106 protein-coding genes (1 of these 106 running past the window's edge) are annotated in these 115,343 nt (G+C 31.4%); 39 read left to right on the top strand and 67 right to left on the bottom strand.

From position 1 onward, the window contains the following. The 9 genes in view from ACN0WI_RS12305 to ruvX are tightly spaced (at most 56 nt apart) and all read right to left on the bottom strand, a layout consistent with a single transcriptional unit that may run on beyond the window. Positions 1 to 44, bottom strand: partial view of an exonuclease domain-containing protein gene (locus tag ACN0WI_RS12305; RefSeq protein ID WP_417887228.1) — the start only. It extends 799 nt beyond the left edge of the window; 44 of the gene's 843 nt are visible here — the first part of the coding sequence; the start codon lies at positions 42 to 44; the stop codon falls past the left edge of the window. Next, entirely contained in the window at positions 41 to 2,479 is a 2,439-nt protein-coding gene (gene ligA / locus ACN0WI_RS12300) for an NAD-dependent DNA ligase LigA (protein WP_417887227.1), read from the bottom strand. The genes ACN0WI_RS12305 and ligA overlap by 4 nt, the downstream gene beginning before the upstream one ends. 22 nt (positions 2,480 to 2,501) lie before the next feature. Further along, positions 2,502 to 2,867 (bottom strand): DUF1304 domain-containing protein, encoded by a 366-nt coding sequence (locus tag ACN0WI_RS12295; RefSeq protein ID WP_417887226.1) that lies wholly within the window; start codon positions 2,865 to 2,867, stop codon positions 2,502 to 2,504. 16 nt (positions 2,868 to 2,883) lie between these two features. Then, positions 2,884 to 3,534: a VOC family protein gene (locus tag ACN0WI_RS12290; protein ID WP_417887225.1), complete on the bottom strand. Its 651-nt coding sequence runs from the start codon at positions 3,532 to 3,534 to the stop codon at positions 2,884 to 2,886. Beyond that, positions 3,535 to 4,143 carry a TIGR00730 family Rossman fold protein gene (locus ACN0WI_RS12285; RefSeq protein ID WP_417887224.1) on the bottom strand — a complete coding sequence of 203 codons (609 nt, stop codon included), beginning with the start codon at positions 4,141 to 4,143 and terminating at the stop codon, positions 3,535 to 3,537. 14 nt (positions 4,144 to 4,157) lie between these two features. Further along, on the bottom strand, positions 4,158 to 5,057 hold the full coding sequence (gene prmC, locus ACN0WI_RS12280) for a peptide chain release factor N(5)-glutamine methyltransferase (RefSeq protein WP_417887222.1): 900 nt from the start codon (positions 5,055 to 5,057) through the stop codon (positions 4,158 to 4,160). Between the two features lie 39 nt (positions 5,058 to 5,096). After that, on the bottom strand, positions 5,097 to 5,525 hold the full coding sequence (locus ACN0WI_RS12275; RefSeq protein WP_417887221.1) for a DUF5606 domain-containing protein: 429 nt from the start codon (positions 5,523 to 5,525) through the stop codon (positions 5,097 to 5,099). Positions 5,526 to 5,581: 56 nt separating this feature from the next. Continuing rightward, positions 5,582 to 6,172, bottom strand: coding sequence for a peptide deformylase (def, locus tag ACN0WI_RS12270; protein WP_417887220.1), 591 nt, complete (start codon positions 6,170 to 6,172; stop codon positions 5,582 to 5,584). Between the two features lie 39 nt (positions 6,173 to 6,211). Beyond that, on the bottom strand, positions 6,212 to 6,619 hold the full coding sequence (ruvX, locus tag ACN0WI_RS12265) for a Holliday junction resolvase RuvX (RefSeq protein WP_417887219.1): 408 nt from the start codon (positions 6,617 to 6,619) through the stop codon (positions 6,212 to 6,214). A 77-nt stretch (positions 6,620 to 6,696) separates the two neighbouring features. Here ruvX and ACN0WI_RS12260 point away from each other — a divergent pair, with 77 nt between their 5' ends. From ACN0WI_RS12260 to ACN0WI_RS12250, 3 genes are read left to right on the top strand one after another with little or no spacing between them, the layout of a single operon-like run. Continuing rightward, positions 6,697 to 7,512 carry a 2,3,4,5-tetrahydropyridine-2,6-dicarboxylate N-succinyltransferase gene (locus tag ACN0WI_RS12260; RefSeq protein WP_417887218.1) on the top strand — a complete coding sequence of 272 codons (816 nt, stop codon included), beginning with the start codon at positions 6,697 to 6,699 and terminating at the stop codon, positions 7,510 to 7,512. Beyond that, entirely contained in the window at positions 7,512 to 8,561 is a 1,050-nt protein-coding gene (locus ACN0WI_RS12255) for a glycosyltransferase family 9 protein (RefSeq protein WP_417887216.1), read from the top strand. Before ACN0WI_RS12260 ends, ACN0WI_RS12255 begins: the two co-directional genes overlap by 1 nt. Continuing rightward, complete coding sequence (locus tag ACN0WI_RS12250; RefSeq protein ID WP_417887214.1) at positions 8,558 to 9,631, top strand: CDP-glycerol glycerophosphotransferase; 1,074 nt, start codon at positions 8,558 to 8,560, stop codon at positions 9,629 to 9,631. Before ACN0WI_RS12255 ends, ACN0WI_RS12250 begins: the two co-directional genes overlap by 4 nt. On the opposite strand, the gene ACN0WI_RS12245 is transcribed toward ACN0WI_RS12250, so the two are convergent. Next, entirely contained in the window at positions 9,628 to 10,386 is a 759-nt protein-coding gene (locus tag ACN0WI_RS12245) for a lipopolysaccharide kinase InaA family protein (protein ID WP_417887213.1), read from the bottom strand. The genes ACN0WI_RS12250 and ACN0WI_RS12245 overlap by 4 nt on opposite strands. A gap of 105 nt (positions 10,387 to 10,491) precedes the next feature. Between ACN0WI_RS12245 and ACN0WI_RS12240 the strand changes: the two genes are divergently transcribed. After that, positions 10,492 to 11,625 (top strand): hypothetical protein, encoded by a 1,134-nt coding sequence (locus ACN0WI_RS12240; protein WP_417887211.1) that lies wholly within the window; start codon positions 10,492 to 10,494, stop codon positions 11,623 to 11,625. Here ACN0WI_RS12240 and ACN0WI_RS12235 read toward each other — a convergent pair. Then, complete coding sequence (locus ACN0WI_RS12235) at positions 11,622 to 12,410, bottom strand: glycosyltransferase family 2 protein (RefSeq protein ID WP_417887209.1); 789 nt, start codon at positions 12,408 to 12,410, stop codon at positions 11,622 to 11,624. The two genes, ACN0WI_RS12240 and ACN0WI_RS12235, sit on opposite strands and share 4 nt — an antisense overlap. Positions 12,411 to 12,522: 112 nt before the next feature. Between ACN0WI_RS12235 and ACN0WI_RS12230 the strand changes: the two genes are divergently transcribed. The 5 genes from ACN0WI_RS12230 (at position 12,523) to ACN0WI_RS12210 (ending at position 17,326) form a co-directional block, all read left to right on the top strand. Continuing rightward, positions 12,523 to 13,092 carry an L-threonylcarbamoyladenylate synthase gene (locus tag ACN0WI_RS12230; protein WP_417887207.1) on the top strand — a complete coding sequence of 190 codons (570 nt, stop codon included), beginning with the start codon at positions 12,523 to 12,525 and terminating at the stop codon, positions 13,090 to 13,092. Positions 13,093 to 13,095: 3 nt separating this feature from the next. After that, positions 13,096 to 14,529, top strand: coding sequence for a CCA tRNA nucleotidyltransferase (locus ACN0WI_RS12225; protein ID WP_417887205.1), 1,434 nt, complete (start codon positions 13,096 to 13,098; stop codon positions 14,527 to 14,529). Between the two features lie 56 nt (positions 14,530 to 14,585). Further along, the gene (locus ACN0WI_RS12220; RefSeq protein ID WP_417887203.1) at positions 14,586 to 15,602 is read left to right on the top strand and encodes a COX15/CtaA family protein; all 1,017 of its coding nucleotides are present in this window, start codon (positions 14,586 to 14,588) and stop codon (positions 15,600 to 15,602) included. An 86-nt stretch (positions 15,603 to 15,688) separates the two neighbouring features. Continuing rightward, positions 15,689 to 16,204, top strand: coding sequence for an IS1096 element passenger TnpR family protein (locus ACN0WI_RS12215; RefSeq protein ID WP_417887202.1), 516 nt, complete (start codon positions 15,689 to 15,691; stop codon positions 16,202 to 16,204). A gap of 63 nt (positions 16,205 to 16,267) precedes the next feature. Beyond that, positions 16,268 to 17,326, top strand: a complete 1,059-nt coding sequence (locus tag ACN0WI_RS12210; RefSeq protein WP_417887201.1) for a nucleoid-associated protein — start codon at positions 16,268 to 16,270, stop codon at positions 17,324 to 17,326. A gap of 61 nt (positions 17,327 to 17,387) precedes the next feature. Here the strand turns inward: ACN0WI_RS12210 and ACN0WI_RS12205 are convergent, their stop codons facing one another. After that, a complete protein-coding gene (locus ACN0WI_RS12205; RefSeq protein ID WP_417887200.1) occupies positions 17,388 to 18,452 on the bottom strand; it encodes a hypothetical protein in 1,065 nt (354 codons plus the stop codon). A gap of 93 nt (positions 18,453 to 18,545) precedes the next feature. On the opposite strand from ACN0WI_RS12205, the gene ACN0WI_RS12200 reads away from it, so the two are divergent. From ACN0WI_RS12200 to ACN0WI_RS12180, 5 genes are all read left to right on the top strand, one after another. Further along, complete coding sequence (locus ACN0WI_RS12200) at positions 18,546 to 19,448, top strand: ABC transporter ATP-binding protein (RefSeq protein ID WP_417887199.1); 903 nt, start codon at positions 18,546 to 18,548, stop codon at positions 19,446 to 19,448. Between the two features lie 3 nt (positions 19,449 to 19,451). After that, complete coding sequence (locus ACN0WI_RS12195; protein WP_417887198.1) at positions 19,452 to 20,288, top strand: ABC transporter permease; 837 nt, start codon at positions 19,452 to 19,454, stop codon at positions 20,286 to 20,288. A 115-nt stretch (positions 20,289 to 20,403) separates the two neighbouring features. Beyond that, positions 20,404 to 22,800, top strand: coding sequence for a T9SS type B sorting domain-containing protein (locus ACN0WI_RS12190; RefSeq protein WP_417887197.1), 2,397 nt, complete (start codon positions 20,404 to 20,406; stop codon positions 22,798 to 22,800). A 66-nt stretch (positions 22,801 to 22,866) separates the two neighbouring features. Next, positions 22,867 to 24,876 carry an excinuclease ABC subunit UvrB gene (gene uvrB / locus ACN0WI_RS12185; RefSeq protein WP_417887196.1) on the top strand — a complete coding sequence of 670 codons (2,010 nt, stop codon included), beginning with the start codon at positions 22,867 to 22,869 and terminating at the stop codon, positions 24,874 to 24,876. A gap of 196 nt (positions 24,877 to 25,072) precedes the next feature. Further along, positions 25,073 to 26,290, top strand: coding sequence for a hypothetical protein (locus ACN0WI_RS12180; protein WP_417887195.1), 1,218 nt, complete (start codon positions 25,073 to 25,075; stop codon positions 26,288 to 26,290). A 53-nt stretch (positions 26,291 to 26,343) separates the two neighbouring features. Here the strand turns inward: ACN0WI_RS12180 and ACN0WI_RS12175 are convergent, their stop codons facing one another. The 5 genes from ACN0WI_RS12175 to ACN0WI_RS12155 form a co-directional block, all read right to left on the bottom strand. Continuing rightward, complete coding sequence (locus ACN0WI_RS12175; protein WP_417887194.1) at positions 26,344 to 26,784, bottom strand: Hsp20/alpha crystallin family protein; 441 nt, start codon at positions 26,782 to 26,784, stop codon at positions 26,344 to 26,346. Between the two features lie 244 nt (positions 26,785 to 27,028). Further along, positions 27,029 to 28,204, bottom strand: a complete 1,176-nt coding sequence (locus ACN0WI_RS12170; RefSeq protein ID WP_417887193.1) for an aminopeptidase C — start codon at positions 28,202 to 28,204, stop codon at positions 27,029 to 27,031. 134 nt (positions 28,205 to 28,338) lie between these two features. Further along, on the bottom strand, positions 28,339 to 30,033 hold the full coding sequence (ettA, locus tag ACN0WI_RS12165; protein WP_417887192.1) for an energy-dependent translational throttle protein EttA: 1,695 nt from the start codon (positions 30,031 to 30,033) through the stop codon (positions 28,339 to 28,341). A gap of 67 nt (positions 30,034 to 30,100) precedes the next feature. Further along, positions 30,101 to 30,562, bottom strand: a complete 462-nt coding sequence (locus tag ACN0WI_RS12160; protein ID WP_417887191.1) for a DinB family protein — start codon at positions 30,560 to 30,562, stop codon at positions 30,101 to 30,103. 19 nt (positions 30,563 to 30,581) lie between these two features. After that, complete coding sequence (locus tag ACN0WI_RS12155) at positions 30,582 to 30,761, bottom strand: CAL67264 family membrane protein (RefSeq protein ID WP_417887190.1); 180 nt, start codon at positions 30,759 to 30,761, stop codon at positions 30,582 to 30,584. Positions 30,762 to 30,935: 174 nt separating this feature from the next. Between ACN0WI_RS12155 and ACN0WI_RS12150 the strand changes: the two genes are divergently transcribed. The 3 genes from ACN0WI_RS12150 (at position 30,936) to ACN0WI_RS12140 (ending at position 34,613) form a co-directional block, all read left to right on the top strand. Then, positions 30,936 to 32,564 carry an acyl-CoA carboxylase subunit beta gene (locus tag ACN0WI_RS12150; protein ID WP_417887189.1) on the top strand — a complete coding sequence of 543 codons (1,629 nt, stop codon included), beginning with the start codon at positions 30,936 to 30,938 and terminating at the stop codon, positions 32,562 to 32,564. Between the two features lie 63 nt (positions 32,565 to 32,627). Further along, positions 32,628 to 34,259, top strand: coding sequence for a M1 family metallopeptidase (locus tag ACN0WI_RS12145; RefSeq protein WP_417887188.1), 1,632 nt, complete (start codon positions 32,628 to 32,630; stop codon positions 34,257 to 34,259). A 66-nt stretch (positions 34,260 to 34,325) separates the two neighbouring features. Further along, on the top strand, positions 34,326 to 34,613 hold the full coding sequence (locus ACN0WI_RS12140; RefSeq protein ID WP_417887187.1) for a YciI family protein: 288 nt from the start codon (positions 34,326 to 34,328) through the stop codon (positions 34,611 to 34,613). A 117-nt stretch (positions 34,614 to 34,730) separates the two neighbouring features. Here ACN0WI_RS12140 and ACN0WI_RS12135 read toward each other — a convergent pair whose 3' ends face one another. From ACN0WI_RS12135 to holA, 7 genes are all read right to left on the bottom strand, one after another. After that, positions 34,731 to 34,916, bottom strand: coding sequence for a PLDc N-terminal domain-containing protein (locus tag ACN0WI_RS12135; RefSeq protein WP_417887185.1), 186 nt, complete (start codon positions 34,914 to 34,916; stop codon positions 34,731 to 34,733). Positions 34,917 to 34,987: 71 nt separating this feature from the next. Further along, entirely contained in the window at positions 34,988 to 36,097 is a 1,110-nt protein-coding gene (locus tag ACN0WI_RS12130) for an AMP-binding protein (protein ID WP_417887184.1), read from the bottom strand. A gap of 80 nt (positions 36,098 to 36,177) precedes the next feature. After that, a complete protein-coding gene (locus ACN0WI_RS12125) occupies positions 36,178 to 37,134 on the bottom strand; it encodes a CPBP family intramembrane glutamic endopeptidase (RefSeq protein ID WP_417887183.1) in 957 nt (318 codons plus the stop codon). A 9-nt stretch (positions 37,135 to 37,143) separates the two neighbouring features. Next, positions 37,144 to 38,178: an o-succinylbenzoate synthase gene (locus ACN0WI_RS12120; RefSeq protein WP_417887182.1), complete on the bottom strand. Its 1,035-nt coding sequence runs from the start codon at positions 38,176 to 38,178 to the stop codon at positions 37,144 to 37,146. After that, the gene (locus ACN0WI_RS12115; protein WP_417887181.1) at positions 38,179 to 38,856 is read right to left on the bottom strand and encodes a metal-dependent hydrolase; all 678 of its coding nucleotides are present in this window, start codon (positions 38,854 to 38,856) and stop codon (positions 38,179 to 38,181) included. Positions 38,857 to 38,937: 81 nt separating this feature from the next. Further along, complete coding sequence (locus ACN0WI_RS12110) at positions 38,938 to 39,840, bottom strand: 1,4-dihydroxy-2-naphthoate polyprenyltransferase (RefSeq protein ID WP_417887179.1); 903 nt, start codon at positions 39,838 to 39,840, stop codon at positions 38,938 to 38,940. Position 39,841: 1 nt separating this feature from the next. Further along, positions 39,842 to 40,846 (bottom strand): DNA polymerase III subunit delta, encoded by a 1,005-nt coding sequence (holA, locus tag ACN0WI_RS12105; protein WP_417887178.1) that lies wholly within the window; start codon positions 40,844 to 40,846, stop codon positions 39,842 to 39,844. A gap of 84 nt (positions 40,847 to 40,930) precedes the next feature. Between holA and ACN0WI_RS12100 the strand changes: the two genes are divergently transcribed. From ACN0WI_RS12100 to ACN0WI_RS12090, 3 genes are all read left to right on the top strand, one after another. Beyond that, the gene (locus ACN0WI_RS12100; protein WP_417887177.1) at positions 40,931 to 41,380 is read left to right on the top strand and encodes a type I restriction enzyme HsdR N-terminal domain-containing protein; all 450 of its coding nucleotides are present in this window, start codon (positions 40,931 to 40,933) and stop codon (positions 41,378 to 41,380) included. Then, complete coding sequence (locus ACN0WI_RS12095) at positions 41,381 to 42,376, top strand: glycosyltransferase family 2 protein (protein WP_417887176.1); 996 nt, start codon at positions 41,381 to 41,383, stop codon at positions 42,374 to 42,376. A gap of 94 nt (positions 42,377 to 42,470) precedes the next feature. After that, positions 42,471 to 43,316, top strand: a complete 846-nt coding sequence (locus tag ACN0WI_RS12090) for an OmpA/MotB family protein (RefSeq protein WP_417887174.1) — start codon at positions 42,471 to 42,473, stop codon at positions 43,314 to 43,316. 222 nt (positions 43,317 to 43,538) lie between these two features. On the opposite strand, the gene ACN0WI_RS12085 is transcribed toward ACN0WI_RS12090, so the two are convergent. The 3 genes from ACN0WI_RS12085 to ACN0WI_RS12075 form a co-directional block, all read right to left on the bottom strand. Next, positions 43,539 to 44,159 carry an L-threonylcarbamoyladenylate synthase gene (locus ACN0WI_RS12085; protein WP_417887173.1) on the bottom strand — a complete coding sequence of 207 codons (621 nt, stop codon included), beginning with the start codon at positions 44,157 to 44,159 and terminating at the stop codon, positions 43,539 to 43,541. A gap of 5 nt (positions 44,160 to 44,164) precedes the next feature. Beyond that, positions 44,165 to 44,353: a DUF2945 domain-containing protein gene (locus ACN0WI_RS12080; RefSeq protein ID WP_417887171.1), complete on the bottom strand. Its 189-nt coding sequence runs from the start codon at positions 44,351 to 44,353 to the stop codon at positions 44,165 to 44,167. Between the two features lie 90 nt (positions 44,354 to 44,443). Further along, positions 44,444 to 46,768 (bottom strand): ATP-dependent helicase, encoded by a 2,325-nt coding sequence (locus ACN0WI_RS12075; RefSeq protein ID WP_417887284.1) that lies wholly within the window; start codon positions 46,766 to 46,768, stop codon positions 44,444 to 44,446. A gap of 211 nt (positions 46,769 to 46,979) precedes the next feature. On the opposite strand from ACN0WI_RS12075, the gene ACN0WI_RS12070 reads away from it, so the two are divergent. Then, on the top strand, positions 46,980 to 47,501 hold the full coding sequence (locus ACN0WI_RS12070) for a hypothetical protein (RefSeq protein ID WP_417887169.1): 522 nt from the start codon (positions 46,980 to 46,982) through the stop codon (positions 47,499 to 47,501). 42 nt (positions 47,502 to 47,543) lie between these two features. Here ACN0WI_RS12070 and ACN0WI_RS12065 read toward each other — a convergent pair whose 3' ends face one another. Genes ACN0WI_RS12065 through ACN0WI_RS12055 form a run of 3 tightly spaced genes read right to left on the bottom strand, consistent with a single transcriptional unit; the run spans position 47,544 to position 51,480 of the window. Beyond that, positions 47,544 to 48,458, bottom strand: coding sequence for a patatin-like phospholipase family protein (locus tag ACN0WI_RS12065; protein WP_417887168.1), 915 nt, complete (start codon positions 48,456 to 48,458; stop codon positions 47,544 to 47,546). Next, positions 48,458 to 49,360: a patatin-like phospholipase family protein gene (locus ACN0WI_RS12060; RefSeq protein ID WP_417887167.1), complete on the bottom strand. Its 903-nt coding sequence runs from the start codon at positions 49,358 to 49,360 to the stop codon at positions 48,458 to 48,460. The genes ACN0WI_RS12065 and ACN0WI_RS12060 overlap by 1 nt, the downstream gene beginning before the upstream one ends. Continuing rightward, the gene (locus ACN0WI_RS12055; RefSeq protein WP_417887166.1) at positions 49,360 to 51,480 is read right to left on the bottom strand and encodes a M1 family metallopeptidase; all 2,121 of its coding nucleotides are present in this window, start codon (positions 51,478 to 51,480) and stop codon (positions 49,360 to 49,362) included. The genes ACN0WI_RS12060 and ACN0WI_RS12055 overlap by 1 nt, the downstream gene beginning before the upstream one ends. A 162-nt stretch (positions 51,481 to 51,642) precedes the next feature. Here ACN0WI_RS12055 and recG point away from each other — a divergent pair, with 162 nt between their 5' ends. Both recG and pheT read left to right on the top strand, forming a co-directional pair. After that, positions 51,643 to 53,742, top strand: coding sequence for an ATP-dependent DNA helicase RecG (gene recG / locus ACN0WI_RS12050; RefSeq protein ID WP_417887164.1), 2,100 nt, complete (start codon positions 51,643 to 51,645; stop codon positions 53,740 to 53,742). Positions 53,743 to 53,843: 101 nt separating this feature from the next. Then, positions 53,844 to 56,270 (top strand): phenylalanine--tRNA ligase subunit beta, encoded by a 2,427-nt coding sequence (pheT, locus tag ACN0WI_RS12045; protein WP_417887163.1) that lies wholly within the window; start codon positions 53,844 to 53,846, stop codon positions 56,268 to 56,270. 79 nt (positions 56,271 to 56,349) lie between these two features. Here pheT and ACN0WI_RS12040 read toward each other — a convergent pair whose 3' ends face one another. The 5 genes from ACN0WI_RS12040 to ACN0WI_RS12020 form a co-directional block, all read right to left on the bottom strand. Then, a complete protein-coding gene (locus ACN0WI_RS12040; RefSeq protein WP_417887161.1) occupies positions 56,350 to 57,282 on the bottom strand; it encodes a peptidylprolyl isomerase in 933 nt (310 codons plus the stop codon). 86 nt (positions 57,283 to 57,368) lie between these two features. Next, the gene (locus ACN0WI_RS12035) at positions 57,369 to 58,997 is read right to left on the bottom strand and encodes an amidohydrolase (RefSeq protein ID WP_417887159.1); all 1,629 of its coding nucleotides are present in this window, start codon (positions 58,995 to 58,997) and stop codon (positions 57,369 to 57,371) included. Positions 58,998 to 59,085: 88 nt separating this feature from the next. Then, positions 59,086 to 60,210, bottom strand: a complete 1,125-nt coding sequence (locus ACN0WI_RS12030; protein ID WP_417887158.1) for a hypothetical protein — start codon at positions 60,208 to 60,210, stop codon at positions 59,086 to 59,088. Positions 60,211 to 60,434: 224 nt separating this feature from the next. Beyond that, complete coding sequence (locus ACN0WI_RS12025) at positions 60,435 to 62,189, bottom strand: TonB-dependent receptor (protein ID WP_417887157.1); 1,755 nt, start codon at positions 62,187 to 62,189, stop codon at positions 60,435 to 60,437. 18 nt (positions 62,190 to 62,207) lie between these two features. Next, positions 62,208 to 65,231, bottom strand: a complete 3,024-nt coding sequence (locus ACN0WI_RS12020) for a tetratricopeptide repeat protein (protein WP_417887155.1) — start codon at positions 65,229 to 65,231, stop codon at positions 62,208 to 62,210. Positions 65,232 to 65,460: 229 nt separating this feature from the next. Between ACN0WI_RS12020 and ACN0WI_RS12015 the strand changes: the two genes are divergently transcribed. The 11 genes from ACN0WI_RS12015 to ACN0WI_RS11965 all read left to right on the top strand — a co-directional run bounded on the left by ACN0WI_RS12015 (position 65,461) and on the right by ACN0WI_RS11965 (position 74,413). Next, positions 65,461 to 66,144, top strand: a complete 684-nt coding sequence (locus tag ACN0WI_RS12015) for a cell division ATP-binding protein FtsE (RefSeq protein ID WP_417887153.1) — start codon at positions 65,461 to 65,463, stop codon at positions 66,142 to 66,144. 308 nt (positions 66,145 to 66,452) lie between these two features. Next, the gene (locus tag ACN0WI_RS12010) at positions 66,453 to 67,958 is read left to right on the top strand and encodes a S41 family peptidase (protein WP_417887152.1); all 1,506 of its coding nucleotides are present in this window, start codon (positions 66,453 to 66,455) and stop codon (positions 67,956 to 67,958) included. Between the two features lie 188 nt (positions 67,959 to 68,146). Further along, the gene (locus ACN0WI_RS12005; RefSeq protein ID WP_417887150.1) at positions 68,147 to 68,866 is read left to right on the top strand and encodes an energy transducer TonB; all 720 of its coding nucleotides are present in this window, start codon (positions 68,147 to 68,149) and stop codon (positions 68,864 to 68,866) included. A gap of 1,272 nt (positions 68,867 to 70,138) precedes the next feature. Then, positions 70,139 to 70,447, top strand: coding sequence for a hypothetical protein (locus ACN0WI_RS12000; protein ID WP_417887149.1), 309 nt, complete (start codon positions 70,139 to 70,141; stop codon positions 70,445 to 70,447). Further along, positions 70,410 to 70,733 (top strand): hypothetical protein, encoded by a 324-nt coding sequence (locus tag ACN0WI_RS11995; RefSeq protein ID WP_417887147.1) that lies wholly within the window; start codon positions 70,410 to 70,412, stop codon positions 70,731 to 70,733. Before ACN0WI_RS12000 ends, ACN0WI_RS11995 begins: the two co-directional genes overlap by 38 nt. 7 nt (positions 70,734 to 70,740) lie before the next feature. Then, on the top strand, positions 70,741 to 71,631 hold the full coding sequence (locus ACN0WI_RS11990) for a hypothetical protein (protein WP_417887146.1): 891 nt from the start codon (positions 70,741 to 70,743) through the stop codon (positions 71,629 to 71,631). 28 nt (positions 71,632 to 71,659) lie between these two features. Beyond that, on the top strand, positions 71,660 to 72,607 hold the full coding sequence (locus ACN0WI_RS11985) for a hypothetical protein (RefSeq protein WP_417887144.1): 948 nt from the start codon (positions 71,660 to 71,662) through the stop codon (positions 72,605 to 72,607). A gap of 83 nt (positions 72,608 to 72,690) precedes the next feature. After that, a complete protein-coding gene (locus ACN0WI_RS11980; RefSeq protein WP_417887142.1) occupies positions 72,691 to 73,431 on the top strand; it encodes a hypothetical protein in 741 nt (246 codons plus the stop codon). A 20-nt stretch (positions 73,432 to 73,451) separates the two neighbouring features. Continuing rightward, positions 73,452 to 73,877, top strand: coding sequence for an interleukin-like EMT inducer domain-containing protein (locus ACN0WI_RS11975; RefSeq protein ID WP_417887140.1), 426 nt, complete (start codon positions 73,452 to 73,454; stop codon positions 73,875 to 73,877). A gap of 58 nt (positions 73,878 to 73,935) precedes the next feature. Continuing rightward, entirely contained in the window at positions 73,936 to 74,148 is a 213-nt protein-coding gene (locus ACN0WI_RS11970) for a hypothetical protein (protein WP_417887139.1), read from the top strand. Next, positions 74,111 to 74,413 carry a hypothetical protein gene (locus tag ACN0WI_RS11965; RefSeq protein WP_417887138.1) on the top strand — a complete coding sequence of 101 codons (303 nt, stop codon included), beginning with the start codon at positions 74,111 to 74,113 and terminating at the stop codon, positions 74,411 to 74,413. Before ACN0WI_RS11970 ends, ACN0WI_RS11965 begins: the two co-directional genes overlap by 38 nt. An 81-nt stretch (positions 74,414 to 74,494) precedes the next feature. On the opposite strand, the gene ACN0WI_RS11960 is transcribed toward ACN0WI_RS11965, so the two are convergent. The 5 genes from ACN0WI_RS11960 to ACN0WI_RS11940 form a co-directional block, all read right to left on the bottom strand. Next, positions 74,495 to 74,926 (bottom strand): transposase, encoded by a 432-nt coding sequence (locus ACN0WI_RS11960; protein ID WP_417887283.1) that lies wholly within the window; start codon positions 74,924 to 74,926, stop codon positions 74,495 to 74,497. A gap of 226 nt (positions 74,927 to 75,152) precedes the next feature. Beyond that, positions 75,153 to 75,395 carry a hypothetical protein gene (locus ACN0WI_RS11955; protein ID WP_417887137.1) on the bottom strand — a complete coding sequence of 81 codons (243 nt, stop codon included), beginning with the start codon at positions 75,393 to 75,395 and terminating at the stop codon, positions 75,153 to 75,155. A gap of 148 nt (positions 75,396 to 75,543) precedes the next feature. Continuing rightward, positions 75,544 to 76,008 (bottom strand): hypothetical protein, encoded by a 465-nt coding sequence (locus tag ACN0WI_RS11950; protein ID WP_417887135.1) that lies wholly within the window; start codon positions 76,006 to 76,008, stop codon positions 75,544 to 75,546. Continuing rightward, positions 75,992 to 80,281, bottom strand: a complete 4,290-nt coding sequence (locus ACN0WI_RS11945; protein WP_417887133.1) for a DUF6443 domain-containing protein — start codon at positions 80,279 to 80,281, stop codon at positions 75,992 to 75,994. Before ACN0WI_RS11945 ends, ACN0WI_RS11950 begins: the two co-directional genes overlap by 17 nt. A gap of 2 nt (positions 80,282 to 80,283) precedes the next feature. Beyond that, complete coding sequence (locus ACN0WI_RS11940; protein WP_417887131.1) at positions 80,284 to 83,352, bottom strand: hypothetical protein; 3,069 nt, start codon at positions 83,350 to 83,352, stop codon at positions 80,284 to 80,286. A 134-nt stretch (positions 83,353 to 83,486) separates the two neighbouring features. Here ACN0WI_RS11940 and ACN0WI_RS11935 point away from each other — a divergent pair, with 134 nt between their 5' ends. From ACN0WI_RS11935 to ACN0WI_RS11915, 5 genes are all read left to right on the top strand, one after another. Beyond that, a complete protein-coding gene (locus ACN0WI_RS11935) occupies positions 83,487 to 83,888 on the top strand; it encodes a prepilin-type N-terminal cleavage/methylation domain-containing protein (RefSeq protein WP_417887129.1) in 402 nt (133 codons plus the stop codon). Between the two features lie 485 nt (positions 83,889 to 84,373). After that, positions 84,374 to 85,786, top strand: a complete 1,413-nt coding sequence (locus ACN0WI_RS11930; protein ID WP_417887128.1) for a GspE/PulE family protein — start codon at positions 84,374 to 84,376, stop codon at positions 85,784 to 85,786. 41 nt (positions 85,787 to 85,827) lie between these two features. Beyond that, positions 85,828 to 87,942 carry a type II secretion system protein GspD gene (locus ACN0WI_RS11925; protein WP_417887127.1) on the top strand — a complete coding sequence of 705 codons (2,115 nt, stop codon included), beginning with the start codon at positions 85,828 to 85,830 and terminating at the stop codon, positions 87,940 to 87,942. 5 nt (positions 87,943 to 87,947) lie between these two features. Further along, entirely contained in the window at positions 87,948 to 89,147 is a 1,200-nt protein-coding gene (locus ACN0WI_RS11920) for a PilN domain-containing protein (RefSeq protein WP_417887125.1), read from the top strand. After that, positions 89,137 to 89,664, top strand: a complete 528-nt coding sequence (locus ACN0WI_RS11915; RefSeq protein ID WP_417887124.1) for a hypothetical protein — start codon at positions 89,137 to 89,139, stop codon at positions 89,662 to 89,664. The genes ACN0WI_RS11920 and ACN0WI_RS11915 overlap by 11 nt, the downstream gene beginning before the upstream one ends. Here ACN0WI_RS11915 and ACN0WI_RS11910 read toward each other — a convergent pair. From ACN0WI_RS11910 to ACN0WI_RS11780, 27 genes are all read right to left on the bottom strand, one after another. Continuing rightward, the gene (locus ACN0WI_RS11910) at positions 89,659 to 90,321 is read right to left on the bottom strand and encodes a response regulator (RefSeq protein ID WP_417887123.1); all 663 of its coding nucleotides are present in this window, start codon (positions 90,319 to 90,321) and stop codon (positions 89,659 to 89,661) included. The two genes, ACN0WI_RS11915 and ACN0WI_RS11910, sit on opposite strands and share 6 nt — an antisense overlap. After that, positions 90,318 to 92,342, bottom strand: coding sequence for a tetratricopeptide repeat protein (locus tag ACN0WI_RS11905; protein ID WP_417887122.1), 2,025 nt, complete (start codon positions 92,340 to 92,342; stop codon positions 90,318 to 90,320). The genes ACN0WI_RS11910 and ACN0WI_RS11905 overlap by 4 nt, the downstream gene beginning before the upstream one ends. 14 nt (positions 92,343 to 92,356) lie before the next feature. Further along, complete coding sequence (locus ACN0WI_RS11900; protein WP_417887120.1) at positions 92,357 to 92,572, bottom strand: hypothetical protein; 216 nt, start codon at positions 92,570 to 92,572, stop codon at positions 92,357 to 92,359. Positions 92,573 to 92,703: 131 nt separating this feature from the next. Next, entirely contained in the window at positions 92,704 to 93,441 is a 738-nt protein-coding gene (locus ACN0WI_RS11895) for a LytR/AlgR family response regulator transcription factor (RefSeq protein WP_417887119.1), read from the bottom strand. A gap of 372 nt (positions 93,442 to 93,813) precedes the next feature. Next, positions 93,814 to 94,551: a hypothetical protein gene (locus ACN0WI_RS11890; protein ID WP_417887118.1), complete on the bottom strand. Its 738-nt coding sequence runs from the start codon at positions 94,549 to 94,551 to the stop codon at positions 93,814 to 93,816. 836 nt (positions 94,552 to 95,387) lie between these two features. Continuing rightward, the gene (locus ACN0WI_RS11885) at positions 95,388 to 96,329 is read right to left on the bottom strand and encodes a hypothetical protein (protein WP_417887116.1); all 942 of its coding nucleotides are present in this window, start codon (positions 96,327 to 96,329) and stop codon (positions 95,388 to 95,390) included. 100 nt (positions 96,330 to 96,429) lie between these two features. Beyond that, the gene (locus tag ACN0WI_RS11880) at positions 96,430 to 97,041 is read right to left on the bottom strand and encodes a hypothetical protein (protein ID WP_417887114.1); all 612 of its coding nucleotides are present in this window, start codon (positions 97,039 to 97,041) and stop codon (positions 96,430 to 96,432) included. Positions 97,042 to 97,269: 228 nt separating this feature from the next. Then, a complete protein-coding gene (locus tag ACN0WI_RS11875) occupies positions 97,270 to 97,980 on the bottom strand; it encodes a hypothetical protein (RefSeq protein WP_417887113.1) in 711 nt (236 codons plus the stop codon). Further along, positions 97,980 to 98,642, bottom strand: a complete 663-nt coding sequence (locus tag ACN0WI_RS11870) for a hypothetical protein (RefSeq protein ID WP_417887112.1) — start codon at positions 98,640 to 98,642, stop codon at positions 97,980 to 97,982. The genes ACN0WI_RS11875 and ACN0WI_RS11870 overlap by 1 nt, the downstream gene beginning before the upstream one ends. A gap of 11 nt (positions 98,643 to 98,653) precedes the next feature. After that, on the bottom strand, positions 98,654 to 99,406 hold the full coding sequence (locus ACN0WI_RS11865; RefSeq protein WP_417887110.1) for a hypothetical protein: 753 nt from the start codon (positions 99,404 to 99,406) through the stop codon (positions 98,654 to 98,656). A gap of 34 nt (positions 99,407 to 99,440) precedes the next feature. Continuing rightward, the gene (locus ACN0WI_RS11860) at positions 99,441 to 100,247 is read right to left on the bottom strand and encodes a hypothetical protein (protein WP_417887109.1); all 807 of its coding nucleotides are present in this window, start codon (positions 100,245 to 100,247) and stop codon (positions 99,441 to 99,443) included. Positions 100,248 to 100,267: 20 nt separating this feature from the next. Further along, positions 100,268 to 101,167: a hypothetical protein gene (locus ACN0WI_RS11855; protein ID WP_417887108.1), complete on the bottom strand. Its 900-nt coding sequence runs from the start codon at positions 101,165 to 101,167 to the stop codon at positions 100,268 to 100,270. A gap of 29 nt (positions 101,168 to 101,196) precedes the next feature. Continuing rightward, positions 101,197 to 101,925: a hypothetical protein gene (locus tag ACN0WI_RS11850; protein ID WP_417887107.1), complete on the bottom strand. Its 729-nt coding sequence runs from the start codon at positions 101,923 to 101,925 to the stop codon at positions 101,197 to 101,199. After that, the gene (locus tag ACN0WI_RS11845) at positions 101,912 to 102,145 is read right to left on the bottom strand and encodes a hypothetical protein (protein ID WP_417887106.1); all 234 of its coding nucleotides are present in this window, start codon (positions 102,143 to 102,145) and stop codon (positions 101,912 to 101,914) included. Before ACN0WI_RS11845 ends, ACN0WI_RS11850 begins: the two co-directional genes overlap by 14 nt. Positions 102,146 to 102,175: 30 nt before the next feature. Continuing rightward, the gene (locus tag ACN0WI_RS11840) at positions 102,176 to 102,910 is read right to left on the bottom strand and encodes a hypothetical protein (protein WP_417887105.1); all 735 of its coding nucleotides are present in this window, start codon (positions 102,908 to 102,910) and stop codon (positions 102,176 to 102,178) included. A gap of 28 nt (positions 102,911 to 102,938) precedes the next feature. Next, entirely contained in the window at positions 102,939 to 103,973 is a 1,035-nt protein-coding gene (locus ACN0WI_RS11835; RefSeq protein ID WP_417887104.1) for a hypothetical protein, read from the bottom strand. An 85-nt stretch (positions 103,974 to 104,058) separates the two neighbouring features. Beyond that, a complete protein-coding gene (locus ACN0WI_RS11830; RefSeq protein WP_417887103.1) occupies positions 104,059 to 105,105 on the bottom strand; it encodes an interleukin-like EMT inducer domain-containing protein in 1,047 nt (348 codons plus the stop codon). 5 nt (positions 105,106 to 105,110) lie between these two features. Continuing rightward, positions 105,111 to 105,665: a hypothetical protein gene (locus ACN0WI_RS11825; RefSeq protein ID WP_417887102.1), complete on the bottom strand. Its 555-nt coding sequence runs from the start codon at positions 105,663 to 105,665 to the stop codon at positions 105,111 to 105,113. 181 nt (positions 105,666 to 105,846) lie between these two features. Then, the gene (locus ACN0WI_RS11820; protein ID WP_417887100.1) at positions 105,847 to 106,602 is read right to left on the bottom strand and encodes a hypothetical protein; all 756 of its coding nucleotides are present in this window, start codon (positions 106,600 to 106,602) and stop codon (positions 105,847 to 105,849) included. An 80-nt stretch (positions 106,603 to 106,682) separates the two neighbouring features. Then, the gene (locus ACN0WI_RS11815; RefSeq protein ID WP_417887099.1) at positions 106,683 to 107,822 is read right to left on the bottom strand and encodes a type II secretion system F family protein; all 1,140 of its coding nucleotides are present in this window, start codon (positions 107,820 to 107,822) and stop codon (positions 106,683 to 106,685) included. Next, entirely contained in the window at positions 107,812 to 108,273 is a 462-nt protein-coding gene (locus ACN0WI_RS11810; protein WP_417887098.1) for a prepilin-type N-terminal cleavage/methylation domain-containing protein, read from the bottom strand. Before ACN0WI_RS11810 ends, ACN0WI_RS11815 begins: the two co-directional genes overlap by 11 nt. Further along, on the bottom strand, positions 108,263 to 108,595 hold the full coding sequence (locus ACN0WI_RS11805; protein ID WP_417887096.1) for a hypothetical protein: 333 nt from the start codon (positions 108,593 to 108,595) through the stop codon (positions 108,263 to 108,265). The genes ACN0WI_RS11810 and ACN0WI_RS11805 overlap by 11 nt, the downstream gene beginning before the upstream one ends. Beyond that, complete coding sequence (locus ACN0WI_RS11800; protein ID WP_417887095.1) at positions 108,583 to 109,782, bottom strand: hypothetical protein; 1,200 nt, start codon at positions 109,780 to 109,782, stop codon at positions 108,583 to 108,585. Before ACN0WI_RS11800 ends, ACN0WI_RS11805 begins: the two co-directional genes overlap by 13 nt. A gap of 30 nt (positions 109,783 to 109,812) precedes the next feature. After that, on the bottom strand, positions 109,813 to 110,283 hold the full coding sequence (locus ACN0WI_RS11795; RefSeq protein ID WP_417887094.1) for a hypothetical protein: 471 nt from the start codon (positions 110,281 to 110,283) through the stop codon (positions 109,813 to 109,815). Beyond that, positions 110,283 to 111,191, bottom strand: a complete 909-nt coding sequence (locus ACN0WI_RS11790) for a hypothetical protein (protein ID WP_417887093.1) — start codon at positions 111,189 to 111,191, stop codon at positions 110,283 to 110,285. The genes ACN0WI_RS11795 and ACN0WI_RS11790 overlap by 1 nt, the downstream gene beginning before the upstream one ends. Positions 111,192 to 111,235: 44 nt before the next feature. Then, positions 111,236 to 111,934, bottom strand: a complete 699-nt coding sequence (locus ACN0WI_RS11785) for a hypothetical protein (RefSeq protein ID WP_417887091.1) — start codon at positions 111,932 to 111,934, stop codon at positions 111,236 to 111,238. A gap of 248 nt (positions 111,935 to 112,182) precedes the next feature. Continuing rightward, positions 112,183 to 114,987 carry a hypothetical protein gene (locus ACN0WI_RS11780; protein WP_417887089.1) on the bottom strand — a complete coding sequence of 935 codons (2,805 nt, stop codon included), beginning with the start codon at positions 114,985 to 114,987 and terminating at the stop codon, positions 112,183 to 112,185. Positions 114,988 to 115,343 lie beyond the last annotated feature (356 nt).

Raw genomic sequence — 115,343 nt, 5'->3', positions numbered from 1 at the left:
CCGCTCGCGGTTTCAAAATCAAACGCCACAAAATCTTCTATCATTCAATCATCTTAAAAAATTCTTCTTCACTAATCATGGTAATTCCTTCTTTCTCGGCTTTTGCTTTTTTACTTGGTCCCATTTTCTCACCAACAATCAGATAATTAGTGCTTTTAGAAAGTGAGCTTAAATTCTTTCCGCCGTTTTCTTCAATATGTTTTTTCAGCTCATTTCTAGAAATAGAAAATGTCCCTGAAACTACGAAACTAGCCCCTTCTAATTTGTTAGAACTGGTTTCTTTTTCTTCCATTTCAAACTGTAGGCCTTTTTCACGTAATCGATTTACAATAATTAAATTTTCTTCATCGGTAAAAAATTCGATGATGCTTGCAGCAACACGTTCACCAACATCACGAAGTTCGATAAGTTCTTCAGTATTCGCCGCCATAAGCTTATCGATATTCCCAAAATGCTCTGCAATTTTTCGGGCACTTACTTCCCCTACATCGCGAATCCCTAAGGCAAACAAAACTTTATCGAACGTTCGCTTTTTAGATTCCTCTACGGAATTTAATATATTTTCAGTAGTTTTCTTCTGAATACTAATTCGGCTTCGATCTGAAATTTTAGTGATAAAATCGTCGAATTTCGGGTAATGCTGAAAGCTTTCATTTCGAAGTAATTCATCGATATAATCCACATTCTTCAGTACTTCTTTCGCAGGATGGTTTTCCTGATGGTCGGGAAATTTAAGATCGATTAGTAAGTTTACTGAAACACAATCTTCCATCGAGGTATAAGCCGAAACATCTACACGTTGCATAGCCGAATTCAATTCATTTAAAAATCGCTTAAATTTCTTTTCATCAACTCCGTCGATTTCAGCAATATCCAAACTAAAAAGTTCCTCTAATTGTGCAATTTCATTCCCTATTTTTTCTGAATCTACACGAGTAATGCTACCCCAACCCTGGCTAAGTGCATAAATGGCTTGCCCTAATTTTACTTGAAGTTCACCTTCTTTTTTGATTCCGGCTTCTTCGTTATCCAACCAACGTTCTTGCCCAATAATATCGTCGTACGTAAGAAAATAGAAATCGGAGTAATTATTAATGATATTGTTGTAATACAGAATTTCAATAGTTCCTTTTCCCAAACCATCAATATCCATCGCTTTTCGTGATACAAAATGCTCCATCCTACCAATAATTTGCGGTGGACACCCTACGTAATTCGGACAAAAATGCTGTGCTTCTCCTTCATTACGTTGCAATTCGGTTCCACATTCCGGACAATGAGTGGCATATTTTGTAGGTTCAGAATCTGGATCGCGTTGCTTAAAATCGACTCCAACGATCTTTGGGATAATTTCTCCTCCTTTTTCTACGAAAACTTTGTCTCCTTCTCGAATATCAAGCTTTTCGATCTGATCGGCATTATGTAAAGAAGCACGTTTTACAATCGTACCAGCGAGCTGCACCGGCTCTAAATTAGCAACCGGAGTAATAGCTCCAGTACGCCCAACCTGATAGCTGATCTTATGCAGTTCAGTAGTTTCTTGTTCGGCTTTAAATTTATAGGCCATTGCCCAACGTGGCGATTTTGAGGTGTTGCCAAGTTCTTCCTGCTGACTAAAATCGTTTACTTTTACCACCACTCCATCGGTCTCATACGGTAAATCATGGCGATGAATATCCCAGTAATTGATGTATTCTAAAACCTCATCAATGTTATTTTTAAGTTCCGATTCTGCCGGAACTTTAAAACCCCAATCCCTTGCCTTCTCTAAACTTTCAAATTGTGATGAAATTGGAAGGTTTTCGCCTGCAATATTGTACAGCAAACAATCTAAAGGACGTTTAGAAACCTCAGCGCTGTCCTGCAATTTCAAGCTTCCTGAAGCTGTATTACGCGGATTCGCATAAGGTTCTTCGCCATTCTCTACACGTTCGGCGTTTAGCTTCGCGAATCCTTCAAAAGGCAATACGATCTCTCCACGAATATGAAATTTCTCAGGATAATCACCTCGCAACTTCAAAGGAACAGATCGTATGGTTTTTACATTATTCGTTACATCATCTCCTTGAAAACCATCCCCACGTGTAACTGCCTTTACCAATTCGCCATTTTCGTAAGTAAGACTCATTGAGGCTCCATCGTATTTTAGCTCACATGTATACTTTATATCGCCATCAACTAATTTTCGAATACGAGTTTCCCAATCCTGTAATTCTTCTTTGGAATACGAATTAGAAAGTGAATACATTCGGTATTCGTGAACCGTTGTAGCAAAATTTTTAGTTACCGATCCACCTACACGTTGTGTTGGGGAATTAGGATCGTTAAACTCCGGGTGTTTATCTTCTAACTCCTGAAGTTCTTTCAGCTTCATATCAAAATCATAATCGCTAATTTCAGGAGTATCCAAAACGTAATATTGATGATTATGATGTTGTAATTCTTCTCGAAGTGTATATATTTTATTTTCGATATCCATTTATACTAAAATTAAAAGAGGCTTATTGTGTTATAAAAATTAATATAAGCGCAAGTATTGCCGGTAAGGCCTGCACAAAAAATATTTTCTTTGCAGCGGTTAATCCTCCATAAATTCCGGCTACTACTATACACAAGAGAAAAAAGATAGAAATATTGTGTTGCCAATAGCTATTTTCTATAAAAAATGTCCATGCCAAACCTGCCGCTAAAAAGCCATTATATAAACCTTGATTAGCTGCTAATCCCTTTGTTTTTGGAAAAAGATCTGCTGGTAAGGATTTAAAGGTTTGTTTACCGATGGTTTCCCAAGCAAACATTTCAAACCAAAGAATATAAAGGTGTTCTATAACTATGATAGCCTTTAAAATAACTAGTGCTAATTCCATACTTCCCTATTAATGATTATACATCTTTAGATAAAAAACTAAATGCTTCGCCTTGATGTTTAAATTTAATTTTAAAATCGGCTTCAAAGGCAGTTTGATTGGTAGGAAACCATTCTTTTTTATTTTTATCGATACATATTAGTAAACCTTCCTTATCACCTATAGCACAAAATCGATCTAAATTTCCGTCAAAAATAGCTAAATTGAAATGATCGCGTAAATAGTTATAATAAGGTTCGATAATTTCAACAGCTAAACCAACTTCAGCAACTCCTAGTATAGAATTTACACTGAATTTATTTTTTTGAGAAGGGTATAGATGACTTCGTGAAATAAATTCTAAAATATTATCATCGGCATCTTTAAAATACACCGATTTTGCCTCCCAATTCTTAAAATCGATTATTTCTTCAGTACCATCTTTTTCAATATTCACTCGCTCCTTTAGCCAGTGTAAAGCTAAATTTTCCTGATTAGCCGGAATATGAAATGCAATATGATTTAATTTTGCTTCTTTTTTATACTGAAAACAAACTTTTGTAAAACCTATTTTTACAGTAAAGCTATCCTCTGCATTTTCAGCCAAAGAAAAACCTAACACATCACGATAAAATTGTAATTGCTTTTGAAGTTGTGAAGTATAAAGTTGCAAATATTCAATCTTCATTTAGGTCTGACTATTAGTAATCCATTTTGGGGTTGGCAATGGTTTGAAAAATTTCATTTTATCGTATAATTCTTCGATGGTTTCGGCAATTATTAGCAAATCGAAGTTCTCTTTTTTTAGCAGACCTTTATCTACCATCTTGCGAAGCATGTTAATTAGATCATCATAAAAACCGTTGATGTTTAATAATCCAATTGGTTTTTGATGCAAACCTAATTGCGACCAAGTAATTATTTCGAAAAGCTCTTCAAAAGTTCCAAAACCTCCCGGAAGTGCTATAAAACCATCGCTAAGCTGATGCATTGTAAGCTTTCGCTCGTGCATATCTTTAGTTGTGATTAATTCATCTAAATTAGGATGTACCACTTCTTTGGTTTTTAAAAATTCAGGAATTACACCGGTTACTGCACCACCATTTTCCTGAACTCCGGCAGCCACCTGCCCCATTAAACCTAATTTACTACCTCCGTAAACTAAACGAATATTGTTTTTCGCTAAAAATGCACCTAATTTTTTAGAGGTTTCAATAATTTCTGAATCCTTTCCATCACTGCTGGCACAAAATACAGCGATACTTTTAAGAGAATTTTGAGTTTTTTGTTCTTCCAAAATAGCAACTAATTTTATTGTTTTTGAGCTTTAAGCATTCTAAAATTTCCATACATATCCTTTCGAAGTTCGGTTTTAAAACCATGATCTTTCACCATAGTCTCGGTTTCTACTCCCAAATATTGGTTAATTTCAAAGAATAACAAACCATTTTTAGTCAGCCCTTCTTGTGCTAATTTCGTGATTTTCTCATAGAAAAGTAAAGGATTTTCGTCTTTTACATAAAGTGCAGTTTCCGGCTCATAACGCAATACATTTTGCTGCATTTCAGCCTTTTCTAATTCCCGAACATAAGGCGGATTAGAAACTATAATATCAAATTGCTGCGGAAGTTTTTCTGCAGAAAGAATATCCTGCTTCATGAAATCTACTGAAACTTCGTTTTGTTCAGCATTAAAATTGGCGATTTTTAAAGCTTCTTCTGAAATATCTAGTGCTGAAATTTGAGCGTTTGACAGGTGTTTTTTTAAACTAATCGGGATACAACCACTCCCCGTTCCAATATCCAATATTTGTAAATCTTGTTCTTGCGGAAGTGATACCTCATCTAAAATCCATTGGACCAATTCCTCAGTTTCCGGACGCGGAATTAAAACTCCGGGTGCTACTTTAAAATTTAGGCTAAAAAATTCGGTTTCTCCAATAATATATTGAATAGGTTCAAATTCCTTGAGTCTAACTATAGCCGATTCAAATTGAAGAATTTCAGTATCGATTAAAATTTTATTGGGCGCTAAAGCAATTTGCAACCGAGTTATATTTACAAACTTTTCCGACAACAAATTAAAAAATGAAAGAATCTCTTCCTTTGGATAATTGTCGCTAAGCTCTTGTAAAAATTTATTTTTGAGTTGAGTGATGGTCATTGTGTAATTCCGAATTCCTCTATAAATCAAAACAGCTTGTTCCATCATGTATCTGAAACAAGCCGCTCTGTAACTATTTTGAAATGCTTATTCTTCTTCGTTAGAAGGAGTTTCAGTAGTTTCTTCACTTTTTGAAAAATCGGTAATTCCGTTTTTTACAAGTAAATTATACCACTGTATTATTTTCTTAATATCGCTAATGTATACTCTATCTACATCGTATTCAGGCAATACTTCTGCAAAATAACTTTCTAATTCATTTTTAGAAGATTTATGGCTAATAGCTTCTCCCCCATCTTCTTTTTCTTTTATATTCTGTAGAACCTGACCTAAAGGAACTTCTTCAGTATAAGTATAAATTGCAATTTCACTAAGTATACTCACATTATGGCGCATATTTACGGCCATTTTTTTTCCATCCAAGATTGATTTTGCAATAAAACCTCCACGTGTTTGCGCTGAAAGTTCATACAAACCAGGTTTCCCTGAAATTGCTAAAATTTTATCTAACTTCATAGTATGTTTTGAGTTTGGGCGACAAATATCACACCCACTTTTAAATTATCAAAAAATTAACGACCTTTTTTTCCTTCCGGAAAACGCATCGTATAATCTACTTTTATTTTTCCTGCAGAAATTTTGCTTAAACGACCTTTTATTAAGCGTTTTTTTAGGTTGGAAAGTTTATCGGTAAATAAAATACCTTCAATATGATCGTATTCATGTTGTACCACTCTAGCAGCTAAACCTGAAAACACCTCACGATGTTCTTCCAAATTTTCGTCCAAATACTCAATGGTAATTTGTGGTTTTCTGAATATATCTTCACGAACATCAGGAATACTTAAGCATCCTTCTGAAAAAGCCCACTCATCCCCTTCTTCTTCAACAATAGTAGCATTTATAAATACTTTTTTGAAGTTTTTGAGTTGCTTTTTTTCTTCTTCTGTAAGATCATCATCTTCTGCAAATGGAGAGGCATCAATTACGAATAACCGAATAGGCAACCCAACCTGTGGAGCTGCTAGACCAACACCATATGCATTATACATTGTATCCCACATATTGGCTATTAAAGCATCTAATTTAGGATAGTCTTTATCTATTTTTTTTGCTTTTTTCTTTAAAACGGGATCTCCGTAAGCAACAATTGGTAAAATCATTTCCTTTACTCTTTTTTACTGTTTATGAACAGTTTCGTTTTACTTATATAGATACGATTGAAGTATGATTGTTGCACTAACTTCATCGATTAATGCCTTGTCACGACGTTTTTTCTTTTTAAGACCACCATCAATCATCGATTGAAAGGCCATTTTAGATGTAAAACGTTCGTCTACTCGTTCTAGCTTCATTGCTGGAAATTTTTTAACAAAAACTTTTATAAATTCTGCAATATAAACTTCGCTTTCACTCGCTGTATTATCTCTCTGTTTAGGCTCTCCAACTACTACAGTAACTACCTTTTCTTTTTTAAAATAGTCTTCTAAAAAAACTAAAAGATCTTTAGTAGCAACTGTTGTTAGTCCACTGGCAATCATCTGGAGTTCGTCGGTAATTGCTATTCCCGTACGTTTAGTTCCAAAATCTAATGCCATTATTCGTGCCATACTCCAAAATTTATGCAAAGGTAAGGTTTATATTTGTAGCTCACCAAAAATCTTATATTTGCTAAAAATAAACTTTTATGGACCAATTAGAAGCTAAAATAAATGCCGCTTGGGAAAACCGAGAATTATTAAAAGATAAAGACACAACCGATGCCATACGCAAAGTAATTACCTTATTAGATGAAGGAAAGCTAAGAACTGCTGAACCTACTGAAGATGGATGGAAGGTAAATGAATGGGTAAAAAAAGGGGTGGTATTATACTTCCCTATACAGAAAATGGAAACCCTAGAAGCTGGAATTTTTGAGTATCATGATAAAATGCCATTAAAAAAAGGATATAAAGAAAAAGGGATTCGAGTAGTACCAAATGCCGTTGCCAGACATGGAGCTTATATTTCCAGTGGTGTGATTATGATGCCAAGTTATGTAAATATTGGCGCTTATGTAGATGAAGGAACAATGGTCGATACGTGGGCCACAGTTGGTAGTTGTGCACAAATTGGTAAAAACGTACACCTTTCTGGTGGAGTTGGTATTGGTGGGGTTTTAGAACCTCTACAAGCCTCTCCGGTAATTATTGAAGATAATGCTTTTTTAGGATCTAGAAGTATTGTAGTTGAAGGGGTTCGTGTAGAAAAAGAAGCCGTTTTAGGAGCAAATGTTGTACTAACTGGCTCTACTAAAATTATTGATGTTACAGGTGAAGAATCCGTTGAAATGAAAGGTATAGTACCTTCAAGATCTGTCGTAATTCCAGGTAGTTACACAAAAAAATTCCCAGCGGGAGAATTCAATGTACCATGTGCATTAATTATTGGTAAACGTAAAGAAAGTACCAATAAAAAAACATCTCTAAACGATGCGCTTAGGGAATATAATGTAGCGGTGTAATGAAAATACTGGTAATACAGCAAAAATTTATTGGGGACGTTCTTACGTCCTCAATCTTATTTGAAGCACTTCGGGAAGCCTATCCCGAAGCACAATTGCATTACCTTATTTACCCCCATACCAGAGCGGTTGTAGAAAATAATCCATTTATCGATAAACTGATATTCGGAAAGAAAGACCTTCCTTTTTATAAACTTGTTTCTCAGATTAGAAAGGAAAATTATTACGCTATTATCGATGTTTACTCCACTTTAAAAACTGCACTTATAACAAGTACATCTGGGGCTAGTCATAAAATAGGTTTTAAAAAAACCTATACTACTCCTTTTTTCACGCATGTTTTTAGTAGAACTATCCAGGCAAAAACAAATGCAGGCGCAGCAATAGAAAAAAGGACGCAATTACTAAAACCCATCATCAAAGATGTACCAATCCAAATTAAACCGAAAATATATTTAAGCGCTACTGAAAAGAGCAAAGCGAAGGAAAATTTAATTAAAGGAGGAATACAACTTACAGATTCAATTTATATGATTGGAGCTTTAGGAAGTTCTGAAAAGAAGACCTATCCCCTCTCCTATCTGGCCAAGATTTTAGATCATATTGCCGCAAAAGAAAATACGTCATTTTTACTGAATTACATTCCCAGTCAAAAAGACCAAATCGAGAAATTACTGGCGTTCTGCAACAGCACCACACGAGAGAAAATTCACGTTGAGATTTACGGAAAAAGTCTTCGTGAATTCTTAGCGCTGACCAGTTTTTGCGATGGTATTATAGGCAATGAAGGTGGCGCCATCAATATGGCTAAAGCTTTAGATATACCTTCATTTGCAATATTTTCTCCTGCTTTAAATAAAGACAATTGGAATATTTATGAAGATGGTAAACATAATATTTCTGTTCATCTAAAAGATTTCCATCCAGAAATATTCTTAGATAAAGATCAGGAATATTTGCATAAAAATGTTTTTGAGCTTTATGATCAATTTTTACCAACGTATATTGAGAAGCAATTAGATAATTTTCTAAAACTAAATTCGAAATGAAGTATCGCTTCCTAATCTATATAAGTCATACTTACGCATTACCTATTGGGATACCTCTTCAGGAGGAAATTAAAAAACGAAATGATGAGGTAAAATGGTTTTCCGAGCTAGATATTCCTAAAAGTTATTTTCCTAAAAACGGAGAATTACTTGATACAATAGAAGAATCTATCGCTTACAAACCACATATCGTACTTTGCATTACTGATGTTGTTGCCGATTTTTTACCCGGTTTAAAAGTGCAAATATTCCATGGATTTTTAGCTAATAAACATAGCGATGCAAAAGGCCATTTTAGAATAAGAGGATTATTTGATCTTTATTGCACACAAGGACCATCGACCACCATTCCATTCACCGAAATTCAGCAAAAAAACAACCATTTTTTAGTACGAGAAACTGGATGGTCCAAAGTCGATCCATTATTTAAAATTGAAGAAAAAGAACGAAGTAAACCTACTATCCTTTTGTCATCTACCTTCTCTCCCAAATACAGTTGGTTATATAATGCAGAAGTCATAAAAGAAATAAAAAGATTGTCTAAAACTGGGGAATTTCTATTCTTAGCAGTACTTCATCCCAAAATGGATAAAGAAAAGATAGAGATCATAAAAAACTTACAGCATGAAAACTTCAAATTTTATGATACTACGGATATTATTCCACTATTTCGTGAAGCAGATATAATGTTTTCAGATACTACCTCAGCTATTACAGAATTTATACTTCAGAAAAAACCGGTGGTGACATTTAGAAATAACAAACCAGCCAGCCACCTCATCAACATTTCTCACCCTAAAGAGATTGAAAGTGCCATCATGCAAGCTTTTTCTCCCTCAAAAAAGCTATTAAAAAATATCGAATCTTACATTTACGACACGCATCCTTATTTTGATGGCAAAAGTAGTGAGCGTGTAATTTCTACCTGTATTGATGTTTTACATACTGAAAAAAAAGATTTGACTAGTAAACCTTTAAATCTTGTACGACGATATCAGCTAAGAAAAAAGCTAGGGTACTTTACAATGAAAAGTTACAGAAAGCCTTTTAGACTGAATAAAAAAGATTAGTTTTTCCAGAATTTGAGCTTTTTCTTTAATCTCTTCTTCCTGAAAAATTTCTCCTGAAATTCCTGAGTATCTCCCCACATGGTTTCAAAAACTTCATTCTCATTCCATGCGGTAAGTTGCGAATACTCATTAGCCATAATTTTAATCATTTCCTTATTTGGCGTTAAGCGAGAGAAATTTTTCATGCGTTTTTTAAAATCCAGTCGTTTAAAATTCATACGGTTTAGATCGACTAAAAAGAACTGAAAACCATCACCATCAATCTGAATCAAAGTGTTACCGGGGGAGTGATCTAGAAACTCGATATTTTTTTCGTGAAGATCATAAGTAAATCTAGTAAAAGCTCTTAAAACAGCTTCTTGTTTCGCAGTATCCTCAAATTTTTCGATATCCCGAAAGGTGAAATCGTATTCTAAATGATCACTAATATAGTAGCTACGGCCAAAGGTTAACCACTTACACTCTTCAGCATAAGCAACAGGAAATGGCGTACCAATTTCAAGAGACAATAGATACTGTGCATAACTAAAACTACGTTCTGCTTTAGATTTCCGAAAAAACCGATAAGCAATTTTATTAATAAGATTGGGGATTTTAAATGATTTTATATTTACTTTTCTTCCCTCTAAATCAAAAATCTTTATAGTATTCCGGCTTCCACCATTCAGAATCTCACCATCAACCGAAAATTTAGAAATTATAGCATTTATTTTCTCAGCTTTTTCTTGATACGTTTCAGTATATACGATTTTCATATAAAAACTCTATAATTATAAAAAATACAAAACTAATACAGATATACGGTAATATTTCTATTTTTTTTATTTTTTTGCCCAGCTATTACTAACTAAATTATACAAATGCAGCATTTCAAAATTGCTTTTTTATTTTTAGATGAAATTCATCACGTTTCTCATTTTATAAGCGTTGCCAAAGCACTTTCTAAAAAACATCATGTAAAAATTTTAACGCATAAAAATCCCGATAGATATTTATATAATATAGCAGACACTATACAAGCTAACAATGTAACTATTGAGGAGTTGCCAACAAAAAAATACAGGGCTTTTACAGATAAATTTAAAAATCGAAAAAGACCTAGAAAAGGATTTTGGATAAAAAAAAATTTAGAGTACTTATTAGATTTTGATGCCGTTGTTTTTACCGATTATTACCATAAATATTTAAAAAAAGCATGTAAAAATCGGATTTTTCCCAAGCTGATAAAATTTAATCATGGCATTCCCGGACGCGCTTATGCTTTTCGTGAAGATCAGAAAGACTTTGATTTACAAATTTTAGTAGGTGATTTTCAACAACAATTATTAAGTAAAAAAGCAGTAATGGCAAAAAATATTGCCATTGGCGGTTATCCAAAACTGGATGTCGTTGAACAAATCGAATTAAAAAGTTATTTCCAAAATGATAAACCGGTTATATTTTACAATCCACATTTTGATCCCGATTTTAGTAGTTGGGAAGCCTTTGGAATCGATATTTTACGTTTTTTTGCTAATCAAGATCAATACAATTTAATATTTGCACCACATATAAACCTTTTTTCTACTGAAAAAGAAAACCGAGAGTTATCTAAACTTCCTAAAGAAATTTTAAATGCCGAAAATATTTATATTGATTTTGGAAGCAAAGACAGCGTAGATATGCAGTTTACTAGAATTGCCGATTTATATCTAGGTGATGTAAGCAGCCAGGTTTATGAATTTATTATCATCCAACCTCGACCTTGTTTATTCCTCAATCCAAATAAAGTAAAGTACAAAAAGGATCCGCATTTTAGATTTTGGAAATGCGGAATGGTAATAAAAAAAACAAAAAACTTAAATAAAAAATTAGAAAAGGCTTTCAAAAAATTTCAGAAATACGAAACTATTCAGAAAGAAATTAATGCTGAAAATATTTATCTTGATAAACAAAAAAAAGCTTCAATAAATATTTCAGAAATAATTTCTAATTATTTACAAAATCATCTTTAATACAAATACCGACTTACCCCTTTTTCGCATTTTGTAAGCCGTTTTTCTTTTGTTTTATTCTCCAAATTTTCATTGGTCTTTACTTTATTTCGGCATTCCTCTGGATGCCAAATATGGTAAACTATGGCATTATATCGAATTCGCTTGCCAATAATGCCGGTATTCAATAACCGAATAGCAAATTCGGAATCTTCTTTTCCCCAACCACTTATAGCTTCATTGTAACCATTCACTTTTAAAAAATCTTCACGCCAAAATGAAAAATTACAACCTCGCAGTTTCGAACTTAAAGTAGGTGAAGCTTTATAAAATTTCGATAAGATATTACTATGAATATTTCGGGTTCGATTTTTTAAATGTGAATAAAAGAAATTAAACTGCACTTTTTGCTGCTCATATAGTACGTCCAATGCTCCTTTTTTTAAATTAACCCGGCTTCCGTATAAAAAAATTCCTTTTTTTGCATGGCGCAAATGATCGGCCACAAAAGTAGAATGTAAAATACAATCTCCATCTACCTGAATTATGTAATCGGCTTTAGAAATTGCAATAGCTTTATTTAATATTTTCGATTTCTGAAAACCTTCATCAAGTTGCCAAACATGAGTAATAGGTAATTGATATTTTTTTTTAAATTTTTCAATAAGAGATCTTGTTTCATTTTGTGAACCATCATCAGCAATTAAAATTTCATCAGGCATTTTCTTTTGATTCAAAATACTTTCCAAAACTAATTGAAGTGCCTTAGGCCAGTTATAGGTAGAAATTAAAAGAGCTGTGATCATTTTTTATATAATATTCAGAAACAAAATATACAAATCCAATTTATTTCATCTTTCAAATCTTTACAAATTACACAATTCTAAACTATCTTTGCAAGTCGTTAGCAAAATAACTATGGAAGATAAGAAAACAGAAATACAAAATTGTTTAGCGGTTCTTAAAAAAGGCGGCATTATATTGTATCCAACTGATACTGTTTGGGGTATTGGTTGTGATTCTACAAATGCAGATGCTATAGACAAAGTCTATGCTTTAAAGAAAAGAGCTGAAAGTAAATCGATGATTTGCTTAGTTTCAGACTTTAAAATGCTAAATGAATACGTAGAAGAAGTACCGGAGGTTGCATACGACATTCTAAAATACGCAGCAAAACCTACATCCATTATATACGATGATCCCATCAGAGTTGCTGAAAATATAATTGCTGACGATAACAGTCTTGCAATTCGAGTTACAAAAGATCCTTTTTGTAAAGAACTTACCAGACGTTTACGAAGACCTTTAGTTTCTACCTCTGCCAATATTAGTGGACAACCAACACCAAAATCATTTTCTCAAATAAGTCCGGAAATTTTAAAAGGTGTAGACTATGTAGTAAATTTGCATCAATCTAAAAAATCAACAAAACCATCAGCTATTATTAAACTTAGCCAAGATGGAAAGGTGAAAGTGATACGAAAATAAGACATGCCTAATACTAGAAATTTTAAAGAAGCTTTACATCATAAAATTTTTAAAATCATAACAGAAGCTACCGAAGCATTACAACTAGAGAGTTACGTTATCGGTGGTTTTGTAAGAGACTATTTATTACAACGTGGGGATGCTAAAGATATTGATATTGTTGCCATTGGCAGCGGAATTAATTTAGCACTAAAAGTTTCTGACCTACTCCCACATAAACCTAAAGTTCAAGTTTTTAAAAATTACGGCACAGCAATGCTCCCTGCTTTTGATATGGAAATTGAATTCGTAGGAGCTAGAAAAGAAAGCTATTCTGAAGATAGTAGAAATCCTGTGGTTGAAAATGGAACACTAGAAGATGACCAAAATCGAAGAGATTTCACGATTAATGCATTAGCCTTAAGTTTAAATGCTAAAAATTTCGGAGATTTATTAGATCCGTTTAACGGGCTCGAAGATTTAAAGTCTCAATTAATCCGAACTCCTTTAGAACCGGGAATCACTTATTCTGACGATCCTTTGCGAATGCTACGAGCTATTCGATTTGCATCACAACTTAACTTCGTTATTCAGAAAAAATCTTTAGATGCTATTAAACAGCATCACGAGCGGATTAAAATAATCTCTAATGAAAGGATTACTGAAGAACTTCATAAAATTCTATTATCCGAAAAACCTTCTAAAGGATTAGCCCTTCTATATAAAACTAATTTATTAAAACTTATTTTACCAGAACTAACTGCTCTACAAGGTATAGATGAAGTTGAAGGGCAACGCCACAAAGATAATTTTTGGCATACGCTAGAAGTTGTAGATAATATTTCGGAAAATACCGATAATTTATGGTTACGCTGGGCGGCCTTATTACACGATATAGGTAAAGCGCCAACTAAGAGATTTGATAAAAAAATTGGATGGACATTTCACGGTCATGAATTTATCGGATCTAAAATGGTATTCAAATTATTTAAACGACTTAGAATGCCATTAAATGATAAAATGAAATATGTTCAGAAAATGGTATTAATGAGTTCTCGACCTATTGCTGTTGTAGATGATGATGTAACCGACTCAGCTATAAGACGATTAATTTTTGATGCCGGTGATCATATAGAAGATTTAATGACGCTTTGCGAGGCTGACATTACTACTAAAAATCCGCGGCGGTATAAAAAATACCATACTAATTTCAAGATTGTCCGACAAAAAATGAAAGAGGTTGAAGAACGCGACCATGTTCGTAATTTCCAACCTCCGGTAAGTGGTGAAGAAATAATGGAAACTTTCGATATAAAACCTTGCCGAGAGGTAGGTATTATTAAAGCGGCTATTAAAGAAGCTATTTTAGAAGGATCTATTCCTAACGAGTATGAAGCAGCTTACCAATTTATGCTAAAAAAAGGAAAACAATTAAAACTACAACCAATAGAAAATTAAAGAGTAAATAAAAATTCCCGATATTAAAAAGTAAAATACAAACAACACTATACCTAATGAAAGACAATAAAAAAGTAGTATACTGGCTGTTAACGGGTTGTGCCCTTATATTTATTATGGTTGTAGTTGGCGGTATAACACGTCTAACAAATTCGGGACTTTCAATATCTAATTACAAATTGATTCAGGGTATAGTTCCACCTATGAATCAGCAAGAATGGGTTGATGCTTTTGAACTTTATAAACAATATCCGGAATATCAAAAATTGCATTACCATTTTAATTTAGAAGATTTTAAAGGTATTTATTTTTGGGAATGGATTCATCGTGTAATTGGTAGACTTATAGGTGTAGTTTTTATTATCCCTTTTCTATACTTTTTATTTACCAAACAACTTACTAAATCAACCATTCGAAAGGCTATTTTGCTATTATGTTTAGGAGGTTTTCAAGGTTTTATGGGGTGGTATATGGTAAAAAGTGGTTTGGTAGATCGGCCTTCAGTTAGTCATTATCGTCTAGCAGCTCACCTTATGACTGCCTTTATAACTTTTGCATATTCTTTCTGGGTAGCTCTTGATATTATTTATAAAAACAAACTGAAACCTTCTGTTCCTTCTATGAAAAAATGGATTTGGGTCGGAATGATTATCTTGATTTTACAAATAACTTGGGGAGCATTTGTGGCTGGTTTAGATGCCGGGTTTATTCATAATAGCTGGCCACTAATGGCAGAAGGAAAATGGATTCATGAAACGGTTTATATCGAATTAAAACCCGTATGGAAAAATTTTATTGCCGGTAAAAGTGGCGTTCAATTTGTACACCGCTACCTTGCCTTTTTTGTTGTAGCTGCTATACTTATTATTTGGTCTAAAGCTAAAAAATTAGCGCTTACAAGAGCTCAAAAAAATGGAGTAAACCTTTTAGTCTTTATTGTATGCATACAATTTTTATTAGGCGTTTTTACACTTATTTATCAGGTTCCGGTTTGGCTTGGGGTTACTCATCAAGTGGGTGCATTTTGCTTATTAGCTGCCATGACCTTTGTGCTACACAGATTTAGCAAATAATTAAAAAAATACTTTTAGTTCAATCAAAATGGATTTGCCAATTACGGTTTTGAAACCGTATCTTTGCTAACCAAATTTTCAAAAAAATGGTTTACAGATTTAGAGTGATATTAGATGCCGAAGAAGATGTTTTTAGAGATATCGAAATTTTACAAGACGCTACTTTAGAAGATTTTCACAACACCATAATTCAGGCTTTTGGTTTTGACGGGACAGAGATGGCTTCTTTCTATCTTAGCGATGAAGAGTGGAATCAAGGTGAAGAAATTCATCAGTTTGATATGAGCGGTGGAGATGATAGTATTCGTTTAATGAACGAAACAGCTTTAGATAGTGTTCTCTCAGAGGATCAAACTAAACTGCTTTACGTATATGATTTCTTTAACATGTGGACATTCATGGTTGAATTAGCGCAAATTGCAGAAATTGAAGAAGGAAGAGATTATCCTAATTTAATGTTTGTACATGGCCAAATTCCACTAAATGCTCCCGATAAAGAATTTAAGGCCGAAAATGAAGAAGATAATGAGGAGGATGAATTCAAAGATGATTATAACATCGATGATTTCGATAATTTTTCTTTTGATGAAAATTGGAATTAAACACCCCAATTTAAATATTTTTAATTCATTTTTTACAAAAACCGACTTTTAAGATAACCGGAAATGATAAATCTATATAATGCCCAAATCGAATCGCTTTCGATACACCGTGTTGGTAACAAAAGCCGAAATGAAAACATTTTTCTTTCAGCTGCTCCTTATCAATTAAACGATGAAATTACACCGCTTATTAAAGAATATTTTCTAAAATCCTTTCGAGAAAAAGAAGAAAATTATTACAATTTTGAGCACGAAATAGATTTAGAATTTAATGAACTTTATAGTTTAGCCAATTCCATTTTCGATAATCCCGAAGATTCACATGATATTTCAAAAAAAATAGCTACGCTTTTATTTGAACAATCTGGGCATCCGCATATAAAAAGTGGGGAAGTATACGTTGTGTATTTCGATAATATGCAAATTGATAACGAAAAAGTTTCTGCTATCGGTATTTTTAAATCGGAATTAAAACACGATTTTCTTCAATTTAAAGAAAACGAGAACATATTAGAAATGATTGTTCAACAAGGAATTAACCTAAACAAACTAGATAAAGGAGCTCTTATTTTTAACAAGCAACGCGCCGAAGGATATAAGATATTATCTGTAGATGCCAATAAATATGATACCAAATATTGGTTAAATAATTTCTTGGGTGTTACGGTAATGACCGATGAAAATTACTACACCAAAAATTACCTAAAATTCTGTCAGAATTTTGCAAAAGATGTTGTATTACCTGCGGAAGATAAAAAAGAAGAGGTAATGTTTATGAACCGTAGTATGGATTATTTTGCAAAAAATGATGATTTTGAAGAAAATAATTTTGTGAGTTCAGTAATCGACAATCCAGATTTAGTACCTGAATTTCAGAATTATAAAACTGAAAAAGCACCTAAATATAAAATTGAAGAGGTTACTAATTTCCCTATTGCAAACAAAGCCGTAACCGACGCTCGAAAAAAGCTTAAAAATGTAATTAATCTTGATACAAATATTCAGATTAAAATGGATTTTGTAAATCCTGAATCTGCAGATAAGTTTGTAGAAAAAGGATGGGATGAAGAAAAACAAATGTATTACTACTTAGTATACTTCAATAAAGAAGAAAAAAAATAAGCATTTTTAGTTTTCAGAAAAATTGAAACCGATCAACTTCTTAAAGTTGATCGGTTTTTTATTATTCTAATAAGCGCCTCATATTTACATCTTCGTAATTTCTTTTTACAAAATCTAGGGCAGTCCGTAGAATTTGTCCCATGGTACTAGCTCTTTTAAACTTTATGTCTTTAGTGAAATTAAAAAGCTCGGTTCGTAATTGGTTTACGTTCTCCCGAGTAGATACATGGTCGTTACTCATACACTTTATAAGACGTTTAAATCTACCTTGTGTATTAATCATCCGTTTTGCCAACAGTGAACGTTCTTCCTTCCTATATTGCTCTATTGAGGAAACTTGTAATCTCTCCGAAACCAATTTTACCATTTTGTAATTTTCTTTAAAAAATTGAGGTCGGTAAACTTTGAATTTTCCTTCAAAACATTGCTGATCAAAATCTATAGCCCGAATTTGATATTGCACATGGTCAAAATCGTGGGTCGGGATTACCACATAATTATACGAACGCATATCACCTAACAAACGTACTGTACAACGCTCGTTAAACTTCACAAACTGTTTAGCAATTTGAGTTTTTTCCCAATTTGGTAAATTTGGTAAATGATTTTCAATAAATACATCTCCAGGAATTCCGGCAATATGTGCCTCAATTAAAGTATCCTTATGTAATAAAAAAGTTATACGATCCGGTGATAATAAATGTTCCAACTCTAATCCATATACCCTAGATGCATCTGCTTTTTTCACATAAAAATACGTAAAAACATCATTTAGAATATTCCGAACTTTTATACGGAAAGGTTTCGAGTTTCCAAATGTGCAATAATCGATAGCATCTACCGCTAAATACTCTAAAGTATCATCGCTCCCATCAGAATGGAGAATTGTATAAATTCGTTTTAAACTATCATCTATTTCTTGCCGTTCGAATTCCGGATAATAACAACGCACCCAAAGTGTATCCTCTTCATCTTTATCGTACACAACAATAGAACCGGAAAAACGTAACAAATCTTCATAAAAAACAGGAATTTTTGTATTACGATTATAACGGGATAAATAATTATTTAAACGCTCGTTAATTGGAAACGAGGGTTTTCTCTTCGACATTAGTTTTTCTTCCATCTGCTATTCAATTACAGTCAAAAATAAAGATATTGTTAGGATTCTTGTAACAAAAATGTAAATTAGTCGTTCTACCAGTAAAGCAATCTTATTTTGGAAACAATTCTAACCATCAATCATCTAACGAAACAATACGGATCTCTGACTGCTGTTAACGATTTATCGTTCACTATTGAAAAAGGGTATGTATATGGTATTTTAGGGCCAAATGGTAGCGGGAAATCGACTACTCTAGGCATGATTTTAAATGTTGTTAATAAAACTTCTGGGAGTTTTGAGTGGTTCGACGGAACCGAATCTACCCACGAAGCTTTAAAAAAAGTAGGAGCAATTATAGAGCATCCTAACTTTTATCCGTACATGACAGCAGCCCAAAACTTACAATTGGTCTGCAAAATTAAAGGAGTTCCTAAAGAAAAAGTAGAAGAGAAATTGGCCATTGTTAATCTTTTAGATCGAAAAGACACTAAATTTAAAGCCTTCTCTTTGGGTATGAAACAGCGACTAGCTATTGCCTCTGCCCTATTAAACGATCCAGAAATATTAATTCTAGATGAACCTACTAACGGATTAGATCCGCAAGGAATTCATCAAATTCGGGATATTATACAAAACATCGCAACTAGTGGAACTACAATTTTGTTAGCCTCTCACTTGCTAGATGAAGTTGAAAAAGTTTGTAGCCACGTAGTTATTATACGAAACGGGAAAAAACTCTACAGCGGCCCAACCGATGCTATAAATGCTAATCATGGCTTTTTTGAGTTAGAAGCTGAAAATAATGATTTACTTATTAAGCTGTTAGAAGAACATCCTTCCATCGGAAAAATCACACAAAAAAAGGGATATGTAGTTGCAATTATTGATTCTCCGTTAGAAGCTTCATCAATTAACCGCTATTTCTTCGAAAAGGGGCTTTCTTTAAATTATTTAAATAAACGAAAAGAAAGTTTAGAAGAACAATTCCTTCAATTAACTAACGAAACTAAAGCTTAAATAATGTTACGACTTTTAAATATAGAATTTTCTAAACTTCGATATAGCCGTTCTTCCAAAATTCTAATCATCACCTATTTTACGCTTATCACATTTACCGCCTTAATGGCTTCTATAGAGTTTAATATTGGGCATATACATTTTAGATTAGCAGATCAAGGTATTTTTAATTTTCCATTCATCTGGCATTTCAACAGTTACATAGCCTCCTTATTAAAACTGTTTTTAGCAATCGTAATCGTTACTATGATTTCGAATGAATACAGTAACCGGACTTTAAAACAAAATTTAATCGATGGGCTTTCGAAAAAAGAATTTATACTCTCAAAATTTTTAACTGTAGTAGTATTAGCACTTATTTCAACTCTTTTTCTATTTATTGTTTCGCTTATTTTAGGACTCTCTTTTTCTGATTATACTGAAATGAGTATCATTTTTTCTGATTTAGATTATATGCTAGCCTATTTCATTAAGCTAACCGGTTTCTTCTCATTTTGCTTATTTTTAGGTGTATTTGTCCGAAAATCTGCATTTTCATTAGGCTTTTTATTTATTTGGTGGCTTATAGAAAATATAGTTTATGGAATATTGAAGTGGAAGTTTTTTAGAGGATCAGGGAAGGCAGATTCTCTCGCTCAATTTTTCCCGCTAGAATCAATGAGCAATTTAGTAAAAGAACCTTTTTCCCGTTTAAATGCCTTTCAATCAGCAGCTACACAATTAGGATCTGAATTTCAAAAAGATTATGCTATACATTGGTATCAACTTCTAATTGTAATAGCTTGGATTGCCATATTTGTTTATTTATCATACGCTTTATTGAAAAAAAGAGATTTATAATCTCAGTATTAAAACTATAAAAGAGCATTAAAATGCGCTTTTATTAAATAAATTGAATAGAATAATAAGTTTCTTTTCTTAACTTCCTAACCCTAAGAAACTTATTATTCCATCTATGTCATTAAAATCGATACTGAGCCTTGTAATATTCTTTTTATTTTTTGTTAGTCTTAACGGTCAAAACAATTTACCTAACGATTGTAGTAATGCAATTTTAATATGCGGAGATGGAAATATTTCAACAAATTCTAATGGAGCAGGAGTTGAGGAAATAGAAAATATAAACAATTGTAACAGTTTTGAGCATAATAGTATTTGGTTTGAAATTCAAGTAGAACAAACGGGAACCTTAGGTTTTATACTTACACCAACAAGCCAAAATCTTGAAGTAGATTACGATTTTTTTATTTTCGGCCCTAACGCTACCTGTAGTAATTTAGGACAATCTATACGTTGCTCGACCACCAACCCCCTAGCCGCCGGAAGTACTAGTAATATTACAGGTATGCGAGATGGCTTAACCGATACATCGGAAGGTCCTGGCCAAAATGGCGATAATTTTATAAGAAGTTTAGATGTAAAAGCAGGGGAGTCTTACTTCTTGGTAATAGATCGGCCTATTGGAAGTAGTCCTTTTAAATTAGAATGGACTGGTACCGCTTTCGATCAAGGAGATGTATTTCCAACAGGGCCAAAAGCTACTCCTGCTCAACCTTTAGAAATGTGTGCTACAAATGGAGTGGCCAATTTCAATCTTCAGGATAGAACAGAGGAAATAAAGGACAATCCATCAGATAAAGTTACTTTTTTCCAATCTCTTGCTGATGCTAATGATAATATTAACCCATTATCTACCGATTATCAAACTACTAATTCAGAAATTATTTATGCTAAAGTTGAAAATGATTTAGTTAAATGCTATGATATTACATCTTTAGAATTAATTGTTACTCAAAGTCCATTAATAAATAAAACGGCTAGAATTCTTGCTTGTAATTATAATAACGAAGGCATCTTCAATTTAACAGATAGTTTTACTGAATTACTAAATGGATTATCGGAAACTGACCACGATATTTCTTTTTACGAAACAGAAACTGATGCATTACAAGTAAACAACCTGCTACCGCTTACATATTCTTCCTCAGAAACTGAAATTTATGCAAGAGTTGAAAATAAAAATACAGGTTGTGTTAGTACCGCTGAAGTTTCACTTCGTTTTCATGAAGCTCCTACTATTAGCGATTACAACTTAGTACAGTGTGATGTTGAATTAGAAAACTCTACAGATGGTATAACTCCAACTAATTTAAGAGAAAGTGAATTATTTATAGCTCCAGAAAATACCAACTATAAGTTTCAGTATTTTGAAGATACAGCTGCACTAGAAAATGATACTCCTATCGCTAATCCCGAAAATTATCGAAATAAAACAGCTTTTCAAGAAATTATTATTCAAGCAACCAATACAAATACAAGCTGTACAACCACAGCTACACTTTACTTAGAGGTATATCCTACAACCACAAGTTTACCTAACCTAGGACCTTTTGGTACTTGTGGGCTAGATGAAAATATTGAAGTCCAAGTAGGTATTTTCAATCTCGATAAAATTGCTTCGACCATGCACCCATCTTTCCAGGTAGAATTTTACGAATCGCTAGCAGACGCTTCCATAGAAGAAAATAAATTACCAGATAACTACGAATCTATTTCAAAAACTGTTTACGCTAGATTAGAAGTTAATAACGAATGCCAAGGAATTGAAAGTGTTGAATTAAAAGTTACTCAAAAGCCAAAAATCAATATTCAGGATAACTATTTCACCTGTTTAAACAAAGAAACTTTAATAATTAATCCTGGTAATTTTTCCCAGTACCAATGGTTTAAAATTGATAACAGTCAAAAACAAGAAATTAGTACCGATTCAAGATTAACTATTTCAGAAAGTGGAACTTATAAATTAACTGCAACCAATACAGCTAATGGTGCAAGTTGCACTTCGGAAAAACAATTTGATGTAGAAGTTTCTAATATTGCTAGAATTGTGGCAGATCCCGAAGTTCAAGATGTTTCTGATAATAACCGGGTTACTATTTTTGCTGAAGGAATTGGTGATTATGAATATTCCTTGCAAGAAGGTCCTTATCAAACCAGTAATTCGTTTGAGAATGTACCTTCCGGTTTTATAAACTTCTACATTCGAGATAAAAAGGGCTGCGGTATTTTAAAAACCGAAGTTGCAGTAATAGGCTACAATAAATTTTTTACACCAAATAACGATGGTATTAACGATTTTTGGAAAATTAAAGGAATAAAAAACACTGTAGCTGATCAAACTACTATTTCCATATTTGACAGATACGGAAAATTATTAGCCAGATTTAAAGCTTTCGATAAAGGATGGGATGGCAACTATAACGGAAAACCAATGCCGAAAAACGATTATTGGTTTCAAGTAACTTTAGAGAATAATAGAACTATTAAAGGACATTTTAGTCTAATTCGATAAAAAAATTTTCCTGGTTTGAAGCGGCATATTAATTGCGTATTTTCGTAGAGCTAGAAAAAAGAAAAAATGAAATTCAGATTACAATCAGAGTATAAACCTACCGGAGACCAACCTACAGCTATTAAACAATTAGTTAGTGGACTAGAAAAAAACGATCAATACCAAACACTTTTAGGAGTTACCGGTTCCGGTAAAACATTTACGGTAGCAAACGTAATCGAAGAAGTACAAAAACCAACTTTGGTTTTGGCTCACAATAAAACGTTGGCAGCCCAATTGTATGCTGAATTCAAACAATTTTTTCCGGATAATGCAGTTGAATATTTTGTAAGTTATTATGATTATTACCAGCCCGAAGCATTTATCCCTACTTCTGGTACCTATATTGAAAAAGATTTATCTATAAACGATGAAATCGAAAAACTACGGTTAAGCACCACTTCTTCATTATTAAGTGGTCGTCGAGATATTATAGTAGTAGCGTCGGTTTCGTGTCTGTATGGTATTGGTAATCCAGTAGAATTCCGTAAAAATGTGATTTCTATTGAAAGAGATATGCAAATTAGTCGGACAAAATTTTTACACAAGTTGGTGCAAAGTTTGTATTCTCGAACAGAAGCTGAATTTACTCATGGTAATTTCAGAATAAAAGGAGATACCGTGGATGTTTTTCCGGGTTATGCCGATAATGCTTTTCGAATTCACTTTTTTGGAGATGAAATTGAAGAAATTGAAGCTTTTGATCCAGGAACTAACGATATCATTGAAAAATATGAATGCTTAAATATCTATCCGGCTAATATGTTTGTAACCTCTCCTGATGTGTTACAAAATGCCATCAAAAGCATTCAAGACGATTTGGTAAAACAAGTCGATTATTTCCGTGATATAGGTAAACATTTAGAAGCAAAACGTTTAGATGAACGAACTAATTTCGATTTAGAAATGATTCGGGAACTTGGTTATTGCTCTGGAATCGAAAATTATTCTCGGTATTTAGATGGAAGAAAACCAGGAACTCGTCCTTTCTGCTTGTTGGATTATTTTCCAGATGATTTTTTAATGGTTGTTGATGAATCTCACGTAACGGTTCCGCAGGTACATGCCATGTATGGTGGCGACCGTTCTCGAAAAGAAACTTTAGTAGAATATGGTTTTAGGCTTCCTGCTGCAATGGATAACCGACCATTAAAATTTGAAGAATTTGAAGCGCTACAAAATCAAGTAATTCATGTAAGTGCTACACCAGCAGATTACGAATTACAAAAAAGTGAAGGCGTATATGTAGAACAAGTTATTCGACCAACCGGGCTACTAGATCCGATAATTGAGGTTAGACCTAGTTTAAACCAAATTGATGATCTTATTGAAGAAATTCAAACTAGAGTAGAAAAAGATGAACGAACACTAGTAACTACCTTAACTAAGCGAATGGCTGAAGAATTAGCCAAATATTTAACCAGAATCGATATTCGGTGTCGTTACATTCATAGCGATGTAGATACTTTAGAACGAGTAGAGATTATGCAAGATTTACGTCGTGGCGTGTTCGATGTTTTAATAGGTGTTAACTTATTGCGAGAAGGGTTGGATTTGCCTGAAGTTTCTCTTGTAGCTATAATTGATGCTGATAAAGAAGGTTTTTTAAGAAGTAACCGATCGCTTACCCAAACCATTGGTCGAGCAGCAAGACATATTAAAGGAAAAGCTATTTTGTATGCCGATAAGATTACCGATAGTATGCAAAAAACGATGGATGAAACCGAATATCGACGTACCAAACAGATAAATTATAATAAAGCACATAACCTTACTCCTAAACCACTTGTTAAAAAATTAGAGTTAGATAATTCTTTAATAAAACAAAAATTAGACGTTTACGAGGAAGGCAAAAAACCAGCACTAAAAGTTGCAGAAGAAGAAGGAGCCTACTTATCAAAAGGGCAAATTGAAAAAACAATTCGAGAAAAACGAAAAGCTATGGAAGCAGCTGCTAAAGATTTAGATTTTATGGAAGCAGCTCGACTTAGAGATGAAATCAAAATCTTTCAAGATAAGTTAAAGGAACAAGCTTAACACTTGCTTTTTATAATTAATTATAGTCAAATTAGCACGAAATTTTAAGACTTAATAAAGGTTATTATTTTATGTACTTACAATAGATTATAAAATATTTAACATCTAAAAAATTGATTATAAGCATTTTACGTTATATTTTTAAAATTACCCAAAAACATATGGTTTGCTGAAGTGTCTTTAAAATCAAGATGCTATGAATTCGTATTGTTTTATTATTTGCCTATGTATTTCCTCTTTTCTAACAGCGCAGGTTGGTATTAACACCGATAATCCTAAAGCTACTTTACATATAGAAAGTTTAGAAAAGGACGCACCTTCTAATACAGATGGTATTTTAATACCAAGAATTAATAATTTTCCAGAAACAGAACCTAGTCAAGACCAGCATGCCATGTTGGTTTTTCTAAACCGAGAACTCCCTAATTATAAAGAAGGATTCTATTATTGGAATGATAAAACAAATTTATGGACTCCTATAGAAGGTGATTTTTCAGAATCAAATTTCTATAAAACTAATACCAATTCTTCTCCAAATAATATCAACGAAACTATTTACAGAAATGGGAGTATTAGTATCGGTACAGAAGAGACTGAAATAAATACCAAACTTCATATTAACACAAATACAGATACTATACAAAGCGCAATAAAAATTGAAAATAATAATCCATCGACAGCAGTTATTACCAGCTACGGTATCGAAATCGATAATAATAGCTTGGTTGAAGGAAAAAAATATGGAATTAAAAATAAAGTAAGCACAAGCGGAGAAGGTATCCATTACGGTATATTTAATGAAACTTTTCAGAGTTCTGGTACCAACATTTATGGATTATTTAATCGTGTAGGACGAACAGCTGGGGCTAGTAGTAATAACTATGGGATATATTCTGAAATAGGAAGCGGAACTGCTCAAGGTAATATCTACGGAATTTACAGTACAGCGGAAGGTAACAGTAATGCGGATGTTTTTGCAGGTTACTTTGCAGGAAGACTCGGTATTGGTAGGACTACTGAAAATGCTTATATTTTCCCTGAATTTAAAGGACAAGAAAATCAGGTTTTAGCACTTACTGAAAACGGTATTCTAGAATGGCGGCTTCCCTCTACACAATCTTATATTTCAACCACTAGTAGTACCGGAGATTTTTTGATTGAAGATGAAGTAGGTACACTTCGAATTAATGATAATGTGGATAGTGTTGTATTACCAATAGCTTCAGAGCATAAGGGAAGAACAATCACACTAATAATTTGGTCGACAACTTCAGAAAAAATAATCAAATTTCAAGATACTTCAGATGATTTATTTGATGTGCGTACAAGCAGTTCTATTTCTTCTTTAGAAAGTAGTAGTATTTACACCATACAAAGTGCCGGTAATCGTTGGATATTATTGAATAAATTTTAAACTAAAAAAGCATCCAAAATTGGATGCTTTTTTAGCGATTTTAAGCTAAACTATTACGAAATTTCAATAGCTCGCTTTGCTGGAACTTTAGCCTCTTCTTTTTTAGGTAATAAAATGTCTAATACACCATTATTGTAACTAGCTGAAATTTTACTACTGTCTACAGAATCAGGTAAACTAAAAGCTCTTTTAAAAGTGCTGTAACTAAACTCTCTACGTGTATATTTACCATCTTTATCAGTTTCTTCTTTAGAAGATTTCTCTTCTGCAGAAATGGTTAATACATCGTTATTCAATTCAATATCAAAATCTTCTTTCGATTTTCCAGGAGCAGCAACCTCAACTTTAAAACCTTCATCAGATTCTTGTATGTTTACCGCAGGAATTCTTGTTCCTATATTGTTAACATTTGTTGTTCCTCCTAACCAATCTGTTTTAAACATATCATCAAATACAGATGGCAACCAGTTTTCATTTCTCTTAATTAAACTCATAACTTTTATTTTTTTATTAAACTTTTGTTCATTTTCAAACTCGATAAGTTATTAGCAATTTAAATTCCAAAATATTTTTAACGTCATTTAGTCATATTTAAACAAAAATTTAGCGACAAATTGTCGCTTTTTAATTTAAACAAAAAGGTAAAAGAATAATTATATAATCATATTGTCATTTTTGAGTATAAAAAAAGCGATCTTAAGATCGCTTTTGAATAATAATAGCTAATAATATAAAAAACTAGCTTTTATAGATTTTTTTAGGAATTGCATCTTTATTAACTAATAGAGCAGTAGTTTTAAACTTCACGTAATCTTTGGTTACATATAAATACCCTTTATAATCGTTAGATTCTCCCCAAGAGTTTTTAACAATATAGTATTCTTTTCCATTTTGATCTTTAGCCAAACCTACAATCTGCATTCCGTGATCATCGGTAGTGGTATAGTTATCAAATGCTTCTTGTCTCATTTTCGGAGTAATTTCTCGCTCTGGTTTTGGAGCACTAAACAAAGTTGCTCTTTCTTTCGGAGTCATTTCTGAATATTCTCTTTCAGGTACAAATGCTACTCCATTTTTCCAACTGAATGATTTCTCACTAACATCAGTGGCCCAACCTACGGTATATCCTTCTTCTAATGCATTATCGATTGTAGCAGTTAAATCATCCATTTTTACATTATAAGCATAATCGAAACTCCAGTTATCTGGAACAGATAAAAATACATTAGTATAAGCAGGTTCATCAGGAATACAAGTAAGTTCTAAATAATCATTAGCATCTAAACCAACTACTTCTTTTGCAAAAGACTTTGGTGTATATGTTTTTCCCTTGTATTCAAATTCTTCAGGAACTTGACCTAAATAACTATCTAGAACTGCAGTAAAAGCATCTATCCAATTTGGCGTCAACTTTCCGTTTTTGTTCTGAACAATTCCGTCTAACATTCCTTTTAATGCTGCTTGCATCTCACCGAACTTATTATAATCGGTTCCATAATTTAAACCACTATAAACTTCTTGTGGAAGCGCACCATATTTTTTATAAATATTAGTAACATCATGCAAAGCACCACCATCTCCCCAGTTTAAACTACCATGCATACGTACATAGTTTTTAGCTTTTTCGATATACACACAACGAGCGGTGTAAATTTCAGAAATATCTACAGGTTCTTTTCCTTCACGAATCATTTCAGATTCAAGAAAAGAGTTTCCTGAATAACTCCAGCAAGTTCCACTACTTCCCTGATTTTTTACTGAAGTAGATTCTAACATAATAATTGGCTTAAACTGAAACCCTTCTTTAGCAGCCACACTATGGTTGCTATTTAATGATTCAATTAAGTCATCTTGAGCCACTGCACCTACTGTTATAAACGAGGCTAATGCCAGTGTCATTAATTTATTTCTCATAATTTGATAAAAATTTTAAGCAAAGTGCTAAAGTAATCAATTATTCTCTTTTTTTTAAATAAAAAAGCCCCTTTAACCCAATGATAGTCTTGGTTTAAAAGGACTTTTATTTTTTAAAAAATATTAAAACTCGACTAGTCTCGAGTTAAACGTTTGTATTTTATACGTTTAGGCATAGCATCTCCACCTAGACGTTTTTTCTTATTCTCCTCATAATCAGAAAAACTACCTTCAAAGAAATATACTTGAGAATCTCCTTCAAAAGCAAGGATATGAGTACAAACTCTATCTAAGAACCAACGGTCGTGAGAAATAACTACCGCACATCCTGCAAAATTCTCTAAACCTTCTTCTAAAGCTCGAAGTGTATTTACATCAAGATCATTTGTAGGCTCATCTAGCAGAAGAACATTTCCTTCTTCTTTTAACGTCATCGCTAAGTGAAGTCGGTTTCTCTCCCCTCCGGACAGTTTATTAACTTTTTTATTTTGTTCGCTTCCACTGAAATTAAATCGACTTAAATAAGCTCTCGAGTTAACTTGCCTACCGCCCATCATAATTAATTCCTGCTCGTCACTAAAGTTTTGCCAGATTGTTTTTTCAGGATCAATATTAGAGTGGCTTTGGTCTACATAAGCAATTTTAGCTGTCTCACCTACTTCAAAAGAACCTTTATCAGGTTGCTCTTCACCCATTATCATTTTAAAAATAGTCGTCTTACCGGCACCGTTTGGCCCTATAATTCCAACAATTCCAGCTTGAGGTAAATTGAAATTAAGATCTTCATAAAGTAACTTATCACCAAAAGCTTTACTTACACCATTTGCATCTATTACGTTTGTTCCTAAACGCGGACCATTTGGAATATAAATTTCCAATTTATCGTCCATTTGTTTTTGATCTTGACTTAGTAATTTATCATAGTTTTTAAGACGTGCTTTTTGTTTAGACTGTCTTCCTTTCGGATTCATCTTCGCCCATTCTAACTCACGCTCTAATGTTTTTTGATGCTTACTGGCTTGTTTTTGTTCTTGCGCCATACGCTTAGATTTTTGATCTAACCAAGATGAATAGTTTCCTTTCCATGGAATACCTTCTCCTCTATCTAGCTCAAGAATCCACCCGGCTACATTATCTAAGAAATAACGGTCGTGCGTTACAGCAATTACAGTACCTTTATATTGTGCTAAATGATGTTCTAACCAATGTACCGATTCAGCATCTAAATGGTTAGTAGGCTCATCTAATAATAAAATATCAGGTTGTTTCAATAATAAACGACAAAGAGCTACTCGCCTTCTTTCCCCTCCAGATAATACCGAAATTTTCTTATCCGCATCCGGAGTTCTTAAAGCATCCATAGCGATATCTAGCTTGGTATCTAATTCCCAAGCATTACTAGCATCGATTTTGTCTTGAAGTTCTGCCTGCTTGTCCATAAGCTTCTGCATCTTATCTGCATCTTCATAAACTTCAGGTAAACCGAACATGTCGTTTATCTTATTATACTCATCTAAAACAGCTACAGTTTCCGCTACTCCTTCTTTCACAACTTCAAGAACTGTTTTATCCTCATCTAATTTCGGCTCTTGCTCAAGATAACCAATACTGTATCCTGGAGAAAATACTACATCTCCTTGATAATTGGAATCTTGCCCAGCAATAATTTTTAATAAAGTAGATTTACCAGAACCATTAAGCCCTAAAATTCCAATTTTAGCACCGTAGAAAAAACTTAAGTAAATATTTTTTAAAACCGGTGTATTTGCCGATTTGAAGGTTTTAGTCACCCCACTCATCGAAAATATCACTTTATTATCGTCTGCCATATATAAGTATTATTTTTTATTTTTATGTGTATTACGAATTGCAAAACTACAAATAAACCTATTAAGTTTATTGATGATCGCCTAAAAGTCTCAGAATCACAATTAATTGTCCTAAATGATAAGCGTTATGCTCTATAACTAACATTAATTCTCGTAATAAGGTATGATTTTTACTATTTTTTACCGGTTCGTCAAGATCGTTTGTTTCATCTAAAATATAATTTGCTAATTGCTGCCTTTCGGCAAAGAATTGTTCTTTTAAAGACTCCCAATCTTCTTTGCTTTCCGGAGCTTCTTTTTTATCCCAATAGCCTTCTGGCCAATTAGGCGTTTTATAGGTATCGGAAACTATATAATTTAAAATATCTTTTTGAGCATACCGAATATGGTAGAATATTTCATAAAAAGAATAAGGTAGTGGCGTTATTCGTTTTCCTAAATCTTCAAAGGAAATTTTGTTTAACACTTCTGTTATAGGCATAAACGCCTCTCCACCATCAAGATGCTTCACCAACTGTTGTCGTTCCATAAAATGCGTTATTTAAGATTTAAATTCGGCCTTTAAGGGCATTAAATACCCAGGATATAGCAAAAAAACCAATACCAACCACACTAAACCCAATGGCATGATCTTTATATTTTAAGACACCTAATAATACAATAGCTGTGGCTACTATAAAAATTATAAAGGAAGCCCAAGCGAAAATGGTGTTCTTATTTAATTTCATATACTTTATTTAAGTTACAAATATCGGATATTTTGGCTACTTATTTAAAAATCGAATACTCCGTATTTTGTATTTTAGCCAAAATTGTGGAATTTTCAACCCTTTTTTAGAAAATACTAACAAATTTATTCAATATAAAAACAATAAATACACTGATCTCAAAACACTGTTTATATGGACATTAACTTCAATAAAAATGAAGATCATAATAAATTATTAGTCTCCGATTTAAATCATCACCTTAAAAGAATTAAACTAGGTGGGGGTGAAAAACGTATTGAAAAGCATCACTCAAAAGGAAAAATGACCGCCAGAGAGCGTATTGATTTTTTACTAGACAAAGCTGATGATGCTATCGAAATAGGTGCCTTTGCTGGAGATGACATGTATAAAGAGCATGGAGGCTGCCCAAGTGGTGGAGTTATTGTTAAAATTGGAAAAGTTTCAGGAAAACAATGTATTGTTGTTGCTAATGATGCCACTGTTAAAGCCGGAGCTTGGTTTCCTATAACTGGAAAGAAAAACTTACGCGCGCAAGAAATTGCTATCGAGAATAAACTCCCTATAATTTATTTGGTAGATAGTGCTGGTGTTTACTTACCGATGCAAGACGAAATTTTTCCTGACAAAGAACATTTCGGTAGAATTTTTAGAAATAATGCTATAATGAGTAGCATGGGTATTACTCAAATTGCTGCTGTTATGGGAAGTTGTGTTGCTGGAGGTGCTTATTTACCAATAATGAGTGATGAAGCTATTATTGTTGAAAAAACTGGAAGCATTTTTCTTGCCGGAAGTTATTTAGTGAAAGCTGCAATTGGTGAAAGCATCGATAATGAAACTCTTGGCGGTGCTAACACACATTCTGAAATTAGTGGTGTTACTGATTATAAGGCAAAAGATGATAAAGATGCGCTTGTCAAAATTCAAAATATTATGGATAAAATCGGCAATTTCGATACTGCTGGTTTTAACCGGAAAACGCCCACTAAACCTAAATTTGCTTGTGAAGAAATCTTTGGTATTTTACCTAAAAAGCGATCTGACCAATACGATATGAAGCAAATTATAGAACGTTTGGTTGATGGATCTGAATTTGAGGAATATAAGCAAGGATACGGACAAACCATTATTACCGGTTATGCACGTATCGATGGTTGGGCTGTAGGAATTGTAGCCAATCAACGAAAAATTGTAAAAAATAAAAAAGGAGAAATGCAATTTGGCGGTGTAATTTATTCTGACTCTGCAGATAAAGCTACTCGTTTTATAGCCAACTGTAATCAAAAGAAAATTCCGTTAGTATTTCTTCAAGATGTTACCGGTTTTATGGTTGGTAGCAAAAGTGAACATGGTGGTATTATAAAAGATGGCGCAAAAATGGTAAATGCAGTTAGTAATTCTGTAGTACCCAAATTCACTATAATTTTAGGTAATTCCTATGGAGCTGGAAATTATGCAATGTGCGGTAAAGCTTACGACCCACGCCTTATTGTTGCTTGGCCAAGTGCTGAACTAGCTGTTATGGGAGGCACGCAAGCTGCAAAAGTTTTAGCACAAATAGAAACTGCTTCTTTAGCTAAAAAAGGAGAAAAAGTAGATGCTGAAAAAGAGAAGAAAGTATTCGAAAAAATTAAAGCGAAGTACGATGAGCAAACTTCAGCTTATTATGCAGCAGCTAGATTATGGACAGATGCAGTAATCAATCCTATGGATACAAGAAAATGGATTTCGACAGGAATTGAGTGTGCTAACCACGCTCCTATCGAAAAAGATTTTAACTTAGGGGTTATTCAAACTTGATTATAAATTCATAAATATCTATTACTTAATGGCAATTCTATTTTTTTAATTTAAACAATAAGAATGAAAAATTTTCTTTCTCTATTTTTACTATCCTTATTTACATTTTCCGCTTCGGCACAAATGCTAAGCAATAAAAAAGAATATACTGAAGCCGATACACTTCGGGGTTCTTTAAGAGCTGAACGAGCTTACGATGTTTTGAAATATCACCTAAAATTAAAAGTAAATCCTTCCGAAAAATTTATTAACGGAAGTAATATTATCACTTTTAAAACGGAACAAAAACTCCCCGTAATCCAGATCGATTTATTTAAAAACATGGATATTGACTCGATTATGTTCCATGGAAAAGCATTGAATTATAAAAGAAAATACAATGCTGTTTTTATTGATTTTGAAGAATCTTTAGCTAAAAACACTACCGATTCTTTAGAGTTTTTCTATTCCGGACATCCCATTATCGCTAAAAATGCTCCTTGGGACGGTGGTTTTGTTTGGACCAAAGACGAACAAGGAAATACATGGGTTGGTGTAGCTGTACAGGGAACCGGAGCTAGCCTTTGGTATCCAAATAAAGACCATCAAAGTGATGAACCTGAAAGTGTACAGCTAGATATTGCTGTTCCTAATGGATTAATGGATGTTTCTAACGGAAGAATGATTGGTAAAAAAGATCTAGGAAATGGATATACACAATGGAGTTGGAAAACAGTAAGCCCGATTAACAATTACGATGTAACCTTAAATATTGCTAATTATGCGCATTTCTCTGATAAGTTTAAAGATTTAACATTAGACTATTATGTACTTCCTTACAATCTTGAAAAAGCAAAAAAACAATTTCAGGAAGTTAAAGACATGATGGCTTGCTTTTACGAAAAAATGGGACCTTATCCTTTTATAGAAGATGGATACAAATTAGTAGAAACTCCGTATTTAGGCATGGAACATCAAAGCGCGGTTGCTTACGGAAACCATTACAGTAAAGGTTATTTAGGACGTGATCTTTCCGGTACAGGAATCGGCCTAAAATGGGATTATATTATAATTCATGAATCTGGACATGAATGGTTTGGAAACAGTATTACAGCAAAAGATATTGCTGATATGTGGATTCATGAAAGTTTTACAACTTATTCTGAATCTATTTATATAGAATGTAGGTGGGGTAAAGAGGCAGCTCAAAAATATATAAAAGGGCAACGGGCTAATATTTTAAATCAAGAAACAATAATTGGGGATTATGGTGTAAATGCTGAAGGTTCCGGAGATATGTATTATAAAGGTTCTAGCTTATTGAATATGATCCGAAGCATTTATAATGACGACGAACTTTGGTGGAATACACTTCGAGATTTTACTAAAATCTACAAACACAAAATAATTGAGAGCAAAACTGTTGAAGATTTCTTCAATAAACCCATAAAAACTGATTTGCAACCGGTATTCGATCAATATTTAAGACATCCGCATATTCCGGAATTGCAATTCAAAAGGGAAGGAAAAACTTATGCCTACCGTTGGAGAGCTAATGTTGAAAATTTCAAGATGCCAGTAGATGTGTTTATCGATGGAAAAGAAATTCGTTTAAAACCGACTTTGAATTGGAAAAAATTAGATCAAAAAGTTTCTAATAAAAATGAAATTAAATTAAACGATCTTGAATTTTATGTTAACATGAGTTTTAAATAAATACTATTTAGAAGTTGTATATCATAATATTAAAAAACTCAAAATCGAATAAAAAATACACTATACATGTTTATTATAAACCTGACTTATAAAACTGAGTTAGAAAAAATAGAACAATTTCTTAAGGCTCATATTGAATTTCTAAACGAACAATATGAACTAGGAAATTTTCATGCTTCTGGACGAAAAATTCCAAGAACAGGCGGAATAATTTTATCGAATATTAAATCTAAATCTGATTTGGAGAAAATTATTGAAAAAGACCCTTTTAAGAAAAATGAATTGGCGGATTATGAAGTGACTGAATTTGTACCAAGTAAAACTTGTGATAAATTAAAATTCTTGACGGAATAAAAGCACAAACAACAATTTATAGATGCAATTATACTAAATTCGACTACGTTCGAATCTAATATGAATAATCAAAAAAAGAAGGTTGAAATTTGATATTTCAATCTTCTTTTTTTGATTTTAGATCAACCGCTGCTTTCTTCCAATTATAAAATAAAGAATCGTTCCCAAAAAATTGAAAAATAATACGACGAGAAGCCAAATAATTTTATCATTTTCCTTAAAGTTATTGCGTACAATATCGATTATCGCCAAAAGAGGAAACAAAATGGCGAAAGTTAAAATCAGTAATAGCGGAAAGCCCATGATTATTTTTTTTGGTTATAAAAACAAAATACAAATTAAAACACTTATAATCAACAAAATAACACACTTTTTTAACTCATTTTACTCCTTAACGTATTATCACGGTGAATTTTCCCGCTAGAAGTCTCTTCAAATTTTTCAACGAAATAAATCTTCTTAGGTTTTTCGAATTTTTCTAAGGATTTAAGTTTATTGATTCTTTCTGTCACTCTAACCAATTCTTCTTCAGAAAAACCTTTTTCAACAAACAATACCAATTTATTCCCTAAAGCATCGTCAGGTATAGAGGTTATAAAAAATCGGAAATCAATAATCCTACCTAATTTTTTTTCAATTTCCTCAGGATGTAATTTCACGCCTCCGCTGTTTATAACATTATCAATTCTCCCCTTCCAAACAAATTTTTTATACGTTATAATATCAACTACATCATTGGTTACAATAACTTCATCCGATAAATTAAAAGCCTTTATTATTAAACAACCACGTTCATCTTTACTTATATTAATATTAGGTAATATTTTAAAAGGTTTTGGTTGTTTCTTGCTTTTGTTTTTTTTCTTTTTCGGATTTACTCTTCTTGCAGCAATGTGTGTAATAGTCTCCGTCATCCCGTAGGTTTCGTAAACCTTTGTTTTGGACTTTTTAACCATCTTTTGCAACCGAAGCGACATTGCACCACCTCCTACAATTAGCTTTTTTACCAAATGTAGCCTAGCTACCGAATTATCTAATTGAAATGGCGTCATGGCACAAAAATCATAGGTTTTAAAAACTTGATCAAGTGGCGAAGAAGATGGTGGTACTAAATCGAGTTGCCAACCACAAACAATAGCACGAATAATCATCATTTTACCAGCTATATAAGTTGCCGGGAGACAAAGTAAAGCAGTGGTTTTTTCGGGTAAATCAAAGTATTTAGAGGTTGCTAAAGCAGAATTAACCATATATTCTTTTTTTAGCTGAATAATTTTTGGAGTACCTGTTGATCCTGAAGTTTTAACTTCAAGATATGCACTTGGTTTTAACCAATCTAACAAGAACTCCCCTATTTCTTCTTCGTAAGCTTCTCCATTTTTTATAAACTGAAAAGCTAATTGCCTTAATTCAGCATTTGTATATTGCTTTTTATTTAACCTAAAAGCTAAATGCGGTTCTGGGATTTTAAAAAATTCTGCCATAATAACTTATCAAAGATGATAATATACTTATTTCTGCATGTTATTTTAGTACTACCAAATAGTAAATTATAATTCCTATTTTAGGATATATCTTCTGAAATAGTATTGGAAACTACTGGTTTTTCTACTCTTCCGAAAAGTTTATTTCGCCAATTGTTCCATTGGTATCTTTTTGCATAAATAATAAGGATTAATGGATAAATAACCAACACTCCTATCCATACATCCCAACCGGCAACAGGTTTTGATACATCTTTAAATATAGATTCTGTATTAAAAGCTGTCCAATCTGCGGTAACTAACAACGATGCTACCAAGTTGTTTGCAGAGTGAAACCCTAACGAAAGTTCTAAGCCTTCATCCATCAACGTCATGATACCTAACATAAAGCCTGTACCAATATAAGTTACCATTACTAAATCTCCCATTTGGCTAACTTCCGGATTGCTATAATGAAGACCACCAAAAACAACAGAAGTAATTACTAATGGCACCCATTTATAACGCATATTCGCCCCAATTCCTTGCATAAGATACCCCCTAAATAAATATTCTTCAAAACTGGTTTGCAGTGGAATCATCACAATAGCGATAACCGTTAAAATTAAAAAGGGTTTTAATTGAAAATGAAACTCATAGTTCTCAGGATTGATGATAAAACAATCTACCAAAACCATTACAATATTTAGAACAGCTATTACTGAAAATGAAAACCAAAATCGCCGCCAATCTATTTTTTTACGGCTGGTGGTTAGCGAAGTAATAGTTTGTTTATGCAATACTTTAACTACAAACAATAAAACCAACAACGCCACGGCAAATGATAAGAGAATTAGAAAAAATGTAAGATTACTATCTAATGCTTTCATTAAGCTAGCCTCATCACTAAACTGTTGCATCCCATAAACGCCGTACTTTGCCATTATTGCACCTACTAGTGGTAACTGCCCGACAAACATGCCTAGTACTATTATAATAGTTCCTAAAATATAACGCCAAATTTGAAATCTTCCCTTAAATGCTTGTTCTATATACATTTACTTTTTTTAAAATTTAAAATCCCAATTTAAATCAGGATCGTAACTAATTTTTCCGTCTTTTACTAGTAACGGACTTTCAATATTATTGGTATATAAACTACCGGTTCCTAATCCTTGCGGGATCGAAACTTCTTTTTGATAAGTAAATTGAGAAATTGCATTCAACCCTATATTACTTTCTAAAGCACTAGTATTCCACCAACCAATATTATTTAATTCTGCCAATTCAATCCATTGTTGTGTTCCTTTAAAACCTCCTATTAAACTTGGTTTAAAAATAAGATATTGTGGCTGTATACTTTGTAGCAGTTTTTTCTTTTCCGTTTCAGTAACTACACCAATAAGTTCTTCATCTAGCGCAATTGCCAAAGGTGTTTTTTCACATAAGGTTGCCATCTCATCCCAGTTACCCTGCTTTATAGGTTGCTCTATACTATGCAGCTCTAATTCACTTAAACGTTTCAATTTCTCTAAAGTAGTTTGCGGAGAAAATGCTCCGTTAGCATCAACCCGTAATTCAATTTCTTTGGATGAATATTGAGAGCGAATATATTTTAGCAGTTCCATTTCGGTTTCAAAATCGATTGCCCCAATCTTCATTTTTATGCAATTGAAGCCTGATTTTAATTTATCTTCTATTTGAGATTTCATAAAATCTTTTTCTCCCATCCAAATGAGACCATTTATAGCAATTGAATCTTCTCCCCGTGTAAATGCTGAAGGGAATAATTCAAAATTATTTTCGCTTTTTAAAGATTGAAAAGCCATTTCTAAACCAAACTGAATACTGGGAAAGGTTACTAATTGTTTCCAAAGTTCATCTTTTCCTAAAGTAATATTTTCACAGGCCCATTTAAGCGTCTCTTCATAATCTGGTCGATCATCGATACTAAGCCCGCGTAAAATACCGCATTCTCCCAATCCTACTTGATCATCTTCCTCAATTTTTATAAACCAAGTTTCTTTAGTAGTAAGAACGCCCCGCGAAGTTCCGCTAGGGCGTTTAAAATTTAAAACGTGTTTTTTATAAGTTGCTCGCATTTACACCGTCATTTTATCTCCGATATTCAATAATAACAATTCTTTTTGTTTTTGAGCAAATTTTTGTTTTGCAGAATCATGATCTATTTCAATTAACTCAAACGTATCATAATGGCAACCTAAAATTCGATCACATTCTACAAAATCGCTTGCCACAATTGCTTCATCTACTCCCATGGTAAAATTATCTCCTATTGGCAATACAGCTAAATCAAGCTTTGTAAATAACGGGATCAATTTCATATCATTACTAAGTGCGGTATCTCCAGCGATATAAATATTTTTCTCAGAAGTTTCAATCACAAACCCTCCTGGTAAACCTCCCGATGCTCCGTCAGGAAAAGTACTACTGTGCCAAGCTGGGACATATTTTACTTTTCCGAATTCAAAATTCCAACTCCCACCATGATTCATAGGATGAGTTCTAAGGTCTTTTTCTCCGTAATAAGAAGCTATCTCTGCATTACTAACTATTGTTGCTCCTGTATTTTTTGCAATTGCTTCTACATCTAACACATGGTCTTGATGGGCATGTGTTACTAAAATATAATCTGCTTTTAAATCAGCAATATCTATATCTTTTGCTTTTTCGTTACCGGTTATAAAAGGATCTACTAAAATATTGAATTCCCCTATTTGTAAACCTAAACAATTCTGTCCGTAAAATGTAAGTTCCATACTTGCTACTTTTTTATGTAAAATAAGTAATGCTTATAGAATTCTTAAAATTTGAACTTCTATAATTTTGTTAAACCTTAATTATAATACCGCTCCAACGGCGAAAAGTAAAGCCAATGCAAATGTAGAAAGCGATAAAAACTTAAGTTCTGGATCTAGCAGCTTGGGTAATTTGTTTTTCATAACTCTATTAACATGCAAAAGCAAAGGGATAAATGTTATAATATATAAAAAATCAACCCAAGTTTGATACGATAATACTGTATAAATTAACATACAGCAAATTGCTGCAAAAATTAAAAAATAATGATAGTTTCTAGCTTTAGACAACCCTAATTTTACAGCTAAGGTTATTTTACCGGCGCGTTCATCGGGTTCTCGATCTCGCATATTATTTAAATTAAGCACACCCGCACTTAAAAAACCAATAGCAGTAGCGGGCAATAACACTAATGCATTTAACTGGTTTGCATATAAAAAATACGAACCATATACCGATACCAATCCAAAAAACAGAAATACAAATATATCTCCTAAGCCTTTATAGCCATATGCAGACTCTCCAACAGTATATTTAATAGCCGCTGCTATTGCTCCAATTCCAAGGAAAAAAAACAATATTGAATATATGAAATTTTCACTTCCAAACGCTACATATATTAAAGACACAGCAATTAGTAATGTAACTACAGAGGTAATTATAATACCCGTTTTCATTTCTTGATGAGTAATTAAACCGCTTTGCAAAGCTCGTTGCGGCCCGATCCGTTCATCATTATCGGTTCCTTTCACCCCATCTCCATAATCGTTTGCAAAATTAGATAGTATTTGTAATCCTAAAGTAGTAGCTAATGCTAAAGCAAATATTTCTATAGAAAAATAGCCTAAATGAGCAGCTATTGCAGTACCTACAATAATTCCTGATAACGATAATGGCAGCGTCCGTAGGCGTGCTGCTCCAATCCAGGATTTTAATTTTATCATGTTATCGCATTATTTTTACTAAAACTTCTTTTAATATATCTCCTGAAGCTAAATTTACTGCCCCAACTCCTTTACTTTTAATATCGGCTTCTTGTAATACTGAGATTACATGACTTACCTTTTTCATGGGATAATTTTTAGCCGCTATCGCATAATCACTCACAAAATAAGGATTTACTTTAAGTTGCTTAGCTACATTCATTTTAGATTTATCGGGTAAACCATGATATTGTAACAACTGTGAAAAGTAAGCAAACAGTAATGAGATGGTAACAACTAAAGGATTATCGCGCGGATTATCGGCAAAATAATTAATAATGCGATGCGCTTTTACTTCATCTTTTAACCCTACTGCTTTTCGTAATTCAAAATTATTGAAATCTTTACTAATCCCTATATTCACCTCTATTATCTCCGGAGTAATTTCGGTTTCCGGTTGGCAAACTAATTGTAATTTTCGTAATTCATTATCGATTTTCCCTAAATCTGTCCCTAAAAATTCTACCAACATTTGCGATGCCTTAGGTGAAATACTCAGATTTTTACCATTAAGGTTTTTAACTATCCAATCAGCTACCTGATTTTCATATAGTTTTTTACTATTAAAAATAACGCCATTCTTCTGAATGGTTTTATACAATTTTTTACGCTTATCGAGTGTTTTATATTTATAACATAATACTAGCATAGTAGAGCGCTGTGGTTGCTCTGCATAGGCACTTAATTTATCGATTGTTCTAGCTAAATCTTGAGCTTCTTTAACTATAATTACCTGACGTTCGGCCATCATAGGGAAACGTTTCGCATTTCCCACAACCTCATCGATATTAGTATCTCGGCCATACATAATTATTTGATTGAAGCCTTTTTCTTCTTCTTGCAATACATTTCCTTCAATGTAAGAAGCAATTTTATCGATAAAATAGGTTTCTTCTCCCATTAACAAATAAATAGGCGCAATACTTCCTTTTTTTATATCAGCAACAATTTTTTTTACTTCGTCCATTAAAAAAATAATCTTTTAAAGATTTTATTATTTTTACGCAGCAGCTCTTTCAGAATATATATTCTTTAGTATTTTTGAATACTTATGATAGTGCTTAATTTTCCAACTTATAATTTCAGGTTCAAAAATAGTCAAAATAAAATAGCTGTTTTTGACGAACTCCGGAAAAAATTCATCATCCTAACTCCAGAAGAATGGGTACGCCAACATTGTGTTCAGTTTTTAATAAAAGAAAAAAACTTCCCAAAAAGTTTAATTAATGTTGAAAAACAACTGAAGCTAGGAAAGTTAATAAAGCGATACGATATTGTAGTGTATAATAGCGATGGTAGTATTCACTTAATTGTAGAATGCAAAGCACCGCATATAAAAATAACACAACAAGTTTTCGATCAAATTGCACAATATAATTTAACGTTAAACGCTACCTATTTAATGGTAACAAACGGATTATCCCATTACTTTTGTAAAATGAATTATCAAGAAGCTAAATACGAATTTCTACAAGAAATACCACCCTATAATCCAAATTAAATGAAAACCGCGGTAGTTATTTTAAATTGGAATGGGCAAAAACTTTTAGAACTATTTTTACCATCCGTAATACAATTTAGCCCGGAAGCTACAATTTATGTAGCAGATAATGCTTCTACAGATACTTCTATTAAGTTTTTAAAAGAAAACTATCCGCAAATTCAACTTATTCTGAATACAGAAAATGGCGGATACGCAAAAGGTTATAATGAAGCTCTAAAACACCTTACTGAAGATATATTTATATTACTAAATAGTGATGTTGAAGTAACCAAAAACTGGCTTACTCCTATTCTATCTATTTTTAAAGAAGATGCTAACACTGCCGCTGTTCAACCTAAATTATTAGATTATAATAATCGAAATTATTTTGAATATGCCGGAGCAGCCGGTGGTTTTATAGATAAATATGGGTATCCCTTTTGTCGTGGACGAATTTTTGATACCTTAGAAGAAGATATTAATCAGTATAACGATGTATCTGAAATTTTTTGGGCAAGCGGTGCATGTTTAGCTATTAGAAATAAAGCCTTTAAAGAGGCAGGCGGTTTTGATAATGATTTTTTTGCACATCAAGAAGAGATAGATCTTTGCTGGCGTTTAAAAAATAATGGGTACTCTATAAAATATACTAGTCGGTCTAGCGTTTATCACCTCGGAGGAGCTACGTTAAATAAAATGAGTCCTAAAAAGACATATTTGAATTTTAGAAATAGCCTTTTTATGCTCACAAAAAATCTTCCCAAAAATAAATTATGGTCCATTTTATTTTTTAGAATGGTTTGGGATGGAATAGCTGCAATGAAATTTGCTATTGGGGGAGAATTTCAACATTTCCTTGCAGTTGCAAAAGCACATAGTAGCTTTTATAAAAATTTCTTGAAAATGCATAAAAAACGTAGTAGCAACAAAAAAATAACAAATTATTACAATATAAATTCTATAATAATAACATATTTTATAAAAAATAAAAAAACATTCAAAAAATTAATATAAAGTTCTATAAAAGTATTGAAACAACTACTTTTAAGCTTTAATTTTTTTTGATATTTTTGGAAAATCTAACATTAACAATAATTACTATCAAGTTATGAAAAAAATCATGCTTTTATCAGCCACTGTGGCTATTCTATTATCATCTTGTGTTTCTAAAAAGAAATACTCAGATTTAGAAGCAAAACAAAAAGAAACTCAAGACCAATTAAATACAGCTACGGTTAAATTAAATGCGTGTCTTGAAGATAAAAATGAAATGACAGAGCGCATTAAAGTTCTTAATAACACAAATGCAGCTTTACTTAATAATGTAGGCGATTTGGCAACTCTTTCTAAAAAAGAAGCAGAAAACTTAGAGCGTTCTTTAGAAAGTATCAAAGAAAAAGATCTTGCTATCCAAAGCATGCGTGATGCTATCAACAAAAAAGATTCAGTTACATTAGCATTAGTAACTAGCTTAAAAGGTGCTTTAGGTAACATGAACGATGAAGATATCGAAATTAATGTAGAAAAAGGAGTTGTATATGTTTCTATTTCTGACAAATTATTATTCGATAGTGGACGTTACAACGTAACTAGCCAAGCTAAACAAGTACTTGGTAAAGTAGCTACAGTAATTAAAGACAAACCAGATATCGAGTTTATGGTTGAAGGACATACTGATGATAAATCAATCAGCACTTCAATGTTCCGTGATAACTGGGATTTATCTGTAAAAAGAGCAACTTCTGTAGTACGTGTTTTACAAGATGAATTTAACGTTGATCCTAAGCGTATGACTGCTGCTGGTAGATCTTACTACAAACCAGTTGCTTCTAACGAAACTGCTGAAGGTAGAGCTAAAAACAGAAGAACAAGAATTGTTGTACTTCCTAAATTAGACCAATTCTACGGAATGATTGAAGAAGGAATGGAAAAAGCTTCTGAAGCAAGTAACTAATTAGAATACAATTTTCTATTATAAAAAAAGCCACGCTATATATAGCGTGGCTTTTTTATTTTAAAACTCATTTGAATACTAAACTATTCTGCTTTTAAAAAAGCAGTTTTATGAGTGAAAATTAAGGAAATCCCCCTTTTCCTTAACGTACTAAACATTAAAAAAGAAATTAAAAAATCTCGATTATTAGCCGAGGTTCTCCTTAAATCATACAACTAACTACTACATTATTTCTATACTTCCTTTACCTTCACGAAGTACTTCTGGATCACTAGTTGTTAAATCTATCACTGTACTGGCTACATTATCTCCGTATCCACCATCTACTACAATATCTACAAAGTTATCCCACTTTTCTTGAATTAGCTCCGGATCGGTAGTATATTCAATAACTTCATCTTCATCCTTAATAGAAGTAGAAACTATTGGATTACCTAGTTCTTGTACAATTTTCCGACAAATCTCATTATCTGGAACACGAATCCCTACAGTTTTTCTCTTTTTAAATACATTAGGTAATTTATTATTTCCCGGCAGAATAAATGTATAAGGTCCAGGCAAGCAACGCTTCAATATTTTAAAAGTTGCGGTATCTATTTGCTTCACATAATCGGATAAATTACTTAGATCATGACAAATAAAACTAAAATTTGCTTTGTCTAATTTTACTCCTTTCAGTTGTGCAATTTTCTCTAATGCACTTACATTAGTAATATCGCACCCTAATCCATATACTGTATCGGTTGGATAAATAACTAATCCACCGTTACGAAGTACTTTAACAACTTTGTCTATTTCTTTTGGGTTAGGATTTTCCTCATAAATACGAATAAGTTCTGCCATAATAATTATACTTTCTCTACTTCTTGTTCAAGCTTTAAGACCTTACTTCCGTCTTTTTGTTCTATACAAAGCGCTTTATTTCCCTGCGTTCCCTTTCGGGTAATTTTACTACCGCCTATGGTTTTAGTTATTTCTTCTGTATAGGTTTCCATAACTTTACCTGATGCAATACCATTATTCCATTTCCACTTCACTTTGCTCCCTTTTTAAATCATTATTTTCTTGATGAAGTTAAAAAGAAAGCCACAAAAAGGCTAGAGAATAACAGAATTTTAACTCCTATTTTAGGATAGCATTTTCAGCTTAGCAAAACGTAGTAATAATTTTTTTATCCCTCCGTTTTCAAAGTGAATTTCTGCTTTTTTATCATGCCCTACTCCTTCAATAGCCAATACTTTTCCTTTACCAAAACGCATATGCTCTACCGAATTTCCTACTTCTAACTGAATATTGTTAGTTGCTTTGGTAGGTTCGGAAGCTGCCGGTCTTACTTTTCGCAATTTACGTAATTGATCTTCGGTTGGTTTATGAGAAGGTGGTGGCGTTCCTGTTTTAGGTTTTTTCTGGCGATATTTAGATTTATCAACTTCATCACCAAAAATATCAGTATCTATTAAAGGTTTATACTTATAATCATCTTGAGGAATCATATAATCAAGATATTCCCCATCTATTTCTTGGATAAAACGACTTGGTTCGGCATCTACTAATTTACCCCAACGATACCTACTTTGTGTGTAGGTAAGATAAGCTTGCTTTTCAGCTCGTGTTACTGCAACATAAAATAATCGGCGTTCTTCTTCTAATTCAGATCGAGTATTCATACTCATTCCTGATGGAAATAAATCTTCTTCCATCCCAACAATATATACGTACGGAAATTCTAATCCTTTAGCTAAATGTATCGTCATTAAAGCCACACGATCATCGTCTCCGGTATCTTTATCTAAATCGGTTGCTAATGCTACATCTTCTAAAAATTCAGCAATCGATCCGTTAGCATCTGCTAATTCTTTTTGTCCTTCTACAAAATCTTTAATCCCGTTGAGTAATTCTTCTATATTCTCAATTCTGGCAACACCTTCCGGAGTTCCATCTTTTTTAAGTTCTTGTAGCAATCCTGTTTTTTTAGCAACCGTATCGGCCACTGTAAAAGCATCTGCATTTTCAGCCAAAATCGTAAAATGCTTAATCATATTTACGAAATTGTCTAGCTTGGTACGCGTACTTTTATTAATTCTGATTTCTTCTAAATGATCGAGATGTTCGATCACTTCAAAAATTGATTTTCCATATTTATTGGCTGCAATACTTAATTTATCCATTGTTGTAGCACCAATTCCTCTTGCCGGATAATTAATAATACGTTTTAGCGCTTCTTCATCTTTTGAATTAATCAATAATCGTAAATAAGACAGTACGTCTTTAATTTCTTTACGCTGATAAAACGATAAGCCTCCATAAATTCGATATGGAATATCTTTTTTTCGGAGTGCATCTTCCATTGCTCTACTTTGGGCATTGGTTCGATATAAAATTGCAAAATTTCCGTTTGTTAACTGATTTTGCATTTTATTTTCAAAAATAGAGCTTGCCACATAACGACCTTCTTCAGCATCTGTAAGAAGTCGGTTTACTATAATTTTCGAGCCACTATCGTTAGCTGTCCAAACTATTTTTTCAAGTTTAGTCTGGTTTTTATCGATTATCGAATTGGCTGCATTTACAATATTTTTGGTTGATCGATAATTCTGCTCTAACCGATACATTTCTACGCCTTCATAATCTTTCTGGAAATTTAAAATATTATTAATATTAGCTCCTCGAAATGCATAAATACTCTGAGCATCGTCCCCAACAACACAAATGTTTTGAAACTTATCGGAAAGTGCTTTCACTATTAAATACTGAGAATGGTTGGTATCCTGATACTCATCTACCAAAATATACCGAAACCTGTTTTGATATTTTTGAAGTACTTCCGGAAACCGATTTAAAAGCTCGTTTGTTTTCAGCAATAAATCATCAAAATCCATTGCTCCAGCTTTAAAACATCGCTTAACGTATTCCTGATAAATTTCGCCCATTCTCGGCCTTTTACTCATTGCATCTGCCTCTACCAACTCTGGATTATTGAAATAGGCTTTTACTGTTATCAGGCTATTTTTAAAAGAAGAAATCCGGCTGTATACTTGTTTATATTTATACACATCTTTATCGAGACGCATATCTTTAATAATAGCTCGAATAACACTTTGCGAATCTTGAGTATCGTAAATAGTAAAATTAGAAGGATAACCTAATTTATCGGCTTCGAAACGCAAAATTTTAGCAAAAATGGAGTGAAAGGTTCCCATCCACAAATTTTTGGCTTCACTAGTCCCTACAATCTGAGAAATACGATGTTTCATTTCTCGAGCTGCCTTATTGGTAAAAGTAAGCGATAAGATATTAAACGGATCTACCCCTTTACTCATTAGGTATGCAATTCTGTAAGTAAGCACCCGTGTTTTCCCAGAGCCGGCTCCGGCAATAACAATCATAGGTCCTTCAATCTGTAATACTGGCGCCCTTTGGGCTTCATTTAACTCGGCTAAATAAGCTTCCAATCTCTTCAATTTTTAAAAACGTGAAATTAACCAAAATGAATGAAAATCTAAACTCGGCTTCAGAATAGTTTTAAACAGCTATCACTGAATAGATTTTCAAAATCAAAAAAACTCTAACAACTATAATTTCTAAAACAAATTAAAGTTTTAAAACCTAACTTTTTATTTAACTTTAAAAAAAATACATTCGTTTCTTAGAATATCGATTACTATGAACAATTCAGATTTATTACAACTATTGTATAATACGTTACCGGCACTAATTGTAGGCGGTGTGGCATTTTATTTTTTTAAAACATATTCTGAAAATGAAAATCGGAGAAGACGATTTTTATTACATCAAGAAACTCAGAAAACAGCACTTCCGCTTAAATTACAAGCTTACGAACGAATGGCCTTATTTTTAGAACGTATTTCTCCAGGGAATTTATTAATAAGAATACGGCCAGAAACTACCGATAAAATTAAGTATTCGAATACTTTAATTGCTGCAATAGATCAGGAATTTGAACATAATTTAGCACAACAAATTTATGTATCAAATGAATGTTGGAATTATATAAAAACGGCTAAAAACGCAACAATTTCTTTAATTCGCCAAACTGCCGCAGATAATAAGGTTGAAAATGCTGCAATGCTTCAGGAAAAAGTGTTAACGGTACTAATGGATCAAGATTCTCCGACTGTAGCTGCGCTTAGTTTTGTAAAGTCTGAAGTTAGAGAGTTTGTGTAGTTTAACTATATATTTTTATAGAAAAATGAGTACAAGAAAAGTTTACGCTTTTGTCTTTTTCTGCATTACTTTGTCCTGCTTCACTTTACGTTCTGCATACGCATAACCTTGTTGCCACCAATCGGTCATTAACTTTTTATTGAAAACCAATGAATTTTCGGTCAGTTTTGTAGGGGTATAAAAAACATTCAATTTTACATTTTTATTTAACGCAGCAAGTTTTCCTTCCATAATATCGTGGTACTCTACTTGATCGAGTACAAAACTGTATAAATTCAGCATTAAACTAAATGGATTTTTACCCAAAACTTTATTATACTCCATATTTTCAGCTTCTAAAATGATAGCATCTACTTCTGTAGCTCCTCTTCTAATAGCTTCCCGAATGGGTACTACACAACCTAATCCGCCATCGGCATATTCATACCCGTTTTTTGTGGCCAAACTCATAAACGGAATATAATTACAGGAAATCCAAATCCATTCACAAAAATCTTGGTACGAAAAATCATGAATGGATTTATATTCTACCCTATTTTTTGATAAATTAGAAACGGTAACTACCACATCTTCTACCTTATTTTTTATACTCTCAAAATTTTCTTCTGAAAAATTTCTTCGGATATGGCGTAGTAAGTTCTTACTTTCTCCGAAGGTTCGTTTCTTTTTAAGAAACTGCCAAAACATATTAAAGTAATTAATGGTTACGTATTCACGACCTTCTTTCTTTTTTACAATAAATGGATTTAAGCTAAATATTTTACGCTGATTTACGTTGGTATAAAGTTCATAAACCTTCTCAAGATTACCTTCGGCTAGATGTGGTATTAACAAACTTCCAGTTGAAGTTCCCAAAAAAAGATCATATTTTTTCTTTTCAGCTTCTATTAAATACTGGGCTACACCTCCTGCAAAAGCTCCTTTACTTCCTCCTCCCGAAATTACCAATGCTCGCATTAAGGTTGTATTTGATTTAATTCTTCGTTTTTTAATTTTGCGTAATCAAAACCGCTTTTCCACCAACGTTTCATTTTCTCTTCATCAAAAATAAGCGAATTCGTAGTTAAAACAGTAGGTGTATAATAGAAATTTATAATTACATTTTTGTTAGCTGCTACAAATTTACCAATCTTAACATTTTGATTTTCAACTCGATTTGTTACAAAATCAAATAAATTAGTTATTAATCCAAATACATTTTTTGAAGGTAAGCGGTTTAAATGGCTTACTTCTGTTTTTAGAATAATAGCATCAATCTCGGTAGCGCCTCTTTTTATAGCTTCTTCAATAGGGATCATAGATCCAAATCCGCCATCGGCATATTCGCATCCACTTTTTTGAACCAAACTCATAAACGGAATATAATTGCAAGAAATCCAGAGCCAATCTATAAAATCTTTATAGCCGAAATCTTTAATTGATTTATACTCTACTTCGTTTAACGAGATATTAGAAACGGTTACAAAAACATCTTTATTCGATTGTTTTAATTGCTGAAATTCATTTTCAGTAAGTGTTCTTGCAATAAGTTTTCTTAGGTTTTTACTTTCCCCAAAAGTTTTCTTTCCTTTTAGTAAATTCCGAAGTACGTTGAAATGATTAATACTAATTTGATCGTAACCATGTTTTCTTTTAATTAAAAAAGGACGATTATTGAAAATACTCGACTCATTAACGGAAGTATAAACCTTTTTAATTTTTTCTACTTCCTGTAACGCTAAATGCGAAATAAGTAAACTTCCAGTTGAAGTACCAACGTAAATATCGTAATCGCGCTTCATTTCTTGAATTAAATACTGCGCTACGCCACCGCCAAATGCTCTTTTACTTCCTCCTCCTGAAATTACTAATGCTCGCATTATTTAGAAAGTTGGGATTGCAAATAATTTTGTTCTTTTTTAGAAAAAGTACCTGATAAGGATTGTAACTTTTGCTGATACTTTTCTTCTTTTAAAAGTTCTGCAAGTAATTGTCTACAGAAATTACGAAAGCTATACGTATAGTGTTGTGTTCCTTTCATTAAACTTTGCAAACTTTGGTCTGAAAACGAATCGATTTGGTATAAGTAACCAAAAGCATTTTCGCGAACTTCAAATGGATATTTTTCATCGGTATAACCGGATAACTCACCATAAACTGCTTGTTCATTTCCAGCATCATACTCTGGAGTGACCAAGTTTAACGTAAGCCATAATATACGTACGTTTTTATCGTAAAAGCCTATTACGCTTTTAGTCTTGGCTAAATACTTAGCACGCTCTTCCGGGTAGTTGGTCCAAAGCGTCATTAGCGCATATTCTTTGGTTAAATAAGAATCGTCGTTTAATAAATCTTCGTATTCTATTTTTAATTCTTCCGGAATTCGTTGCATGCTAGACGAAGCTATTGCCTGTCTCACAAATAAGTTACCGCTAGCAAATGCTTTTTTATATAACTGTATAGCTTCAGGTGAAGTATGACTTTGTAATTGTAAAACTACCTCTTGACCAATATAATCGTTTACCGGAAAATGTAAAGCTTCATTTAAAACATCATATTTGTTAGCTATAGGCTTTTCTCTTAATCCGCCAATTTTCATATACTTCTGCAAGAAAAGTGATTTTTTTAAAGAAACTAATGCCGTATTCGATTTGAATGCTGTTTGTTCTAACCAATCTTTTCTAAACTGAGTTAAATCTTCACCACTCACTTTCTCCATTTCTGTTAAGAAATCGGTTGTTGTTACATTTTTAAATTTATACTTTTCTAAATAGTTTTTTATTCCTTTTTTAAATGCTTCATCGCCAATCTTTTCATGTAAAATATGCAAAGCCCAAGCCCCTTTTTGGTAAAAGGTTAGCGAACTGGCTTTTGGGTTTAGCAACGCTTCTCCTTTACCTGAATCGCTTAAACTTTTAAGTTTTTCGGCTGCCTCAAACAACTTCCAATAAAAATAATCGTCACCAAATATTTCACGCTCCGCTAGTAATGCATAATACGTAGCAAAACCTTCTTGTAACCAGTGGTTTTCACTCTCGGTTTCAGTTACCAAATCTCCAAACCATTGGTGGGCTAATTCGTGAGCATTTACATTTACAAAATTCCGATCTTTAAAACCTATACTATCAGTTAACATCGATTCAGAAAAAATAGTTAGCCCTGTATTTTCCATTCCGGCATATAAAAAATTCTCTACCGGTACTTGTTTATAGTTTTGCCACGGATAAGGAGTACCTATTTCGTATACTAAAAAATCGAATATTTTCTTCGAATATCGATAAGTAGGCTCTACTAAACTAGAATCTTTAGCTTCGTAAAACAACGATATAGGAATACCCGCTGCACTTTTAATTTCTTTACTTTTAAAATCTCCAATTGCAATAGCTACTAAATAGCTACTCATCGGTTTTTCCATGCTAAAATTCCATTGTTTGATGGAATCGTTAAGCATTTTTGTATTTTCAAGTGCTCCGTTAGCAATTACTCGATAACCTTTATTGAAGTTTATAGAAAGATTAAAAATTGCTTTTTCTCGCATGTCATCGAAACTTGGCAACCAATTAGATGTGTATTTTCCTTGCCCTTGTGTCCAAATCTGTTTACTAATTTCTTCAGAATCTGGTTTATCCCAATTTATAAAGTACATGGTTTGTTTTGGACTTCCAGAATATTTTAAATCGATTGTATTTTGTTTGGAAGCAGCAAGTGATTTTCGAATCCAAATTTTATCATTCCCTACTCTAAAATCAACATTTTCACCATTCAATAAAACTTCTTGAAATTGCATATTTTCAGTATCTATAAAAATAGAATCTACGGGTTTTAGCACTTCAAAAGAATAATTAACAGCACCAGAAATCATTTTAGATTCGGGGTGTATTGTAAGCTCTGCATCTACCGATTTAAAATCGACAACATCTACTTGATCTTCTGTAGAAGCGGATTGTGCAGTTACTAAAAGTGTTTGAAATACAAAAAACGGATAAAAAAATTTCTTCATACTTATTCACAAATCTGTATAGATATGGCAAATTACAAAAATTAACATTGGATTACATTTTGAAAGCCTTCTTTCTAAAAATTAAGCGGCATTTTTTTAAGAAATTCTATAAAATAGCTTCGAATTAATTATAAAATTAGACATTTTAATATCTTCGCCTTCATGAAGGCTTCTATCTTACAAACTCCAATAGATTATTTAAAGGGCGTTGGTCCAAACCGAGCAGACGTGCTTCGGAAGGAGCTAGGTATTCATACCTATCAAGATTTAGTTAATTTTTTTCCAAATAGATATTTAGATAAAACTCGGTTTTATAAAATTGCTGAATTACAACAAAGCTCCGCAGAAGTCCAAATAGTTGGTAAGATTACGCATATTAAAACGGTAGAGCAAAAAAGAGGAAAACGTTTAGTTGCCGATTTTGAAGATGGAACAGGACGGATAGAATTAGTTTGGTTTAGAGGCCATAAATGGATTCGTGAAAATTTAAAACCAAATACACCCTACGTAGTTTTTGGAAAAACAAATTGGTTTAACGGTATGTTTAGTATGCCACATCCTGAGATGGACACGCTTGCCGATTATAAAACGCAATTGAGGCCTGCCATGCAGCCTATATATCCGTCTACAGAATTGCTTCAAAAAAAAGGTATTTCGAATCGGGTAATCAGTAAAATGTTGCAACAACTTTTTACTGAAACAAAAGCGAATTTCTTCGAAACACTTAGCGATGATATTGTAAACGATTTTAAACTAATCTCAAAAGCAGAAGCGCTTTTTAATATTCATTTTCCTAAAAATACCGACTTATTAGCTAAAGCTGAATTTCGCCTAAAATTTGAAGAGCTCTTCTACATTCAATTACAATTATTACTTAAAAATCAACTTCGTAAGAATAAAATAAAAGGCTTCATTTTTGGTGAAATTGGCGATAACTTTAGCGGATTTTATAAAAACCATTTACCATTCGAATTAACAAATGCTCAAAAACGAGTGGTTAAAGAAATTCGAGCAGATCTGGGAACAGGAGCTCAAATGAACCGATTATTGCAAGGTGATGTAGGTTCAGGTAAAACCATTGTAGCTTTAATGAGTATGCTTATCGCTATCGATAATAATTTTCAAGCTTGTTTAATGGCTCCTACCGAGATTTTAGCCATTCAGCATTATCAAGGATTAATGGAACTTTGCGAAAAAATGGATATTTCCATTTATTTATTAACCGGTTCTTCTAAAGCTAAATATCGACGAGAATTACATGAAAAATTAGAAAATGGAGAAATCGATATTCTTATTGGGACACATGCATTATTAGAAGATAAAGTAAAATTTCAAAATCTTGGTTTAGCTATTATTGATGAGCAACACCGGTTTGGAGTTGCACAACGTGCAAAACTATGGCAAAAAAATAAAATTCCTCCTCATGTTTTAGTGATGACGGCCACTCCAATTCCACGAACGCTAGCAATGAGTCTATATGGCGATTTAGATATTTCGGTAATCGACGAATTACCACCGGGTAGGAAACCAATTCGAACAGTACATCGATTTGATAGTAACCGATTAAAAGTATTCCGTTTCCTAAAAGAAGAAATCGACAAAGGTCGTCAGGTTTATGTGGTGTATCCACTAATTCAGGAATCTGAAAAAATGGACTATAAAGATTTAATGGATGGCTACGAAAGTATTGCTAGAGAATTTCCGGATTATCAAATATCTATTGTACATGGCCAAATGAAACCGGCCGATAAAGATTACGAAATGCAACGCTTTGCAGAAGGAAAAACTGAAATTATGGTTGCTACCACGGTTATTGAAGTTGGTGTAAACGTACCTAATGCCAGTGTGATGATTATTGAAAGTGCAGAACGATTTGGACTTTCTCAGTTACACCAGCTCCGCGGTCGTGTTGGGCGTGGTGCCGAACAAAGCTATTGTATATTAATGACAGGCCATAAATTATCAAACGATAGTAAAACTCGTCTCGAAACCATGACAGCTACCAACGACGGGTTTGAAATAGCAGAAGTCGATTTAAAACTTCGTGGCCCTGGTGATATTATGGGAACACAACAAAGCGGTGTACTCAATTTAAAAATAGCAGATATTGTAAAAGATAACGATTTGTTAAAAACAGCACGACATACAGCTCAACATATTCTAAAAGAAGATCCTAAACTTGCGCTACCTAAAAATAAAATTTTACGATTCACCTATGGCCAATTAGCCAAGCATCAAAATATCTGGAATTATATCTCTTAAAAAGAAATTGAAAATTCTTTAAAAAGAGCTGTATTTTACAAACCTTAGATTATGCCAAAATAATTGGTAATACTATCTTTGTAGATTGTAAAATTACTTAGATGAAAATTTCATACAACTGGTTAAAACAATTTATAAAGCTTCCTGAAGATGCCGAAAAAACCGGCGAATTACTAACAGACCTTGGTTTAGAGGTAGAGGGAATCCAAAGTTTTCAAAGTGTAAAAGGTGGTTTAGAAGGAATTGTAGTAGGCCATGTGCTTAGCTGCGAGAAACATCCTAATGCCGATAAACTAAATATCACCAAAGTAAATTTAGGCGATGGCGAAGAAGTACAAATTGTATGTGGAGCACCTAATATTGCTGCAGGCCAAAAAGTTCCTGTAGCTACTATTGGTACTGTTCTTTACGATGAAAAAGGTGAAGAATGGAAAATTAAAAAAGGTAAAATTAGAGGCGAATTTAGCTTCGGAATGATTTGCTCCGAAGTAGAATTAGGATTAGGAGATAACCACGATGGTATTATGGTTATGCAAGAAGACTTAATCCCTGGCACACCTGTTGCGGAGATTTTTGAAATTGAGAACGATCAGGTTTTTGAAATTGGGCTAACTCCAAACCGTGCCGATGCTATGGGCCATTGGGGTGTTGCTAGAGATTTAAAAGCTGGATACCAACAACAAAAAAAAATATTAGAACTTATTACACCTTCTGTAAGCAGTTTTCATGTAGATAACAGAAGTTTACGAATTCCTATAACCGTAGAAGATTCTTCTTTAGCGCCTCGCTATTGTGGTGTTACCATAAGCGATGTTAAAGTAGCCCCTTCTCCAAAATGGTTGCAAAATCGATTAAAAGCGATTGGAATTACTCCAAAAAACAATATTGTTGATGTTACTAATTTTGTAATGCACGATTTAGGACAACCGCTTCATGCTTTTGATGCTAGTAAAATTACCGGTAATGAAATTCATGTAAAAACCGTTGAAGCAGGTACTAAGTTTACTACTTTAGATGAAGTAGAACGCGAACTTCATGAAGAAGATTTAATGATTTGCGATAAAGAAAAACCACTTTGTATTGCAGGTGTATTTGGCGGTTTACACAGTGGCGTTTCTGAAAACACAACACAAATTTTCTTAGAAAGCGCATATTTTAATCCGGTAAGTGTTCGTAAAACAGCTAAACGCCATGGATTAAATACCGATGCTTCTTTCCGTTTTGAACGAGGAATCGATCCTAGTATCACCGAATATGCTTTAAAACGCGCAGCTTTGCTTATTAAAGAACTTTCAGGAGCAGAAATAACCAGTGATATTGATGATTTATACCCAAAGAAATTTGAAGATTTTCAAGTATTCTTAACCTTTGATAAAGTTAATAAACTAATTGGCGAAAATCTTGAAGAAGAAACAATAAAATCTATTCTTGCTTCTTTAGAAATTCGCGTAAATAATGTCACCGAAACAGGAATGGGACTTACCATACCTTCATACCGGGTAGATGTACAACGTGAAGCTGATGTTATTGAAGAAATACTTAGAGTTTACGGGTATAACAACATACAGTTCAACGAAAAACTTAATGCTTCTGTTTCTATTTCTTCAAAATATGAAGATCATAAACTTCAAAATATAGTCGCTAATCAATTAGTTGGACAAGGTTTTTATGAGACTATGGCCAATTCGTTAACTACACCAAATTATATCGATTTAAGTGAAAACTTAAAAAGTGATTATAATGTAGAGATACTTAATCCGCTTAGTAATGACCTTTCGGTAATGCGACAATCAATGCTATTTGGAGGTTTAGAAAGTATTAAGTTTAATTTAAACAGAAAACGAAAAGACCTGAAACTTTTCGAATTCGGAAAAACATACCATAGTTACATAAATGGGCGAATTGAAAATAAACATTTAGCGCTATTTATTAGTGGAGACCGAACTCGAGAAAATTGGAATACAAAAGCTTCTAAGAGTACTTTTTTCTACCTTAAAGCTATTATCGAAACAGTTTTACAGCGTTTAGGTATCGAAAACTTACAATCTGATGCAGCAAAAACAGATATCTTTTCTGAAGGATTATTATTAAATGCACCAAAATCTAAATTAGTAGAATTTGGTGTAGTCAAAAAGTCTATTCTAAAAGCTTTCGATATTGAACAAGAAGTTTTATATGCAGACTTTAATTGGGATGCTATTATCGAATTTACTAAAAATCAGACTAAAAAATTCTCTGATATTCCAAAACATCCAGCTGTACGTAGAGATTTTGCATTGCTATTAGATCAAAAAGTATCGTACGCAGAAATTAAAAAAATTGCTTTACAAACCGAGAAGAAATTGCTTAAAGCTGTAAGTCTTTTCGATGTTTATGAAGGTGAAAATCTTCCGGAAGGTAAAAAAAGTTATGCGGTAAGTTTTACTTTTCAGGATGAAAATAAAACACTTACCGATAAACAAATAGATAAAATTATGAGCAAATTACAGTATCGTTTTGAAAACGAACTTAAGGCTGAACTTCGCTAAATTTTATTAAAATAGTATCCATTAAAAAAGGCTGAAATAATTAAATTTCAGCCTTTTTTATTTACAAATAGGATATTATTTATTTTACATCCATTAATTCAACATCAAAAACTAATGTAGCATTTGGAGGAATAACACCACCTGCTCCACGCTCTCCATATGCTAAATGAGAAGGAATTACAAAGCGAGCCTGATCGCCAACTTTTAATTTCATAATACCTTCATCCCAACCAGCAATTACATGACCAACTCCAACAGGGAATTCTAATGGTTGATTTCTTTTATAAGAAGAATCAAAAACAGTTCCGTCTGCAAGGCGTCCTTTATAATGTACAGAAACTGTTTTTCCTTTTTCAGCTTTTACGCCTTCTCCTTCTTTTTCAATCTTAAAACGAAGTCCGCTTTCTGTTTTTTCAAAACCCTGAGATAATTTACCTAGAAGCTCTTCTTGTTGTTTTTTAGCCGCTGCTTCTCGTTCTGCCTTTGCTCCGTTAAACTGACGGAATGATTCTACTGCATTCCAATTTTTAGCTTCTTCACCTTCACGAACAATCTCTAATTTTTCAATTTTATCCCCTTGTGCAATAGCATCTACTACGTCTTGTCCTTCTACAACACTTCCAAAAACAGTATGCTTACCGTCTAACCAAGGTGTTGCAACGTGAGTAATAAAAAACTGACTCCCGTTAGTTCCAGGTCCAGCATTTGCCATAGATAATTTTCCGGGAGTATTATGTTTTAACTCAGGATGAATTTCATCTTCAAATTGGTATCCAGGACCACCTACTCCAGTTCCTTGAGGATCTCCACCTTGAATCATAAATTCTGGAATTACTCGGTGAAATTTTAATCCGTCGTAATACTTCTCTCCTTGTGGTTTAGCTTCGTTTTCTAAATTCCCTTCTGCAAGACCTACAAAATTACCTACCGTTCCCGGTGTTTTTTGATATTCTAATTCAACTAAAATTTCTCCTTTTGTAGTATGAAATTTAGCATATATTCCGTTTTCCATCTTTCGTTTTTTAATTTTAGCAAAGATACTATTTTATAAAAAATATAACTATTGAAGTAAACTTCTGACAATCGACACTATAGCATTTAATTTGAATACACTTGTTCTCCTCCTACTACAGTTTTTAAAACTTTACTATTTGGTATTTCTTCTTCTTTAATTTCCATAATATCCTGGTCTAACATAATAAAATCAGCAAATTTCCCAGGTTCTATACTTCCTTTTTCTTTTTCTTCAAAATTGGCATAAGCTGCCCAAATAGTCATTCCCTTTAAAGTTTCTTTTCGGCTTAAAGCTTCTTCTTTCATAAATCCGTTTTCAGGAAAATTATGAGTATCTTTTCTAGCTACTGCTGCGTGAAAAGTTAAAAAAGGACTTACTTTTTCTATGGGAAAATCGGTACCTAACGCTATAATTCCGGCTTGATCTAATAACTTTTTATAAGCATACGCATTCTTTATTCGCTCAGAACCTAAACGGTCTTCAGCCCAATACATATCACTAGTCGCATGAGTTGGTTGTACTGATGGAATAATATTTTTACTAAAATATTTAAAATCTCCCTTATCAATAATTTGTGCATGCTCTACACGCCATCTTCGGTTAGGATCGTTTTTCAATAACGAATCATACGTTTTTAAAACTACATAATTTGCAGAATCTCCAATAGCATGAGTATTTAACTGGTATTTAGATTTAGCTACACGTGCAGCCACTTCTTTAAAAGTTTTAATTGGAGAGAGCAACGCTCCAAAATGCCCATGTCGATCGCTATATTCTTCTTTTAGTGCTGCTCCTCTAGAGCCTAAAGCTCCATCTCCATAAAATTTAACAGAACGTACATTTAAACGATCTGTTTTGTATGGATCTTTATCTAAGTAATAATCTAAGTTCTCTTTGGTATTACTAATCATGGCATAGACTCTAATTTTTAAGTCTTGTTGCTTTTGCAAACTATCCATTAATTCGATTATTTTTCGATCTAATCCAGCATCTACAACTGTTGTTAATCCGTATTTAAAACAAATTTTCTGTGCATCGATTAAAGCATCAACATTGTCTGACTTGCTTAATTTAGGTTTTGCATCGGTAATTAACTGTACAGGATTATCTATAATTATTCCTGTTAATTCTCTATTTTTTTGTTCAATCTCCCCGCCTTCAACCTCAGTTTTGGTTGTAATTCCTGCTTTATCTAAAGCGGCTTGATTTGCTAATAAAGCATGACCATCTACTCGAGTTATAGCAATTGGGGTATCCGGAAATAATCGATCTAAAGTATCTTTATGTGGGAATTCTTTTACATCCCAATCGTTTTGATCCCATCCCCAACCGGTGATGAATTTTTGACTATTTTTTTGTTGAAATTCAACTATTCTAGATACTACTTCTTCAAAAGAAGAAGTTCCATTTAAATCTACTTTCTGCTGCTGAATTCCTAACTGATAAAAATGAGTATGCGCATCTATTAACCCCGGATAAATTGCTTTTCCGTCTGCCTTTAAAGATTCTGTTGCTTCATATTTATCGATAATATCCGAATTAGAACCTACTTCTAAAAATCTCCCATCTTTAACTGCAAAAGCTTCTGCTATTGAAAAATCTTTATCTACAGTATATATTTTAGCATCGGTAACTATTAAATCCACCTTCTTTTTAGAAGTACAAGAACTAATAAGAATAACTATAATTGATATTGTAAAAATTCTACGCATAATTTTATTTAAAATGAATAAATGTAAAAATAAAAAATGCACCTAAGTTTAGGTACATTTTTTATTTTTTATATTAAGAATGAAGTAATTACCCCATTATACTTTGTATTAGCGCATCTCGAATACTTTTATTAGCAGCAGCGGCCAATGCTACCGAAATAATTAAACCTAATAAAGCATAGGTGAAATCTCGAATAATTAAACGGAAAGCTTTATTTCTATGTTTTTTACCTTTCTTCTTACGAGATAAACTAATAGCAATCTCGCGACCACCAATTACTCCTAAAAATACCCAAGTAGTACTCATAGGAACGGTACTAATAAACAGTTTATAAATAAGCAGCAATACATAAGTAAAGTCTACTAATGTAGCTGCCCGAATATCTGAAATTCTAGATTTTTCACTTACTACTTCTTGAATCCGATCACCCCGTAAATAGAATAGTAATCCTAGCCCTAAAAATATAGTTAAGGCAAATATGATAAACTGAAACAAGTTTTGGTGTCTTGGTAAAAACACTGCAATATTGGCTCCGTCTTGCATTACCCAAACTGCCCAAAGTGAGCCACTAACAATCCATTGCAAAGCCATCCAACCGGAATGAGATTTTCGACTCTTAAAGTATTTACGAATAGCATTATATGATAAATACCATACTGCAAAAGACAGCACAAATGCTAACACATAGCCTGATAAACTTTTACTTATAACGGATGTTATTCCAGAAGTATTAGCACTAAATACGCTTAAAATTAAAAAAGTTGTAGACACCGGCATTCGCATTCTTGTAAGAATAAGCAAGACTAAAGGCGCTATAATCTGGAAAAAACTAAAATGTTCCGGATGCGGATAATCTGTGGTTCCATCTGGATTTAATAACCTATGGTAAGTTACATCCCCATCATTATGCACAAAACTCCAGGTAACAGTTACCAGAAATATTGATCCTACAAAAAGCCATAAAAGCCACCACTTTTTGCTTTTATTACTTTCTATAAATGTTCCTAAAGATTGTATGCTATCGTTAGCAACTGTAGCATATGCTGCGAAGAAAAAACCAACCCACATTGCTGCTCTACCAAAACCTGTAGCAATACCAGCTACAAGAATACCAACCATTACGATACCTAAAAAAGTTTTCTCCTTAACAAGGAAATCTAAAATATTAAGGTACGGACGATCTCGATCGGTGCGTTTAAATTTTTTAGCCATTAAAGTATATTAAGTTCTGACTATTATTGATTGCAAATTAACATACAATTGCATTCACTTTTTAAAATCCAATGTTTTATTATTGTTAATTCACAGTTGCAAAACTAAAAAGTTTATGAATATAAATAGAAAATTTTATTTTCTATTTATCAAATAATTATATTAAAAAAGCGCCTATTTATAAGAGGCGCGTTTTTAATATTTATAGTATTTTTATAATAAGTTTAATTATAATCGAACTTATACGTTAAACCACCTAAAACTTGCAATCCTTGTACGTTAAAATTGATCCACCTTTGATAATCGTTATTAAATAAATTACTTCCTTTTACAAATACCGATAACCGATCGGTAAATTTATATCGTACCTGAGCATTTGCATCAAAATAACTATCTAGGGTTACTTTACTTTCCGTAATTCCGCCATCTACAGCGCTAAAATCGCTAATTGCTAAATCTTTACGCTCTCCTACTAAAAATAAATTCACACCTGCGATCCATTTATCTGAAATAGTATAATTACCCATTACAGATGCTTTATAATCTGGCATATTCCATGCTTCTGATTGATTATCGGAATCATAACTAAATACTTCTCCATTTACTCCTAATTGAAATTTAGAAGACAGATCTGCACTAATTTCAGCAAAAAACGATGCTACTTTAATATCATCATACAACACTCCAAAAGAGTTTCCATATTCAAAACCCTTAGTAGAAGTAGCATACAGAACATTTCGCCGGAATAATGCCTTATCTTCTAAAGATTGGTAGCTCCCCCTAAAGTTATATGAAATAGAATTACTAAGTTTTCCTTTAGCTCCTAAAAACGCGTTATATTGGTTATTAGTCGGTTTAACTGCTAATGTTGGAGAAACATACGGATTTTCTTGAACGAAATTATAATATGAATTTTGATTTAGACTTCCATTAATTCCTGCATACGGAATGAAGTAATCGTCTACTAAATTATAACTAGCACTAATTTTTGGATATACATAAAATGAATTTTCACTATTTTTTGTATCTGCAGAATAATTAAGAGAAACTCCTATGTTTAAAGTAAGATCATCTCGTAAGTATACAATTCCTGGACTTATTCCTAAATTTAGAAAGGAATACTCATTAACTTCAGAATCAATAAAATAGAGGTATGTTTTTCCGGCTTCTCCATTTACATAATTAGCGGTTACATCGGTATTAACCGCAATATCATTAATATTAAAATTAAACTGAGCACCAAAATCTACTAATTGCTCTGAAGTTCCGGAAGCATCTCCAGATTGTCGAATTTGAATATTTGCTTTATCAAAAATAGAACCGTATAATTCAAACTCTCCTTCCGCAAATACGGAATAGTAATTTTGTTGCGGATCTATAGAAAATTTCTCTTCATTGGTTAGCAATAAATTTTCAGGTAATCCGTACCAATTATATAATTGATGTTGACCACCTAAACCTACTTTCCAGGCAAAATCACGATCCTTCCTTCCGTAATTTAATCCTAAAGATGTATTATAAAATTTATCATCTAATTGCGCTTCATCTATTCCTCCTTGAGAGGAGTTATGTAAAAAGTACACCCCTAAATTATCATCTCTATTTACTTCTATATTACTATAAAATTCGGCTAAAATATTGGTATAATTACCTACACCCAAACTTGCATAGTTATCGTAAATTTTAGGAGCTCTCTCTCTTTTTATCTTAGTTGCTCGACCTTTAACAGGAGTAAAAGTAGATGCTACCGGAACCGAAAATATCTTATAATTAACTGTTTTTTTTGTGGTAGTTACCGAATCTGTTTTAGGTGGTGTAACTTTTAATTTAGAAGCATCCCTAACCGATGGTGAATATTGCTTAATAACTGTTACGGTTTCACTCTCCATCGTATCCTGATCTTGTGCAAATACACTGGCACTTATCAGGATAAAGCTGAGTAATAAAACTGGTTTTATAGAAACGAATTTCATATCCATTCTTAATATTGTTGGTTGTTAATTATTATCGGTATTTACCGAAGAATTTGTTTTAGCCTGTTCTGCTTTTATTTTAGTTAGCTCTGCTTTGGCTTCTTGTACTACATCAGGATATTTTGTAAAGTTTTTTTGCACATTATCTAAAAGATAGGTGGCTTGATATGCATCTCCTAAAGCATAAAAATTCTTAGCCATAAGCACTAAACCTTTTGCTCCCCAAAACTTATATCCTGAAAATTCTTTAGCTAATACTTGTACTGCAGCATTAGAAGCTTCGTAATTTTTACCTTCATTTTTAAAATAGGCATCGTAATAGAGCGCTTCAGCAGCTATTTTTCCAGTTGCTGTTTTTTGCACCTGAGCATACGCTTTTTTTGCTTTTGAAAGATTACCTGATTTTACGGCAGATCGTGCTACAATTAGTTGTGCATCTGTTTTAGCTTGTTCATCTGCAGCATTATTCGTTAAAATTTGATCAGCATAACGTGCAGCTTCTTCCGGTTGATTAAGCTCCTCGTAAGATTTCATTAAATTAGATTGCGCATAAATCTTATTATCGGTATCTCTAGCTTCAGCTTCTAATCGTTTTAAAACAGGCATCGCTTTTTTATAATTTCTATTCGATAAATAGATTTGCGATAATTTAGCTAAAGATTTTTCTGTAAATTCATTTGTAGGTTTATCTAGAACATACTCAAAATGAGAAATTGCATCGGTTTTATCTTCATCTCGATATTCTAATTCAGCTAAATAATAATGTGCATTAATTGCATGAATTCCGTTTGGAAAACTTTTTAGATATTTTTCGAAATTTGAAGCTGCTTTATCTTTATTGTTTGCAAAGTATTGATTTTCGGCAGCCTCATAAGTAGTATTATCGATGTCAGCATTACTAACCTCAACAAAATCGATATTTTTAACCCAATTAGCATACTCATCTGCTCGCCCTAAATCTACATACACATTTCTGGCAGTAGAAACTGCTTCTCTTGCTTCTGGAGTATTTGGATATTCGCTTACTACTTTCTTAAATTTACTCAAGGCATTTTCTCCCTGATTATTATTAAAATAAATAAGCCCTTGGCGTAACATCGCTTTTGGAACGAAAGCACTTTTAGGAACTTCGCTTATTAATCGGTTATAAGAATCGATTGCCTTTTTATTATTTGAAGTTGCCAAATACGTATTTCCCAATTCGTAAAGCGCATCATCCCGATAAGAAGAACGTGGATAACTTGCATTAAAATCCGACAAATCTTGTATTTTCTTTTCTTTTCGATCTACAAAACCATAACTAATAGCTTTTTGAAAAGCAGCATAATCGGCATTACTAATACCTCCTGCAATGGCTTTATTATAAGCTTCCATAGCAGGCCAGTACGAACTAGTTGCAAAATAACTATCTCCTAATCGTAAATAAGCATCGTATTTTTTTGCTGGCTCGTTAGCATCATTATTTGCAAACTTTTTAAAATACGTAATGGCATTTTTATACTCATTCTTTTTAAAATAAGCATAGCCTAAATTATAATTTAGGTTTTCCATTTCTGGAGTTCCATTAGCAGCACTCATTCCTTCAAAAAGCTTATAACCTATAATTGCATCATCAATTTTATTAACGTTATATTGACTTTCGGCTTTCCAGTACGTTGCTTTTGCTGTAATTTGAAGATCTCTAGGTTCTTTTAAAGCTTTATCAAAATTTTCGATTGCCTTGTAAAAATCACCATCCTTATAAAGTTCTAATCCGTAGTAATACGCCACTTTTTGATAGGCTACTTTATCGGCAAAATTTCTGTTTTTCTCTAACAACTCCATTGCCTCTTCAAAATTTCCAGAAGTTATAAAAGAGCTTACTAATAATTCTTCTGCTTCTTGACGATTTTTGGTATCTGGATATGTTTTTAAATATCTGAGTAATACTTTAGAAGCACTCTCGTAACTATTCCCTATTTCGTAACTAAGTTTCGCGTAATTTAGTAATGCGTCTTCTTTAATATCTAGATTAAAATCCATTTCGCTAGCATTTTTAAAAGCATTTAAAGCTTCTTGTTTTTTACCAGCTTCCAAATACGATTGTGCTAAGTGATAATACGCATTTTGAGCAATACTATTTTTTCCGTCTATAATTTTATTAAATTCAGAAATAGCTTTTTCATAATCACCTTGCTTATAATAAGCATAACCTAATTGATAATAGTCTGTATTATTCCATTTGCCTCGAAGACCTTGGTATTCTTTAAGATACGGAATTGCTTCATCATACTTTTTTAAATTAAAATAGCTCTCCCCTATTATTTTATTAAGCTGAGATTTTTCTCTAAAATTAGATTTTGGTAATTGTTCTTTCCCCTGCTTAATTGCTTCTTTAAACTTACCTAGTTTAAAATTCATATCAGCCTGATAGTAAGAAAGATCTTTACTAAACTGGCTATTCCCTTTTACCTCATCAAAATACTGATTGGCTTTATTATAATCATCATTTTCGTAAGCCATATATCCAATATAATATTTGGCTTGTGCTCCATATTTTTCAGAATCTAATACGCGATTAAAATAGGTTCTTGCAGCATCAAAATCGTTAGTCTGAAAATATACATATCCTTTATTAAAATAATATTGCTGACTTTCGGCTGCGGTAAGATTATTCTCATCTACTTTATCATACCACTTTCGAGCTAACGTATACTTACCGGTATTAAAATAAAATGTAGCTACATCTCGATATGCAGAATTGGTTTTACTGCTCATTGGGTAGTTAGAAACAAAACGCTCCATAAGCTCGTCGGCATTAGGTTGTTTTAGTCTAACCGCAGCGTTTGCGATATAATAGGCACAATCTCCTTTTATTTTCTCGTCGGTAGCTGTTTCTTTAGCTGCTGCAAAAAGTTGTTGAGCCGGTAAAAATTGCTGATTATTATACAAGTCTAGTGCTTTATTGAATTTAGCCAAATCGCTAGTATAAATAGCAGATTGTTGGGCAAACCCAAATTGAATCACTAGAAAGAAAACAACAGATAGGTAGATTTTTCTAGTTGTCATTTATTGGTTTTTTAGTTTTAAATCAAAGATAATTTAATGCTTTATTTCTTAACGCTTCTTAAACACTATAATTATGTTAATGTAAAAAAAACTAAGTTTGCACTACAGAAAAATTGTTTATTTAGCTGTAAATACTAAAGAGTAGATTAAGAAAGAAAATATTTTATCTTTTTCTGAAGAAATAAAGAATACTAGCCCTTAAGGTTTTACCAAAAAAGAAATAAAAACTATGTCACATACTGTTCTGGAATTAAAAAATGCAGCAATTTATCAACGTGAAAGTCTAATTCTATCGGAAGTAGATGTTACCGTAAATAAAGGTGAATTTGTTTATCTAATTGGTAAAACCGGAACAGGTAAAAGTAGTTTTATGAAAACACTCTATGGAGATTTACCTCTTACTGAAGGAGAAGGAACTATAGTAGATTATAATTTACGAAAATTAAAAGAAAAAGAAATACCATATCTACGTAGAAAATTAGGTATTGTTTTTCAAGATTTTAAATTGTTAACCGATCGTACTATTAAAGACAATCTTTTATTTGTACTTAAAGCTACGGGATGGAAAGACAAACCAGCTATGAATAAAAAAATTGATGAAGTTTTGAATAAAGTTGGAATGAAAACTAAAGATTTTAAATTTCCATATCAATTATCCGGAGGAGAACAACAACGTGTTGCTATAGCCAGAGCTTTACTTAACGATCCCGAACTAATTTTAGCCGATGAGCCTACTGGAAACCTCGATCCGCAAACTTCTGTGGAAGTAATGGAAGTTTTACAAGAAATTAGTAAAAATGGAAATACCATTTTAATGGCTACACACGACTATGCTTTATTATTAAAATATCCTTCCAAAACCTTGAAATGTGATGGACAACGAGTATTTGAAGTAGTACAAAAAACTGTATGAATATTAAATAAAGAATATTTTAATACAAATATGTTATTTTTTTAACTATTTTTAATCGCAATTAACAAGGCTCGTTTATAAAACTGAATTTATTATTTTCTCGTAAATATAGATACAGATTGCTATTTAAACCACTTATAAATTAGCACCCTGAAAAATTATTACTATAGTTAGTAACATCTATATTATTATAAATACGAGAAAAACTTCCTATAACCAAACCAATTTACCATATAGTAAAATAATTTTTTACTTCAAGCCCCTTGATAGTATCCATTTATTAACACCTATTTAAAAAATTAAAATCGATGAAAAACAGCATTTTATTTACGGCATTTTTTGGCAGCTTACTTTTGTTTTCATGCTCTAAAGATGAAATAGAAGAATTGACTATTGAGGAAACTGTTGAAGAAACTAACGATGAACCAGACGATGTTACTTCAGACCCTGATCCCTTAACTGAACAAGAAACTATAGATCTAGAAATTAAAGATTTTATATATCGAGGATTGAATGACATTTACTTATATAAAGCAGATACTCCTGAACTTGCAGATGGTTATTTTGAAAATGACTCTTTAAAAAATCAGTTTTTAGAAAAATACGATACTCCGGAAATACTTTTTAACAGTCTATTATCCAACAAGGATAGGTTTAGTTTTATTGTTGACGACTACGAAGCTCTTGAAGATCGATTTGATGGTGTAAGTGGCGCTACCGGTATGGATTTTGGGCTTGCCCAAATACAAAACACCAATAATGTAATCGGTTTTATACAATATATTTTACCAGAAACTTCTGCCGAAAGAGAGGGATTAAAAAGAGGTGATATTTTTACCGAAGTAAATGGGCAACAATTAACTACCACTAATTTTTCTACTTTACTAAATCAAGCTTCTTTTACTATAAATGTGGGATATATTGAAAACGATAGAATAGTTATTACCGATAAAACTGCTGATTTAACTGATGATCGTTACACTATGAATCCTGTTTTAATCTCTAAAGTATTAGAAATCGATAACAGAAAAATTGGGTATATAATGTATACTAGCTTTATTGCTGATTTTGATGATGAATTAAATGCTGCCTTTGGTGATCTAAAATCCAAAGGAATTACAGATCTTGTTTTAGATTTACGATACAATGGTGGAGGTTCAGTGGCTAGTGCAACGAGTTTAGCAAGTATGGTTACCGGACAATTTACAAATGAAGTTTTTGCAACTGAAATATGGAATGATAACTATCAAGAATATTATGAGAATGTTTCTCCTTCATCTCTTATTAATAAATTTAAAAATACAATTAGAACCGGAGAAACCATCAATAGTTTAAACTTATCACAAGTTTATATTTTAACTTCTAATTCTACTGCATCTGCAAGCGAATTAATTATTAATGGCTTAAATCCTTACATAGACGTTGTTCAAATAGGAACTACAACAACCGGTAAATTTCAAGCCTCTGTAACTTTATATGATAGCCCTAACTTCAATAAATCGAATATAAACCAAAATCACAATTACGCTATGCAGCCTTTAGTTTTAAAAATGGCAAATAAATTAGGTAATACCGATTATGAAGAAGGACTTACTCCAGATATCAATATTAGAGAAGACATTAGAGAGCTTGGTGAATTAGGGAATGAAAACGAACCACTATTATCTGCTGCAATAGATAAAATTTTAAATAGAACAACTGTTCAACTTAAATCTAAACATTCTAGACAATTAGATTATCAAAAAATAGGAGAAACTAATATGCTAAGTCCTACCTACCAAAGAATGTATATCGATAATGTACCTTTTGAGTAAGAAAATAAAATTATTTAAAAAAGCCGCTATTTTAGAATAGCGGCTTTTTTATTAGCGGTTACTACTTTTTAAAAACATAACTGTTCGGCATAACTCTTGATTAGGTTTTATTAAAACCACAGGTACTGTGTTTTAGCAACTTACCAAAACATAAGTATCCTATTTATTAATTCTAAAACTTTTATAGTATGAAACCCAAGAAAAACCCGAAAGTAGATCTTCGAAAAAAGACTGGATTATTTTTACAATTTGGCTTAATTGCCGTCCTATTATTTTCTTATTCTTTGATTAATTTGAAAACTCCCGATCACAAACAAGCAATTAATAATAAATGGGATTATTCTAAAGATATCATAGAAGAACCCATACCTATTGCCACAAATCAAAAAGAATTACCACCACCAAAACCAAAAATATCTCCGATAATTGAAGTAATAGATAATGAATCTGAAAAAACTGAAGATGAAATTGAAACTACAGAAACAAGCTTGGAAGATATTAGGGAAGTAGAAGATATTATCGAAACTCCCGAGTTTGAAGAAATAGCACCAGTTTCTTTTGAAATCATTGAAGATGTTCCTATTTTTCCTGGCTGTGAAAGCTTAACCGATAATGAGGACCGAAAGGCCTGTATGAGTCAACATATATCGAAATTTATAGGAAAACATTTTGATACCAGTTTAGCAGAAGATCTTGGTTTACATGGTATAAATCGAGTTACTGTACTTTTTGAGATTAACAAACAAGGAGAAGTTTCTAATATACAAGCTCGAGGACCTCATAAAAAATTAGAGGATGAAGCTAAACGAGTTCTCAATTTACTACCTAAAATGCAGCCTGGTCGACAAAGAGGTAAAGCTGTACCAGTTTCTTATGCAATACCTATTAACTTTCAAGTCAAAAACTAACTAAATTTAATAAATGATATACCTTTACTTTTTATATTTACATAATTAAAAAGCCGAATTATATTCGGCTTTTTAATTTTTAAAGATGTTTCTGTATTTATAACTTTATGCATAAACTTCTTACCATAAAACCTATAATTCTAAAACATCTTTCAAGGTAATAGTTCCGTTCCGGCTTCAAATTGATCGTTCAATAATCTTAAATTTTCTTTTGCCTAAGCTAAAAAATCTTTAGAAAGCTATACTTTTCTAATCGATCATTCAGTTTTACGTTTATCCAACTCATATTTTTCGGTGGATTTATCTATAAATAGTAAATCCTTTAAAATTTGGATTATTCCAACACAATTTGTGTATTTCTTTAAACTCGTATTTTTTATATTCTGATTTTGCCAATTATTCAACTTATTAAAAAACTAAAGCCTATATCTCTAATTAAGGCTTGTACAAGTGTAAAAATTTAAAAATTATAAAAACAAAAAAATCCCGAAATCTAAAAAGATCTCAGGATTCTTTTATTGTGGAGTCGGAGGGAATGACTAAATTATTGAGATCCTTTTATTTACAATATGTTCCTAGGATACGTAAAAAATTGGTTACCGGATTGGTTTTGCTTTAACATATTTTAACATTCTCATCGTGATTTCATATCATCTAGAAGCTAAAAACATTAAAAATTATTAGTCGTTGAAGAATCTTGATCTCTAAAGTTATTTTTTACTAAATTTATATACTACTTAATATAAAGAACAATTAAATTTTATATGGTAATATAAAATTTCACGTTTAAATCTAATTTTTTAAACAAGTATTAAAAACCTTACTATTAATAAGGTTTTATATATCTATACTGATTCAATATCACATTATATTTGTTCATTAATAATAAATATCTGTTTTACAGATGCTGTATATTTCTCTTGGTCTATATATAGTTTCACAAAATAGGAATGTAATAAACTATATTAACATTACCAATTTTACAGATTAATCTCAGCTATCTAAAAACATATAATCATCAAAATTAATTTACTCAATTTAGCTTGTCTATAAAAATTAGCTCATAAAACTTTATAAACGTTTTTGTTAGTCTTGATAATGATTTTGACAACAATAACAAAGTACTGATTACATTTACCAATAATTGTATCGAAATAAGTTTTTAAGTAGAATTTATAAAGTATAAGAATCAAAACTACATAGAATTAATTTAAAAAAGTAATGACAAAAAAGACTATTAAAATAACTTATCTACTTTTTGGATTCATTAGCTTGAGTTCAATTTTCTCTGTAAAAGCCCAAGATTATAATGCTAACGGAAACATAAATTTACTTAATAATAAATTCATTAAAGACACAAGAGAATCAGGAGGAACATCTAACCTCATTGGTTTCGAGCCATCAGGTCAAAGAGTTGCCATATCAGAGTACTCCACGATGCCTTCGGAAGTTAGAATCTACACACCATCAGATCCAGGTCAAGGAGTAAGTATTTATTCTAATGAATTAATCGCCTTTTTTAAAAATAATGGTCTTGTAGGGATTGGTACTAAAAGTTCCAGATGCAAAACTAGCCGTTAATGGAACTATTCACACTAAGGAAGTTAAAATTGATTTAAATGGAGCTTTAGTTCCTGATTATGTTTTCAATGAAAATTATAAATTACTCACACTTCAAAAGATTAAGGGATTTATCAAAAAAAATGGCCATTTGCCTAATGTGCCCTCTGCTCAAGAAATGAATGAAGAAGGTCTACATTTAAAAGAAATGAATTTAAAGCTTCTTGAAAAAGTTGAAGAACTCACACTATATCTATTGGAACAAGAACAAAGAATAAAAAGGCTTGAAGATCAAATTCATAAATAACTTACTAATGAAAAAAAACTTACTTTTAATTATATTTTTTATCTCCAATATCATAACGGCTCAGACATTCTATGGTACAGGAGCTGGTCAAACAGGAGGAAATACTAATAGTTATTTTGGTGTTAAAGCAGGTCAAGTTGCAAATGGAGATCATAATACACTTATTGGATATGTTTCAGGTAGTTCATTAACTTCCGGCCATCGTAATACATTTATAGGTAGCAATTCAGGTCTTTCAACTACTACCGGAGTTGAAAATGTATTTTTAGGAGTTTCTACCGGAGTATATAATCAAGATGGCTCTTATAATACTTTAATAGGACGTTATGCAGGTAAGCAAAATATTTCAGGTAATAGAAATGTCTTTTTAGGCTATAGAACAGGTTCTTATAATAAAGGAAGTAACAATGTTTTTATTGGAACTGAAGCGGGAAGTAATGAAAAGGGTAGTAATAAGTTTTATCTAGACAATACGAATACTGCCACTCCTTTATTATATGGAGATTTTAGTACGAACCAACTAGGCATAAACACAAATAATATCCCAGCAGGTTATGCCTTTGCAATAAAAGGAAAAGCGATTGCAGAAGAAATTAAGGTACAGTTACAATCCGCTTGGCCGGATTATGTTTTTGAAGATAAGTATGATCTAATTACTCTGAAAGAAGTAGAGGCATATATTAAATCTCATGGCCATTTACCTGAGGTGCCAAATGCGACTGAAGTAAAAGCATCTGATGGAATAGAGTTAGGAGAAATAAATACTATTCTTTTAAAGAAAATTGAGGAACTCACCCTTTATACAATCGAACAACATAAAGAAATTAAGCGCTTAAAAAAACTTGAAGAAAGGCTAGAGAAAATAGAAGAACTTCTTGAAAATACAAATCTAAATTAAATTTAATCAATGTACCGTAAGTTTAAAAATGAAGAAAAATAATATTATAGTTACTATCCTAGTCTTTATTTTAAATTCTAGTATCGATTCCTTTGCACAAAATTGGAATACTATTTCTAATAATTATACTACTGGCCATTTAGGAGTAGGTACACAACAATTAGGAATATCAGGTACCGGTATAAATAATTTAGTTGTGGGTGATGCAGATAATAGTGAAGGTATTGTTATTAACGCTAAAGAAGATAAAGATGCAATTCTGGCATTTGCTAAAAATTATGTTTTAGATGCTAGATTTCGCTATAAAAATTTAAGTGGAGAATTGGTTTTTGAAAATTCTGGTCATCAACTTTTTAAGATTAGTAAAAATGGTAATTTGGGAGTTAACGTTAACAGTCCTTCAGAAAAGCTTGATATTGATGGGAATATAAGACTGAGAAATTCAGGTAATAAGATATATTGGAATTGGCCTTATAGAAAAATAGATCAATACTCAAAAATTAGTGGAAGTCACATGATCCGATTTATGAATTCTATGGGAACAAGTAATCCTGAAGGAGGTTTCAATTTTGTAGATAACGCAGGAAGATCTGTACTAAGAATCAATGATTATAAAGTAGGAATAGGAACAGAAACCATGGGGAATCATAAATTGGCGGTTAATGGATCTATAGGGGCCAGAGAAATAACCGTTGAAGTCGTAGAATGGTCGGATTATGTTTTTCACGAAGACTATAAATTAAATTCTCTTGAAGAAATTGAAAAATTTATAAAGAAAAATTATCATTTACAGGGAGTGCCTTCAGAAGAGAAAATTAAAAATAGCGGAGTTAAATTAGGAGAAATGAATGCTATTCTTTTAAAGAAAATTGAGGAACTCACCCTTTATACAATCGAACAACATAAAGAAATCAAGCGCTTAAAAAAACTTGAAGACAGACTAAAAAGAATAGAAAAACTTCTTGAAAAAAGATGAATCACTTAGCACTATTTATAAGTAAAAACCTTTCACAGGACTGACTAAAAAAACTGATTAATTCTAATTAAACCTATAATAACATGTCATTTAAATTCCCAAACATACTTTTCCTATTTATCATCACTTGTTTTAGCTTTTCTATGGTTGCCCAAGAAAAAATACAGACAGAATCAGGCCTAAAAAATGATTTTATATATAAAAAAGGAAATATCGGAATCGGCACTACTAACCCTAAAATGAAGTTAGAGCTAGACAACCTAAGAAATTATGATGGAATTAGATTCGGAGAATTATTTAAAATAAGAACTTCTCAATTATCTAATAATGCAATAGTTTTAGAAAATACATCTACAAATGGACATCTTTATATTAGAAGCCGTTCATCAAACGCTACTGGAGGAAATATAATCCTAAATGATTTAGGAGGAAGCGTTGCGATAGGAAGCGTAAATACAAAAGGGTTTAAACTCGCTATAAAAGGTAAAACAATTGCTGAAGAAGTGAAAATCGCTACCTATTCTAATTGGGCTGACTTTGTATTTGAAGAAAATTACGAGTTACCAAGTTTACTAGATGTAGAAAAACATATCAAGAAAGAAGGACATTTAAAAAATATACCTAGAAAAGATGAGATCAAAAATAATGGTTTTTTTCTTGGGGAAATGAATGCCAAATTATTACAAAAGATTGAAGAACTAACTCTTTATACCATAGAACAAGAAAAAAAATTGAATAAACAAGCTGATAAAATAAAAGAGTTAGAAAAAATGAATACAAAAATTATTGAATTACAAAAAAGATTAGAAAAGATAGAAAACTAATTTATCAAACTTTACTAAAAATGATTAAAGTACTTTTCACGATACTATCTGTTTTAATGCTACACTATAGCTTTGCTCAAACTTCAATTTATATCAAAGGTTCAGGATTTAACAATAACAGCCAAAGGAAATTGATTTTAAACGGAATCGACCAAAACATTCCATCCGGTAGAGGTCTATGCCTTACAATTATTGATGCAGAGAGTCATCAACATATCAGTTCTAAAGTTTATGACACCTATATTAGTACTTCTAATGCAAATAATTTAGCATCTAAATTAAACAGCTTGAATCAAAAGCAAATTGGAATATTAACATCTTATGATGCTTGGGAAGCTAATATTACAAAAGACTTAATTCGGGCAGCTAGAAGACTTGGATTATATAAATTTGCCAGTGATAAATTTACAGAAGATAGTAGACATCCTTACGCCTCTATTTTTTAAAGGTATTGGAACAAACTCTAACACTTCAGTCGTTTCCAATTATCATGCTTATGAAATTATGCAATCATCAGATCCTGATGCTAATTTCGCACTTATAGCTACTTGGCTCATTAATGATACCTTTACTGGTAATGATCTATCCAATTCGCTTATTTCTACAAATCCAAATTTCACAAAACCAGCGGTACTTGTAGACCAAAATAATAATATAGGAATAGGTACAACTGATCCTGATGAAAAAGTTAACTGTAAAAGGAAAGATTCACGCTAAAGAAGTAAAAATAGATTTAAATGGAGCTTTAGTCCCTGATTATGTATTTGAAAAAAGTTATGACCTCAAACCTATTCAGTATCTTAGTAAAGATATTAATGAAAATAAACATTTACCAAATATTCCTTCGGAGGCAGAAATAGAAAAAGAAGGATTCAAAGTTATGGAAATGAACCTAAAACTCTTGAAAAAAATAGAAGAGTTAACACTCTATATTATTCAGCAGAATAAAAGAATTGATAATCTTGAAAAACGGGTTAAGTAAAGACTATTTCATAAACTTTGTAAATAGACCATCCATTCGGTGAGGGATTTTTAACAAAAAGGCGGACAAATTTTTTAAGGCCTATGCTACATTATTAAATTGATAAAATTCTAGTTCTAATTCATAAGGTGTTTTATATCCTAAAAAAGAGTATAAGCGTTTCCTATTATACCAAATTTCGATGTACTCAAAGATAGCAGTTTTAGCCTGTATAGTTTTAAAATCATCATCATAAATAAGTGCTACTTTTAAAGTTTTAAAAAAAGACTCAGCTACGGAATTATCCCAACAATTGTCTTTTCTGATAATGGATTGGGTTACCAGCGGGATAGATTTTATAAATGTTTTAAATGCTTTTGAGGCATATTGTATCCCTCGATCCCAGTGAAATAGTAAATCCATGTTTATCTTGCGCTTTCTTATAGCCATTTTCCATGCCGGTATAATAGTTTGATTAGTGTGCAGGTTTGTATTTAATGAACAACCGATTACTTGCCTGTCAAATAAATCAATAATAGTTGTCTAATACAGCCAGCCTTGGTGGGGTTGAATGTAAGTGATATCGATAACACAAACTTTATTTAACCTATAAGGATTGAAGTTTCTGTTCAATAAATTTCTACAAACAGGATAACTGTAATTGGAATCTGTGGTAGCCTTAAACTTCCTTTTATGTTTGCTCAACCTATGGTCCGTCTCCATAATTTTAGCCACTCTAAACCTGAATATACAATAGCCTTTACGTTTTGGCTGCTCGGCTATTCTTGTAGAGCCATAGCGGTGGTTTACTCAAGTCAAATTCCTTTTGTTTAAGAGCTTTGCGAAGTCTTTTAAGTGCTAAAGCACAGCGGATATTGGTTTTTTCAGGCTTAGGCAATATAACTGTCTCTACTGCCTTACGCCATTTGTAGATTCTTTGGACTTCTATGCCCAGTTCATCCGCTAGTTCTTTTGATTTTGGACTATAATAGCTTCTTTTCATGGTTCTAAGATATTTGTTTTATAACAAACGATCTTAAATTTTATGTCTCAGTAAAGGTAGCAAATCCAAGCAGGCCTTGCCCAAAAGCAGGCACAATAAAAAACCGCCTTATTGGGCGGTTTTCTTTTATTTTGGCGAAGTTCACGAATCATTTTCTATATCCCACTTCCTTTTCATCTTTATAGGTAACTGTAATTCCCTTAGACCTGAAAAATTCAATCAATTTTTTTGACATATCTTCAGGACAATTAAATCTAAACTTCCCCTTTGCGCTCTTAAGCTTGAAATGTGATGGGGAATTATATGCATATCCATGGAAACTCATCCCGTCTATTTCACCGAAATTGATTGTCAACTTTTTTCTGCCCAATAAATTGATGGGATAAAAATATTCTATTTCAGTTTCCTTGATAATTACTTTGTAAATCCATTTCGTATTAAAAAAAAGGATAATGACAAATGTTATTAATATAGAAGGATAAAGCAAATTAATAGAGTTACTTTCAATAAAGAAAGCAAGCCCAACCCTAATTATACCAAATATACCTAGCACGATTAATGCTCCATTGAAAAAACTGTTTTTCTCAAAAACTTCTTTATAGTCTTCCATCATGACCCTCTTCGTTTATGTTTATTTTTTCTATTATTATTGCCGATAAATCAAATATAGCTTTAAATAAATTTATGGCTGCCGAAGACTTACTGCTTGTTGTCGCCGCTGTACTCCTTAGGGTTTTAACTGCTTCTGTTTTGCTCCCTACCGCAGATGCTGTACCGACCAAGGTAGCACTCTTTTGACCATTCTCATTCAAGTAATCTGTAAGGCTGCCATTTTCCCCACCCGCCACAACATCTGCATCAGAAACCAAGCCAAGATAGGTAAAAAACGTTCCCTCGCCTGCAGCTATAGCTCCAACACCAAAAGCAAGTCCCACTCCCGCAAAATAATTCTTCGTTGTCTCACCTGCTCTCTGGAACTCTGTGTTGTTGCTTACTGCATCAAATACTTCACCTATACTCAGGTCAACGCGTTCCACTTTCGTGATATTAATCCCAGCCTTAGAAAGATTAAAATTAGCCTCTGGTCCACCATAGATGGCCTTTACCATCTTGTTCTCGTCATCATAAACATTGAACTGTGATTCATTATGGGTTCCATCATTCCAATCATGGTTATCCGTGACCGATGTCATTTGAGGGATACTTTTTGTATATCCCCCCGAATGATTTTTCAGGACATTATATACCGTCACGCGCAATTTTTCCAGTCCCTCAAGTTCGACACCACTAACGGGATCGTTCTCCGAAAAATTATAAGGTGATTGATAACTGTAATCCTCAGCTAGGGGATCAATGCTCCAAAAGCGTCCACCTATGGTCGGGTCACTGAAACGGTATTTCCATTCGTGAATATTCAACCCTAAATCATCTGTAAATTCTTGACCTTGATAGGTTTTATGATTATTCTCTGTTCCAACTACAAAATCATTATATCCAGAATGAAACATTCCAAAAGGATAGTAATTTCGTTCACGTAAAATCTCCGAACTTGTCTCTATACTTCCGTTTCCGTCAGTATCTGAATATGAAACCCTTACATTATCCCATACATCCTTATATTGATAGACATACTGGTACTGGCCATTCTCCTTACTAACATAACCCTCCGAGGTACTAAAAAACTCAAAATTCCCTCCTTTATAAATAAAGTTCCCCGCATATTCCGTCTTTATCGTTGTTCCGTTTTCAGTCACCTTCTTGGCTAGTTTTGTTCCTGTAGCATCATAAACATACTCAATCTTTTTAGATTCCCCACTGCCCACTCGAATCTTTTCCGGCAAGTTCAAATGGTTATAAGTAATCCCATTTTCCTGGATGTTCTTATTCAAATCTTGGGTCATATTCCCATTACCATCATACGCATAATCTATAGCATTATTTGAACTACCTTTAAAACCTTTTAGGATTTCTGATTTATCATTAACTTTCACCAGTCTATTACCATCATATTCATAAGTTAAATCATCTATTACATTATAATTTCCTGTTGAAATAAATCCACTTCGTTTTAATGATAAAATATTTCCATTTTTATCATATTCAATACCTGAAACATCATAATTGGCTACATCCTCAGTAAAAGAATGATTGGAATTAACTGAACTACTTCTAAATTGTGCAGATTTTATTCTATTTAATTCATCATAAGAATAAGAATATCCCCTTTTTTTATTATCAGACAAAGCAGATTTCCAAATACTTTCACTTATATTACCATTATACAATGGCAAAGACAATCCCATTTCTGTAGAATTATAATTTAATTTAAAAGCAAACAAATCTTTATCTAAATTATCTACGTTGTTTATAGATTTAAGCCACCCATTTACAGTGTACTTATAATTAATCTGCTGTAAACCTTCTAAAACAGAAGATCCTCCTACTTTTTTAGTGATTAAATTTCCCAATTCATCATAAAAATTTGAAGCAATTAATTCCTTATAATTTATCTTTGTTTGATTTTTAATAATGGAAGCTTTAAAACTAACTCCATCTTTTGCTTTAAAATGAAACCCCGGTTTTAATAAGATAGAATGATTTGATATTACACTAGAATCTTTATTAATTAAACTATTAATTATTAAATCTTGTTTTTCAATATCTCCATTTAAAGATTGTGTATGGGTTTTCAATCTGCCTACATGATCATAATCGTAAAAATCGGTTAAAATAATTTTTGAATCTGCTATATCTCTCTTTTCATGTTGACTAGTACTTTCTAATATTTTTCCAGAAAAATCTAAACTATTCGTTGTAGTTAAAGTACTTTGTAAGTATTGATTATTGGTATTACTCCAAATAGTTCTAGCATAATTATCATACCCAAAAGTAGATGTTATCCACTTTTCTGAGTTTTGGGTTAAAACCCGTACTTGAGATACTGTTGATAACCCCTTTACCTCTAAAGTTATTTTTTTTCCTTTATTATTAGATATTGGCAATTTTTCAAAATAAATTGAATTATTCGGAAGATATGTATCAAAATAATTAATTGATAAAATTTTACCCGTATTAACTTTAGGATAACTTTTATTAGTATAATATATTTCAGTACTATTTATAGTATTAGCCTTTTCTTGATTTTTTAATCGACTTTCAAATGTTTGTAAATGTTTATCTGCTAACTCTTGATGCTGATTAATTGATAACGTGCTATTAAAAAAACCTGTATATATTTTTCTTCCAAGTCTATCGTATTTGGTAAATAGCCATTGATTTTTTTTTCGAAGTTCTTTGTCTTGGGTCATTATAGGTTGACCTATTTTATTATAAACAATGTACTCTAAACCCTTTCCTGGTATTTTTTTTTCAATAAGCCGATTTTTTGTATCATATTTATACTGATAACAAAATTTATCTAATATTTCTTGAGTAATTTTACTTTCCGGATTTGATTGCGGAGGTAATACATATACTAAATTTCCATAATCATCATAAACATAATAAGTATCTATCTGATCTAAATGATTAGTCTTGGAGTTAGTAACAAATCTTCTTTCTAAAAGTTTTCTATTCTGAAAATCTATAAATACTTCTGTATCGTAACTTTTTTCATCACCCTCTCTATAATTTTCTCCTCTAGTTGTAAATTTAAATAATTGAGGTCTTTGATCTTTATTTTTCATTAAATAACCATTATCTAATAATACAGGCTTGTTTTTATCTGTTGACGATTCATAACTTACAGAATAATATTTTACTTTATCTCTATAATTAACTAAATGATAATCTTTTTTTTCGCTATGATGATTTTCATTGGATAAATCCCAAGCATTTCCTGGTAAGGCTTTTTCTAAAATTAGATTCCTAGGAGATGATTCAAAGACCTTTTCTGAATATGGATTTTTTGTATTTTCATACTTATCGGATTCATAGAATTGTTTTTGTTCTTCGAAAGCATTGTTATGATACTTCCCTTTTGTTGCTCTTTTATCGGCATAAGGAAGATATTCTTTTTTCTGCCTACCTAACTTATCATACTGAAATGGAGTAATTACATCTTCATAATTTGCCCCTCCTCTTACAGAAATACTTTGTTTCAATCTTCCTAAGGCATCAAAATAATTTACTGTTTCTGTTTTTTTTGTATATTCCTTTATTTCAGAAGTATTTGAAATTGGTTCCAAAAATTTAATAGTTTGAATATAATTTTCAGTTTGTGTAAGTTTTACTTCTCCCTGTAAACCTTTATTACATATATCCTCTAATGTTTGTATTTTTTCAAAATTGCTATATTCTAAAAGAGGATATTCGCTATCCTTGGCTAAAGGAGAACTATCTATTAAATAAAACAAATTCTCACCTTTTATTTCAAAATTATAAATCGTTCCTTCTTTTAACGAAGACTTAGAACATATATTTAAATATTTTACAGTTCCTAATTCTACATTTTCACAATATTCATTAATTTTATCTAAATTTTCGCCTATAATTTTAACTTTATAAAGTTTAATATATTTATCAAACTCATTGACTAGTCCATTAACACTACTTATAAATTCTATTGAAGTAGGACGTATATGAACATACCCTTGACTAGGTTTCATTTTTTCCCTAACACCATAAAAATTATTTTTACCATTAACTTTGATATTATATATATAACCTGCTCTCATTTCTTCCCCATATGTATCAATATAATTTGTTAAGGTATAGGGGCTCCCCTGATTGGGGAAATAGTCTGGAGTTGGATATGGATGACCCTCAGAATATTTTTCTACATCTGCTACTGTCGTTCCGATTTTAACAAGTTGATAACCACTATATATTTGACTATATGAAAATTTAACAAACATTAGTACTAAAAGGAATATAATTTTTTTCATTCTTAATTTTTAAAATGGTAGTTATACAATTCTAATATTTGGTTTTCATTATTTCTAATCGTTTTCAACCTATTAGATTGGTCTCTATCATAATACGTACGTATTCCTCTCTGATCCGTTATACTTTTTACACCTATTAAAGGATCATGTGTATAAGTATTTACAGATACCGTATTATCATTAGCTTTTTCATTTACTAATTTTCGTAAATCATCCAATTTTTTTAATAAAACTTCCTCGCTTTCATTAATTGAAATTTCATTAAACGAAGAACAATTCATACCATAATCTTCAAATAACCAATTATCTAATTCATTTCTTCTTACCCCATTAATAATTGCTACAATACTAGTATTACCATAACCATATATTATCGATATATAACTACCATTTGGATTCTGGATTTCTATTATATTACTACTCAAATCTCTTTTGGAGATAGACATAGTTGGTAATTCTAAACTGTCTCTTGTAAACTTTTTAATTTTATTGAGATTTATATAACCGGAAGAGAAAGGTTTATATTCAAAAACCTTTTTCGAATATTTCCTACCCGATATTTCTATTTCCATTGGTAATGCTATTCTATTCGAATTAACCAATTCTTTTGCATATGCATAATTTTTATTTACCCAAAACTTTTTCTTTTCATAAGGATTTCCATAAGCTGGATATTTACAAATCTTTTTTGATTCCCATAAAATTTTATCCCCATCTTCTCTATGAAGATAATTAGAAATTAAACTCTCTGTAAGCAGTGGGAAATATGGATCATACAAATTTAATGTCTGCACAATTAACCCTCGGTCGTACATTTCGTCTCCGCCTGTCCCATATTCTTCTACAGTATGCAAATGTTTAAGATATCTTGACATTGGGTATTTTAATATTTCTTTAACACCTCCGTAACTATTATATTTCGATTTTCCACTTCCACTTAAATAGGGGTTTGTAGAACTTGGATTTACGACCCAGTTATAATAAGTTAAATCTAGATGATCCATTTCATCTTCCCTATAAGAATTGGTTTCTTTAATGACTATTATATCGGAAGAATTATAAATTTCTTTAGATAGCAGCTTTCCTCTTTTATAGTCATTACTAAAGGTTAATCTGTTATGTGTTAATCTGCCCCAATTTTTACCATAATCAGAATTATAAGTTCTTCCGGGGGAATATTCCTTATCAGGCACAGCATCTTCAAAATAACTATATGTATATTTTGTTAAACCATTACGTACACCTTCATATTTTTCTGTTACATACCCATATGCTACAAAACTACCCTTGTTTAATTGTATTGCTGTTTTGGGGGTAGAATAAATTTCTATATATAAATAACTTAGTAAATCATTTAGATTTGAAAAAGAATTTCGCACTTCATATGCATCCAATAATTCGTAAGTAGCATATTGTGGAAAATAGCCCATTCTACCATCGCTATATTCGTATTTCATAGAAGTCCTGTCTCCATTTTCATCTACAATTTCTTGAGAAGCAATCCTTAGCCCTCCCCCTTTTATAATTTTATAATAATCTATCGTATTCAACTCATAATTAAAAGTTTGTTTTCCTCCAGTTGGTGTTTTTATCTCTTTTAAAGTATAAGTTTTTGCATAATTTAAATTTGATAATAGAGAAAAATTACCAGGGATATATATCGAATTCGGTGTTTTAAATGGGGTTATCCTAAAATCCTTAAAATATAGCTTTGGACGGGCATTATTTTCTGGTGTATCTACAGATGGCGAATAACTACCATTATTATATCCTAAAAAATCGTACGCATACGTATCTCTTGGAGGCATCGGATATTCTTCGTGATAAGTAAATTGATAACCTGGTTTTGGAACTCCCGAATTATCCAGCTCATATACTTTATTTAACTTTAATCTTTTTCCTTGAGGTGATTCCGGATCTATACTTGAAATAAAATAAGAATAATCAAACCGCCACTTTTTTACTATTTTATGGTCTCTATTTTTAACTTGCACCTCATCAAGCCTTTTTTCATCAGGGAAATCCTCTCGTGCAGTGTTATAACTAAAATCTACCTCAACCTCTCCGTTATCTAAAATTATTTTAGACAGCCTATTTCCTAAAGCTATATTTGTTTTACGATAAGCTTTATAAGAAAAATTCCTATTTGATGCTACCTTCCTTTCAACCAAACGAATTTTATCTGGATTAGAAGCTATATATTTTTCGTACTTATAAACTACTTTTTGCCCAGTGCTTAAATCTTCTATGGACTTTAATTTAATCATATCTACTCCAAAATTCAGTATTCTATTATCATACTCAGCATTTGTCTCGTTCCTTGTTTTAGAAACAACTATTTCCGGCATATTAAATTCATAACGTATTCCTTTTAGAGTAGTTACTGTTACTTCGACTACTCCCCAATTCATAGCTGTCGATAAATACTTTTTATCTTTTATAATCGGATCAAACCTGTCAAATTTTACCTCTATTTTATTTCTTTGCGCGCTTAATTCTTTTACTTGAGCATTCCTATCGAAAATAAAACTAGTATTAAGCCCAGGAGCACTTATTGAAAATACGTCCGGCAACGCATCATTATTGGGGTTATTTGCAGAAATAAGTAAGTTTGAATCAGGATGTTTTTTATACAACCACCCGGCTGGAGTATGCGTTTTTGACCCTCCAGATGACTGGTGTTGCAATATACGATAATCCGATAAATGTTTAATTTTTCGCAATACAACACCACCTCCTAAAAGACTCCAATTCAAACCATAATTAGATGCCATATCTGCCACCTTAACACCTCCTGAATTGTATTTTAAAAGCACTGGTATACTCAAATTCTTAAGTTCCAAGGTATATAAAGGAACCTCTATATTTACTTTACCTACAAATAGATCTGTAGGTAAAATAGTCGTTTCAGCAAAAGAACTCACTTCTGGTGAATAAACAGTTGGTGTTATTATTTCATCAGCTATTTGATGATAATTAGATTTAAAAAACTCTTCATCTCTTCTACTTTGACTACTAGCTGTAAGACTTACAAAAAAAAATATAAAAACTAAATAGAATGTCTTCTGCATTTTTTACAATATATTTAATCGCAAACTTAGATTTTTAATGCTTTTTAATTTTCACAAAAAACCATACTATTAGTAAGGTTTTAAGTTTTTTTTTAGCCTAGCTGTTTTTTACTATTGTAAAAGGAAACTGAATTATGAAAACGAAAAAATTAAAAGCCTTTAACCTTCAAGAGATGCTTATAGTTTTAGTAATTATAGGTATTTTATTATTGATAGCGCTTCCTAATTTTATGCCACTTATTAGTAAAACGAAAGCACAGGAGGCCAAAATCCAATTAAAGTATATAGCTAACTTAGAGCAGCAATACCAATATCTACATTCTAAGTATTCTCCAAGCTTTGAAGAAATCGACTATCAACCTCCTATTACAGTAGAGAAAAACGGAAACGCAAATTATAAATATGAAATTATCCAAGCGGGTATACAGAATTATAAAGTTAGAGCTACTGCTGTGGTAGATTTTGACGGAGATGGAATTTATGATGTCTGGGAAATCGATAAAAAAGGTAATCCTGAGCAAGTTGTTAAAGATTGAAATATGCGGATTATAGAACTATTGATCATCATAACGCTTACACTTATAACCTATCAAGATATTACACAAAGAGCAGTGATTTGGTTTTTATTTCCTTTGGTTGCAGTATTAGGTGGGTTCTTTTATTTAGCAAACACTAGTATAATAAGCACAGCTTTAATATTTATTAGCATTAATTTAAGTATAATTTTTTTTATTTTATTGATTGTATGGTTCTATAGCCATTTTAAATTAAAAAAAGAATTAAATACTACACTGGGAAATGGGGATATTTTTTTATTGATTGGTTTAGCTTTTTGTTTCCCCGTCGACACTTTTATTATTACTCTTACTTCAAGTTTAATTCTAAGTTTAATTTTACATCTTCTCTTTACCAAAAAAAGTACAGTACCTCTTGCTGGCTTTATGAGTATTTATTACAGTATTTTTTATAGTGCATTTTTTTTAGGATGGAATCCTAAGATTTTTAATTAAAATAAAATCGAATGGAAACTTTTCAGCAACGAATACCGACAGAATTAAAACAAATTATCACTTCTGAAGAAGCTTACGAATATCGTATAATTCCTAAAGAAAAAAACAATAATTCCATAATATTTTGGAGTGATGCTAAAAATAGCAATAGATTAGCTAAAGAATTATCAATAATCTATAATTCATCGATTACAATAAATTCCATAAATAGCACAAGTCTTGACACTCTTCTTGCTAAGAATTATAGAAAATCAACTACCACAAAAGCTTTAAACTTTAATTTAAATTTTTTAGAAAAATTATTGTTATCTGCAAAAGAATATGACTCTAGTGATATTCATCTAGAACCCTATGAAAAGCAATGTAGAATACGATTTAGAATTGATGGTAAATTAATTGAGCAGTATACCATTAATAAAGAGGAATATCCTCAAATAATTAATCAAATTAAAATAAAAGCCGGACTAGATATTTCTCAAAAGCGGCTTTCTCAAGATGGAAGAATATCGGTAAACACTGATGGAAATGAATTTGACATACGAGTTTCTTGTCTCCCGACATTACACGGAGAGAAAATCGTTATGCGTATTCTAAAAAGAGATACAAAAAATATTGATTTAAAGAAATTGGGTTTTACAGATCAGGAGCTTAAAACCTATCTTGAAGGGATCAAAAATCCAAATGGCATCATTCTTATTTCAGGTCCCACCGGATCTGGAAAAACAACTACATTATATGGAACTTTAAAATTACTTAACGAAGAAAGTAGAAATATAACTACTATTGAGGATCCTATTGAATATACTTTAGAAGGTATCAATCAAGTGCAACTAAAGGAAGATATAGGTTTTGACTTTCCGAGTGCTTTACGAACATTTCTAAGGCAAGATCCTGATATAATTATGGTTGGAGAAATTCGAGATGAAAAAACAGCAAATATGGCTATTAAAGCTGCATTAACAGGGCATCTTGTATTTTCTACCATTCATACAAACTCCGCATGGGCTACCATATCTCGTTTAATTGATATGAGTATTCCTCCTTTTTTAATTGCTTCAACCTTAAAGATAAGTATGGCGCAACGCCTAGTTAGAAAACTATGTCCACATTGCAAAAAAGAAACCTGTATTGAAAAAATAGACTTCCCTTCACAATTTAGTATCCCTAAAGAAATGAAAACAACTTTTGAGCCTATTGGATGTCCTCAATGCCATTATACCGGTTACTCTGGAAGAATCGCCATTTATGAAATTTTACCTATAGACCGACAGATGGAACAATTTATTCATTCTAATGACCTTAACATAGACGAGCATACCCAAAAACACAAAATCAAAACATTAAAAAGTAACGCAATAAGACTTATTAAATCAGGAAAAACCTCAGTTGAAGAAGTCTATTCCATACTTACTAATACTATATGATATATACTAACTTTTTCAGATATACAATACTCTTTGTATTATTGAACATCACCCTTGTAAGTTATTCCCAAGAATCTGGTCGTATTGAAACGATTCAGAAACAACTTGATCAATTTGGAGAAACCTATCCTACCATTAACGAAAAAGTAGATATAAACCTTTCAAATACCTCACTTTCCAATTTTCTATTAGCCGTTGCTAAAGTACACGACTTAAATTTTAATCTATCACCAGAACTTGAACAAATAACATTAATCAATAATTTTTCAGATGTAGAAATAAAAAACTTATTACTATTCTTAGCTCGAGAATATAAGCTCAGTTATGAATTCACAGGTAACATAATTTCTATACAACAATATACTCCCGTTCCTAAGCCAATTCCTGAAAAGCAAATAAAGGCTTCTTATAACGCAAATCAACATTTATTAAGTTTAGATCTACATAATGATCGATTAGATAAAGTGTTTAAAAAAATTACTGATGTCAGTGGCAAAAACTTAGTGTATGCACCGGGAATGGAATCTACTCCTCTTTCCGCATATATACAGCAAGCTAATTTTGACGATGCACTAGAAAAAATGGCCATATCTAATAATCTTTTGATGACAAAATCCGAAGATGGCTTTTATATTTTCAATAATTTTTCTCCGTCAAAAGTAAGAGGAAACCATTCTGCGATAGAATTTACTAACAACTTTTATTACCAAATTATAGACACTACTCATAAAGTATTACAGGTAAACTTCAAAAATATTCCAATTTCGGATATTATTCACTCTATAGCAGAAGATTTAAAGATTGATTATTATCTAGCCTCACCGTTAGAGGATCTAGGAACAGTTAGTTTTAAATCGAATAATATTCACTTTGATCAGTTATTACAATATATCTTCGAAAGCACAGAAATTGTACCCTCAGCTAATACAAATAATTTAAATACCAATTTTCAGAATGATATTCCTGCTCAAAATTCCCAAAACAGTTCTTCCCATTATACATATCGTAAAGAGAATAATGTATATTTTTTTGGCACTTCCAGCTTACTTTCTTTAAAAGAAATTAAAGTAATCCCCATGATGTATCGATCTATTCAGTTACTTTCAGATCCCACTTATAAAACTTCGAGAACTCAAAATCAAGATCGAAACTTTTCTGCAGCTAATACTACAAACTATTCAGATAACACTAATTATTCGAACTATCAAAATAATCACAATAGAAACAAAACATCAGATTATAGAGAACATGAATCTGAACTATCTATCGATGCAATTGAAAAAATTATTCCAGAAGAATTATTAAATAATATTGATTTAAAGATCGATGCCGAATTAAATAGTTTTGTAGTAACTGGTCAAACTGTAGCTATTAATCGTTTTCGAGATTATATAAAATATATAGATAAGCCAGTACCTGTAATATTAATTGAAGTAATGATAATTGAAGTAAATAGATCTGCAACTGTAGAGACCGGAATAAATTTTGGATTAGGAAAAAAAGAAATAAAGACTACTGGTGAAGCTTTTCCTAAAACAAATATGCAAATAGGATCAGAAACAGTTAACAAAGTAATAGGTGGCTTTGATGGATTTGGTTCTATGAATCTAGGAAAAGTGCTTCCTAATTTTTATATGAATATAAAAGCTCAAGAATCTAATGGCAATCTAAAAGTGCTTTCTACTCCAAAATTAAGTACACTAAATGGTCATAAAGCACATCTTTCAAGCGGCCAAACTACTTACTATGCCGTTACTAATCAAAATTATTTTGGTTCTCAAATACCTCAAACTAGTGAATTCAAAAATTATTATCCTATTGATGCGGAATTAGCAATGGATATTCGTCCATTTGTATCGGGAAATGGAGAAATCACCTTAGATATAAATGTTTTACAATCCAGTTTTAATGGAGAACGAATAGCAGAAGAAGCTCCTCCGGGTATGAATAGTAGAGAATTTTCATCAATAATTCGAATGCGAGATCAAGATGTAGCCATACTAGGAGGTATAGAACAACGAACTAAAAATGACTCAGGAACCGGAGTTCCACTATTAGCACGAATACCTATTCTAAAATGGTTATTTAGTGAACGGCAAAGGGAAGACTCTAAAAAAAAGCTAAATATACTTATAAAACCTACCGTAATATATTAATGGTGATGAATAACAGTTTAAAATACGGAAAAAATTATGCAGTTATTAATCATATACTAAATAATAATTCAGAAAAAAGCTTTCTTAGTTATTGTAGTACTGCAAGTTTAGTTAAAAATGAATTTCAATTAACTACAAATGCTATAGTTTCATCATCAAAAGAACTCGAGAGAATACTAAAAAAAATAAAGCATGCTTATATTATCATATCCTCTGATAAAGTTTTAATACGAAAAATCGAAAAACCATCAAATAACAGTATTTCTTTACTAGACAAGGCCTTCCCAAATTTGAACAAAGATGATTTTTTTTATGAAACTTTGGAAGAAGGTAATTATGTTTTTGTCGCTATTTGTAGAAAATCTGAAGTTATAGAGATCATTGAATTTTACAAAAAATATAATATTTTTTGCATTAATCTATCTTTTGTTTTTTTTAAAACTTCAATTTTAAAAAAAGTTCTACCTGAGAATTTTATAGCTGGTCAATTTTCTATAAAAACTAAGCAACAAATAATTACAAATTATGAATATGTAGAAGATATAACTGATCTGGATACAAAATATAAAATTGGAGAAGATTTAATAAACTCCGTATTTTTGCCCAATGTTTGTGCCTTTTCAGTTTATTTTGAAAAAGCTATAGATCCTGATTTAGAAACCTATCTTAGTAAAAATCGAACACATGCAATTCAGAATAAAATTCTAAAAACAGGTTTACCTATTGGATTGGGGATTATATTATTTATTTTACTTATCAATACAATTATTTATACACATTATTTCAATAAGCTAGAAAATTTAAAAATTAATCAGCAGTATGAAATTGCTAAATTGAATAATTATAAAAGCTTAGAAAAGGAAATAGATAGTCTTAATCATGATTTATTACAACTCAATAATAAACAACTATATCCTCCGAGTTATGTAATTAATAGAATTATAGCTGTTGTACCGACGAGTATATCGATTTTCAACCTGTCTTACCAACCTATTTTAAAAAGAATTGAAAATAATTCCTCAATTCAATTAAAAAAAAATAGTATTGATATACAAGGAAATACTTCAGATCCAACTTCAGTTTCCCTTTATCTGAACCAATTAGAAAATGAGCCTTTTGTTTCTGAAGTTAAAATTAAAAACTTTCAACAGAAAGATAATACTTATACATTTTATATCACTCTACAATTAAAACATGAAAACTAAGTATAATATTATTCTTACAGCCTTTGGATTATTAGTTTTACTATTTATAAGCTACAAACTAGCCATCCAAAAAACGTTTGCTGTTATAAAGGAATATAATTCCGTGCAACTTTCATTAACCTCAACTAAGGGCATTGATCACAACTTAAAAGAATTACAGCTAAAAAAAAGGAAAGTAGATTCGATGTTAAAATCGAAAAATCAACCGCTAGAATTTTATCAAAAGAAATTGCTGAAGTTTATTCAAAAATATACTGTATCTAACAAAAACTTGGTTTTAGTAAATTTTCAAGAGCCACATATAAATATAGAAAAAAACAACCTCTCAGAATTAAATTATATATTTACACTAAAGGGTTCCTATTTAGACATAGAAAATTTACTCCATGCAATTGATCTCAATTATAAAAATCAATGCAATTCTGTATCTTTTACTATTGAAAAAGAGCTACAACATTCTTCAAAAAAATTATTCTGTACTATTATTCTTAACAGAAGAAGGTTAAGTTCTTTATAAAAATCCGTGTTTTTTTGCATGTTCAATAAGGACATAATCTCCTCCTTCTACATCAAATATTTCTTTCATTACCCTTTTTCTTTTTTCTATACCTGCTAAGGATAGAGGAATGAATTCACTTAATCGTCGGGTTTTAATACCTTTAGATAAATAGTATAAAATGGTTCTATCAATTTTATCTAACACAAAATCATTAGAAAGCGTCAAACGCATCATACTATTGATAGAATGGCTATAATATATTTCACCTTTAGTAGTTTTTCGCAGTGCTAGTTCAAATTCCTGAGGAGAAATATCGCCTTTTAATAAAAAGGTATCCGGTTTTAGATTCTTCAGGATATTATATATCCTAAAATTATCAGTATGCATAGTGAGCACAACTAATTTACTATCTGGAAACCAATTTCGAATTAAGATTCCTAGATCTTCGCCGGAATATAATTCTTCTTCTTCAAAAGCAGGAAGATTCATATCAACACAAACTACATCATAAAAAAAGTATCCCTTTTTTGCTGAATTCAACTTTTGATACGCCTCTTGACAGTTCAAAGCAGTATCAATTTTATAATTTATAATTTGATCGTTTAATAGGATATTCTTATAACCTTCTAATATTAAAGAATGGTCATCAATTAATAAAACTGTTATTTGATTCATAACTGGATTGGTATTTTAACACTAATCTTAGTCTTTCCGGGATTAGATACAATATTAAAATCTCCTTTCATCGCCAAAGTTCTTTCCCTCATATTTTTAATTCCTATTCCCGAACTATTCTTTTTTGTATCAAATCCTCTCCCATTATCTTCTATAATTAAAATCAATAGGCTATCATTCTCTACAAAATCTAGATAAACTTTAGCATTTGTTGCCTCTGCATACTTTCTAATATTAGAAACACTTTCCTGTAAAATTCTAAAAATATTTATTTTATATAAAACAGAAACTTTATCCAAAATATTTAGAGCTAAATCTAATCTAAAATCAATATTAAAATTACTAATTCTTCGCTGTTCTAAAATAAAATTCTCTAAAATACCGTAAAAACTCTTTTTATTAATATCAGCATTATCTCTTAAATTATGCGAAATTTGCCGAATTTCTTGTTCGGTTTTTTCTAATTCTTTTAAATATTTTTCTCTATTATTTATAGCTACTTCATCATTCTTTTCATTAACGCTTGATAAAAGAAATCGTATTCCAAATAATTTACCTAATACGCCATCGTGTAATTCTTTAGAAATCCGATTTTTTTCGACTTGTCGGGCTTCTTCAATATTTTGATGTTGAGAAATCAATAACTGATAAATCTCTTCATTAGCTTTTACTTGGGCTTTTTCTAATTGTAATTTCTTTATATTATTTTTTTGATAAATGGCAAAGGATAATAAAATTATCAAAGCAATAATTACAGTACCGCTTCCCAATATTAATTTTTTATCAGTAGTCAGTTTTTCATTTTCCGATACTACTTTATCAGTCTCATACTGAATTCTCGCAAATTTATCTTGTGTTTTATGTTCAATATCTAATAGACTATCTGTAATATTTATTCTTTCATGTAAATATTCAAATGCATTTTCTTTATCCAACTCTGCTAAAAAATCTAAGGTTGTTAATACATCGTTATCGTTCATTGTTCGTTTAGCAAACTCCAACTCTCTATTTAAAATATTGAAAGCTTTTTTTTTATGGCCGATTGCAATATAGTATTCGGCTAAATGCAGGTAACTTATTGATAAACCAGCATCATCTTGTATGGAACTTTTAATTTCTTTAGATTTTAAAATAGCATCAAGAATATCATCATTTTTTTCTCCCATTTGCAATTTAGAATATGCTAAATTATCTAATAGTCTAGCATATAATTGGGGGTTTTTAGTAAATATAGAATCTATTTCTAAAGCTTCTTCAATTTTTAAAATTGATTTTTTATATGCTCCTTTTTCTCTGAGAACTACCGAAATATTATTTTTTGAACTTGCAACTAATAGCTCCTTGTTAAGTTTATTAGCCATTTCAATTGCCTTCATATGATATTTTAAAGATCTATCGAAATTCTTTAAATTATTATGAATAATACCTAAATTATTATAACAACTATATATTCCAAATTGATTGTTAAGTTGCTGATATATTTTAAGCGATTTAATGGTAGTCACTTCACTCCCCAAATAATCTTTTAAATCTCTTTGTATAACTCCCGCACTAAATAACGTAGAAGCTGCTTCTTTTGTATTATTTGTTTCTTCATAAATTTTAGAGGCTTTAAAGTAATAAAAATAAGAACTATCCAACTTACTGAGTCTATAATTATATGAAGCTCTATCCCAATAAGCACTAGCTATTGATTTTCGATCGTTTTTATTTCTTGAAATGTTTAAGAATTGATAATTCCAATAATTGAAGTTTAAAGAGTCTTTTACTTTACTGTAATGACGGCTTAAATTGGAGGCTATTTTCAGTTTCAAAGAGTCATTTGATAAACCTTTCCAATCACTTATTTTTGATTTACGATTATAGGTAGAAGAGGCTTTAATAATAGCCTCCTCCATTTTTGAATCACCAATATCAGACTCTATGCCATTCTCTAAATTACAGGAACAGATAATCAAAAATATATTGAAGATAAAGACAACTCTTTTCATTAATGCAAAATTACTATCTTTTTTTTGCATTAACATATTTTTTTCTATTTACCTCTGTCAAATGGATTTCCTAGTTGATCGCCTTCTCCATCCTCTAAATAATATTTTTCATCATTTTCTTGATTATTCTGTTTTCTTTGTTGAATCTCTTTGTCTTTATTAAGGATTGGATTATCATATTCCTCAATAGAATCTGGTGTACACGAGATAAAACAGCTAAACAAGCTATATATCATAAAATAGAAGTAGTAATTCCTCATAATCAAATCTTTTTCATTAACATTTATTTATCAAAAATATATGTTAACAAAAAACTGATATAGAGTCAGTTAAAATGATTAGTGAATAACCGAATACCGATAGTAACTAACCGAATTTAAAGGGTAACTGACTAGTTTAATAAATTGGAAAACTCTGCATCTATTAATTGGCGATTAAAGTCTTTAACAAAATTTTTATACTTCCTTGAAAAAGGAATATTTACCACATTATCTGCTGAGGTCAGATAGATTTTTGATTTACTAAAACTTATTTTTCGAATTTGATAGGTATTAATTATATAGCTGTTGTGTATACGTAGGAACTGTACTGGAAGTTTTCGTTGAAATTTTTTTAAAGTCTCAAAAGCAGTAATTTTATTACCCGTGATTAGAATGATGTCGGTAGTATTATTATCAGCTTTAAGGTATAGAATTTCGTTAAGTACCAAATATTGATAATCAGCATTGTTTTTTAAACATATCCTATTAATTTTTCGTTTATTTTTTTTTTTAAATTTTAAAATACATCGTCTGAATTCAAATTCATTAATTGGTTTTAATAAATAATCTGAAAAATCATTTTTAATGGTAAGATATGCGAGTTCCTTATTTGCTGAAATTGCAACAAAATTTGGCAAGTTATCGGTATAATGGAATAAATGGTTTGTAAACTCAAAAGAGCTATTTGCAGAATTTCCCATATCCAAATCAATAAAAATTAGATCTGGTTTCTCTTTTAGAATAGTATTACAAGCTTTATCATAGTCACAAGTAGTATCCAAACAAACAAAATCGGAAAACTCAATAATTTCTGTTTCTATACGAGAAATCACCTTGGAATCATTACTAAGGATGAGATATTTTAACATTATTGCGAATAACTTATAAACTATACCAAAATTAATAGTCTAAAGTTTTAAAAGAATACTGTGAACCCTTACTAAAAGTAAGGATTCATTAATTTGTGAACCTAAAAATATCCCAAAAAAAGTAAAACCTTACTTTTAGGAAGGTTTTACTATACTTTTATCGTTAGTCTAATTTTTACTTTTGAAATATTCTAAACTTCTAAGTAAGGCTACTTATTTTTGTAGGGAAAATTTGTAGTCTTACTTTTCTTTATTAGTTAATTTTAAAATTATCAGATGCTAGCATAACTATTTTCAATTAAAAAGAATCAATTAATAGTTTAGTTTATTACAAAAAAATAATATTCTAACAGGCGTTTTTAATAAAATAAACTACTCAACTAAATCTTTTAACCGATTATTTTCTTCTTCAAGATATTCAAGCTTTTTGTTAATTTGAATAATATATAAAGTTAATTCTTCTACTTTTTGTAGTAGTTTACTATTCATTTCTCCTAATTCAATCCCTTGCTCATTTACCTCTTTTGCATTCGGAATATCCGGAAGATGTTTGCTTCTCAAAATATATTTTTCAACGACAGATAAAGGAAGAAGATTATAATCCTGATCAAACACATAGTCCGGCCAAAAGTCAGTCGTTACTTTAACTTCTCTAGCCCCAATAGAACCTTCAACCGCTAACCTGTGATCACCTGTTGAAGAAGTGCCTATACCTATAGAACCATTATTCAAAAAATTCATAACATCTATATATTCTATATCAGAAATTGATGTAGCATTATTTTGTATTTGAATTTTTAAACCAAAACTTCCCCTATGAAGCAATCTAGTCGCAAAATATTTATTCTCTACACCAGTCCACCTATAAAATGTCAAATAAGGATTAGCTTGAAACTTTTCCATTAAAATTTTAGGAGGATATTTATTATTGTGAAGTTCTATTAAAAAATCTCCATTTTTAATATGAAGTCTCTTTTCGGGATTATTAACTCCTATTCCAATATTGGAATTTTCCGAATTACTAATACTCCCATTTGGAATAAATAATGATTGACCATTAGCTTGGTGCAAAAGAAGTAAGAAAAAACTTAGAAGTAGTATACGCTTCATAAAAAATATATAAATATCTGGTACTTTATTAAAAAGACTACCTAATATAAATAGATTATATGTAATATATAAATGCAAAACCCTACTAAAAGTAGGGTTTTCCTATACTTTTATCTTTAGCTAGATCCTTATTTTTGAAATATTCTTAACTTTTAAGTAAGGCTGCTAATTTTTGTAGGGAAAATTTGTAGTCTTACTTTCTTCCTTGTAAACTTCAAACAATTGTTATTGCCTTAGCAGGGTTAGCCGTAACGCAGTGATCTTATAAGCTTTTGTTTCTGATAAAAGCATGCTACAAAAGTAAATTTTTAATTTAATTTAACAATTGTCTATTAAGTATTTTAAGACTAAAATAAATCGAAAATGATTTTCAATTAAAATAGTGTTATTAACGCTTTAGCCTATTAAACTATTTATTGAACTTTATTATGTTATATAAGCTTACAATCTATTATTTTTATTTTCAAATTCAATAAGTCTAATTTCCTGATTTTTAATTGTTTTCGTAATAAAAAATTTTATTCATTCTGTTCTATCATATAAAGCGTTAACGCTTCAATATCATATCCTTTTGTTCTAAATGAATTTACAACTACAGCGTTACCTAAATAAGCAGTATTAGCCATCTCTCATATTCATAGATTTTTAAATCTCCAAGCTAGCCCCAATGCGCTGTAAGCTATAATTTTTCGTTATTAGAACATAATGTGTTTATATGGTTTTTTAGATGTCTAATAACCTAATTCAGTAAATAAAATCGAATAGAAAATCCGCTGAGATTTTTGTAAGTAGGCTATAACTTGCAATATATTACGTATGCCATTAAGAAACCACCTTTATTTTTCTTCCAATTTTTCCAATCTTTTTTGTAATTCAAGAAACTTATTTGCTAAAAATTTTAAAGACTCGTTTTCTTTTTCAATCTTTTCAATTTTCTTTTCTTGTGTAATAGTATACAATGTTAATTCTTCAATTTTTTGTAATAATTTAGCATTGATTTCTCCAAGAAAAATTCCATTTTTTTCTACTTCTTTAGCACTAGGAATATCCTTTAAATGACCTGTTTTTTTAATATGATTTTCAACTTCAGCTAAAGTTGGTAAATCATACTCTTTTTCAAATACAAAATCTGCCCATCCTATTTCTACTTTTATTTCTTTTGCTTTAATTTTTCCGTTAACAGCTAACTTCCAAGCACCTGTGCTTTGGGTACCTATCCCCAAACTACCGGTAATATTAAGCTTTCCATTTATGCTTTGGTCTGAAGAAAAGTTATTATTAAGGTTAGTATATACTAAATTAGGAACATTTTTATCCAGTACCGTTTTATTGAAATTACCGGAATGATAAATATCATACCAGGCATTAAATTGACCATTACTTGTAAATCCTCGATATTTGAATTGTTTATTATTATCAGAAGCTAGTTGAAAACCCCAATAATGGCCGTCATTTTGACCTACATGCAATAAAGTAGCATGTGTTCCTCCAAAAGGATTATTGGTACTTCCATATTTTCTATATATTCCATTTCTGTACTGATTATTATTCCAGTCTTTGCTATCGGACGATTTAAACAATACACCACTAATATTTGTACCGTTCCATTCCCCTAAAAAAGAGGTCGCTTTTACATTTCCGGCAACATGTAATTTTTCAGAGGGATTTGAAACTCCTATACCAACGTTATTTCCGGTATCATTAACCTGTGCATTGACAAAAGTGGTGAAACAGATAAAAGCAATTATGCATATTCTTTTTATTCTATTATTTATCATGATTGAAAATAGTTTATAGCCATTTATGTTCTTCAAATTTTTAATTGTTCTACCTATTATTTCTTTTTCATGGATTGCTCCATTTTCTGGAGCCTCTTTTCTAACTCAGAGAGCTTTTCCAACCGGTGATTTTGTTCAATAATGTATAAAACTCTTCGATTTTCTGTAGTAATTTTACATTCACTGCTCCCAAGTCCGTTCCTTTTTCTTCAATTTCTAGTGCTGTAGGAATTCCTTCTAGATGACCGTTTTCTTTTATAAAACTCTCCACTTCATACAGATCAGGCAATTGATAATCTTCTTCGAATACGAAATCAGCCCATCCGGTTTTTACAGTGATTTCATTGGCCAGAATTTTACCGTTTACCGCTAAATTATAACCTGAAGTTCTTCTGGTGTTTACGGCTATCGCATTGCCTACATACGCATTCCGAGATAACCAGAGATCTTTAAACCTCCAACCGCCACCGCCTAAACTTTGCATTCCATCTTCCCTTGCCAAAAGGCCAAGCCCGGCAACATGAAGAAATTGTTTGTTTCCGCTTAGATCAAACCTAAAGCCTGTTCCTCCATCATTACCTAGGAATTTAATACTACTTCTTAAGTTTAAGCTATCAAAATATCCCTCGTTTCCTTGACTTTGCACAGGCAGAGTAAAAACAAGATAAAACAAAACTGCCATACCTACCGCTAAATTCCCATTACTCTTCATATTCACTATAATTTTGATTTTATTTCTTGCAATTCAGCATAAAGTATGTTCACCTTTTTGTTCAAATCAAGATTTTTCATTTCGGATATTTTCCAATTCTTTGTGCTGTTCGATGGTATACAGCGTAAGCTCTTCTATCTTTTGAAGTAATTTTGAATTCATCTCTCCTAACAAAATTCCATTGGCAGCTACTTGTTTAGCACTTGGAATATTTTTTAAATGTCTCTTTTATTTAATGTGAGTTTCAACTTCTTCAAGGGTTGGTAACTTGTAAGTATCCGAAAAAACAAAATCTGCCCAGTCAGTAGAAACCTTAATTTCTTTTGCTTTTATTTTTCCATTTACTGCTAATTTCCAGCTCCCTAAATTCGTAGTTCCTATGCCCACTTTATTCCCCAAATATATCGGATATCGAGTGCTAGCTATACCTAAACTTTTACCCGAAATAGACACTAATCCTTTTTCAGGTATAGGAATTGGATTGAATATTGGTGTGTTTACTAAACTTACCCTATTTTCCGCTTCGATCTTAAGATCAGTATCTCCATCTAAATTAACTAAGTGTACATCTATAGCATATTTTCTACTATTGTTTTCTATTATAGTACCAGATCTAATTTCATCGATATGATTCTGATTATAATGTTGATTATTTACAATACTAATATTACCGCCTTGATCATATGCCATTGCGGATACATAAAAAGTTAAGTCGGTAACTTTATTATTATCATTTATACCATGAATTCTTATCTTACAACTCGTAAAGACTGTACCTTTAACAATACGATACCAACCATCTCCTGTAGTTAAATGATATGATTTTTCGACTACTTCCTGCTGAGCATGTAGTGAAAAAGGTGAATAAATTAAAAAAAAGAATACTAGTGAAAAAACACTATTTTGGTTTAGGGTAAAATGTGAAATTGCTTTTTCCATTATTTATTTTCCAGTTGAGTTACTCGTACATTTAAATCTTCAATTGTCTTGCGCTGATCTATAATATACAAAGTCAGTTCTTCTATTTTTTGTAATAGCCTAGCATTCATTTCTCCAAGCTTGACTCCATTTTTTTGAACCTCTTTTTCACTCGGAATATCCTCTAAATGCCCATTTTCACGAATAAATTTTTCAACCTCTGTCAAATTTTTAAGCTCATAATCTTCCTTGAATACGTAATCTGCCCAATTTTCTCGATCTACTTTTACTTCTCTAGAATGAATAGTTCCATTAACATCTAATTTATTGGTTGGATCAGCCTTCCCTATTCCCACACTTCCGTTATTTAATATAAAAGTAGAAACCCAAATACTATCCTGATATCTCAAATAACCGATATCAAATATTCCTCTATTTTCATCTCCCAATTGTAATTTTAAATATGTATTATCATTTTTTAAATCATCTCTAAAGAAAACTGTTTTATCAGAGCCCTTTCCAAAAACTTTATCTCTAATTTCAATTTCACTAGAAGTCAATATAGGTTTAGTTAGTTCTAATACATCAGAAGTTGTCATTTTGTTTCCGTTATCTACCCATTGCCCGTAACTAAAAAAGGGTAAACAACTAAGAATTATAAAAAACAAGGATATTTTATTCATAGTCTAATTATTTAGAGAGTGTTATTATTTTGCTTTTTTAATTTTTCAATTTCTTTTTGTTGCTCAATAGTATATAGCGTTAGTTCTTCTACTTTTTGCAATAACAATTTCAGCATTACTCCTACTTCTACTCCATTTTTAACAACTTCTTTTTCTGTTGGTATATGTTCAAGATGCCTATTTTCAGTAATAAACTTTTCTATTTCTTTTAATGTAGGTAAGCTATATTCATCTCTAAACACAACATCGGCCCATTCTTTGGTATCTACCTTCACTTCATTAGAATGAACCGTTCCATTAACGCTTAAACGAGCATCTGGATGTATGGTTCCTATCCCAACATATCCTGTAGCTATATTTGCAAATAAAAAAGCGGTTTCCAGAAATTCCTCATTCGTAAAGTTTAATTTATCTCCTCGATTTTCTCTTATAAAATAAGTACCTCCATCATCCCAAATAATACCTCCAAAATCGTTGTATAGATATGCCCCCCTTTGCCAAACCTTATTATTTTCATTCCATTTTAATCCATCTTTAGCGTATAACCAGGTATCTCTCAACCATCCATTAGCAGAAGAGCTCTCTACAGAACTAAATAAAGAAAATCCTAATTTAGTACCTCCTCTAACTTCTAGCTTAGCTCTGGGTCTTATACCAATCCCAACACTATCACTAGTAATTATATAATTTCCACGTTTCTCAAATTGAGCAAATAAAAAAGTAGTGTTTAATAATACGAACAAAAAAAGACTAAGTTTCTTCATTTTTTCTTGATTAAATTAATTGTAGTGGGGAAGATTATTTTCCGAAGGAATTAGAATTTTTAATAGAGTCTAAGAGTGTTTTGTAAGTTGCTTTTATAAGTATATTATCTTTTTGTAACTTTTGGATGCTTTTCTCTTGTTTAATAGTATAGAGCATTAACTGTTCTACTTTTTCTAAAAGTTTAATATTCATTTCTTTCAACTTTATTCCACTATCAATCACCTGTTTTTCTGTAGGAATTCCTTCTAGATGTTTATTTGCATCTATATAAGCTTCGACCTCTAACAAATCTGGCAATTTATACTCTTCTTCAAATACATAATCGGCCCATTCTTTAGTGTCCACCTTCACTTCATTAGAATGGACAGTTCCATTTACGCTTAAACGAGCATCTGGATGAATAGTTCCGATTCCAACAAAATTATTATTAACACTAACCGTCATAAAAGAGTTTTTCAGGAACTCTTCATTTGTGAATTCTAATTTAGCTCCTCTGTTTCCACGAATAAAATAAGTCGCATTATCTTCCCATATTATTCCTCCAAACTCATTATATGTTCCTTCTCCTCTTCTCCAAACATTTTTAGAATTATCCCACTCTAAAGTGGTACTTGCAGTCATCCAAGTATCCCTAATCCAACTATTAGCCGAAGATGGTACAATAGTTCCAAAATAAGATTTTCCTAATTTAGTTCCTCCATTTACATGAAATTTTGCTTTAGGTACAGTCCCTATTCCTATACTATCCCCAGTTATAGAATAAGACCCCTGATCGGTAAACTGAGCATATATAGAGGAACTAATTAAAGTAAATACAATGTTTATAACTAAAATTTTCATATTATTCTTATTATATGTGACTATTTATCTTTCCTAAGTTGATGCATCTGTTTTTTTAGTTCTGCTATTTCTTCCTGTTGCTCCTTATTTATTTTATTTTGTTCTATCACATATAAAGTAAGCTCTTCGATTTTCTCTAGCATTTTTAAGTTCATGGACTTCACATTCCACCCTTCTTCCTCTACCTTCTTTGCTGAAGGAATATTTTCTAAATGCCCATTGTTATCTATAAATAATTCTACCTCCTCTAGTGATTTTAAATTGTAATCATCAAGAAAAACATAATCAGGAACCACCCAACCGTTCAGGTCAATTTTCACTTCCTGGGTATGTATTTTTCCTCTCACCGTTAATTTACTATCAGGAGATTTTGTTCCTATCCCTACAAAACCGTTTTGAGGGGTAATTATAAACACATCATTTTTATCCTGACTGGCATAACGCATGCCTATGCCAAAATTATTAGCTCCAAATTGTGATTCTGAAAACCCAATATTTGCACCAATAGTTTTACCATCTTGTTGCATTTTTATTAATGGATTACTGTTTTCTACACTATTATCTGAGTCGGCCTCCAAAAGCAACACAACACTGCCTTCTGCTCCCATCCTTCTAATCTGAAAATCATAATTCCCGCCTCGTTCTCCCATATTAATAGAACCATCATTGCGAAATACCAATCTATTATTTTGATTTGGAGCGTAAATTCCTGAAGAAAGCGTTAAAATATCTCCGCTACCTTCCTGATTAATATATACTGCCGCAGTATTACTATTACTATTTCTGGTTAAATGATGATACCCTGTATTACCAGAAAATGTTTTGTAAATTCCACTATAAACTGTCTGAGCATTTACTCTTATAAGATTTCCAGTAAAAAAAATAGATAGAAAAAATACGAGAATATATTTTCGTGTCATGAGTACCGTTTTTTATTAATGTTTTATAACTAGTTCTGTGTTTTTAATTGATCTACCTGCTCCTGTAAGCTTAAGACATATAGCGTTAATTCTTCGATTTTTTGAAGTAACAACAGGTTCATTTGTTTAAGATTCATGCCTTTATTTTCAAATTCTAAAGCTGATGGAATGTTAGGTAAATGATGGTTTTCTTCAATATACTTCTTAAGTTTTTGTAAGTTTATTAGATCAAAATCTTCGTGAAAAACATAATCTGGAACTGAGAACCCATTAACATCGACACGCACTTCTTTAGTATGAATACTTCCATTAACGGTTAATTTTTCATCGGGATTAGAAATTCCTATGCCTACATTACCATTTCGAGAAATCCGTAATCTTTCAATTCCATTGGTTGAAAAGCCTAAAAAGCCTCCAAAAGTATCTCCTCCTCTATAAAAAGATATAAAGCCATTATTTTCATCTAAATTGTATTTTAGTCCCAAACGGAAAACTTCAGAATATGTAGTACGCTCAAGCGATTTAGTAAATAGAGTAAAAGCACTTTCTGAACTTGTAGCCAAAATTGCTCCATAGGAATTACCTCCATTATTAATATGCAACGGAGCTTGGGGTGAATTTGTACCTATTCCAACTTTTGTTGGGTTATTGATATATAAATTACCATTATTAGCTTCCCAAGTTTGGGAATATCCTATACTTATGGAAGATGTACTGATGATAAATAACAGTACAATATATAATTTATTGCTCAGCATTGTTTAATTTATTTTCGACACTTAAAAGTCTATTTTCATGTTCTTTAATGATTTCTGATTGCTTTTGTAGTATGATATTCTGATTTATTATATACAGTGTAAACTCTTCAATCTTTTTAAGTAATAACTTGTTTATCTTACCTACCAGCATTCCCTCTTCTTCAACTACTGCACTGCTCGGAATTTCCGGGAGATCTCCATTTTCCTTTATAAAAATCATTATATCTTCAAGTGTTTTTAATTCATAACCCTATGCAAAAACATAATCAGGCCAGTTGTTTATATACACTTGAACCTTTTTTGAGTGAATCGTCCCATATACCGCTAATTTTTCATCAGGGTTTAAAGTACCTATATCTACATTACCAGTACCAGTAATTCGCATACGTTCTTCAGGACTACTACCAGTTACAAATAAAATATTTCGATTTTGATTAGATCTAGACTGAATTACCAGAGTTCCCGCGGGCATTTTACCACGTGGACCATCTCCTGAATAAATATAGGCACCATCAAGATTTTCTATAAAATCTGAACGTTGATCCATTCCTAAGTTTAAATAACCACCAGAATTCTTATGAAAAAGTAAGCTCCCATTAATATCCAGCTTGTTTGTTGGATTTCTAATACCTATTCCTAATGACCCATCTGCGGTTAAAGAACGTAAATAACCAGTTTCAGGTCTATAAAACTCCAGTTTACTGTTTAAGTTGCTGTATATAAATCGGGCTTCTAAAGAATAATTTTTGCCAAATGCCAGAATTGCATTTTTATCTTCTTTGGTATTAATAATAATACCTTCACCATTATCTGCATTACCTACTACTAAATTATTTATACTGGTACCTGATATGTCTAATTCTTGTGTACCTATACTAACCTTCCCTACAATGTAATTATTAGAATTAGCATTCCAATTTTGTGCGAAGGAATAAATACTAGAATTTAAAATAAAGACTAGGGTTATAATATAATTTTGCTTCATTTTTAAAATCATGGTACATCGATTAAATTTAATGTAGAACTGTATTTTGAAGAAGTTCCTCTATTTTTTCCAGTCTTTTTTCAAGCTTTTTCAATCTCATAATTTCTTTATGTTGTTCGATTGTATAGAGGGTGAGTTCTTCAACTTTTTCAAGAAGTTTTAGATTCATCTCTTTTAAATGCAGACCTTCTTTATTCATTTCTTTTGCGGAGGGTACATTAGGCAAGTGACCATGTTTATCAATAAATTCCTGAACCTGCTGAAGCGTAAGTAATCTATAATTAGAATCAAAAACATAATCTGGAGCTACTACACCATTCAAATCGACTTTAACCTCTTGTGTGTGAATATTTCCGTTTACTGTCAATCTTGAATCTGGTTCAAGTGTCCCTATACCAACATTTCCGTTTGGCTTTAAAACTAAATTATCTCGCCACTTCCAAGTGCTATTACCATTATAATAACGGGTTTGTAAATACATCTTACCTTCGGCGTTATTATTTAAAGTATTATCTGGGCTTACCACTATTCTTCCTTGCTGCCAAGGATTAGTTCCATTCTGACTTGCAGGAACTACAAATCCTAAGACAGCACCTTCTGAAATATTTCTTGTATTTGAAGTAGCCTCTATGATCATATTCGCGTCATATCGATCTACACTACTATTTTGTACTACATTTGATTTTAAATGAAATTTTGCTTTTGGAGATAACTGACCAATACCTAAGTTTCCACTGAAAAAAGTGTTGGAAGCGTAAACCTGAAAATTATCAATGTTTTGGTTAGTGGTATTAAATTTTGTTATTCTAATATTACCTTCTGTATTCCCACCTGACTGAATATAGTTATAACCATCGGAATGGCCTGTAAAAAATTTTAAAGCGGGGTAATTAGCACTCTTTGGATCTCCAAAAATCACAGTTTTACCCGAGCCGTCAATATGTAGGTTAGCAATAGGATTAGCAGTACCAATCCCAACATTACCCGATGAAGGAAAGATGTTTTGACTTAAAGCCAACAAAGGCAGAAAAAGGAAAATTAAAAAATAAGATCTAGATAACATATTTTAGTTTTTAAAGAGGAGTATTCATCGCTACTCAATCCATCACTGGATTCTTTTATTTTTGATTAAGGCTATTATTTATAGGTTACTCCTTTTCCAGGATTTCAATACGTTTTAAAAGAGATCTTAACGATGTCCGTTGTTCACTTAATTGTTTTTTAAGTTCTCTTTCTCTAATTTCATGATGCTTCAATTGTTTATCCTGCTCAATCGTATACAAGGTTAATTCTTCGATCTTTTCTAATAATTTTAGGTTCATTTCTTTTAAATTCAAACCATTCTGCTCCAATTCTTCAGCTGCTGGAACGTTAGGGAGATGCCCATTTTTATTAATATAGGATTCTATCTCCTCAATACTCCATAAATCATATCCCTGCTTAAATACATAATCGGGAGCAATAACTCCATTCAAATCAACTTTAACCTCTTGTGCATGGATGTTACCTTTTACGGTTAATTTGGAATCGGGATTTTCTAGTCCTATGCCAACGTTTCCCAAATGATTTAGGCTTAATCCTATTTCATTTTTATTTCCATTGGCTACAATTAACCCATTACTAATATCATTTCCTACAAATGAATCCTCGATAAGCATTGTTGATATTACTGCATAATTTGCGTTCGTATTTGCTGGTTGGAGCACTTCAATAACCATTGAATTGTTAAATTCGGCATTTGCCCCTCTAAAAATTGCAGCATAGGGTTGTTTAGGAACTCCTTTAGTCAATGAGAGTTTTAATAGTCCTAATCTTAATGCTGCGTCTCTAAGGTTTTCCGTAACATTGGATTCCCAGGCATCACGAGATGTTAAAATACCTATCTTTCCTTTTCCTAGATTGTTAAGTGCCTGGGCCAGTGCATCAGACTCACTACTGCTTCCAAAAGTATCATAATTAATTGATGATATATGTTGATGTGTTTCTGCATCAAGAATGGTAAGTGCTAATCCCCTGCCTGAAAGTGAATTATAAGCAGCAGTATAATTGTTAAAAATTATATTTTCTCCTATTTTAACAATCCGATTTTTCAGATTATCCAAATTCCCTGTTCCTCGAACATATACTGCTTCTTGAGCAAAAACTACTGTTGTAAATAAAATAAAGATTATTTTTAATGGAAAAAACCTCATCATATAGCCTAATTTTTAATACTTAATTTTAAATTTTTTAGTTCCTCTTTTAAATAAGCTATTTCTTCATTTTGTTTAATGAGATATAAGGTCAACTCTTCAATTTTTTGCAACAGTTTTGCATCCATTCCGCCCAGCATTATACCTTCTTCTTTAACCTCTTTAGCACTTGGAACCCCTTGTAAATGCCCTTCCTCCTTTATAAATTGTTTTACTTCCTTAATTGTTGGTAATTTATAATCCTTCTCAAAAACATAATCGGGCCAGGAATTTAGATCAACTCGAACTTCCTTAGCATGGATAGTACCATATACATCCAGTTTGTAATTAGGGTTTGTTATCCCAATACCAATATTTCCAGCTGTATTCCTAGGGTTTAATATTATATTCCCATTATTTGGCGCTAAAACAATATCTCTATTATCATAGGTATATATCGTGAAATCATTTCCGTTTCCATAGTTACGACTTGTATTGTTCCACATAAATCCAGCCCAATACTCTTCTGGTTCTCCAAATTTAATCCATTTAAAAGGATCCCCATCATCACCTAGAGGCTTCAAATACTTTCCTTGTAAAAGAGTTTGACTAAATACTGAATGGCATAACATTGTAACAAATACTAATAATAATATTTTTTTCATTTACTCTATTCATTAAAAATTTTAGGTGTATTATGTTTATAATATTGACTAGCCCCTTTTTTTCTTTAAATATTTATTTGATGAATTATATTCAAAAAAATTATTGTTGGAATTTTGATAATTGAGCTTCCAGTTTACTAATACGCTTATCCTGATCGATAGAATACAACATAAGTTCTTCAATTTTTTGGAGTAACAAACGATTCATTTCTCCTAATTCTATTCCTTCTTTTACAACCTCTTTTTCACTTGGAATATGTTGAAGATGTCCATACTTTGCAATAAAATTTTCTACCTCTGAAAGTTTAGGTAATTGGTAATTTTTGGAAAAAACAAAATCAGCCCAAAATTCAGTATTTATTTTTACCTCCAATGCATGTATTTCACCTTTTACGGTGAATTGGGAATCTGGTTTATTTGTATTTACTCCAATATAACCGTTAGTATTATTAATCGTCATAAAAGAGTTTTGTAAAAGTTCTTCATTTGTAAATTCTAATTTTTCACCACTAACACTTCTTATAAAATACGTAGAACCATCTTCCCATATAATGCCTCCAAAATCATTATACGGACTAGCTCCACGTCTCCAAATATGATTAGTTTGATCCCACTCTAATCCATTTTGAGAAGTCAACCAGGTATCACGAATCCAACTATTTTCAGATGAAGGAACTATTGTTCCAAATAAAGATTTTCCTAATTTTGTTCCTCCACTCACTTCAAGTTTATGCCGAGGTCTTACACCTATTCCAAGACTATCTTTTTTTAATAGCATATAAGTTCCTCTATCTTCTAGTTGTGCATAACTAAAAGAAAAAGCAAACAAAAAAATTATTATTATTGATAATTTCATTCTTCCTGTATTTTTGATAAAAATACGGGAAGAATACGCATTGGAGTTAATCAGAAACCTTACTATAAGTAAGGTTTAGATCAATTAATAACTGAACTTAACTTAAACATAGGTAAATACATTGCTATTAAAATTATGCCAACAACAGCACCGATAAAAAGTGTCAAAATCGGATTTAAAATATTCGTAATCTGTTTAGATTTATAGTCTAGTTCTTTTGAATATTGGTCGTATAATTTCTCAAATATAAATTCTGTTTGATTGGTCTCTTCAGCTACTTTTAATAGAGTAATAATCCGGTTATCGAAGATGGGATACTCTCGAAAACTTTCACTCATTCTCTTTCCTTTAATAATTTTCTCGTTAATTCCTGCTATAGCTGTTTTTAATGGGTAAAATGAAATTAACGAATGACTCATCTCTAAACTTTCAGTTATAGATACCTTTGAATTAGATAAGAGTCTCATTACTTGAATAAACCTTAGTATAAATACAGCTTTAACAAAACTTCCTATCAAAGGAATTTTAATAAGAATATTAGAGAATATCCTTTGAAACCACAATTTTTTATTTAAGAAATAATAAACGAAAATTAACAAAAGTATAAGAAATCCTATTTTTCCAAAATTAGCACTAAAAAAGGTAGAAAAATTTAATATTAGTTGTGTTATAGCCGGTAATTGTACGTTATTCTGATCGAATATATCTTTAAATAAAGGGACTACATAATTCATCATAAAAAATACGACTAGCATAGCGGTAACAATCACAATTATAGGATAAGTTAATGCTGATAATAATTGTCGTTTTTGGTCATTCTTTTTTTTACAAAATTCTCCTAAATCATTTGTAACTTTTCCGATATTTCCGGTTGTTTCACCTATTTTTAACGTTTGTATTTCATAATTTGTAAACTTTCCTGTTTGCTGTAAAGCTTGATAAAAAGCTGTTCCTTTAACAACATTTGCATACACTTCAGAATAAAAATTTTCATCCTTTCTCTTTTTATTTTCTTCAAATAATAACTCTAATGAAATTCTAAGATCTATTCCTGAGGTAAGTAGTACACTCAATTCGGTAAAAAACTGTTCCTTTTTTTTAGTGCTCCATCTTCCTCGGCTAAAAGAAATTTCTTGCTGAAGCAAGGCACTAAATTTTCCTTCTTTTTGTATTCTATCGTTTGGTTTATTCTCTTTTAATGTTGCAAGTTTAATTTTCATTTAGATATGTTTTTGCATCATTAATCCTATAACAAAAAACTTTTTCTGATGTATTCTCTTGAAATACTCCTACAGCATCAAAATAACCATTAGTTATGGTATCTCCTTTAAATAAAAAATCAGCTTTCTGAATTTTAAAATTTAATGTATCCTTGTTTCGAATAACTCGGTTTTCAATAAATGTATAAGTAACTGAATCTAATCGATTTCTAAATACTAATTTACGATCAAATACTAGTAAAGATTGATCGTATTTTGAGAAATCTGCTTCTAGAGCAGCTTGAAATAACAACCGGTTTGTTTCTTTTATATACTGCTGCTCAATTTTTGATAAATTTTTTCGTACCAAATTTAAAACGGAAAATGACAAAGCGATAATAATGGAAGCAATTATGAGTACTACAACCATTTCAACTAATGTAAATGCTGCTATTTTTTTTTTAGAATGCATTAAGAAGTTCTTCTTTTTTCTCTATACCGGTATGCTTATCAAGAACAATAAGAAAAGTTTTCGTATTATCTCCCCTTACTTCAATATTCCAATTTATATAAGTTTCAGTATAGCCTTCACTTATTTTATCATAAACCACTAAATACGTTAACTCTTTTACATGATTATCTAGCTTTGCGGAAGAGTTAGTTTGGTTTCTTAAAACATTATTAATGCTAAAACTAGCGATTACAAACACTAACATTATAATTACCGAAGCCACTAAATTTTCAATTAAACTTGAGCCATTAAGTTTTGTTTGAAATATTTTTAATAAAGCCATGATGCTAGTATATAATTTCCGCTAGAAGCAAATGGCAAACCTCCTGAATAACGAGATATTTTAAAATTTGAATCAATATTAGCATCAAATAAATAATTAATATATTTTGATCCTTGATGAGTATAAATAAAGTAACTTGTATATACACTCCCTATTACACTCCCTCTTAACTCTGTATACCCCTCACAATAAATATCTCCTATAATTTTACTTCCTTTTTCAAATTGTATGTTTGCCTTTCTATCATCATTCGTATTTTCTTTCAAAAAAATTACAGGCCCATTAATAAAAGTATTATTGCCTACCTTTATATCAGGAATATTCTCCCAATTATTTATGATCTTTTTTTTTCTTGTTTTCTTTTCTAAAGCACAAATTGAAGAGGGATAAATAAGTCTAACATTTTTTCCTACACTTATTTCATTCGTTATACAATGAATATTACCTTTAAAATTATCAGCTATAACTATTTTAGGAGCAACCAATAAAACGTCCCTTAGATCCGCTTCTTTAGAAACCTCAATTTCAACATTGTCTTTTATAATTATATTTCCTATATACTGACCTTGTAGATATGTACCTTGATCGCTACTATAATATAGGGTTGGTTTATCAAAAATGTTTGTACGGCTTTTAAAAAACATATTATAATTACCGATATAATTTGATCTATTAGAGTTCAGTATTTTTTTTATATATTTTCTCCATTTTGAATCTAAAACTGGTAACTCCTGACTCCTTAATACCTGATTAACCTTTGTTAAGGTTCCTCTAAAATAATTTCCACTAATTGCTCCCAACTTCCAATATCCTTTAGGTATTTTCACTACGCCAGCAATTTGAGAACCTCCAGCTATTACTAAAGGAGAATTATGATCTTCTAAATAAATACTCGGTACTAATGAATCTTTAGCATTTAACAAAAGAGCATCTTTAGTAAGTTCTTTATTTGTTGCTTCAATTTTGGTAAACGCTCCCCAATAATCGGTATTTACTGAAACAGTACTGGAAAGTTTAGGATAAGTTAATATCGATTTATCAAGAGACTTCAAATCGTCTGAAACATTCGAAATTTTCGAGTTAAAAAGCATCTTATTCTTAACCAATAATAAAAATCCTCCCAAAAGAATTACAATAAGAACACCAATAACTAAAACGATATAAAGTGAACTACTTTTAACTTTCAATTTTAAAAGTTTTGCTAGCATTATTACACGTTATTGTTTTACAAATGATTTTTTTTTAGATTTATAAAGAAGGGTGATTTTATTCTCACTTACAAAAATCAACTTACAGTCCATATTGTTTTCTCCCTCTTGAAAAAAAAATTGTTTTCCTTCAATTTTTATTAAGGCTATTGATTTTTTCCCTTTTACATTACTCACTAATCCTTTATAAATTACGGAAGGCCATTCTAGTTTTTCCTTCTGGAACTGCTTTTTAGCTGTTTTCGTTTTATTAACTCTATAAAGAATATTTAAAAACGGATCTCTATGTATTTTTTCCAAGGAAAAAGTATCTTGCTTTTCAATATATTTTTTTTGTGTTTCAATACTTTCTGTTCTTTTTTGAGTAATATTAATTGGTGAATCATTTCCTGAGAAACCTAATACTATTTTATAAATAAGATAGCCCCAAATCAGTATTACCAAAGGCATCAAAAAATAAGTTAATTTCTTATTTTTCATCACTTTAAAGAAAATTTTCTTACTTGTGAAGTATCTGAAGCATTCCCTGCTTCATCAAATCTACGAACAAACCAGTAATAAGTGCTATCTCTCTGAAATTCATACGATATTTCCGTATTATTTATACGCTCTTTTCTAACCAATAACTTCATATTTATATCATAAAAAAGATATAAACTATCAAACTCGTTTGCACTATAAATATTAGTCGTAATTTCTGGAGACCAAGATAGATTGACTTCGGTTTCTTGATCTATTTGTGTATTGTTCTCTGGACTATCTAAAATTGGTGTAGAAGGAGAAACCATATCCAATAAAACCGCTACATCAGAATACACTGTATTTTCACTATCATTTTCAGCTCGAATTTTGATTATTGAAAGTCCTTCTTTGAAATCAGTAATCGTTGCTATTGTATCTGTCGTGGTAAATTCACTTATCGTTTCGTTGTTATTTTCAACTTTTATTCGATATAAATTTGCATCTACTACCGCATTCCATGCTATACTTACATCAGAAATAATTGTATTGCTTATTAATCTATCTTCAGTAGGTTTAATGACTTTTACTTTTCGGTTATAAAATTCCGTGATATCTACTAATTTAAATTTACGTTCGATATATGAAGAAGTATACTGAGAATTTAAAGCTGTTACTCTCCATGCATATTCACCCAACGGTAATTCCGTTTGATAAGATACCCCATCTACTTCTTCGTTTATAATATATTGTCCAGAACTAAAATCAGGTCTGGCAATCTCAATCCGATAACTAGCAGCCCCTTCTAGTTTATTCCAATAAAAAGTAATTTCCGTTCCTTCAATTCTGGAATTATCGGTTGGGGATAGAATTTCAATAGTATCGGAAGAAATATCATCTTCAAAAAAAACTTCTTCGCATGAAAACATGATAAAAACGATAAAAATCAATATGAAAAAGTTATAAAGCCGATTTACCATAATCCTTTTGTTTTATCAATTACTGTAAGATTTTTGATCTTGCGTTCACTTCCTGAACGACAATTATCTGATATATCTACTAAATCAGGCTGATTTCTATTATCTAATTCCCAACAAAATCCTTTCGTTTTTAATTTTAAAACTAGCCCTTGCTCAATAGGAATTAGTTGTTTTTTTCCATCGCTAGATAAAGCTTCTATAGCATAATATCCTTGTCTTGGATTAATCAAATAGAGTACAGAAGCATTTTTAATAATGCGAGTCTGAATGTCATTAAAATAGATATCCAAACTCGTTATCATTGCTAATTTGGGATTATTTTGTAGCGTTTTTAATACCGGTTGATTTATTTTTTTCTTTAGACTTGAAAGTAATGTAGGATAATCTGCCATCTCTATTTTTAAAAATTTCGGATAATTATGTAGAGAATCATTTATGGCAAGCTTATAATCATCTTTTAAATCAGAATTTAATCGTTTTATATTTTTTTTTGTAAGCGTAATCTCTTTCCAACTCAATTTTATTTTCTCTACATATACAGGAAAACTTCTATTTTCTTTTCCCTCCAAAATAGAACCTATAAGATAATATCCTTTCGAATAGTTTTGTTGTGGCTCAATAATATTATGATATACAGTACAAGAAAATAACAATTGTAACGTTGTTAAAAATAAAACTACCTTAACTTTCATAATATAAAATTGAAACGACAAAGTAATTGAGATATATCATCTTTACCTACATAAAAACCTTACTAATTGTAAGGTTTTTATGTAGGTAAAGATGATACTATAAAAATTCATAATTTGTTATTTAACAAATGAAACTATAACCTCATTCATTTAATGAATCTCTTTTAATCCTATTTTTGGTTGTCCACTATTAAGACCTTGTAAAACTTAATATTTACTATAAAAATTCCGATAATAATCTTAAAATTTTATAGTTTTTTGTAATTGTATTGGTTCTCTTCTAAAAGTTTTCTATCATGATCTTTCATAAACTTTAAACGATTAAATTTATCATATTCATAGTAAGTCGTATATCCTTTAGGATCTGTTATACTAGTTATTCCAATTAACGGTTCGTATGTATAAGTAATTACCATAGCCTCTGGAAGTTTTGTTCTAATTTTATTCAATTTATTGATAAGTGTTTGCATTGAATAAGAACCATTTTTAATAGCATCCAATTCAGACCTTGTTAAGGTTTCTTCAACACTTGCCAATGTTGCATTTTTTATCTTAGCTACAGGATATTGTCCTTTACAATAGCCCCAGAGATATGTTATTGTGGTGCCATCAGCCTGTTGATATTCAGTTAAATTACCTGTTTTATTATCATAGTGCTTAAAGATAATCTTATTTATTAATTCCCCCTTTCCTTTTTGTTTTTGGATTAATTCTGGAGCGAAAGTATTATTTTTCCAATTCCTATAAGTTGTTTTCTTTTTGAATAAAAGATTCTTCTCTGAAACAAATTCTTTGTAAGAATTTTGTTCTATGACAGGAGACAGAATATTTAAATGTTTCATCCTCTGATATGGTGGAAAACTATAATCATGAGGATATTTAAAAGTGGTTACAATCTTATCCCCTCTACTATTTGTTGTTGTCTTTTCCTTAACTCCTAGATTAGTAAAATTATAGGTATAATCAGTAGTTTTCTGAACATATTTAGTAGAATCGAGTTTGGCATAGGTATAACTATCCTTAGAAGTTAATAAGGTTGATTCTTGAATAGCTTTTGTGTCGAGCGCTATAAAAGAATTTATAAAATTATTTTTTACTTCATTCATTACTTCCAAAGTTTGAAGCCAAGAAAATTCATCTATACTCTCGAAGCAAAATTGTTCATAAGGGTAATCAAGAAATGTAATTGGCCTAGTCAATTTAATCCCTGTATGATAAGATTTAGTAAATAACTTAGAATAATAATACCTATACTCTAAAACAGGGTAGTAAGTGCCTTTATTTAGTTCATAAACTTTCTTAGATATCATTTTTGGTATATAATTCCCTTTATCAAAATGATAGGGATCCCGATTTCTAAGCTCTTCAAAACTTGGATCTATTGATGATGATGTATAAGAATTTTTATAAGGCGAATAAGGTTTCTCATATGTATATATAGTTTTTCCAGCATGTTCAGTAAGTGTTCCATTATACTCTATAACTTCTCTATACATTATAGGCATTCCTGGAGCTACTTCCAGTGGAAGAAATGGTTCGGAATAAATTAAATTTTTGTAATGTGCATGTTTACAACCAACACTACGAGGTATTGTCTCTCTATAATATTTTTGACTGTAAGAAAAATATTCCCTCCTAACTTTTCTAAAAACAGGGGATTTATATTCATATGTTTTAATATTAGATACGTCATTAGCATTACTATAATTAGTTATACTTTTCACTCTAAATCCTCCTAAATAACCAGCACGTTTATTATCGCTTTCAGATGGATAAAGCCAAGAAGCAAAATTTCGCTCAAAATCAAAAACAGTTTTGCCACCAGTTGGATAATTAATCACTTTCAACATACAAGCCTTGGCATATTCATTAGCTTTTCTATTACTCCCATAATGTCGATCATGACCTTCAGAAATAAAAATAGAGGGTACATTATATCCAGAATTAGATTTATTATAATATCCCCAAAAATCTTCATTATGCTTACCACCGTTAACTCTATAATCTGGTAAATAATCTTTTTCGTAAGTAAAAGAGTATATTTGAGGGTCTGAATATATCTTTTTACCTCTTTCTTCAACACTTCCTAAACGCAACCGTTTATTTTTTGAGGTAGTACCAAAATATTCATCATTATTAAACTTAAATTGCTTTATAATTTCTGATCTGGAACCAACAGATGAAATAACTATCTCAGATAAACGATTTAGTGACGAAAAATCCTGCCTATCAGATTTATAAATAAACTTAACAGTTGATTTAGAACTAGTTATAGAATCAAGAACGGGTAAATAAATATTAGGATTAAAAGGATTACTAGAAACTGTTTGCTGTGAACAATTGATATTATTTGTATATAATGATCTACTGTTAGAGGTATAAGTTACATTAGATGTTTTATAAAATTGATCAGTAGCAGAATAATGAAATTTTATTTTATCGGTACCATCAGCAGATGTCATTTCAGTTATAAACCATTCATCACTTGAGTTTGAAAGAATTCTATTAAAATTATAAAGAATTCCATTCTCATCCTTAATATTAATATTATTACCAATTGTAGATATCTTTATTGGTTTATATGGCAGCGTAATTAAATTTTGAAACTGATAATCATACCTGAATACTCCCGAATCTCCATTGGGCAATTTATAAAAGAAACGATCACTCATAGGGTCATCATATTGAAATTGTTTAGTAGTAAACCAATTTTCAAGATCTATAATATTATATAAACAGTAATCATTATCATCATTTGGATTCTCTTTAGTTGCTAGCTTTATACAATCAAGTAGATCCTTGGCATTATCAAACCTCTTATCATAACTCAATTTTTTATCTCGCTTACCCATAGTGGTTCTAGAAATTAAGCCTCCGGCATTTAAAACCCAACCTAATCCTACTTCTGAAGAAACATCTTTAACTTTTATACCGGAAGCATGATAACTTATTGTAATAGGAAAAGAAAGTTTTGTTCCCTCTATTGTATAAATAGGTATACTAATATTTGGTACGCCTGTACTATAATCCACTGGGATCTCTCCATAACGCATAAAATTCTGTGCTGTTGGAGACGGAGGTATGATTTTATTATATTGTGTTACTTGAGAATAACTAATAACTAAAGTAAATAAAGTAAATATTGAGACTAAAAAGAAGTTTGTTTTTTTCATTACGTATATAATTCCTATACTTGTTCAGTTAATTATTTGGTATTTATAATAAAGTGTGTTTTTATACTCTTAATCTAACATATCATAATAATTTACAGTTTTACAAAATCTTGATGTAATTTGAATTACAGATTTTAATCTGTTCTATAGTTTTAATTTTCCCTAGTAAAGTGTCCAAATATGTAGATATTAAAATATTTACTATACAGTTCTTCTATTTTTTACAAATTGTCTTA

It is taken from the genome of Zunongwangia sp. (genome assembly GCF_048269745.1).
Classification (GTDB): Bacteria; Bacteroidota; Bacteroidia; order Flavobacteriales; family Flavobacteriaceae; genus Zunongwangia.
The sequence above is the reverse complement of the archived record's forward strand: the minus strand, read 5'-3'. Positions and strand labels throughout refer to the sequence as shown.

Coding starts and splice junctions, on each gene's coding strand:
- ligA (WP_417887227.1), bottom strand. CDS start 2,479: ATGGATATCGAAAATAAAATATATACACTTCGAGAAGAATTACAACAT.
- ACN0WI_RS12295 (WP_417887226.1), bottom strand. CDS start 2,867: ATGGAATTAGCACTAGTTATTTTAAAGGCTATCATAGTTATAGAACAC.
- ACN0WI_RS12290 (WP_417887225.1), bottom strand. CDS start 3,534: ATGAAGATTGAATATTTGCAACTTTATACTTCACAACTTCAAAAGCAA.
- prmC (WP_417887222.1), bottom strand. CDS start 5,057: ATGATGGAACAAGCTGTTTTGATTTATAGAGGAATTCGGAATTACACA.
- ACN0WI_RS12275 (WP_417887221.1), bottom strand. CDS start 5,525: ATGAAGTTAGATAAAATTTTAGCAATTTCAGGGAAACCTGGTTTGTAT.
- def (WP_417887220.1), bottom strand. CDS start 6,172: ATGATTTTACCAATTGTTGCTTACGGAGATCCCGTTTTAAAGAAAAAA.
- ruvX (WP_417887219.1), bottom strand. CDS start 6,619: ATGGCACGAATAATGGCATTAGATTTTGGAACTAAACGTACGGGAATA.
- ACN0WI_RS12260 (WP_417887218.1), top strand. CDS start 6,697: ATGGACCAATTAGAAGCTAAAATAAATGCCGCTTGGGAAAACCGAGAA.
- ACN0WI_RS12255 (WP_417887216.1), top strand. CDS start 7,512: ATGAAAATACTGGTAATACAGCAAAAATTTATTGGGGACGTTCTTACG.
- ACN0WI_RS12250 (WP_417887214.1), top strand. CDS start 8,558: ATGAAGTATCGCTTCCTAATCTATATAAGTCATACTTACGCATTACCT.
- ACN0WI_RS12245 (WP_417887213.1), bottom strand. CDS start 10,386: ATGAAAATCGTATATACTGAAACGTATCAAGAAAAAGCTGAGAAAATA.
- ACN0WI_RS12240 (WP_417887211.1), top strand. CDS start 10,492: ATGCAGCATTTCAAAATTGCTTTTTTATTTTTAGATGAAATTCATCAC.
- ACN0WI_RS12235 (WP_417887209.1), bottom strand. CDS start 12,410: ATGATCACAGCTCTTTTAATTTCTACCTATAACTGGCCTAAGGCACTT.
- ACN0WI_RS12230 (WP_417887207.1), top strand. CDS start 12,523: ATGGAAGATAAGAAAACAGAAATACAAAATTGTTTAGCGGTTCTTAAA.
- ACN0WI_RS12225 (WP_417887205.1), top strand. CDS start 13,096: ATGCCTAATACTAGAAATTTTAAAGAAGCTTTACATCATAAAATTTTT.
- ACN0WI_RS12220 (WP_417887203.1), top strand. CDS start 14,586: ATGAAAGACAATAAAAAAGTAGTATACTGGCTGTTAACGGGTTGTGCC.
- ACN0WI_RS12215 (WP_417887202.1), top strand. CDS start 15,689: ATGGTTTACAGATTTAGAGTGATATTAGATGCCGAAGAAGATGTTTTT.
- ACN0WI_RS12210 (WP_417887201.1), top strand. CDS start 16,268: ATGATAAATCTATATAATGCCCAAATCGAATCGCTTTCGATACACCGT.
- ACN0WI_RS12205 (WP_417887200.1), bottom strand. CDS start 18,452: ATGGAAGAAAAACTAATGTCGAAGAGAAAACCCTCGTTTCCAATTAAC.
- ACN0WI_RS12195 (WP_417887198.1), top strand. CDS start 19,452: ATGTTACGACTTTTAAATATAGAATTTTCTAAACTTCGATATAGCCGT.
- ACN0WI_RS12190 (WP_417887197.1), top strand. CDS start 20,404: ATGTCATTAAAATCGATACTGAGCCTTGTAATATTCTTTTTATTTTTT.
- uvrB (WP_417887196.1), top strand. CDS start 22,867: ATGAAATTCAGATTACAATCAGAGTATAAACCTACCGGAGACCAACCT.
- ACN0WI_RS12180 (WP_417887195.1), top strand. CDS start 25,073: ATGAATTCGTATTGTTTTATTATTTGCCTATGTATTTCCTCTTTTCTA.
- ACN0WI_RS12175 (WP_417887194.1), bottom strand. CDS start 26,784: ATGAGTTTAATTAAGAGAAATGAAAACTGGTTGCCATCTGTATTTGAT.
- ACN0WI_RS12170 (WP_417887193.1), bottom strand. CDS start 28,204: ATGAGAAATAAATTAATGACACTGGCATTAGCCTCGTTTATAACAGTA.
- ettA (WP_417887192.1), bottom strand. CDS start 30,033: ATGGCAGACGATAATAAAGTGATATTTTCGATGAGTGGGGTGACTAAA.
- ACN0WI_RS12160 (WP_417887191.1), bottom strand. CDS start 30,562: ATGGAACGACAACAGTTGGTGAAGCATCTTGATGGTGGAGAGGCGTTT.
- ACN0WI_RS12155 (WP_417887190.1), bottom strand. CDS start 30,761: ATGAAATTAAATAAGAACACCATTTTCGCTTGGGCTTCCTTTATAATT.
- ACN0WI_RS12150 (WP_417887189.1), top strand. CDS start 30,936: ATGGACATTAACTTCAATAAAAATGAAGATCATAATAAATTATTAGTC.
- ACN0WI_RS12145 (WP_417887188.1), top strand. CDS start 32,628: ATGAAAAATTTTCTTTCTCTATTTTTACTATCCTTATTTACATTTTCC.
- ACN0WI_RS12140 (WP_417887187.1), top strand. CDS start 34,326: ATGTTTATTATAAACCTGACTTATAAAACTGAGTTAGAAAAAATAGAA.
- ACN0WI_RS12135 (WP_417887185.1), bottom strand. CDS start 34,916: ATGGGCTTTCCGCTATTACTGATTTTAACTTTCGCCATTTTGTTTCCT.
- ACN0WI_RS12130 (WP_417887184.1), bottom strand. CDS start 36,097: ATGGCAGAATTTTTTAAAATCCCAGAACCGCATTTAGCTTTTAGGTTA.
- ACN0WI_RS12125 (WP_417887183.1), bottom strand. CDS start 37,134: ATGTATATAGAACAAGCATTTAAGGGAAGATTTCAAATTTGGCGTTAT.
- ACN0WI_RS12120 (WP_417887182.1), bottom strand. CDS start 38,178: ATGCGAGCAACTTATAAAAAACACGTTTTAAATTTTAAACGCCCTAGC.
- ACN0WI_RS12115 (WP_417887181.1), bottom strand. CDS start 38,856: ATGGAACTTACATTTTACGGACAGAATTGTTTAGGTTTACAAATAGGG.
- ACN0WI_RS12110 (WP_417887179.1), bottom strand. CDS start 39,840: ATGATAAAATTAAAATCCTGGATTGGAGCAGCACGCCTACGGACGCTG.
- holA (WP_417887178.1), bottom strand. CDS start 40,846: ATGGACGAAGTAAAAAAAATTGTTGCTGATATAAAAAAAGGAAGTATT.
- ACN0WI_RS12100 (WP_417887177.1), top strand. CDS start 40,931: ATGATAGTGCTTAATTTTCCAACTTATAATTTCAGGTTCAAAAATAGT.
- ACN0WI_RS12095 (WP_417887176.1), top strand. CDS start 41,381: ATGAAAACCGCGGTAGTTATTTTAAATTGGAATGGGCAAAAACTTTTA.
- ACN0WI_RS12090 (WP_417887174.1), top strand. CDS start 42,471: ATGAAAAAAATCATGCTTTTATCAGCCACTGTGGCTATTCTATTATCA.
- ACN0WI_RS12085 (WP_417887173.1), bottom strand. CDS start 44,159: ATGGCAGAACTTATTCGTATTTATGAGGAAAATCCTAACCCAAAAGAA.
- ACN0WI_RS12070 (WP_417887169.1), top strand. CDS start 46,980: ATGAACAATTCAGATTTATTACAACTATTGTATAATACGTTACCGGCA.
- ACN0WI_RS12065 (WP_417887168.1), bottom strand. CDS start 48,458: ATGCGAGCATTGGTAATTTCGGGAGGAGGAAGTAAAGGAGCTTTTGCA.
- ACN0WI_RS12060 (WP_417887167.1), bottom strand. CDS start 49,360: ATGCGAGCATTAGTAATTTCAGGAGGAGGAAGTAAAAGAGCATTTGGC.
- ACN0WI_RS12055 (WP_417887166.1), bottom strand. CDS start 51,480: ATGAAGAAATTTTTTTATCCGTTTTTTGTATTTCAAACACTTTTAGTA.
- recG (WP_417887164.1), top strand. CDS start 51,643: ATGAAGGCTTCTATCTTACAAACTCCAATAGATTATTTAAAGGGCGTT.
- pheT (WP_417887163.1), top strand. CDS start 53,844: ATGAAAATTTCATACAACTGGTTAAAACAATTTATAAAGCTTCCTGAA.
- ACN0WI_RS12040 (WP_417887161.1), bottom strand. CDS start 57,282: ATGGAAAACGGAATATATGCTAAATTTCATACTACAAAAGGAGAAATT.
- ACN0WI_RS12035 (WP_417887159.1), bottom strand. CDS start 58,997: ATGCGTAGAATTTTTACAATATCAATTATAGTTATTCTTATTAGTTCT.
- ACN0WI_RS12030 (WP_417887158.1), bottom strand. CDS start 60,210: ATGGCTAAAAAATTTAAACGCACCGATCGAGATCGTCCGTACCTTAAT.
- ACN0WI_RS12025 (WP_417887157.1), bottom strand. CDS start 62,189: ATGGATATGAAATTCGTTTCTATAAAACCAGTTTTATTACTCAGCTTT.
- ACN0WI_RS12020 (WP_417887155.1), bottom strand. CDS start 65,231: ATGACAACTAGAAAAATCTACCTATCTGTTGTTTTCTTTCTAGTGATT.
- ACN0WI_RS12015 (WP_417887153.1), top strand. CDS start 65,461: ATGTCACATACTGTTCTGGAATTAAAAAATGCAGCAATTTATCAACGT.
- ACN0WI_RS12010 (WP_417887152.1), top strand. CDS start 66,453: ATGAAAAACAGCATTTTATTTACGGCATTTTTTGGCAGCTTACTTTTG.
- ACN0WI_RS12005 (WP_417887150.1), top strand. CDS start 68,147: ATGAAACCCAAGAAAAACCCGAAAGTAGATCTTCGAAAAAAGACTGGA.
- ACN0WI_RS11990 (WP_417887146.1), top strand. CDS start 70,741: ATGAAAAAAAACTTACTTTTAATTATATTTTTTATCTCCAATATCATA.
- ACN0WI_RS11985 (WP_417887144.1), top strand. CDS start 71,660: ATGAAGAAAAATAATATTATAGTTACTATCCTAGTCTTTATTTTAAAT.
- ACN0WI_RS11980 (WP_417887142.1), top strand. CDS start 72,691: ATGTCATTTAAATTCCCAAACATACTTTTCCTATTTATCATCACTTGT.
- ACN0WI_RS11975 (WP_417887140.1), top strand. CDS start 73,452: ATGATTAAAGTACTTTTCACGATACTATCTGTTTTAATGCTACACTAT.
- ACN0WI_RS11970 (WP_417887139.1), top strand. CDS start 73,936: ATGCAATCATCAGATCCTGATGCTAATTTCGCACTTATAGCTACTTGG.
- ACN0WI_RS11965 (WP_417887138.1), top strand. CDS start 74,111: ATGAAAAAGTTAACTGTAAAAGGAAAGATTCACGCTAAAGAAGTAAAA.
- ACN0WI_RS11955 (WP_417887137.1), bottom strand. CDS start 75,395: ATGAAAAGAAGCTATTATAGTCCAAAATCAAAAGAACTAGCGGATGAA.
- ACN0WI_RS11950 (WP_417887135.1), bottom strand. CDS start 76,008: ATGATGGAAGACTATAAAGAAGTTTTTGAGAAAAACAGTTTTTTCAAT.
- ACN0WI_RS11945 (WP_417887133.1), bottom strand. CDS start 80,281: ATGAAAAAAATTATATTCCTTTTAGTACTAATGTTTGTTAAATTTTCA.
- ACN0WI_RS11940 (WP_417887131.1), bottom strand. CDS start 83,352: ATGCAGAAGACATTCTATTTAGTTTTTATATTTTTTTTTGTAAGTCTT.
- ACN0WI_RS11935 (WP_417887129.1), top strand. CDS start 83,487: ATGAAAACGAAAAAATTAAAAGCCTTTAACCTTCAAGAGATGCTTATA.
- ACN0WI_RS11930 (WP_417887128.1), top strand. CDS start 84,374: ATGGAAACTTTTCAGCAACGAATACCGACAGAATTAAAACAAATTATC.
- ACN0WI_RS11920 (WP_417887125.1), top strand. CDS start 87,948: ATGAATAACAGTTTAAAATACGGAAAAAATTATGCAGTTATTAATCAT.
- ACN0WI_RS11915 (WP_417887124.1), top strand. CDS start 89,137: ATGAAAACTAAGTATAATATTATTCTTACAGCCTTTGGATTATTAGTT.
- ACN0WI_RS11910 (WP_417887123.1), bottom strand. CDS start 90,321: ATGAATCAAATAACAGTTTTATTAATTGATGACCATTCTTTAATATTA.
- ACN0WI_RS11905 (WP_417887122.1), bottom strand. CDS start 92,342: ATGCAAAAAAAAGATAGTAATTTTGCATTAATGAAAAGAGTTGTCTTT.
- ACN0WI_RS11900 (WP_417887120.1), bottom strand. CDS start 92,572: ATGAGGAATTACTACTTCTATTTTATGATATATAGCTTGTTTAGCTGT.
- ACN0WI_RS11895 (WP_417887119.1), bottom strand. CDS start 93,441: ATGTTAAAATATCTCATCCTTAGTAATGATTCCAAGGTGATTTCTCGT.
- ACN0WI_RS11890 (WP_417887118.1), bottom strand. CDS start 94,551: ATGAAGCGTATACTACTTCTAAGTTTTTTCTTACTTCTTTTGCACCAA.
- ACN0WI_RS11885 (WP_417887116.1), bottom strand. CDS start 96,329: ATGATAAATAATAGAATAAAAAGAATATGCATAATTGCTTTTATCTGT.
- ACN0WI_RS11880 (WP_417887114.1), bottom strand. CDS start 97,041: ATGAAGAGTAATGGGAATTTAGCGGTAGGTATGGCAGTTTTGTTTTAT.
- ACN0WI_RS11875 (WP_417887113.1), bottom strand. CDS start 97,980: ATGGAAAAAGCAATTTCACATTTTACCCTAAACCAAAATAGTGTTTTT.
- ACN0WI_RS11870 (WP_417887112.1), bottom strand. CDS start 98,642: ATGAATAAAATATCCTTGTTTTTTATAATTCTTAGTTGTTTACCCTTT.
- ACN0WI_RS11865 (WP_417887110.1), bottom strand. CDS start 99,406: ATGAAGAAACTTAGTCTTTTTTTGTTCGTATTATTAAACACTACTTTT.
- ACN0WI_RS11860 (WP_417887109.1), bottom strand. CDS start 100,247: ATGAAAATTTTAGTTATAAACATTGTATTTACTTTAATTAGTTCCTCT.
- ACN0WI_RS11855 (WP_417887108.1), bottom strand. CDS start 101,167: ATGACACGAAAATATATTCTCGTATTTTTTCTATCTATTTTTTTTACT.
- ACN0WI_RS11850 (WP_417887107.1), bottom strand. CDS start 101,925: ATGCTGAGCAATAAATTATATATTGTACTGTTATTTATCATCAGTACA.
- ACN0WI_RS11845 (WP_417887106.1), bottom strand. CDS start 102,145: ATGATTTTTATAAAGGAAAATGGAGATCTCCCGGAAATTCCGAGCAGT.
- ACN0WI_RS11840 (WP_417887105.1), bottom strand. CDS start 102,910: ATGAAGCAAAATTATATTATAACCCTAGTCTTTATTTTAAATTCTAGT.
- ACN0WI_RS11835 (WP_417887104.1), bottom strand. CDS start 103,973: ATGTTATCTAGATCTTATTTTTTAATTTTCCTTTTTCTGCCTTTGTTG.
- ACN0WI_RS11830 (WP_417887103.1), bottom strand. CDS start 105,105: ATGATGAGGTTTTTTCCATTAAAAATAATCTTTATTTTATTTACAACA.
- ACN0WI_RS11820 (WP_417887100.1), bottom strand. CDS start 106,602: ATGAAATTATCAATAATAATAATTTTTTTGTTTGCTTTTTCTTTTAGT.
- ACN0WI_RS11815 (WP_417887099.1), bottom strand. CDS start 107,822: ATGAAAATTAAACTTGCAACATTAAAAGAGAATAAACCAAACGATAGA.
- ACN0WI_RS11810 (WP_417887098.1), bottom strand. CDS start 108,273: ATGCATTCTAAAAAAAAAATAGCAGCATTTACATTAGTTGAAATGGTT.
- ACN0WI_RS11805 (WP_417887096.1), bottom strand. CDS start 108,595: ATGGCTTTATTAAAAATATTTCAAACAAAACTTAATGGCTCAAGTTTA.
- ACN0WI_RS11795 (WP_417887094.1), bottom strand. CDS start 110,283: ATGAAAAATAAGAAATTAACTTATTTTTTGATGCCTTTGGTAATACTG.
- ACN0WI_RS11790 (WP_417887093.1), bottom strand. CDS start 111,191: ATGTTTTCATGCGAAGAAGTTTTTTTTGAAGATGATATTTCTTCCGAT.
- ACN0WI_RS11785 (WP_417887091.1), bottom strand. CDS start 111,934: ATGAAAGTTAAGGTAGTTTTATTTTTAACAACGTTACAATTGTTATTT.
- ACN0WI_RS11780 (WP_417887089.1), bottom strand. CDS start 114,987: ATGCGTTATGGAGAGATCCCAGTGGATTATAGTACAGGCGTACCAAAT.